The organism is Rhodococcus sp. IEGM 1351, assembly GCF_030056875.1.
GTDB classification, from domain to species: domain Bacteria; phylum Actinomycetota; class Actinomycetes; order Mycobacteriales; family Mycobacteriaceae; genus Rhodococcus_F; species Rhodococcus_F opacus.
This window is the reverse complement of sequence record NZ_JASHKU010000023.1, coordinates 55244-137144: the sequence shown is the minus strand read 5'-3', so window position 1 is coordinate 137144 and position 81901 is coordinate 55244. Positions and strand designations below refer to the sequence as shown.

At 67.1% G+C, this 81901-nt stretch carries 79 protein-coding genes and 3 pseudogenes (1 of these 82 only partly in view); 42 read left to right on the top strand and 40 right to left on the bottom strand.

Going from position 1 to position 81901, the window contains the following annotated elements; all coding sequences use genetic code 11:
* The first annotated feature begins 184 nt into the window (after positions 1 to 184).
* The 3 genes from QM806_RS31845 (at position 185) to QM806_RS31835 (ending at position 2867) form a co-directional block, all read left to right on the top strand.
* A complete protein-coding gene (locus QM806_RS31845; RefSeq protein ID WP_065488446.1) occupies positions 185 to 847 on the top strand; it encodes a TetR/AcrR family transcriptional regulator in 663 nt (220 codons plus the stop codon).
* Between the two features lie 191 nt (positions 848 to 1038).
* Positions 1039 to 1467: a DUF7144 family membrane protein gene (locus tag QM806_RS31840; protein WP_283294001.1), complete on the top strand. Its 429-nt coding sequence runs from the start codon at positions 1039 to 1041 to the stop codon at positions 1465 to 1467.
* Positions 1468 to 1619: 152 nt separating this feature from the next.
* Positions 1620 to 2867, top strand: coding sequence for a cation:proton antiporter domain-containing protein (locus QM806_RS31835; RefSeq protein WP_169693299.1), 1248 nt, complete (start codon positions 1620 to 1622; stop codon positions 2865 to 2867).
* A gap of 626 nt (positions 2868 to 3493) precedes the next feature.
* Here QM806_RS31835 and QM806_RS31830 read toward each other — a convergent pair.
* Both QM806_RS31830 and QM806_RS31825 read right to left on the bottom strand, forming a co-directional pair.
* A complete protein-coding gene (locus QM806_RS31830) occupies positions 3494 to 4516 on the bottom strand; it encodes a glutamate ABC transporter substrate-binding protein (protein ID WP_120660002.1) in 1023 nt (340 codons plus the stop codon).
* Entirely contained in the window at positions 4516 to 5964 is a 1449-nt protein-coding gene (locus tag QM806_RS31825; protein ID WP_283293999.1) for a GlnX family signal transduction membrane protein, read from the bottom strand. Before QM806_RS31825 ends, QM806_RS31830 begins: the two co-directional genes overlap by 1 nt.
* An 83-nt stretch (positions 5965 to 6047) precedes the next feature.
* On the opposite strand from QM806_RS31825, the gene QM806_RS31820 reads away from it, so the two are divergent.
* The 6 genes from QM806_RS31820 (at position 6048) to QM806_RS31795 (ending at position 9981) form a co-directional block, all read left to right on the top strand.
* On the top strand, positions 6048 to 6836 hold the full coding sequence (locus QM806_RS31820) for a hypothetical protein (RefSeq protein WP_283294003.1): 789 nt from the start codon (positions 6048 to 6050) through the stop codon (positions 6834 to 6836).
* Between the two features lie 73 nt (positions 6837 to 6909).
* Positions 6910 to 7311 (top strand): LapA family protein, encoded by a 402-nt coding sequence (locus tag QM806_RS31815; protein WP_037205170.1) that lies wholly within the window; start codon positions 6910 to 6912, stop codon positions 7309 to 7311.
* A 250-nt stretch (positions 7312 to 7561) separates the two neighbouring features.
* Complete coding sequence (locus QM806_RS31810; protein WP_226955651.1) at positions 7562 to 7747, top strand: hypothetical protein; 186 nt, start codon at positions 7562 to 7564, stop codon at positions 7745 to 7747.
* Complete coding sequence (locus QM806_RS31805; protein WP_005260773.1) at positions 7744 to 8028, top strand: hypothetical protein; 285 nt, start codon at positions 7744 to 7746, stop codon at positions 8026 to 8028. Before QM806_RS31810 ends, QM806_RS31805 begins: the two co-directional genes overlap by 4 nt.
* Positions 8029 to 8263: 235 nt before the next feature.
* Positions 8264 to 9427: a Gfo/Idh/MocA family protein gene (locus tag QM806_RS31800; RefSeq protein WP_005566137.1), complete on the top strand. Its 1164-nt coding sequence runs from the start codon at positions 8264 to 8266 to the stop codon at positions 9425 to 9427.
* Positions 9428 to 9513: 86 nt separating this feature from the next.
* Complete coding sequence (locus QM806_RS31795; protein WP_043789524.1) at positions 9514 to 9981, top strand: DUF4440 domain-containing protein; 468 nt, start codon at positions 9514 to 9516, stop codon at positions 9979 to 9981.
* Positions 9982 to 10035: 54 nt separating this feature from the next.
* Here QM806_RS31795 and QM806_RS31790 read toward each other — a convergent pair whose 3' ends face one another.
* Together QM806_RS31790 and QM806_RS31785 are read right to left on the bottom strand one after the other, a co-directional pair.
* Positions 10036 to 11442 carry a guanine deaminase gene (locus QM806_RS31790; protein WP_005566142.1) on the bottom strand — a complete coding sequence of 469 codons (1407 nt, stop codon included), beginning with the start codon at positions 11440 to 11442 and terminating at the stop codon, positions 10036 to 10038.
* 201 nt (positions 11443 to 11643) lie between these two features.
* Positions 11644 to 12423, bottom strand: coding sequence for a hypothetical protein (locus tag QM806_RS31785; protein ID WP_005566143.1), 780 nt, complete (start codon positions 12421 to 12423; stop codon positions 11644 to 11646).
* 144 nt (positions 12424 to 12567) lie between these two features.
* On the opposite strand from QM806_RS31785, the gene QM806_RS31780 reads away from it, so the two are divergent.
* Positions 12568 to 13797 (top strand): cytochrome P450, encoded by a 1230-nt coding sequence (locus QM806_RS31780; protein WP_120660001.1) that lies wholly within the window; start codon positions 12568 to 12570, stop codon positions 13795 to 13797.
* 3 nt (positions 13798 to 13800) lie between these two features.
* Here the strand turns inward: QM806_RS31780 and QM806_RS31775 are convergent, their stop codons facing one another.
* Positions 13801 to 14481, bottom strand: coding sequence for a class I SAM-dependent methyltransferase (locus QM806_RS31775; protein WP_005260767.1), 681 nt, complete (start codon positions 14479 to 14481; stop codon positions 13801 to 13803).
* A 320-nt stretch (positions 14482 to 14801) separates the two neighbouring features.
* Between QM806_RS31775 and QM806_RS31770 the strand changes: the two genes are divergently transcribed.
* On the top strand, positions 14802 to 16148 hold the full coding sequence (locus QM806_RS31770) for an MFS transporter (protein WP_283293995.1): 1347 nt from the start codon (positions 14802 to 14804) through the stop codon (positions 16146 to 16148).
* Here the strand turns inward: QM806_RS31770 and QM806_RS31765 are convergent.
* Positions 16112 to 16714 carry a TetR/AcrR family transcriptional regulator gene (locus tag QM806_RS31765; protein ID WP_005566148.1) on the bottom strand — a complete coding sequence of 201 codons (603 nt, stop codon included), beginning with the start codon at positions 16712 to 16714 and terminating at the stop codon, positions 16112 to 16114. The two genes, QM806_RS31770 and QM806_RS31765, sit on opposite strands and share 37 nt — an antisense overlap.
* 119 nt (positions 16715 to 16833) lie before the next feature.
* Between QM806_RS31765 and QM806_RS31760 the strand changes: the two genes are divergently transcribed.
* The 5 genes from QM806_RS31760 to QM806_RS31740 are packed head-to-tail and all read left to right on the top strand — an operon-like array spanning position 16834 to position 21460.
* Positions 16834 to 18384, top strand: a complete 1551-nt coding sequence (locus tag QM806_RS31760) for an acyl-CoA synthetase (RefSeq protein WP_005566149.1) — start codon at positions 16834 to 16836, stop codon at positions 18382 to 18384.
* A 14-nt stretch (positions 18385 to 18398) separates the two neighbouring features.
* On the top strand, positions 18399 to 19583 hold the full coding sequence (locus QM806_RS31755; protein ID WP_005260763.1) for an acyl-CoA dehydrogenase family protein: 1185 nt from the start codon (positions 18399 to 18401) through the stop codon (positions 19581 to 19583).
* Positions 19580 to 19918 carry a YidH family protein gene (locus QM806_RS31750; RefSeq protein WP_005260762.1) on the top strand — a complete coding sequence of 113 codons (339 nt, stop codon included), beginning with the start codon at positions 19580 to 19582 and terminating at the stop codon, positions 19916 to 19918. The genes QM806_RS31755 and QM806_RS31750 overlap by 4 nt, the downstream gene beginning before the upstream one ends.
* On the top strand, positions 19915 to 20223 hold the full coding sequence (locus QM806_RS31745; RefSeq protein ID WP_133985862.1) for a DUF202 domain-containing protein: 309 nt from the start codon (positions 19915 to 19917) through the stop codon (positions 20221 to 20223). Before QM806_RS31750 ends, QM806_RS31745 begins: the two co-directional genes overlap by 4 nt.
* A gap of 49 nt (positions 20224 to 20272) precedes the next feature.
* Positions 20273 to 21460 (top strand): serine hydrolase domain-containing protein, encoded by a 1188-nt coding sequence (locus QM806_RS31740; protein WP_054248778.1) that lies wholly within the window; start codon positions 20273 to 20275, stop codon positions 21458 to 21460.
* A gap of 180 nt (positions 21461 to 21640) precedes the next feature.
* On the opposite strand, the gene QM806_RS31735 is transcribed toward QM806_RS31740, so the two are convergent.
* From QM806_RS31735 to QM806_RS31725, 3 genes are all read right to left on the bottom strand, one after another.
* Positions 21641 to 21946, bottom strand: a complete 306-nt coding sequence (locus QM806_RS31735) for a hypothetical protein (protein WP_169693290.1) — start codon at positions 21944 to 21946, stop codon at positions 21641 to 21643.
* A 118-nt stretch (positions 21947 to 22064) separates the two neighbouring features.
* Positions 22065 to 22289 carry an anti-sigma factor family protein gene (locus QM806_RS31730; RefSeq protein ID WP_283293993.1) on the bottom strand — a complete coding sequence of 75 codons (225 nt, stop codon included), beginning with the start codon at positions 22287 to 22289 and terminating at the stop codon, positions 22065 to 22067.
* A gap of 3 nt (positions 22290 to 22292) precedes the next feature.
* Entirely contained in the window at positions 22293 to 22994 is a 702-nt protein-coding gene (locus QM806_RS31725; RefSeq protein WP_120659997.1) for an RNA polymerase sigma factor, read from the bottom strand.
* Between the two features lie 430 nt (positions 22995 to 23424).
* On the opposite strand from QM806_RS31725, the gene QM806_RS31720 reads away from it, so the two are divergent.
* The 4 genes from QM806_RS31720 to acmB all read left to right on the top strand — a co-directional run bounded on the left by QM806_RS31720 (position 23425) and on the right by acmB (position 28245).
* Positions 23425 to 23865, top strand: a complete 441-nt coding sequence (locus QM806_RS31720; protein WP_065488468.1) for a helix-turn-helix transcriptional regulator — start codon at positions 23425 to 23427, stop codon at positions 23863 to 23865.
* A 13-nt stretch (positions 23866 to 23878) separates the two neighbouring features.
* Positions 23879 to 24292 (top strand): VOC family protein, encoded by a 414-nt coding sequence (locus QM806_RS31715; RefSeq protein ID WP_005260756.1) that lies wholly within the window; start codon positions 23879 to 23881, stop codon positions 24290 to 24292.
* Positions 24293 to 24344: 52 nt separating this feature from the next.
* Entirely contained in the window at positions 24345 to 26840 is a 2496-nt protein-coding gene (locus QM806_RS31710) for an ATP-binding cassette domain-containing protein (protein ID WP_064080224.1), read from the top strand.
* Between the two features lie 211 nt (positions 26841 to 27051).
* A complete protein-coding gene (gene acmB, locus QM806_RS31705) occupies positions 27052 to 28245 on the top strand; it encodes a methyl acetate hydrolase AcmB (RefSeq protein WP_005260754.1) in 1194 nt (397 codons plus the stop codon).
* 19 nt (positions 28246 to 28264) lie between these two features.
* On the opposite strand, the gene QM806_RS31700 is transcribed toward acmB, so the two are convergent.
* From QM806_RS31700 to QM806_RS31685, 4 genes are all read right to left on the bottom strand, one after another.
* On the bottom strand, positions 28265 to 29590 hold the full coding sequence (locus QM806_RS31700; RefSeq protein ID WP_120659995.1) for an RNA polymerase sigma factor: 1326 nt from the start codon (positions 29588 to 29590) through the stop codon (positions 28265 to 28267).
* Positions 29563 to 29985, bottom strand: a complete 423-nt coding sequence (locus tag QM806_RS31695; protein WP_005237862.1) for a YciI family protein — start codon at positions 29983 to 29985, stop codon at positions 29563 to 29565. The genes QM806_RS31700 and QM806_RS31695 overlap by 28 nt, the downstream gene beginning before the upstream one ends.
* A gap of 101 nt (positions 29986 to 30086) precedes the next feature.
* Positions 30087 to 30374 (bottom strand): WhiB family transcriptional regulator, encoded by a 288-nt coding sequence (locus QM806_RS31690; protein ID WP_169693291.1) that lies wholly within the window; start codon positions 30372 to 30374, stop codon positions 30087 to 30089.
* A 66-nt stretch (positions 30375 to 30440) separates the two neighbouring features.
* Positions 30441 to 31214 carry an SDR family NAD(P)-dependent oxidoreductase gene (locus tag QM806_RS31685; RefSeq protein ID WP_005260751.1) on the bottom strand — a complete coding sequence of 258 codons (774 nt, stop codon included), beginning with the start codon at positions 31212 to 31214 and terminating at the stop codon, positions 30441 to 30443.
* Positions 31215 to 31455: 241 nt separating this feature from the next.
* Here QM806_RS31685 and QM806_RS31680 point away from each other — a divergent pair, with 241 nt between their 5' ends.
* The 4 genes from QM806_RS31680 to QM806_RS31665 all read left to right on the top strand — a co-directional run bounded on the left by QM806_RS31680 (position 31456) and on the right by QM806_RS31665 (position 35486).
* Positions 31456 to 32841, top strand: a complete 1386-nt coding sequence (locus QM806_RS31680; protein WP_005571539.1) for an MFS transporter — start codon at positions 31456 to 31458, stop codon at positions 32839 to 32841.
* Positions 32838 to 33725, top strand: a complete 888-nt coding sequence (locus QM806_RS31675) for a transketolase (RefSeq protein ID WP_005571540.1) — start codon at positions 32838 to 32840, stop codon at positions 33723 to 33725. Before QM806_RS31680 ends, QM806_RS31675 begins: the two co-directional genes overlap by 4 nt.
* A 1-nt stretch (position 33726) precedes the next feature.
* The gene (locus QM806_RS31670) at positions 33727 to 34719 is read left to right on the top strand and encodes a transketolase family protein (protein ID WP_043792541.1); all 993 of its coding nucleotides are present in this window, start codon (positions 33727 to 33729) and stop codon (positions 34717 to 34719) included.
* 116 nt (positions 34720 to 34835) lie between these two features.
* Positions 34836 to 35486: a GntR family transcriptional regulator gene (locus QM806_RS31665; protein ID WP_005237856.1), complete on the top strand. Its 651-nt coding sequence runs from the start codon at positions 34836 to 34838 to the stop codon at positions 35484 to 35486.
* A gap of 68 nt (positions 35487 to 35554) precedes the next feature.
* Here QM806_RS31665 and QM806_RS31660 read toward each other — a convergent pair whose 3' ends face one another.
* Together QM806_RS31660 and QM806_RS31655 are read right to left on the bottom strand one after the other, a co-directional pair.
* Positions 35555 to 36664 (bottom strand): C45 family autoproteolytic acyltransferase/hydrolase, encoded by a 1110-nt coding sequence (locus tag QM806_RS31660; protein WP_133985866.1) that lies wholly within the window; start codon positions 36662 to 36664, stop codon positions 35555 to 35557.
* 59 nt (positions 36665 to 36723) lie between these two features.
* A complete protein-coding gene (locus QM806_RS31655) occupies positions 36724 to 38151 on the bottom strand; it encodes a purine-cytosine permease family protein (protein ID WP_133985867.1) in 1428 nt (475 codons plus the stop codon).
* A 164-nt stretch (positions 38152 to 38315) separates the two neighbouring features.
* Here QM806_RS31655 and QM806_RS31650 point away from each other — a divergent pair, with 164 nt between their 5' ends.
* Positions 38316 to 39335 (top strand): LacI family DNA-binding transcriptional regulator, encoded by a 1020-nt coding sequence (locus QM806_RS31650; RefSeq protein WP_283293988.1) that lies wholly within the window; start codon positions 38316 to 38318, stop codon positions 39333 to 39335.
* Positions 39336 to 39514: 179 nt separating this feature from the next.
* Positions 39515 to 42778, top strand: coding sequence for a protein kinase domain-containing protein (locus tag QM806_RS31645; protein WP_120659989.1), 3264 nt, complete (start codon positions 39515 to 39517; stop codon positions 42776 to 42778).
* On the opposite strand, the gene QM806_RS31640 is transcribed toward QM806_RS31645, so the two are convergent.
* The 9 genes from QM806_RS31640 to QM806_RS31600 all read right to left on the bottom strand — a co-directional run bounded on the left by QM806_RS31640 (position 42775) and on the right by QM806_RS31600 (position 51358).
* A complete protein-coding gene (locus QM806_RS31640; protein ID WP_283293987.1) occupies positions 42775 to 44010 on the bottom strand; it encodes an MFS transporter in 1236 nt (411 codons plus the stop codon). The genes QM806_RS31645 and QM806_RS31640 overlap by 4 nt on opposite strands.
* A 139-nt stretch (positions 44011 to 44149) precedes the next feature.
* A complete protein-coding gene (locus tag QM806_RS31635; RefSeq protein WP_120659987.1) occupies positions 44150 to 44368 on the bottom strand; it encodes a hypothetical protein in 219 nt (72 codons plus the stop codon).
* Between the two features lie 16 nt (positions 44369 to 44384).
* A complete protein-coding gene (locus tag QM806_RS31630) occupies positions 44385 to 45236 on the bottom strand; it encodes an amidohydrolase family protein (protein ID WP_120659986.1) in 852 nt (283 codons plus the stop codon).
* 31 nt (positions 45237 to 45267) lie between these two features.
* Positions 45268 to 46248, bottom strand: a complete 981-nt coding sequence (locus QM806_RS31625; RefSeq protein WP_120659985.1) for a substrate-binding domain-containing protein — start codon at positions 46246 to 46248, stop codon at positions 45268 to 45270.
* A gap of 34 nt (positions 46249 to 46282) precedes the next feature.
* A complete protein-coding gene (locus QM806_RS31620) occupies positions 46283 to 47164 on the bottom strand; it encodes a hypothetical protein (RefSeq protein ID WP_120659984.1) in 882 nt (293 codons plus the stop codon).
* A 41-nt stretch (positions 47165 to 47205) separates the two neighbouring features.
* Positions 47206 to 48858, bottom strand: a complete 1653-nt coding sequence (locus QM806_RS31615; protein WP_283293986.1) for a thiamine pyrophosphate-binding protein — start codon at positions 48856 to 48858, stop codon at positions 47206 to 47208.
* On the bottom strand, positions 48855 to 49913 hold the full coding sequence (locus QM806_RS31610) for an amidohydrolase family protein (protein WP_167118113.1): 1059 nt from the start codon (positions 49911 to 49913) through the stop codon (positions 48855 to 48857). Before QM806_RS31610 ends, QM806_RS31615 begins: the two co-directional genes overlap by 4 nt.
* Positions 49914 to 49944: 31 nt before the next feature.
* Entirely contained in the window at positions 49945 to 50799 is an 855-nt protein-coding gene (locus QM806_RS31605) for an HpcH/HpaI aldolase family protein (RefSeq protein WP_120659981.1), read from the bottom strand.
* Entirely contained in the window at positions 50783 to 51358 is a 576-nt protein-coding gene (locus QM806_RS31600; RefSeq protein WP_120659980.1) for an SRPBCC family protein, read from the bottom strand. Before QM806_RS31600 ends, QM806_RS31605 begins: the two co-directional genes overlap by 17 nt.
* A gap of 570 nt (positions 51359 to 51928) precedes the next feature.
* Here QM806_RS31600 and QM806_RS31595 point away from each other — a divergent pair.
* From QM806_RS31595 to QM806_RS31575, 5 genes are all read left to right on the top strand, one after another.
* Positions 51929 to 52834: a substrate-binding domain-containing protein gene (locus tag QM806_RS31595; RefSeq protein ID WP_120659979.1), complete on the top strand. Its 906-nt coding sequence runs from the start codon at positions 51929 to 51931 to the stop codon at positions 52832 to 52834.
* A 51-nt stretch (positions 52835 to 52885) separates the two neighbouring features.
* The gene (locus QM806_RS31590) at positions 52886 to 53773 is read left to right on the top strand and encodes an amidohydrolase family protein (RefSeq protein WP_120659978.1); all 888 of its coding nucleotides are present in this window, start codon (positions 52886 to 52888) and stop codon (positions 53771 to 53773) included.
* Between the two features lie 5 nt (positions 53774 to 53778).
* Entirely contained in the window at positions 53779 to 54843 is a 1065-nt protein-coding gene (locus QM806_RS31585) for an ABC transporter substrate-binding protein (protein ID WP_240961139.1), read from the top strand.
* 73 nt (positions 54844 to 54916) lie between these two features.
* Positions 54917 to 56722 (top strand): ABC transporter permease, encoded by a 1806-nt coding sequence (locus tag QM806_RS31580; protein WP_283293982.1) that lies wholly within the window; start codon positions 54917 to 54919, stop codon positions 56720 to 56722.
* A 12-nt stretch (positions 56723 to 56734) separates the two neighbouring features.
* Complete coding sequence (locus QM806_RS31575; protein ID WP_167121185.1) at positions 56735 to 57883, top strand: ABC transporter ATP-binding protein; 1149 nt, start codon at positions 56735 to 56737, stop codon at positions 57881 to 57883.
* 114 nt (positions 57884 to 57997) lie between these two features.
* Here the strand turns inward: QM806_RS31575 and QM806_RS31570 are convergent, their stop codons facing one another.
* The 4 genes and pseudogenes from QM806_RS31570 to QM806_RS31555 form a co-directional block, all read right to left on the bottom strand.
* Positions 57998 to 58690 carry a GntR family transcriptional regulator gene (locus QM806_RS31570; protein ID WP_120659976.1) on the bottom strand — a complete coding sequence of 231 codons (693 nt, stop codon included), beginning with the start codon at positions 58688 to 58690 and terminating at the stop codon, positions 57998 to 58000.
* 277 nt (positions 58691 to 58967) lie between these two features.
* Positions 58968 to 59288: a flavin reductase family protein gene (locus QM806_RS31565; RefSeq protein WP_242322381.1), complete on the bottom strand. Its 321-nt coding sequence runs from the start codon at positions 59286 to 59288 to the stop codon at positions 58968 to 58970.
* Between the two features lie 125 nt (positions 59289 to 59413).
* On the bottom strand, positions 59414 to 59761 hold the full coding sequence (locus QM806_RS31560) for a cupin domain-containing protein (protein ID WP_120659975.1): 348 nt from the start codon (positions 59759 to 59761) through the stop codon (positions 59414 to 59416).
* Positions 59762 to 59767: 6 nt separating this feature from the next.
* A pseudogene (locus QM806_RS31555) lies at positions 59768 to 60388 on the bottom strand (pyrrole-2-carboxylate monooxygenase subunit); the annotation flags it as partial.
* Between QM806_RS31555 and QM806_RS31550 the strand changes: the two are divergent.
* From QM806_RS31550 to QM806_RS31535, 4 genes and pseudogenes are all read left to right on the top strand, one after another.
* Positions 60387 to 60720: pseudogene (locus tag QM806_RS31550) on the top strand (4-hydroxyphenylacetate 3-hydroxylase N-terminal domain-containing protein); the annotation flags it as partial. The pseudogenes QM806_RS31555 and QM806_RS31550 sit on opposite strands and share 2 nt — an antisense overlap.
* A gap of 44 nt (positions 60721 to 60764) precedes the next feature.
* A complete protein-coding gene (locus tag QM806_RS31545; protein WP_054246727.1) occupies positions 60765 to 61316 on the top strand; it encodes a TetR/AcrR family transcriptional regulator in 552 nt (183 codons plus the stop codon).
* Between the two features lie 129 nt (positions 61317 to 61445).
* On the top strand, positions 61446 to 63041 hold the full coding sequence (locus QM806_RS31540; protein ID WP_133985869.1) for a GMC oxidoreductase: 1596 nt from the start codon (positions 61446 to 61448) through the stop codon (positions 63039 to 63041).
* 2 nt (positions 63042 to 63043) lie between these two features.
* The gene (locus QM806_RS31535; RefSeq protein WP_133985870.1) at positions 63044 to 64384 is read left to right on the top strand and encodes a lipase family protein; all 1341 of its coding nucleotides are present in this window, start codon (positions 63044 to 63046) and stop codon (positions 64382 to 64384) included.
* Between the two features lie 90 nt (positions 64385 to 64474).
* Here QM806_RS31535 and QM806_RS31530 read toward each other — a convergent pair whose 3' ends face one another.
* A complete protein-coding gene (locus QM806_RS31530; protein WP_005571545.1) occupies positions 64475 to 65557 on the bottom strand; it encodes a VOC family protein in 1083 nt (360 codons plus the stop codon).
* A gap of 222 nt (positions 65558 to 65779) precedes the next feature.
* Between QM806_RS31530 and QM806_RS31525 the strand changes: the two genes are divergently transcribed.
* The 5 genes from QM806_RS31525 (at position 65780) to QM806_RS31505 (ending at position 70456) form a co-directional block, all read left to right on the top strand.
* A complete protein-coding gene (locus QM806_RS31525) occupies positions 65780 to 66658 on the top strand; it encodes an acetaldehyde dehydrogenase (acetylating) (protein ID WP_011596410.1) in 879 nt (292 codons plus the stop codon).
* Complete coding sequence (dmpG, locus tag QM806_RS31520) at positions 66655 to 67686, top strand: 4-hydroxy-2-oxovalerate aldolase (RefSeq protein WP_005260743.1); 1032 nt, start codon at positions 66655 to 66657, stop codon at positions 67684 to 67686. Before QM806_RS31525 ends, dmpG begins: the two co-directional genes overlap by 4 nt.
* A gap of 15 nt (positions 67687 to 67701) precedes the next feature.
* Positions 67702 to 69180, top strand: coding sequence for an aldehyde dehydrogenase (locus QM806_RS31515; protein WP_005260742.1), 1479 nt, complete (start codon positions 67702 to 67704; stop codon positions 69178 to 69180).
* A gap of 77 nt (positions 69181 to 69257) precedes the next feature.
* Entirely contained in the window at positions 69258 to 70010 is a 753-nt protein-coding gene (locus QM806_RS31510) for an SDR family NAD(P)-dependent oxidoreductase (protein ID WP_007296210.1), read from the top strand.
* 26 nt (positions 70011 to 70036) lie between these two features.
* On the top strand, positions 70037 to 70456 hold the full coding sequence (locus QM806_RS31505; RefSeq protein WP_007296209.1) for a tautomerase family protein: 420 nt from the start codon (positions 70037 to 70039) through the stop codon (positions 70454 to 70456).
* Positions 70457 to 70521: 65 nt separating this feature from the next.
* Here the strand turns inward: QM806_RS31505 and nphA are convergent, their stop codons facing one another.
* Positions 70522 to 71052 carry an NADH-dependent flavin reductase gene (gene nphA / locus QM806_RS31500; protein ID WP_005572670.1) on the bottom strand — a complete coding sequence of 177 codons (531 nt, stop codon included), beginning with the start codon at positions 71050 to 71052 and terminating at the stop codon, positions 70522 to 70524.
* A 27-nt stretch (positions 71053 to 71079) separates the two neighbouring features.
* Complete coding sequence (locus tag QM806_RS31495; RefSeq protein WP_005572668.1) at positions 71080 to 72642, bottom strand: 4-hydroxyphenylacetate 3-hydroxylase family protein; 1563 nt, start codon at positions 72640 to 72642, stop codon at positions 71080 to 71082.
* Positions 72643 to 72807: 165 nt separating this feature from the next.
* Here QM806_RS31495 and QM806_RS31490 point away from each other — a divergent pair, with 165 nt between their 5' ends.
* Positions 72808 to 73815 carry an AraC family transcriptional regulator gene (locus QM806_RS31490; RefSeq protein WP_043793351.1) on the top strand — a complete coding sequence of 336 codons (1008 nt, stop codon included), beginning with the start codon at positions 72808 to 72810 and terminating at the stop codon, positions 73813 to 73815.
* 22 nt (positions 73816 to 73837) lie between these two features.
* Here the strand turns inward: QM806_RS31490 and QM806_RS31485 are convergent, their stop codons facing one another.
* Genes QM806_RS31485 through QM806_RS31475 form a run of 3 tightly spaced genes read right to left on the bottom strand, consistent with a single transcriptional unit; the run spans position 73838 to position 76443 of the window.
* Positions 73838 to 74200 (bottom strand): EthD family reductase, encoded by a 363-nt coding sequence (locus QM806_RS31485; protein ID WP_005572664.1) that lies wholly within the window; start codon positions 74198 to 74200, stop codon positions 73838 to 73840.
* Complete coding sequence (locus tag QM806_RS31480; RefSeq protein ID WP_043793349.1) at positions 74197 to 75225, bottom strand: NADH:ubiquinone reductase (Na(+)-transporting) subunit F; 1029 nt, start codon at positions 75223 to 75225, stop codon at positions 74197 to 74199. Before QM806_RS31480 ends, QM806_RS31485 begins: the two co-directional genes overlap by 4 nt.
* A gap of 3 nt (positions 75226 to 75228) precedes the next feature.
* On the bottom strand, positions 75229 to 76443 hold the full coding sequence (locus QM806_RS31475) for a cytochrome P450 (RefSeq protein WP_005260734.1): 1215 nt from the start codon (positions 76441 to 76443) through the stop codon (positions 75229 to 75231).
* A 124-nt stretch (positions 76444 to 76567) separates the two neighbouring features.
* On the opposite strand from QM806_RS31475, the gene QM806_RS31470 reads away from it, so the two are divergent.
* Positions 76568 to 77590, top strand: a complete 1023-nt coding sequence (locus tag QM806_RS31470) for an AraC family transcriptional regulator (RefSeq protein WP_007296203.1) — start codon at positions 76568 to 76570, stop codon at positions 77588 to 77590.
* Positions 77591 to 77602: 12 nt separating this feature from the next.
* On the opposite strand, the gene QM806_RS31465 is transcribed toward QM806_RS31470, so the two are convergent.
* The 6 genes and pseudogenes from QM806_RS31465 to QM806_RS31440 form a co-directional block, all read right to left on the bottom strand.
* On the bottom strand, positions 77603 to 78871 hold the full coding sequence (locus QM806_RS31465; protein WP_283293971.1) for an acyl-CoA dehydrogenase family protein: 1269 nt from the start codon (positions 78869 to 78871) through the stop codon (positions 77603 to 77605).
* A 90-nt stretch (positions 78872 to 78961) separates the two neighbouring features.
* A complete protein-coding gene (locus QM806_RS31460; protein WP_283293970.1) occupies positions 78962 to 79198 on the bottom strand; it encodes a tautomerase family protein in 237 nt (78 codons plus the stop codon).
* Positions 79198 to 79989, bottom strand: coding sequence for a 2-keto-4-pentenoate hydratase (locus QM806_RS31455; protein ID WP_005572659.1), 792 nt, complete (start codon positions 79987 to 79989; stop codon positions 79198 to 79200). The genes QM806_RS31460 and QM806_RS31455 overlap by 1 nt, the downstream gene beginning before the upstream one ends.
* Positions 79989 to 80783 (bottom strand): 2-keto-4-pentenoate hydratase, encoded by a 795-nt coding sequence (locus tag QM806_RS31450; protein ID WP_054246730.1) that lies wholly within the window; start codon positions 80781 to 80783, stop codon positions 79989 to 79991. The genes QM806_RS31455 and QM806_RS31450 overlap by 1 nt, the downstream gene beginning before the upstream one ends.
* Before the next feature lie 48 nt (positions 80784 to 80831).
* Positions 80832 to 81647 (bottom strand): IclR family transcriptional regulator, encoded by an 816-nt coding sequence (locus tag QM806_RS31445; RefSeq protein WP_064080227.1) that lies wholly within the window; start codon positions 81645 to 81647, stop codon positions 80832 to 80834.
* Between the two features lie 207 nt (positions 81648 to 81854).
* Positions 81855 to 81901, bottom strand: a pseudogene (locus QM806_RS31440) (wax ester/triacylglycerol synthase domain-containing protein); its annotated part runs 178 nt beyond the window's last position; the annotation flags it as partial.

The following is an 81901-nucleotide window of genomic DNA, read 5'->3' as shown; positions in this document are numbered from 1 at the left end:
CACTCCGCAAGGGCCGCTTGACAAACAGAGAGGCACCCCACATGAGACACGCTCTTAGGCTGGACCGTATGTGGCGACTGCTCGCGGAGTGGAGTAGTTGCCGAATTTGAGGAATTCGTCAATATTGATGACGCGCGGGTAGTGTGGGGGAGGGTCAGACGGATCAGGAGAAGGGCACGCAGGCATGACCGAGCAGATCGCCGATGCACCGAACCGCCTGGAACGGCGCAAGGCGCGTACCCGCGCCGCACTCGTACGCGCAGCCCAGTCCTTCATGGCGGCAGGGAAGCTGACCGCCCCGATTCTCGAGATCACCCAGGCCGCAGATGTCGGAATGGGGTCGTTCTACAACCACTTTCAGACCAAGGAGGAGCTCTTCCATGCGGCAGTGGAGGAGGCCCTCGACCGCCACGGCGCGGTGCTCGACGAACTGACCGCAGATCTGGACGACCCTGCCCAGATCTTTGCGCAGAGCTTCCGTCTGACCGGACGCCTGCATCGCAGGAATCCCGAACTGAGCAAAGTACTGCTCCGCGACGGGCCGAGTCTGGTCAGCTCGGACAAAGGTCTGGCGCCGAGAGCTCGCCGAGACATCGAGGCAGCTGCCCGTGCGGGCCGGTTCAACGTGCGCGATCCCGAACTGGCCCTGACAATCACAGCGGGGGCCGCACTGTGTCTGGGTCAACTGCTGCACGACCACCCCGAACGTGACGACGCGGAGGACACCGACCAGGTCACCGAGGACCTCTTGCGCATGTTCGGCCTCTCGGCCGACGAAGCCCACGAAATCTGCCGACGCCCCTTACCCGACGCCGACGATCAACCCCGAGGCGCAACCGCTACATAGACGTTCCGAGATGACCGGAGATCCGGCGGTCCGTGCTGGAATCCATCACGCGTGGGGGTCGTCCCCCTGCTTCTGGTCCTGGAGACAACTCTGCGGGCCCGTGTCCCGCGAAGTGCCGTCATCACCGGCCCGGCCGGAGGACAATGGAGTTCGCCGGAAACTTCACGCGTTGCCCGGGAAGGGAAACGGTCATGTCCGAGGAATCTGTGGTCGAACGCGGTGTGGCGCAAGGGTCCGCGATGGGTGGGGCGGTTCTGCTGGTCACCGTCGGTGTCCTCGAGCTACTCCAGGGCCTGTCCGCGATCTCCAAGGACGAGGTAATCGTCACCGGAGTCGACTACACCTACCAATTCGACCTCACCGCATGGGGGTGGACCCACCTGGTTCTCGGCGCGATCGTCACCGCCGCCGGAATCGCGCTGTTCACCGGTGCCACCTGGGCGCGAGGGGGCGCCATGGTGATCTGCGCAATCTCGATCATCGTCAACTTCCTCTGGTTGCCCTACTACCCCATGTGGGCGATCACGATCATCGCCCTCAACGCCGTGGTGATCTGGGCCGTCTCGACCTGGCACCCCGACAGAGACCGAGCCGCACGGCCATATCGACTGGCGAGATGAACGGCTAGCGACAACGAACAGTGCGACAGGCATTTCCGCAACCTGTGAGGACGACGATGGGACAGGGGATTCATCATGCGAATCGAGGGTTGCGGCCTCACGACCCGGCCTCGCGCCACGGCGATATCGACCGGGTGTGAGGCGTGGCCGCCATGACGTGGGCGCTGCCCGCGATCGCCGTGGTCCTGCTCGGCTTCGCGGCGATCTCCCGGCGCGTTGCGGGCACGCCGATCACCGCCCCGATCGTCTTCACCGTCACCGGGCTCCTGCTCGGCGTGGAGGCGGCCGGCGTGGTCGACGTGCACGCCACCGCCGAGATCGTCAAACTGCTCGCCGAGGTGACCCTGGCGTTGGTGCTGTTCTCCGACGCTGCACACGTCGACCTGGCCGAACTCCGCACCGAGATCTCCTTACCTGCGCGACTTCTCGGTATCGGTCTGCCGCTGACCATCGCGGCCGGATTCGGTGCCGCCGCGATCGTGCTCGGCGATCTCGCCTGGCCCGAGGCGTTGCTGCTCGCGGTGATCCTCGCCCCCACCGACGCCGCGCTCGGTCAGGCCGTGGTCACCCTCCCCGTGCTGCCGATGCGGATACGCCAGGGCTTGAACGTCGAAAGCGGCCTCAATGACGGTATCTGTGTGCCATTGTTCCTGATCGTGCTCGCGATCGCGCAAGCCGAAGCGGGCGCGATCGGCGATGGTGCGGCCGCCCGTCTGGTCACCGAGCAGATCGGATACGGGGTCGTCGCCGGGGTCGTGGCAGGCGTACTCGCCGCCACGGTCCTGGTGACGGCCGGTCGGCGCCACGCCCTCGACCCGCTGTGGGCGCACACCGTGCCGGTGACCGCAGCACTGCTCGCCTACACCGCCGCCGTGCCGCTGGGCGGTTCCGGATTCATCGCCGCGTTCGTCGGCGGACTGACCTTCGGCGCACTCCGGCGCCGCGCCGACGTCGACGACGACGCCGGGCACATGATCGACGAGACCGGTGACCTGTTCAGCGCCGTGACCTTCATCGTCTTCGGCGCCGTGCTGCTCGGTCCCGCACTCGGGAGTCTCTCCTGGGCCGTGCTCGGGTACGCCGTCGTGAGCCTGACCGTCGTCCGGATGATCCCCGTCGCACTGTCCCTTGTCGGCACCCACCCACGCGCCCCGACCCTGGCCTTTCTCGGCTGGTTCGGGCCCCGCGGCCTCGCCACCATCGTCTTCGCCATCCTCATCGTCGAAGAACCGGGCGAGCTACCCCACGAAGAACTACTCCTGACCACCGCGGTCATCACGATCGCACTCTCCGTCCTGGCGCACGGACTCACCGCCGCCCCCCTCGCCGCCCGCTACGCCGCCTGGGCCCGGGCCCACCCCCGCCCGGAGAACCGACCCGCCCCAGACGCTCGAAGGTGATTCCCGCACCCGCGGCCGCGTGATGTGTCCCCTGTAGTCCAGCGGCCCCTCTGATTGCTCACCATGCACGTGAACGAATTGATACATTATTCGGATCAATATGGACGGTTGTTAAATTTCATCATGTGAGAACATTCGGGTTTGGTGAAACGTTCCGCGATCGCGAACGCGATGAATGGAGTAAGAGAAGACCCCGTGAATTTTCCTGAATTGGCTGAGTGTCACCTTCGGCGGCGGCATCGGCCTCGGCTGACCGACGGAGCAATTCGGGACAGCGGTGGCCCGGCTCGCCTGGGGGCAGCCGGGCCGCCGGTCTGATCAGTATGTATGTGCTTCGACCGCGGCTGCACGCCGTCGCGAGGACTCGGGCGCACCAGCTCGCAGCCTGGGCGAAGAGAGTCGACATCGTGACCTAGTGGAGGAACAGTTGACCCGAAATGCGCTAGTGAAGCGCGGAATGATTCGACCGCCACTGATATGCGCATGCGAATTCGGGTGCGATCATCGGAATTGTCACGCACCAAGGGTGGCCAGTATTTTCATATTTTGTTGAAGAGTGCGTCTCCCGCATCGTCATCGACGAGGGATATGCGCGGTTCGAGACGGCGCCCGACGTTTCATGCCCCTCAATCACGATAGGTAGGTGGGGGCGGGCCCGCGACGGGTCCGAGCGGGGCCGCTAGCCACCGGTCGTAGATGCTCGTCCACGTGCCGTCTGCACGTAGTCGGTCGAGGGTGCCGTTGACGAACCGCACCAGATCTTCCCTGCCCTTGTTGACACCGATCGCCCAGTGCTCTTCTGCCTCCAGCCGTGGCCCCACGATCTGAAGATTCCGGTCCTGGGAAGCGAGTCCGGCGAGGATCGAGTCGGAGGTGCTGGTCGCGTCGGCCTGCTTCTTCTGCATGGTGACCAGGCAGTCGTCCCAGTCGGGGACCGCGATGATCGTGGCGTCCGGCGCGACCCGTTGGACGGTGCCAAGCGACGTGGTGTCGATGAAGGTGCAGACCCGCTTTCCGGCCAGGTCCGCCGGTCCGGCGATGTCGGAACCCCGAGGGACCAGAATGCGTTGAAAGGCGCGGACATACTCGGTGGAGAAGCCGACGAGTTGTGCACGTTCACACGTGATCGAAAAGCCATGGACGACGACGTCTACGTCATTGTTCTCGAGTGCGGAGAACCGGCCGGCGGAGGTGAGCAGCCGGAACTCGATTTTGGTCGGATCGCCGAAGATGTCCCGGGCGATCTCCTTCGCCACATCGATGTCGAACCCCTGCAGGGTGCCCGTGGTCGGGTCTCGGAAGCTGAACAGATTGGTGTTCTGGTCGACGCCGACGATCAACCGGCCCCGTCCCGCGATCTCGGCGAGTGATCCCCCGGGCGGCATCTGCCCGGGCGGGGGCTGCGGGCCGGGTCGCAGGCTCGCGAGCGACCCGCACGACTCGGGGAGCGGCGGTTCAGGCGGCGGACTGTTCGTGGGCGGGATGATCTGTGCGCCTTCCGTCATCGGTCGTGCGGTGTAGGTGCCCGTGATGGGCGGGGTGAGAGGGTCGGGTGCGGCGCAGCCGGCGAGGACAGCGACGGCAAGAACGCCGACGAGGTGCCGGGCGCACCGTCTTGCCACCGGTCTCGAAAGCCTCACCTGTGTCATCAGTGGTACTCGTTCAATCGCGGCCAGATTCCCCCGCCGACGGCGAATCCGCAGGACACGCCAATAATCATGCTACCGACTGCCAGTGCCGACATCGACCGGTAGACGTCCGTCACCGCGCTGGCCTCGTCGTTGCGGAGTCGCTCGATCGCGTTCCTGAGGGACTCGTCCAGGGCGGCGAACTGCGTCGACGATGTGCCCGAGCCGGATCCGGCGGCGATCGCCGCAGCTGTCGGGTAGTCACCGCGCTCGAGGGCGCCCTCGATGTCCCGGTGCGCGGCCAGCCAGCCGTCGCGAGCCGTCACGGCGTCGCGGAGGTGTTGCTCGGCGGCGCGACCATGCGAGCTCTCCAGCTGCCGGGTGAGCTCGTCGGACAAGGCCTGGGAGTGCCGCGCGTAGTCGACTTCCGACTGGGTGTCGGACCCGCGTTGCAGGATGGCGAGAGTTTCGTCGGCGCGGGCCTGCTGCGCCAGGATGCGAGCGCGGGCAACCGCGTTGATGGGTTGCGTTCCTTCGGTTCTCGCGTGTTCACTCGCCGATGTCGACACCAGGCTTCCGGCGATCAGCCACAACAGAAGCCCGGCCATCAGCAGGGTGGCGACAGCGAGGCCTGGGTTGAACCGGCGTTTGCTCTTCCGGATGAGGTACAGCTGGGCGAGGACGAGGGCGACGAGGGCGGCCGCCGTCACCGTGAAGGCGGCCGCGGGCAGCTGGGCGGTGTGCGTCTGGGTCTCGGCGACCGCCTCGGCCTGATGGACGTAGAGTCGCTCCGCCAACGGGAGGATGGTGTCCTGCATGAGCGCGGACGCATCGGCCAGATACGCCACCCCGACCGGGTTGCCGGCCCGGTCGTTCGCCTGAGCCGTGGCCACGAGGTTGAAGTACTCGGCGAGGTCGCGCACCACGTCCGACAGCAGTGCCAGCGATTCGGCGTCCTGCGACGACACCCCGTTGGTCGCCGTGACAAGCGCGTTCGACGCGTCCCCGATCGCCTGGGTGAACTGCTCCGCGCCGGTAGACGACTCGACACCACCGCCACCGGAGATGAAGGACGTGATAGCGGCGGCATCGGCGATCGACAGCGAGCTGTAGAGGGCCTGGGCGGCGTTTGCCAGGGGCTCGGTGTGGGTGCGCAGTGTCTCGACGCGCTGTTGCCGCGCGCCGACCGCCGCCGAGGTGATCGCGCCCGCCGCGATGACCGCGGCGATGAGCGCGATCCCCAGCATGGACAGCCGTCCGGGCGTGGACGCGAAGAATTCGACCCACGGGCGGCGGCGGGCTACGGGCTCGACGAGCAGGTCCTCGTCGAGCGTGGGAGCGTCGGTGACGGCGTGCTCGCCGCGGTGGAACATCCGGTCCTCCTGCACCGCCTCCGCGGTTCCGGTAAGAGCACCGATCCGGGCCGCGGGGCTGAGTTCAGTGTGCACCGACGGTGCCGATCGGCGCACCGACTCGGGACACCGACACCGTAGGAACCAGATTTCCGGTGACCGGGACGGCTGAGCCCGGTGGAACCGGGTACTCGCGCGGTATGAACAGGTGGGTGTGTCGCTCCGCGCTGTCGCTGTTGGTAGCCGGGCTCGTCGCGTTCGCGTCCGGAATGACGGCTCACTCGGCGCCGACGCCCGACAGGATCGACGAGGTGCCGGGGCGGACCGCGCTGTCGTTCATGCACACCCCGAGCGGAACCCGCGTCGGGACGGCGAATCAGGGGGAAGCCAGGCCGGGATTGTCCATCGTGAAACTGTATGTAGCCGACTACCTGCTCCGGCACGGCGACGGCTCGCCCGAGGAGCTCGCGCTCGGGCAGCGGATGATCCGTGACAGCGACGACAACGCCGCCTCGCAGGCGTACGCCAAGTACCCGCAGTCGATCGATGTGATCGCCGCCGAGTATCGGCTCACCAGTACCCGGGGATCCGGATTCTGGGGCGACGCGGTGACCAGCACCGCGGACACCGTGACGTTTCTCGAGGCGAAGAAGACCATCGATCCGGACAGCCAGATTCTGGAGTGGATGGCCACCGCGGCCCCCGCCGCCGCCGACGGAACCCATCAGAACTGGGGCACCGGGCGGCTGCCGTCGGTGACCGGAACCAAATGGGGCTGGTCGGACTACGGGCCCAGTGTTGTCGCTTCTGCGTCGTTCGGGCCTGATTTCTCGGTATCGGCCAACACGTACGGCACCGCCGAACAGCACACCAGCGACGTGCTCGGTGCCTTCGCGCAGGACCCGGTGTCACCCCCGCCGCAGGTGGCGCCGGATCCCATCCAGGATTTGATCGACCGTTACCTGCCCCCGGCGATTACACCACGATGATCGACAACCCGACGCGCCCGAGGGAACAGCCCCGACCCGGTTGGTGGGGTGACGGCCTGGGTAATCGGGTCTCATGTTGCCGCCAACGGACGAAACACCGAACTCCGGATCCGGTCTCCCGACAGGACACCCGCCTGGTGGTGAGGTGCCGTCCTCCGACCCGCGTCCCCACGACGCGGGTTCCGGGGTGCCGTCGGACGTGGCGAGAGGCAAGGGGATCAAGCACACCCGTACCGGGGCGACCTGGACTGGTCTGGTCATCGGCATCCTCGTCCTGGTCCTGCTTCTCGTGTTCATCCTGCAGAACCTCGACAGCGTCGTCCTGGAACTGTTCGTCTGGGAGTTCACGGTCCCGCTCGGTGTCACCCTGCTGTTCGCGGCCATCGCGGGCGCGGTGATCATGGCGCTCGTCGGCGGTGTACGGATCCTTCAGATCCGGCGGGCAGCGAACCGGCAACGGAAACTGACCACCTGACCGTTGCTCGTTTCCGTGTTCGCTCGATCGATGCGTCGACCGGTCAGGCCCTCGGCCGAGAGATTTCGAGTAGTCGACTACTCGGTTCAACTGTCGAATCTCCTCATACGGTCGGTCCTGTATCGCATTCGTGATTCGACGAAAGGACACCGAAATGGCTTGGTCGACAACCCCTCAGGGGCTTTTTCTCGCCGCTGGGCAGGCGAATCAATTCTCCTTCTCGTTTGGAGACATCTGGAAGGGGCCACAGTTGGCGACTGCGAGACTCGATGCCAGCCAGGGTGGTGGTGGCACGAAGATCCTGATGACGCAGTGGCAGGGCACCGCCAACGCACCGGTGTTCGGCGGCCCCAGCAAGCAGTACTACGTGCTCGGCATTCACAACAGCTCCACTTCGGGCGTGTGGTTCCATCTGGAAGGAGGCGTCCTCGCATGACGACACAGGAATCACCACGGGTTTCCCAGATGCAGGTCCTGGCGGACGAACAGGGCAGCATTCTCGCCGCTGTCCTGCGAACTGCGGACGTGGCGTCGGGCCCGGCATCGGGTGAGGACGTTCCGCCTCAGGTTTCGCTTGTTCCTTCGGAAGGCCAAGCGTTGCATGAACTCTCTGTTCCCGGTGGAGCATCGGGGGACGAGATGTTCGAGTCGCTGGATCAGTGGATGGTTCGGGTCGACGCCGGCGTACCGGCACTGGTGCGACGCGCGGGTGCGTAGCCGCTGACGGAAGTGCGCTGGTTGATCCGGGTGAGGGTCACCGGCTCACGGCAGGGGACCGCTGGTCGGGCTTTCAGCGGTCCCCTCCGCGCAGGGTGGTGTGAGGTTCGAGTAGGTCGGAAAGCCATCAAAATCACCTCGAGAGCCACTTTGTCAGCACAAATGATTGACTTCGCTCCCGGCGCGCAGCACTGTCGTAGAGACACACGCCGCCCGATCAGTTCCGGAGTCGATCTTGACCAACGTCAACCCCACCGAAATCGCAGTAGCCGTCGCCGGATTCGGCTGGATGGGCCGAGTGCACACGAACGCATATCTCCGTCAGCGCCACCACTTCCCGGAAGCGCCGCCGATCCGTCTGGGCGCCGTCGCCGACGAGGTACCTGGCCGCGCCGAGGAGGCCGCCGCCCAATTCGGGTTCGGCGTAGCGCTGACCGACTGGCGTGACATCGCCGCCGACCAGAACATCGACGCAGTCAGCATCACCGCACCGAACTTCCTACACCGCGAGATCGGTGTCGCGATGGCCGAGGCGGGCAAGCACATCTGGATCGAGAAGCCGGTCGGGCTGTCATCCGAGGATGCGAAGGCAGTGGCCGCCGCCGTCGAGAAGGCGGGCGTCCAGTCGACCGTCGGATTCAACTACCGCAACGCACCCGCCGTCGCGATGGCGCACGACCTCATCGCGTCGGGCGAACTGGGCACCATCACGCACTCGCGATTCCGCTTCCTCAGCGACTACGCCGCGCATCCGGACGGGGCGCTGAGCTGGCGTTACGAGAACGCGCGCGGTGGGTCGGGCGTTCTGGGAGACCTTGCCTCGCACGGTGTCGACCTGGTCCGGTACCTGCTCGGCGACATCGACGCAGTCGTGGCCGACACCGCGATCTTCATCCCCCAGCGCGCTGTCCCGACGGGTGCCACCAGCGGGCATGCGCGCGCGACGGGCGGCAAATTGGGGCCGGTGGAGAACGACGACTTCGTCAGCGCGCTGGTTCGCCTGTCGTCCGGCGGACGGGTAACGCTGGACGCGAGTCGCGTGGCCGTCGGCGAGCAGAACAACTACGGGTTCGAAATCCACGGCACCAAGGGTGCGGTGTACTGGGACTTCCGCCGGATGAACGAACTCGGAACGAGCCTCGGGAGCAAATACCAGGACCAGTCGATCACCACGGTGTGGGTGGGCCCCGACGCAGGAGCGTATGCCCGTTTCCAGCCGGGTTCCGCGTCCTCGATGAGCTACGACGACCTCAAGGTCATCGAGGGGAACAACTTCATCGCCTCGATCGTCGACGGAAAGCCCCGGGGCGCAACGATCGCCGACGCCGTGGCCGCGGCCGAAGCTCTCGACGCCATCACGGCATCGGTCGCATCCCGTGCGTGGGTCGACGTGCGCTGATCCGATCCGCAGAGCCAGGTCCCGGAGTTACGCTTTATCGGTTAGCGGGTCAATTCCCGTAGGCGCCTTTCTCCGCGGAGGTTGGTATGAATACCACACCGTTCGGCTTGGGCTTTGCGATTCTCGCGTTGGCAATTTCGGCGGTCGCCTGTTCCTCGGTCAGTTCCTCTGACTCCGAAGACAATTGCGTGCGCGCGACAGACAGTGAACTGGATGCGCTCTTCACGAGTTGGAATGACGCACTGGAAAGCGGTGACGCGAGCAGGGTCGCCGCGTTGTACCGGCCGGATGCGGTGCTGCTGCCGACCCTGTCGGTGCCTATCGCCGACACTCCGGAGAAGATAACGGAGTATTTCGTCAACCTGATCAAGGCCGATCCCATCGCCCGCATGGAAGAAAGTTTCAAGTATTCGGATTGCAACCTCGCCTACAACGTGGGCCGCTGGGTCATCAACGCCAACGGTCAAGATGTGGCGGCCAGGGTGACGTGGGTCTATCGGTACGAAGACGGAAAGTGGCTGATTGCCAACCACCATTCGTCGGTGAACCCCTAGCCGTGACCGCCGGTCGACCGTGAGGTCGTCCGGCGGTCGCGGGGAACCACCCGTCTAGGACGCCTTGGCTTTTCGGCCTGCGACGTAGACCTCGGAGATGGACGTGTCGCGTATCCCCATCAGCAACGCGAACAGGGTCTGATCGCGGGCCAGATCGGGATCGGCGGCGCGAACGGCGTTGCGCAGCAGGCCGTCGAGCGCAGGCGTGCCGGACGGGTCGACGACGACGAAGTCGGCTTCCTTACCCACGTCGAAATTGCCGAACCGGTTCTCCATGTCCAGTGCCCGGGCGCCGCCGAGGGTGCCGACGAACAGCATCTCGGCCGGATGCATCGACACCCCGTCGTCACCGGCCTCGGTGATGTGCACCTTGAACGCGTCGCCGAGCACCCGGGGAATCAGCCATTCGTCGCCGCCGCCGAAATCGGTTCCCACCGAGATATTGACGCCCGACGCGACGGTGCGCTTCCACGGCATCGTTCCGGATCCCAGGAACAGCTGCGAGATCGGGCAGTGCGAGACGGACGTGCCGGTCTCGGCCATCCGTTCGAGCTCGACATCCTGACAGTGCACGCAGTGCGCGAGGATGGTGCGTCGGCCCAGCAGGCTCTTCCCGCCCACTTCCGAGCCGGGCAGGAACTTCCCGTCGTACGTGTCCAGGTATGAATTCACCTGATAGGTCTCTTTGGTCGAGTCGACCTCGCCGGTGCCGGGCCGATTGTTCTCGTTGAGGTGCGAGTGCACGTACACCCCGCGGTCCCGGACCTCTTCGTAGAGTTCTCCGAGATTCTTCAGGGTCTCGGGGGTCACCGACAGCGAGAACCGCGGGATGATTGCCACGTGTAGCAACGCCGTGGCGACATCGCCGGTGTCGGCGCCGTGCCATTTCTCGATCTCCTCGCGGGTGAGCCGGATCGCGTCCTCTTCGGAGGTCATCAGCGGCTGAGCGGTTTCGCCGCCGACGGTCTGAATTCCGCGGCCGCTGACGATCCGCAGACCGGCCTTCTGCGTCTCGGTGAACAACGCGTCCTGCGCATGTGGGAACGCCGACCCGAACACCATGGCGGCCGTGGTGCCCGCCGAGATGCGCCGGTTGGTGAACTCGACGGCCGCCTGCTGCGCGAACTCCGGGTCGGCGAACTTCGTCTCCGACGGGAACATGCACAGGGTCAGCCATTCCAGCAGCTGACCGCCGCCGTAGGAGTCGCCGGCGTAGGTCTGCGGGAAGTGGATGTGGGTGTCGACGAACCCCGGCAGCAGAAAGCCGGGCCTGTGGTCGTGCACGGTGCCGGACTCGTAATCCGACGGGATCTCGGCTCGGTCACCGCAGAACACGATTCGCCCGCCGTCGTCCAGCACCAGGGCGCCGTCGGGAATCGATACCAGGGCGGCCGCGGCTTCGGTCACTTTCGGTGTGCCGGCGATGTGGAAGATGTGCCCGAGATGGGTGTGCGTGGCCATGCGATGAACTCCCGTCGAGTGGTAACGGATCATGCCTTCTGCAATGAACTTCGGCGGCTGGACGAAGCCCAGCCGAGTAGCACCTGTGCGGCCGTGCCGCACCCACGATGAGATAACAGCCCGTACTCACAATGCCACCGATCAGACCCGGGTCGCGGCCGAACAGGCCAAGCGCCCGCGGCAATCACGGCCGGCTCGGTGCTACTGCGGGGGTGTGCGGTCGTCGACGAATCGACGGATGACCTTGTCCCAGCCCAATGACTCGAGAAGTTCCGCGGCGGTGGCCCGCGACGTGAGCGGCCGGAGCACGTCGATGTCGAGGTCGCCGCTGGTGCCCAGGACGTCGTCGAGGCGCAGGCAGTCGACGTACCCGTAATCCGTCCAGGGTTCGACGTGGCCGTCCCAGTCCGCGGTGTCGGCGTACGGCCCGCCGAGACGCAGCTTCCCGCTGCGGTGGATCATCACGTACCGCGGAACCACCTGCATCGTCTCGTTGGCAGTCGCCAGGGTCACCTCGGGGTCGGCGGCGGGATCTGCGCCCGCGAGCCGGCGCTCGTAGGACGCCGTCTTGACCGTTGCGACCTCGACCAGCGCCCGCACGTAGACCCATCGTGCCCGCTCGATCGAGCCCGCCCACGCCGATTCCTCGTCCGCGCAGGAGAAGACGTTCTCGGCCGGGGTTCGTATCAGCAGCCGCGTCCCCACCCGTTCGTGATCGACAACCAGGTCTCCGTCGACGACGAGTTCGTCGTCGTACTCGCGGACCCCGGTGATCGTCGCCACCGCGAGCACCTCGTCGTCCGGCGCGGTGACGAACAGTTCACGCTCGGACCGGACGCTGTCGGCATCACCGGGAAACGGGCCACGGCCTCTGGCGAACGCTTCGGGCTGGGTCAAGTCGGCGCGAAACCCGGTCTCGGTCATCCCCAACGGATGATCGCGCACCTCTCGCAGGTTGCCGAGCCGAACCCTCGACGCCACAGGTCGATCCTCCCCGTTTCATCTCCGGCGCACCGCCGGGTGATCCTATGATCATAGCTGTTGACCTGCGGTGATGCCTCATCAGCGTAACCACGGCTTCCCCAGTAGGGTCGCAGTATCGATACGACCGACCGAGGGGGACCGGTGACGGGTTCTGCGTCCGAAAAAATCATCTCGCCCGCATCACGCGCGTTCTGGGACCGAAGTTTCGCGGGCCGTCGCGCGATGTTCGAGGAGCTTCGTCAGCGAGCGCCGATCGAGTTCCACGCGGAAACAGCCGGTCCGGGCTTCTGGTCGGTCGTCGGATACGACGACGTGGTCGCGGTCAGCCGGAACCCGGATGTCTTCTCCTCGGCCAAGGGCTTCACCATCGACGACGTCCCGGCCGAGATCCTCGAGTTCGCCATGTCGATGATCGCCATGGACGACCCCCGGCACCGGCGTCTGCGCGGCATCGTGCAATCGGCGTTCACCGCGGCGTCGGTGCGGGGCATCGCCGAGCGGGTGCGCGGCTACGCTGCGCAGATCGCCGCGGACCTTCCCCGAGATGCCGAGTTCGACTTCGTTCCCGACGTTGCGACCCGGTTGCCGGTGCAGGTGATCTGCGAGTTGCTGGGGATCCCGGAGAGCGACCGGCCGATGATCCTGGCCGCGGCGGCCGACGTCATCGCCGGAGGTGGTGATCGGGAGTTCGTCACCGCACCCGGCGGCGCGGCCGGCCTGGGCCAGATCTACGGGTACGCCCTCGAACTGGGTGAGAGATGCAAGACGGATCCCGGCGAGGATCTGACGTCCCGGCTGGTGTCGACGGTGGTCGACGGCGAGACCCTCACACCGACCGAGTTCGGTTCGTTCGTCATCCTGCTGATCACGGCCGGTTTCGAGACCACCCGGCAAGCGTTGGCCTGGGCGCTGCATCTGCTCACCGAGCACCCCGACCAGAGAGAATTGCTGCTCGCCGATTTCGCCGGCCACATCGACAACACGATCGACGAGGTGATCCGCTTCGCCTCCCCGGTGCCCTACATGCGGCGCACCGCGACCGTCGACACCGAGCTCGGCGGCGCCCACATCGCGGCGGGGGACAAGGTCGTCATGTGGTACCTGTCCGCGAACCACGACGAACGCATCTTCGACGGTCCGGGCCGGTTCGACATCACCCGGGCGAACGCAGGCAAGCATCTCGGTTTCGGTGCGAAAGACATTCACCACTGCCTGGGTATGAACCTCGCACGGCTGGAGCTGCGCGTCATGCTCGAAGAACTCCTCACCGCCCACCCCGCACTCCACGCGGTGGGTGAACCGGCGCTGCTGCTCTCCGCGTTCATCAGCGGCATCGCCGCACTGCCCGCCCGGACACGTGACGGACGGTGAGGTTCACGCAGGCCGACGCCCGGAAATCATGACGAGTGGCATCTCGGTGATGCGGGAGACGTGCTCGTCGACGAGATCGAGTCGGCTCGCGAGATCACGCGCCTCGTCGAGACTGATGGAGCGACCGGCGATCCAGGTGTGGAAGATCGCGAGATTGATGCTGCCGAGGACGCGCGGCGCCTTGTAGTTCTCGACGAACTTTTCGGCGTCCTCGAAACTTGTGCTGCGGTCCGCATCGGTGATCAGCAGCGGGCCACCCGGTTTGAGGACACGCACGCACTCGGCGAGTCCGGCCTCGCGCGACGACCAGTGCTTGATGGAGCCGTAGCTGATCACACCGTCGAATGTCTGGTCGGGGAAGTCGAGCCGCGTGGCGTCGCCGACGTCGAACCGGACCCGGTGGCCGTAGTGACGCATGCGTTTGGTGGCGCGCTTGATCTGGGCTTCCGACAGATCGAGGCCGAGAATGTGCACGTCGGGGCGCTGGTCGGCGATGTAGTTCGTGAACAGTGCCCCGCCCGATCCGACGTCCAGAATGCGGGCGTTCGGTGGGAGATGCGGCAGAAAGTACTCGTCGATGACGTGGCGTGAGCGGTAGACGGCCGGGGCCACGATGGTCTCGTACATCCAGGCGTGAGCCGGCGTGTAGATCGCGGTGATGGGGTCGAACGGTGCCATCGGCATGGTCGCGCTCCTCGTTGATATCCGTGTTCCCACGGCCCTCGAACCGTGCGGGTCGACTTCCCGTTCTCGATTCGAGATTAACGGGCGTGCGGTCTGTTTTGCACGATCGCAGCGTGCGTGAGGAGGCTGATCGAGGGTGATGACGGGGTCAGTCCCGGTGCAGTCCTTTCCTGCGAGCGTGAATCCGGAAAACGCGTCACTATTCCGGACTCCGAAAATCCAAACATAGACACAGCGTCCATTTATAGATACTGTCGCCAGCATTGGCTCCTGTGATCCGGACCACACGCATCGCAGGGTGACTCGTCGAGAGGACGCAGATGGCACTGGACGTCTCCACCACGCACACGCTGACGGCCGGCAGGCGGACCCGGGGGAAGAACCTGGGTCTGCTCACGGCCTCGACCGCGATGGACAACGCCGAGAACAGCATCACCACGGTGTTGTTCCCGTTGATGCGGGAGGCGTTGGGGCTCTCGTCGTCGGCGCTCGGCGTCATCGTGGCGGTGTCCAAGGCGGTGGGCATCTTCGCCGCGGTTCCGTGGGTGTTCCTCGCCAAACGGTTCTCGCGCCGGGCCGTGCTTGCGACGTGTTCGGGCTTCTGGGGTGTGTGGGTGATCCTGGCGGGCCTGTCGAGCAGTTTCACCCAGTTCGTCATCCTGTACGGCATCGCGGCTGCAGGCTTCGCGGGCGCGGGGCCCATCGCTCTCGAGATCATGGGCGATCTCTACGACGACAGACGGCGCGGCCGGGCCACCGGGATGCTGTACGGCGGCGTAGCCATCATCACCGGCGTGAGCGCCCCGCTGTTCGGTCAGCTGTCGGGGTTCGACGACGGCTGGCGGTACGGCTACGTCCTCTCCGGCTGTATGTGCATTCTGATCGGTGTTCTCGTCGTCGTGTTTCTCGACGACACACGGCCCGGCGGGGGCGAGAACGGGGCTGGCGGCGCGGCGGTGAAAGCGGAGGAGAAGGCGCAGAACGTCGTCGCCGGTGTGCGGGAGCTGCTGCGCATCAAGACGTTCCGTTACATCCTGGTGCAGCGGCTGTTCTCGGGGCAGAACGTGATCATGAGTTTCGGCGTCGTGTTCCTGGTGGAGGAGCGGGGATTCTCGACGGCCACCGCAGCGATCGTCGCTACGCCGTTCGCGATCGGGTACCTGCTCGGAACCGTGGTCGGCGGCCGTCTCAACGACGCCGTGCACCGCCGGTGGCCCGCGAGTGGACGGGTGATGATGCTGCAGGCCAGTCAGTTGGCCTTCGCGGCAGCGGTATTCGTCGAGCTGAAGATGGCGACGTCGTCGATCGGATTCTTCGTCGCGATCTTCGCGGTGGTCGGGTTCCTGCAAGGGCAGGTGCCGGTGGTCAACCGTCCGCTGATCATGGCGGTGGTGCGCCCGGAACAACGGGCCCTGGCCTTCGCGGTGTCGGTGTCGACGGTGGAGGCGCTCGCATACGCGGGATATGCGCTGCTGGTCGGCTATCTGGGCGAAGCGATCGGGTTGCAGGGAGCGCTCCTGCTCGTGACCGTGGCGCTCACCGTCGTCAACGGGTTGTGCTCCGGCCTGCTGTACCGGCCGTACGCACGAGACAGTGCCGCGGTGCGCGACTCTCCGGTGGCGCCGTCGTCCTACGAGGGTGAGCCGTCGAAGCCGGAAGCCCAGTAGCGTCCACGCAGCGACAACTCCAGCAACATTTCGGTGACGGCTTCCGGTGTGAGCGGTGGTGGATCGGATTCGAGCCACCACTGCAGCACCGTCACCTGTTCGCCCACCCACGCCCGCGACAGCACTTCCATGTCGATGCGGGGTGTGACCCCGTTCGCGTCGGATCGGGCCGAGAAGATCTGGGCGGCAAGGGCGGTCCGTTCGTCGACGAATCGGCGCAGTGCGCGCCCGTCGCCCTCGCCGCGCAGTACGACGCGGTAGGCGTCGCGTTCCTCGGCGGCGTGCCGGAACATTTCGAGCACCGGCTTGCCGGTGAACCCCACCGAGGAGTCGGACACGAGGGGCCGCAACCGCTCCTTCAGGTCCTCGCCGAGGTCGGCGACGATCTGGCCGAGCAGTTCGTCCTTGTCCGTGTAGTGCGTGTAGAACGTCGCGCGGCCGACGTCGGCACGTTCGGTGACGTCTTCCACGGTGACTGCGGAATATCCCCGTTCGAGCACGAGCGAGACGAGTGCGTCACGCAGCAGCCGCTTGGTGCGGCGCACACGCCGGTCTTCGGTGGCCACGGTGACTTCCGCCCTTCGTCTCACGTCAGCAGTCCCGTCAGCATAGTGCACCCTTGACATCGCGCCCGATGCTGGACACTATGTCCAATAACGATCAACACGTCGATCTTGGAGACTGTATGAATCTCGGTACCTACCTCACCCGGAGTGCGAAGTTCCGGCCGGACAGCGAGGCCGTGGTGTGCGGCGACAGTCGCCTGACCTACCGGGAACTCGACGACTCGACCAACCGTCTCGCCTCCGCGCTGATGCGCACCGGCCTCGGGATCGGCGACGCGGTGGCCACTTTCGCCGGCAACTGCGGAGAACTCGTCGTGACCGAGATGGCCGTGTGCAAGGCGGGATTCGTGCGCGTTCCCGTCAACGCGCGCCTGGGAGCCGACGAACTCGGCCACGTCCTGCGCGACGCGAACGTCAAGACGCTCTTCGTCGACCCCGCGCACGCCGACGTCGCGTTGAAGGTCGTCGCGGATCTGGGCCTCGACATCGCCGTCTACGACTACGGGAACAGCGCACCCGGCGCGGACCGGTACGCGGATCTCCTCGCCGACGGACTCGGCGATCCCGTCGCCGTCGACGTCACCGAAGACGCGCCCGCCGTCCTCAACTACACGTCCGGGTCCACCGGAAAACTCAAGGCCGCCGTGCAGACGTACGGAAATCGACTCGCCAACATGCGCAAACGCTTGATGAACCCGACCGGCGCGCCCACCGACACGGACCGGTATCTCGCCCCGGGACCGATCACCCACGCCTCCGGAATGATGATGCTCGGCGTGCTCGCCCGCGGCGGCGCGGTCGTCGTCCTGCCTGCCTTCGACACCGAGTTGTTCCTGCGAACCATCGAGAAGGAACGCATCACCACCACCTTCGTCGTTCCGACGATGCTGAACATGCTGATGGACCATCCGGCCGCGAACGACGTCGACCTGTCGAGCCTGCGGTGCGTCGGCGTCGGCGGCGCCCCGGTCTCACCGCAACGGCTACGCGACGCCGTCGCGATGTTCGGCCCCGTCGTCATGCAGGGATACGGTCTCGGGGAGACGACGAGTGGCATCACCGTGCTCACCTACGACGACGTCGTGCGAGGCGTCGAATCCGATCCGGAACTGCTGAAGTCGTGCGGGCGACCGGTATTCGACACCGAGGTTCGCGTGGTGGACGACGCAGGGAACGAACTGCCGGCAGGCGGGATCGGCGAGATCGTCGCGCGCGGCCCCGACTGTGTGCGCGAGTACTGGCACGAGCCGGATCTGAGCGCGGAGACGTTCGTCGACGGCTGGGTCCACACCGGGGATGTCGGGTACTTCCGTCACGACGGTTATCTGTTCATCGTCGACCGCAAGAAGGACATGATCATCTCGGGCGGGTTCAACATCTACTGCAGCGAGGTGGAAGCAGCGCTGTACGAGCACCCGGCCGTGTCCGGCGCGTGCGTCGTCGGTGTTCCCGACGAGAAGTGGGGGGAGGCAGTCAAAGCCGTCGTGGTCACGCGGACCCCGGTGACCGAGGAGGAGCTGATCGAGCACTGCGCCGAACGCCTCGCGCGAATGAAGAAGCCGCGTTCGATCGACTTCGTCGACAGCCTTCCCGTCAACCGCAACGGCAAGATCGACCGCAAGTCGGTGCGCGAATGCTACTGGGCGCAGGCCGCCCGCCACGTCAACTGAAAGCGGAGCCTCCGATGACCTTCACCCTGAACCCCACTTACGACGACAATCCTCGCCTGCACGACCTCGTCGCACGGCTGCGTGACTACCTGGACGGCGAACTCGCCGACTACGAACGCGAACTCGGCCTCACCTCCGGGAGCGTGTACACCCGCGAGACGCTCGAGCCGGTGTGGCGACGCAGCCGCGAACTCGGCTTCTACGGTGTCAGCCTGCCCGCGGACCTCGGCGGCGCGGGACTGTCGTTCACCGAACTCGCCGCCCTGAAGGAAGAAGTGGGCGCGTCACCGCGGGTCCTGTCGACCTCGGTACTCGGCGACATGGGCGGACCGCTGCGGGTGGGCAGCATCTTCCAGTACGCCACCGAGTACCAGATCGAGAAGTACCTGCTCCCCGTCACGCGCGGCGAGCGCGCGTGCTGCTTCTCGCTCACGGAGAACGACGCCGGCTCCGACGTGCGCGGCATGCTCACCACCGCCACCCCGGACGGCGACGGGTGGCGCCTGACCGGTCACAAGGTGTTCTCCACCGCCGGACCGTTCGCGGACTTCTCCATCCTCATCGCGAAGATGGCAGACGACGGCGACGGCGGCCCGCGTTACTCCGCGTTCCTCGTCGACCTGGACACCCCGGGATGCACGGTGCAGCAGGGCGAGACCCCGATGTCGGGCCAGCACATCGAGGCCGACATCGTTCTCGACGACTGCTATGTCGGACCGGAACAGTTGCTCGGTGAGGTGGGGCAGGGTCTGAAGATCGGGCTCGGTCGCGTCACGGTCAACCGGCTCCTGCATTGCCCGACGGCGCTGGGTGGTGCACGCCGAGCCCTGGAGTTGTCCGTCGGCTACGCCCGCACCAGACAGGTGCAGGGCGCGCCGCTCGGCATGCTGCAGAGCATCCAGCACCGGCTGGCGGACATGGCAACCGACTACTACGCGGCTCGGTCGATGACCTACGACGCACTCGCCGCGCTCGACCGGGGCGAGCGGCCGCGGATCGAAGCCTTCATGTGCAAGCTGTTCGTGGCGGAGAAGGCGTTCGCGATCGCCGATGCCGCCGTGCAGATCCACGGTAAATCGGGTGTCGTCCGCGGCCGCGAGGTGGAATCGCTGTTCCAGCGTCTGCGGATGTTCCGGATCCTCACCGGATCCTCCGAGATCCAGAAGAACGGCATCGCCCGATTCCTTCTGCTCCCGTGAGCGCCGACACGGAGACGGAGCCCGACTACCGATTCACGCTCGCCAACGAGCGGACCTTCCTGGCCTGGATCCGTACCGCGCTCGCTCTTCTGGCGGGCGGGGTCGCGGTCAGCCAGTTCTATCTGCCGCGAGGCGGATCCGCGTTCCACGACACGCTGGGTGCGGTCTGCATCCTGCTGGCCGCGATCGTCGCGGTCGGTGCGCTGCTGCGGTGGCGGTCCGTGCAGTCCGCGATGCGCCGCGCCGTGCCGCTACCGGCATCGCGTCTGGCCCCGGCCGTGGTCGCGGGTGTGTGTCTCGCTGCCGCGCTCGGCGTCGTCTGGGCGGCGACGTGACCGCGCCGCCACCGGGGTTGCAGGCCGAACGTACGGTGCTGGCGTGGGGCCGCACGTTACCTGCGGTCTGCCTGTGCCTCGCCGCAGTCGTGCGTTCCGCGATCGTCCACCCGCACCTCGCGCACGTCGTTGCGGTGGCCGGAGCCTGCGGCGCTGCCGCGGCGGTGGGAGTAGGCGCCGTGACGCGGCACCGCCGATACCGCCGGCGCGCCGACGACCCCCGCCCACTCGGCCTCCTGATTCCCGCCGTCGTCAGCCTCGCCGTTTTCGCGACGGCAGGCGCCGCCCTTGCCGCACCGGCCTGAAACTCGATGTTCCCCAGCACGTATCCCGATCCGACAGAGGAGATCCGCTGTGTCGCAATTGCCACTCGCAGAACTGAAATGGACGCAAGGATTCACCGACCCGGTGCAAGTCCGCCGGCAGGCGACGGCCGTCGGCGAGACCGGTCCCACGCGTCGAGTGTGGCGCGGCGACGGTCCGCGCCGGGAACTGCCGGAGCAGTTGCAGGACCTCTCACGGCTCGCCGTCGAGTCCGGAGGCGGGGGAGCGAGCACGCTGTACCAGTTCCTCGTCGACTCGCATTCGGACGGGATGATCGTGCTGCACCGCGGCGCGGTTGTCTACGAGCAGTACCTGCACGGCCTCCGTCGTCAGGACCTGCACCTGACTGCGTCGATGGCCAAGGCGTTCATCGGCCTGCTCGCCGGGATGCTCGAGGACCAGGGCTTGTTCACGCGGGACGATCAGGTCTCCACATACGTTCCCGAGTTGGCGGGAACGGCGTTCGGTGACGCTACTATTCGTCATCTGCTCGACATGACGACACAGGTGGCCTACGGGGGACGAAAGTTCCATCGTGAGGTCGAGGCACACCGGTGGTGGGCAGTCGTGGCTCCCGGGATGCGGCCCGACGGATACGACGGCCCGACCACCCTGCTCGACCGATTGAAAACGGCCCGCGCGACCGGCCCGTACGGCGAGGTCTTCCACTACGAGAACGGAAGCTGCGAGGCGATGGGCGCGCTGATCAGCCGCGTCACCGGCGCGACCGTCTCGGACCTGATGAGCGAGTTGATCTGGTCGAAGATCGGTGCCGACGAGGACGCCCGGTACATCCTCGACGCCGCCGGCGTCGAAACCGCCTGCGGAGGCTCCGCGGCCACCCTCCGGGACATCGCCAAGGTGGGGGAGATGCTTCGCTGCGGCGGCGCTCTCGGCGACCGCCAGATCGTGCCGGCGTCGGTGGTGCGTGCGATCAGCACCGTCCCCGAGGGAGCGACCGCTCAGGTGCGGTTGCCGCGAGCGTCGGCGAATTCGCCTGCCACGATGAGCTACCGGGACTACTGGTGGATCCTCAACGACCCGTTCGACTCCTTCATGGCGAGTGGAATCCACGGCCAGCGGTTGTTCGTCTCCCGCGAACTCGACCTCGTCGTCGCACATTTCGGATCGCAGATCATCTCCCCGTGCGTCGCGACACCACCGTTCCCGGAGGTGTTCACTCGGCTCGGGACGCAATTGTCGATGGCGGGTGTCTGATGTAAACGAACACCCGTGCCACGACGCCCTCGACAACTCCCGCTGACGGATTGCGCACCTGACGGACGTGCCGGGGCGGCGGACGCAATTACTCTGGGCGGACAACGGCCTCGGACGGGCACTCTGCCGAGTGCCATTCCACGGCATGACATCTGGACTGTGGTCGGAGAGCGTCAGCCGTTATGACGGGATGACGTTCCAGATGATCGGGACTTGATCGGTGGGCATGTTCTCGGCCCTGCGTTCCTGACGCTGGTCGCGCTGCCGATCGCGGGTCCGATCGTCGTTGCCGGCGGGGATGTCGCGACCGGTGTCAGGGGCGGCCACTGCGGCGACCGGGTGTTCCGCGGCCGGGGCAACCGCGCCCGCGACGCCGACGGGAAGGACGCCGAGTGCGGCTGCAGCCACCACCACTGTCGCGACCCGCTTCCGCAGCGAGCCGCGGTGGGTGCGTCGGTCGTCTTGGTGCGAATGTGTGGCGTTCATGGTCTGAATTCCTGTCCGAGTGCCGCGAACCCGACGTTCACGGCTACTCGAATGGTGTCCGCCAGGGCGCGAAACGTTACACCCTGCCGGACATTATTTCGCGGTGAGTTCTCCGCCGCTAGCGCCAGTCGCGGAACGCGGCGAGCAGGCGGTCCCGCAACGCCGGATCGAGCTCGTCCGGCGGGAGCGCGCCGAGGGTGTGCACCGTCAGCTCGATCTGCTCGAGATAGGTGGCGCAGCCCGGGCATTCGCCCAGATGGGTTTCGAATCGGACCCGGGCATCGGGATCCATGTCATCCTCGAGGTAGGCCGTGACGAGTTCGACGAGGTCCTGGCAGTCCATATCTCACGCTCCCGTTCCAAGATAGTCCTCGAGGGCCTGGCGCACGTGTGCGCGACCCCGATGCAGCAGCACCCGCTGGTTCGCCGGGGTGATCGAGAGCATCGCGGACACTTCCTCGGCGTCGTAGCCGAGGACGTCACGCAGAACGACCACGATCCGCTGGCGGTCGGGTAGGTGCTCGAGTTCGCGGCCGGCGACGTCGAGGACCTCCGCACCCAGGACCGACCCTTCGGGGGTCTCCGGCCAGCTGGTCGGCGGAGTCGCCCAGTGGTGTGGATCCTCCGGGGAGGATGCCGGCAGGAACCGGGCCGGGTCCACGGAGGCGCTGCCCGTGTAGGCGGCCAGTGCGGCGTCGACATCGTGCCGGTCCCGCACTCCCCGTTTCTTGGCGATGTTGACGAGTATCCGGAACAGCCAGGTACGGAGGGTGGAGCGGCCTTCGAATCGGTCGATGCCCTGGAGCACGGCGATCCAGGTTTCCTGTACGACGTCCTCCGCGACCTCGGCGCTGGCCACGTACCCTCGCGCCACGCGCAGCATCATCGGTGTGTGCAGGTCGACCAGTTCGGCGAATGCCGATTCGTCGCGTGCACGCAAAGAATCGACGAGGCACTGCTCGCGCGAGGTATCGATCTCGGTCATCCGCTCCTCCTCGGTGATCGAGGCGCTCCGGAAGCGTGGCCGCGTGAGACGGCCGGACGCCATCCAACATTACTGATCTCGGCGGCAGCCGTCGATGACGCCGCCCGACCTCGTGGTGGTAGGGCCGAACGGCCCTGTCTCGGCTTCGCGGTGCGGGGAAGACTCGACGCGGAGGGGTGGCGGGCCGCGGCGACGCGGTAACGGTCGCGGCGGCCCGGGTGCCCCAGGAAACGACTGCACCTGGCAACCCAGGGAGGGCGGCGCATGGATTTTCGGCGAACTCCGCTGGCGCGTTCGGAGAGTTATTGGGAGCAGCTGGGTTCAGTGGAAGCTCGCCACGTGGACGGAGCCGAGCGGGACCGGCCGCCGGCCCCGGACGAACAGGTCTCGCTCGTCGACCACTGTCGAGGGGCAACGCCCGACCCGGCGTGAGGAGCGTGGGTGCGGCGGGAAACGCTAGGCAACTCCGGTGCGACGTGGCACGATTTCGTGTGTGACGAGCAGTACCGCTGAGAACCAGCGCCTACGCGACCTCGCGCTGCTGCGCCGCGTCCGTGACCGGATCGATCGAGAGCACGCGCAACCGCTGGACGTCGAGTCGCTCGCCCGCGGCGTGAACATGTCGGCCGGGCACCTCAGCCGCCAGTTCCGGCTCGCGTACGGCGAGTCCCCGTACTCGTACCTGATGACGCGGCGCATCGAGCGGGCGATGGCGCTGCTGCGTCGCGGCGACCTCAGCGTCACCGAGGTCTGCTTCGCGGTCGGCTGCTCGTCGCTGGGCACCTTCAGCACGCGGTTCACCGAGCTGACCGGGGTCCCGCCCAGCACCTACCGGCGCCAGGAGGCGGACGCGACGGCGGGCATTCCGTCGTGCGTGGCGAAACAGATCACCAGACCGATCAGGAATCGAGAAGCGCAGGTCGCTGATTCGTAATTATCGTGATCCCATGGACATCACAATTCACCAGACCTACCTCCCGCAGGACGACCCGGACGCCGCGTTGGCCTTCTATCGCGACACTCTCGGCTTCGAGGTCCGCAACGACGTCGGCTACAACGGGATGCGCTGGATCACGGTCGGCCCGGCCGACCAGCCCGGCACATCCATCGTTCTGCATCCGCCGGCCGCCGACCCCGGCATCACTGACGACGAGCGCCGCACCATCACCGAGATGATGGCCAAGGGTACCTACGCAGCCATCAACCTGGCCACCAGGAATCTCGACGGCGTCTTCGAGAAACTGCAGGCCAGCGACTCCGCGGAGGTCGTCCAGGAGCCGACCGAGCAGCCGTACGGAGTCCGTGACTGCGCCTTCCGCGATCCCGCGGGCAACATGGTTCGCATCCAGGAACTGCGCTGATCGACGCCGACGGAGACCGCGAAGGCGGCTCCGCCCAACAGAGGGAGACACGATGAGCACGGCCACGAAGGCGGGCACGACGGGGCGAGCGAAGCGACGGGAAGATTCAGGGTCGCCGGATCTGCACCTTGCCGACAGTCACGATCTCATCCGCGTGCACGGCGCGCGCGAGAACAACCTCAAGGACATCAGTGTCGAGCTCCCGAAGCGCCGGCTGACGGTGTTCACCGGTGTCTCCGGCTCGGGCAAGAGCTCGCTGGTGTTCGCCACGATCGCCGCGGAGTCGCAGCGGATGATCAACGAGACCTACAGCGCCTTCGTGCAGGGCTTCATGCCGTCACTGGCGCGACCCGACGTCGACGTTCTCGACGGGCTGACGACGGCGATCATCGTCGACCAGGAGCGGATGGGCTCGAACCCCCGCTCCACCGTCGGCACCGCCACCGACGCCAACGCGATGCTCCGCATCCTGTTCAGCCGGCTCGGGAAGCCGCACATCGGCTCACCCCAGGCGTTCTCCTTCAATGTCGCGTCGATCTCCGGCGCGGGCGCGGTCACCATCGAGCGCGGTGGCCAGCAGACGAAGGAGCGGCGGAGCTTCAGCATCACCGGCGGCATGTGTCCGCGATGCGAGGGCCGGGGCGCGGTCACCGACTTCGACCTGACGGCGCTGTACGACGACAGCAAGTCGCTGAACGAGGGGGCGCTGACGATCCCCGGTTACAGCATGGAGGGCTGGTACGGCCGCATCTTCCGGGGCTGCGGCTACTTCGACCCGGACAAGCCGATCGCGAAGTTCACCAAGAAGCAGTTGCAGGACCTGCTCTACAAGGAGCCGACCAAGATCAAGGTCGAGGGCGTCAACGTGACGTACGAGGGTCTGATCCCGAAGATCCAGAAGTCGTTCCTGGCCAAGGACGTCGACGCCATGCAGCCGCACATCCGCGCGTTCGTGGAGCGGGCGATCACTTTCGCCACCTGTCCCGACTGCGACGGCACCCGACTCAGCGAGGGGGCGCGGTCGTCGAAGATCAAGGGGAAGAACATCGCCGACGTCTGCACGATGCAGATCAGCGACCTCGCCGACTGGGTCCGGGGTCTGGACGAACCGCCGGCGACAGGAGGACGACGGAGCATCGCAGCGACGAAGGAGCGAGGAGCGGACGGAGGACGGGTCGCCGTGGAAACGGTGGCGCCGCTGCTCAGCGGGCTGCAACATCTCCTCGACTCGTTCACGGAGATCGGGTTGGGGTACCTCTCACTCGACCGGCCGTCGGGCACCCTGTCCGGAGGAGAGGCGCAGCGCACGAAGATGATCCGGCATCTCGGTTCGTCGCTCACCGACGTCACCTACGTCTTCGACGAGCCGACCATCGGCCTGCACCCGCACGACATCCAGAGGATGAACGGCCTGCTGCTGCAGTTGCGCGACAAGGGCAACACGGTGCTGGTCGTGGAGCACAAGCCGGAGGCGATCGCGATCGCCGACCACGTCGTCGACCTCGGCCCGCGCGCCGGCACCGAGGGTGGCCAGGTGGTGTTCGAGGGCACCGTCGAGGGTCTGCGGTCCAGTGACACGCTCACCGGGCGGCACCTGGACGACCGCGCGTCGCTGAAGCAGTCGGTGCGCACACCGTCGGGCGCGCTCGAGGTGCGAGGCGCAGACAGCCACAACCTGCGCGGCGTCGACGTCGACATTCCACTCGGCATGCTGGTGGTCGTGACCGGTGTGGCGGGTTCGGGCAAGAGCTCGCTGATCCACGGTTCGGTGTCCGGGCGGGACGGCGTGGTGTCGATCGACCAGGGCGCGATCAAAGGCTCCCGGCGAAGCAACCCGGCCACCTACACCGGATTGCTCGAGCCGATCCGCAAGGCGTTCGCGAAGGCCAACGGCGTGAAGCCGGCACTTTTCAGCTCCAATTCCGAGGGTGCCTGCCCCACGTGCAACGGCGCCGGTGTCATCTACACCGACCTGGGCGTGATGGCCACCGTCGAATCCCCGTGCGAGGAGTGCGAGGGGAAGCGCTTCCAGGCCGAGGTGCTCGAGTACACGCTGGGCGGCCGGAATATCGCCGAAGTGCTCGCGATGCCGGTGGCCGAGGCCGAGGAGTTCTTCGGTTCCGGCGAGGCACGGATCCCGGCGGCTCACAAGATTCTGCAGCGGCTCGCCGACGTCGGGCTCGGCTACCTCAGCCTCGGACAGCCGCTGACCACACTGTCCGGCGGCGAACGGCAGCGGCTCAAGCTGGCCACCGCGATGGCCGACAAGGGCGACACCTACGTCCTCGACGAGCCGACCACCGGCCTGCACCTCGCCGACGTCGAACAGCTGCTCGGACTGCTCGACCGGCTCGTCGACTCCGGTAAATCGGTCATCGTCATCGAGCATCACCAGGCGGTCATGGCGCACGCCGACTGGATCATCGACCTCGGTCCGGGCGCCGGCCACGACGGCGGCCGGATCGTGTTCGAGGGCAGGCCGGAGGATCTGGTGTCCGCTCGCTCCACCCTCACCGGCGAGCACCTCGCGGCCTACGTCGGCACCTGATCGAGGCGAGCGTCGAGGTCGGCCCCCGGTTGCCACGGCAGCCGGGGGTTTCCTCGTTCGGTGGTCACACCTGGTCGCAGCGCAACTGTGACGCCCGCCACCCGGATTGTGCCGAACCGAGACGTGCTGTGCCGATCTGAGACGTCGCCACCCGCCACCCGGTCATAACGTCACGTTCGATCAGTGACCACAGACACGACAGGAGAGTGGGATGTCCGATCTCAACGCCGCGCTCGGCAAGGTTCTCGACAGCGTGACCGAGGATGATGCGCCGCGCGTGCCCGGAGTGGTGGCGATGGTGACCGATCGCGACCGCACGGTGTTCGAGGGTTCCGCCGGGGTGCGGTCCCTGGCCGATCGCGAGCCGATGACCGCCGACACCGTCTTCGCGATCTTCTCCACCACGAAGGCGATCACCGGGACCACTGTGCTGCAGTGCGCCGAGGAGGGTCTGCTCGACCTCGACGCGCCGGCCCGCGAATACGTTCCGGAGCTCGGTGACATTCAGGTCATCGAGGGATTCGACGCCCACGGCGATCCGGTGCTGAGGGCGCCGAAGCGGGACATCACCACGCGGATGCTGTTGTTGCACACCGCCGGGTTCGGGTACGACTTCTTCGACGAGACCTACAACCGGTTGGGTGTGGAGCACGACCAGCCCGGCGTGATCACCGCGACCCGGGCGTCGCTGACCACACCGTTGCTCTTCGACCCGGGCGAGAAGTGGCAGTACGGGACGAACATCGACTGGGCCGGTCAGGTGGTCGAGGCGATCCGCGGCAAGCGGCTCGGCGAGGTGATGGCCGAGCGGGTGTTCGCGCCCCTGGACATGCACGACACAGCCTTCGCCCTGACCGGATCGATGGCGGCCCGGCGCGCGACCATCCACCAGCGGGAGGAGGACGGCCGGCTCACTCCGTTGGATCTGGTGCTGCCGCAGGATCCCGAGATTCACATGGGCGGGCACGGCCTGTACTCCACCGTGGGCGACTACCTGAAGTTCCTGCGGATGTGGCTGAACGACGGAGACGCGCCCGGTGGGCGAGTCCTTCGGGCCGACACCGTGCAGGCGGCCGTGTGCAACGGCCTCGAGGGACAAGAGGTCGGGATGCTGCCGGCTGTGATACCCGCCCTCACCAACGACGCCGAATTCTTTCCCGGACAGCGAAAGTCGTGGGCGTACACGTTCATGGTGAACGAAGAGGACGCCCCCACCGGCCGGCCGCGGGGGTCGCTCGGGTGGGCCGGGCTCGCCAACTCGTACTACTGGATCGATCGCCGCAACGGAATCGCCGGGTACTGGGCCACCCAGATCCTGCCGTTCGCCGACCCCGTGTCGTTCGGCGGCTACCTGGACTTCGAGACGACGGCGTACCGTCACGCCGCGCTTGCCTCACCCGTCTAGGTCAACCGGTCGTTGCTCGTCAGCGGAGGTCGGCGAGCTTACGCCCCAGCACCGTCCGCTCGCGCTCGTTGCCGCACAGCCGGACGGCCTCCTCGAATTCGGTGCGCGCCTCGTCGGTGCGGCCGAGGCGGGTGAGCAGTTCGCCGCGAACGCTCGGCAGCAGGTGCGAGTTCGACAGCGCCTGGGCGGCCACCAACTCGTCCACGATCGGCAGCGCCGCGGCCGGTCCCCGGGCCATGGACACCGCCACCGCCCGGTTGAGGTCCACCACCGGTGACGGCGCGAGGCGGCCGAGTGCCTCGTAGATGAGGACGATCCGCTCCCAGTTCGTCGCGTCGACCGACGGCGCGACGGCGTGGCATTCGGCGATCGCCGCCTGCAAGCCGTAGGCGCCCAGGCCCCGGCCGACCTGTTCCGCGCGGACGAGGGCGGCGCGTCCCCGCCGGATCGCGGTCCGGTCCCAGCGGCGGCGGTCCTGGTGCTCGAGCAGCACCGGCTCGCCGTCCGACCCGGTGCGGGCCGGGAACCGCGCGGAGGTCAGTTCGAGCAGCGCCAGCAGGCCGTGGACCTCGGGCTCGTCGGGCACCAGCCGGGTCAGCACACGAGCGAGGCGCTGCGCCTCGCTCGCGAGGTCGAGGCGGATCAGATCGTCGCCGGAGCTGGCCGAAGACCCTTCGGTGAAGATCAGATAGATCACGCTGAGCACCGAGCCGAGTCGCTCGGTCCGCTCTGCGGCGAGCGGCACCTCGAACGGCACCCGGGCCGCCCCGAGGGTCTTCTTCGCCCGGGTGATCCGGGCCTGTACGGTCGCGGTCGGGACGAGGAACACCTTGGCGATCTCGTCGCTCGTCAGACCGCCGACCACCCGCAGGGTGAGCGCGACCCTCGCCTCCCGCGACAGCACGGGGTGGCAGGAGATGAACATCAACGCCAGCATGTCGTCGTCGATCTGGTCCGGATCCCACAGCACGTCCCCGGTGCCCTTGGCCGGATCGGTGGGCGCGCTTCCCGAGACGGCCCCGCCCTCGCCCAGATCGTGGGCGAGGACGGCGTACCTCTCGTCGAGGGCGGAGCGTCGGCGGAACGCGTCGATCGCCCGGCGGCGGCCGACGGTGAGCAACCATCCCGCAGGGTTGTGGGGGATCCCGTCGCGCGGCCAGCTCACGAGCGCCTCGGCCAGCGCCTCCTGGGCGAGGTCCTCGGCCAGCGCGAAATCGCCGGTGTACCGCGCGAGCGCACCGACGATCCGCGCCGACTCGATCCGCCAGACGGCGGCGACGGCCTCACGCCCGGTGTGACCGTCACCCGTCGACCCGCTCAGAGCTGACCGGTCGCTTCGCGCCACGCCCGCTCCTTCTGGATCCACACGTTGTCCTGCGGGAACTCGTCGATCGTCGCGACCCGGCGGATCTCCGCCTTGGAACCGGGACCGGCCATCGGGGCACGCTTGGCCCACTCGACGGCCTCCTCCTTCGATGCCACGTTGAGCATCCAGAAGCCGCCGAACAACTCCTTCGTCTCGCCGTAGGGGCCGTCGGTCACCACAGGTGTCTCGGACGAGTAGTCGACCACCACACCCGACTCGGGGTCGGGGTCCAGTCCCTCGGCCGCGAGCAGCACACCGGCGCGGATCATCTCGTCGTTGAACTTGCCCATCGAGTCCATGATCTCGGTGAAATCAGCGTCCTGGAACGCCGCGAAGGTCTCGTCGGTGGCGCGCATGATCAGCATGTACTTCATGGTTCCGTCTCCTTGGATGTCGGGGTCCCTCTTGGACCTTCTCACCTCAGGTCGAACGGGGAGTGACATGGATCGACACACTCGCCGATTTTTTTCCGAACCTATCTGGCCCGTCCAGCTCTGCGCCGGTCGGTTTCCGTGGTGCCACCCCATATTCCGTGGGTCTCGCGGTGATCGGTTGCGTGTGCGCGGCATTGCCGGGCGACGACGCACTCGTCGCAGATCTGTTTGGCGCGTCGTTCGCGCCTGACCCGGGCGCCGCGTCGTTCGCCGTCCGGAGCGAAGAAGACGGAGGGCTCGGTGGTGCGGCAGTGGGCGCGGTACCGCCATCCCCAGCGTTCGGCGGCGGTCGTCGGCGGGTCGTCGTGAACTGTCGTGTGGTCGATCATCGGGTGTCCCGGGATGGATTCGGGCGGTGGACGGTCGGCACCGTCAACCGCTGTGGCTGCACCGACTCAGTGCAGGTGGCTGCCGCCGTTGATGTCGACGGTGGTGCCGGTGAGGTACGCGGCGTCCTGCGAGGACAGGAAGGTGATGACGGCGGCGACCTCGGTGGTGGTCGCGACCCGGCCGAGTGGGATGTCGCGGCAGAGTGCGGCTTCCTGTTCGGCGGTGCTGCCCACGCGGATGCTGGTGTCGACCGCACCGGGGGTGACGGCGTTGACGGTGACTCCGCTGTCGCCGAGTTCACGTGCGAGGGACTTGGTGAAACCGAGGATCGCGGCCTTGGCGGACGAGTAGGGCACCTTCCCGAAGACCCCGCCACCACGCTGGGCGGAGACGGATGACATGTTCACCACACGTCCCCAGCCGTTGTCGATCATGGCCGGCAGGAACGCGCGGGTGACGAGGTAGGTGCCGGTGGCGTTGACCGCCATCACCTTGTTCCACAGTTCCAGGGTGGTCTCGAGGAACGGCACCGGCGACGTGATGCCGGCGATGTTCGCGAGCGCACCCACGGCGGGGAGGTTGCCGCCGGCGACTTCGGCGGCGACGGCGTCGTGTGCCCGCTGAACCGAGTTCTCGTCGGCGACGTCGATGTCGTGACCGAAGGCCGGGACACCGAACTCGTTCCCGATCTCGGCGGCGACCTTCGCGGACTTTTCCCCGTCGAGGTCGAGAACGACGATCGCCCAGCCCTCTTCGGCGTAGCGGCGGGCGGTGGTGAGACCGATCCCGCGCTCGGAGGTGGCGCCGGTGACGACGGCGGTGCGCTGGATGGACGACATGATCGCTCCTCTTGTTGCTGGAATCGCGCGTGCCGTCCGGTGCGGTGGAGAGCAGGGGAGGCGGTCGACGACGCGGTAGGTGACTGCCACCACAGTAAGCCGATCGACTGTTAACAGTCAACCGTCGGCGGGTAACGGTTGACATATTGACGTGTCTCGGATCACACTGGTGAAACCGCACTGTTGACAGTCAACAAATCAGCGGCAATCGTTGGAACCGGCAGCTCGAAGAGGAGTCCCCATGAGTACCGAAACACTCAGGATGCGAGGTCCTGTCCATGGCACGAAGGACGCCAAGCGCGTAGCAATCGGCTCCTCGGTGGGTGCCGTCATCGAGACGTACGACTTCATCGGTTTCGGCACGGCCGCCGCGCTGTACTTCGGTACCGCCTTCTTCCCGGGCGCCGACCCGGTCACCGGAACACTCGCCGCGTTCGCGACGCTGGGTGTCGGCTTTGCTGCGCGCCCGCTCGGCGGGGTGCTCGGTGGACATCTCGGGGACAAGCTGGGCCGCAAGCCCGTGCTGGTGGCATCACTGATCGCGATGGGTCTCGCGACCTTCGCGATCGGCCTGCTGCCCACCTATTCGCAGGTCGGGCTCATCGCGCCGGTGTTGCTGGTTCTCGTCCGCGTCGTCCAGGGCCTCGCCTTCGGCGCCGAATGGGGCGGCGCGATCCTGATGAGCTACGAGCACGCCCCCTGGAAGTCCAAGGGCAAATTCACCGGCATCGTGCAGGCCGGCTTCCCCGTCGGGTTGCTGCTGGCGAACCTGGTGTTCCTGTTCAGCGTGCACCTCGGCGGCGACTGGGCCTGGCGGGTACCGTTTCTCGCCAGCATCGTCCTGGTGATGGTCGGTCTGGTCATCAGGTCGAAGGTGCCCGAGTCCCCGGTCTTCGAGGACGTCAAGAACGAGGGTGACATCGTCAAGTCCCCGGTGCTCGAATCCATCAAGTACGACTGGCGAAACATTCTGCGCGGCATCGCTCTGCGAGTAGCCGAGACAGCCGGGTACGCGGTGTCGATCACCTACATGATCTCCTACCTGCACAACCAGGGTCTCGCCGGGAAGTCCGAAACCCTTGTCGCCCTGTGCATCGCGTCCGCGATCGGCATCTTCGCCACAGTCGCCTGGGCGCGACTCACCGACCGCATCGGACGACGCCCCGTCTACATCGCGTCCTGCGCCTTCGCGGCACTGTTCGGAATCCCGATGTTCCTTCTGGTCAACACCGGCCTGTTCATCCTGGTCATCGCCACCATCGTGATCGCCTACGCGGTCTGCCAGAACTCGATGGCGGGAGCGCAGGGGGCGTGGTTCCCCGAACTGTTCGACGCCTCGCGCCGAGCCTCGGGAGCGTCCCTCGCCTACCAGATCTCGGCGATGGTCTCCGGCTTCACCCCCTTCGTCACGACGCTGCTGTTCGTCTCCTTCGGCTGGTGGGGTCCGGCGCTGCTGTTCAGCACGTACGCCCTGATCGGACTGTGGGCGGCGTTGATCACCAGGGAGACCTGGGGACCCACCGAACGGCGCCTCGCCGCCGAGGCTGCGGCGCGCACCGATTCCAAAAGCACCGACGCGCCGACGTCGACCACGCACACGATCCGCAAGGAAAAGGAACTCCTGTGACCATCACAACCGCCACCACCGCGGCCGAAGCCACGGCCAGTGACGTGTCGCGCATCGCGACCGTCGAACAGTTCGCCTACCGCATGCGGCACAACGTCATCGACATGGGTGAGGAACAGGGCCAGGGATACGTCGGGCAAGCGCTCGGGGCCGCCGACATCTTCGCCACCGTCTACGCCGACCAACTGCGCTACCGCGCCGACGATCCCACATGGGAAGGACGAGACCGGTTCCTGCTGTCCACCGGCCACTACGCCATCGGCCTCTACGCCGCACTCGCCGAGGCCGGAATCATCGACCGCAGCGAACTGGAAACCTACGGCTCCGACGACTCACGCCTCCCGATGTCGGCAATGTCCACGTACACCCCCGGCATGGAAATCTCCGGCGGCTCCCTCGGCCACGGCCTGACCATCGCGGTCGGGATGGCCCTCGGGCTGCGTCACCAGCACTCCACCGCCCGCGTCTTCAACTTCCTGTCCGACGGCGAACTCGACGAGGGTTCGACGTGGGAGGCGGCGATGGGCGCCCATCACCACCGGCTCGGCAATCTCACCGCGATGGTCGACATCAACGCCCTCCAAGCCGACGGTGCGACCTCGACGGTGCTGAGCACCGAACCCGTGCACGACAAGTGGGCGGCCTGCGGGTGGCACGTCGAACGCGTCGACGGCAACGACGTCACCGCACTGGTGCGCGCATTCGACAACGCCGCCGCCGAATCCGACGGCAGACCGTCGATCATTCTCTGCGACACCCGCGTCGGGAAGGGTGTGCCCCTGCTCGAGTCCCGGGAGAAGGCGCACTTCATGCGCATCGACGAACACGAGTGGCAGATCTGCCGCGACCAACTCACCGCCGGCTTCGACCACAAGGACGCCTGACATGACTACCGCCAGTAAGCCGAAGCTCAAGACTTCGGCCATGATCGCCTCGTTCGTCGACGACGGCCAGAAGACCACGTCCGCGCCGTTCGGGCACGCCCTGGTGAAGGCTGCCCGGGAGAACGACAAGATCGTCGGCCTGTCCGCCGACCTCGCCAAGTACACCGACATGCACATCTTCGCGCAGGAGTTCCCCGACCGGTTCTTCCAGATGGGGATGGCCGAGCAGCTCCTGCTCGGAGCCGCCGCCGGAATGGCCGAGACCGGCCTGGTGCCGTTCGCATCCACGTATTCGGTGTTCGCTGCGCGCCGCGCCTACGACTTCCTGTGCCTCGACATCGCCGAACCGAACCTCAACGTCAACATCATCGGTGGCCTCCCCGGACTGACCACCGGCTACGGGCCCAGCCATCAGGCCACCGAGGACATCGCCATCTTCCGGGGCATCCCCAACCTCACCATCGTCGACCCGTGCGACTCGATCGACATCGAACAGGCCGTCCCGCAGCTCGCCGCCTCCGACGGTCCCACCTACCTGCGGCTGCTGCGGGGGAAGGTCGCGACCGTGCTCGACGAGTACGACTACACGTTCGAACTCGGCAAGGCCAAGGTGCTCCGCGGCGGCAACGACGTCGTGTTCGTCACCAGTGGGCTGATGACGATGCGCGCGCTGCAGGCCGCCGACCGACTCGCCGCGCACAACGTCGACGTGGCGGTCGTGCACACGCCGACGATCAAACCGTTCGACGCCGAGACCGTCCTCGCGGAGGTGAACACCGACCGCCTGGTGGTCACCCTGGAGAACCACACCGTGATCGGCGGTCTGTTCGAGACGGTGGCCGCCGCGGTCGTCACGGCCGGACTCGGCAAGCGCGTCGTGCCGATCGCACTGCCGGATCAGTTCCTCGACGCCGGTGCCCTGCCCACGCTGCACGAGCGGTACGGCCTGAGCACGGACCGGATCGTCGCCAAGGTTCTCGGCGAACTGGCATGACCAGCGCGTACGGCCCACGCCGCAGGCCGGGCGGCGCGGGCCGTACGATGGCTGTCAACAGGTTGCTGTCAACAGACCGCTGTCGACAGTTGATCGCTGACCCCACGGAGGCACCCATGGCCGGACAACCCGCCGCACTGCTCGGGCTGGAGAAGACCAGCCTCCGTCAGCAAGCCGTCGCCGCCCTGCGGGTCGCGATCACCAGCGGGGAACTCGCGCCGAGCAGCCCGCTCGTGGAGACCGAACTGTCCGAGATGCTGCAGATCAGCCGCGGCACGCTCCGCGAGGCGATGCGGCAACTCCAGCAGGAGGGATTGATCTCCGCAGGTGCGCGGGGCCGGCTGTACGTCCGGCACCTCGATTCCAAGGAGATCCGCGACATCTTCGCCGTCCGCGCCGCACTCGAGGCACTTGCTGTCCGGGAACTCGCCGGCCTGGCCGACCGCACCACCGTCATCGCGGAACTGCGCGCCGCCCTCGACGTCATGGACACCGCCGTCCTCGAAGCCCGCATCGAGGCCGACCTGAACTTTCACCGCACCATGTGCTCTCTCACCGGCAACGACACACTCCTGCACTCGTGGATCTCCCTCGAAGGATCCATCCGGATGTCGATCATGTTCGCCGGCCTGGACCGCGCCGTCGGCAACATGGACGTCGGTCGCCACAGCGCCATCGTCGACGCCATCGAGACCGGCGACGCCGACGAAGCGGCCAAAGCGATTCAGACACACATGGACTGGGCCTCAGCGAATCTGGTGTCCTGACCCCAGGTGAGTGGGAAAGAGTGCGGGCACACGCTTTGCCGCTCACGTACCCGGGACAGGCCGCGGGGTCACCCGCCGACGACGCAGGCGGCCTCGGTGGCGTCGAGCGTGGTCCACGACCTTCGGCGGGCGTCGATCGGTGTGCCGGCGAGGATGCGGGTACGGCGGTGCTCGGGTTCGAGCAGCACTGTCGCGAGGGTGGCCCAGCGCTGACCGAAGACCGCATCCGGGGCGGGGACGCAGCACACCTGGGGCTGCCCCGGATCGGAGTACAGGTACTCGACGAGGTGATCGGCCACGGTCGGCTCGGCGTACCGCTGCTGCCGGGAGGCGATCAGACCGTAGCGGTCCTGCGAGTCCGGCTCGTACAGACCGGTCTTCTCGCGGGCGGCGTTGGCCGGGTCGAGGAAGTGATTGGTGTGGGTGAGGAATCCGTCGCTCGGGCGGAGCGTCGCGACGCCGACGGGGCTGACCTCGGCACACGCGACGGTGCCGGGGTCGATCAGGGTCAGTGCGCCCGACGTCGCGATCGGTGCCGAGCGCAGCAACTCGAGGGCTTCGTCGACGGTTCCGGCTTCACCGAGGACGGCCGCCGACAGGACGTGCACGGGCACGCCGGCTGGTGCGTCGTCGCGGTGGCCGAGGATGTTGAAGAACACGCCGAGACCCGCGCTGTTCATCCCGATCTTGCCGAGGATGCCGTGCTCGGTCAGCCCCACGTAACTGTGGCGGGGGCCGCGCACCTGATGGGTGTGCCAGTACGGGTCCAGTTCCTCGTGCCAGTCCCAGGTTTGGATGCCGAACGGCGCCGACGGACGATCCGCGGGTGCGTAGGCGATGGTGGAGCACTCGCCGGGGCGGGCCGCGGTCGCCTGCGACAGGATCTCCGTCCGGCCGTTCAGCGCCATCACGTGCCAGGGCTCGAGCCCCGCGCCGGCAGCGATGCCCTCGATCTCCTCGAGGTACCGGGGTCCCCACGCCGCAAGGACATCCGCGAGGCGGTGCGCGCTGTCGCGGGTCCGGGGCTCGCTCACGCCGACCGTGTCGAACAGGCGCAGATACAGTTCCACGGACGCGGGTAGGTCGGTGCGCAGCTGCGTGCCGCGGGCGATGCCGCGTTCGCGGGGCCGGGTGTCGTCCACGCTGACGTGGGAGTGGACAGTACTGGTCTCGGTCATCGTCGTCCTCGTTGTGGTTCCGGTGTGAATAGTGCTGTGTACGCGCCGATCACAGTCGATCAGCGGGTTCGGTACGAGCGCATCAGCACGACGTACAGTGATGCGGAGACGATCAACCCGACCGGCAGCGACAGGTCCACGCCACCGACCGCGTTCGCGATCGGCCCGGTGTAGACGGGCGCGGCGACGCAGAGCGCGGCCGCGGCGATGCCGGTGAAGACGGCGGCCGTTCCCGCCCAGTTGATCCCACCGCTGTACCAGTAGGGGCTGCTGCTGGTTTCGTTGCCGAGCTCGATTCCGTCGTAGCGGTTGCGGCGCCACAGGACGTCGGCCACGTACACGGCCATGACGGGACCCATCACGGTCACGACGAGCTGCATCATGTTGCTGACGGTGTCGAGAAAGTTGGAGACGAGCAGGGCGTACAGCGTCATGGCCACACCCATCGAGCCGTCGAGCAGGACGCTGCGCGAGCGGCGCAGGCGCAGGCCCACCGACTGCAGGGCGAGCCCGGAGCTGTAGGCGGTCATCGCGTTGTTGGCGATCGTGCCGACGATGACGGCGAGCAGGAAGATCGGCGTGAACCACGCCGGGAGAATGGTCTCGAGTGCGATCTGCGGGTCGGCCATGTCGAGTCCGGTACCGGCGAGTGCACCGAGCGCGGTGAACAGCACGCTGGGGACGAACGCGCCGAGCGCCGTCCACACGGCGACCGAGACCGGCGAGGTGGTCGCAGGCAGGTAGCGGGCGAAGTCCGCGCTGTTGGTGTAGGACAGCGGGGCCGACGCCACGATCGACACACCCGCGGCCACCGTCGCCCACAGGCCGATTCCGTGGAGTGCCTCCGCCGGCTGGTAACCCCAGTCGGCGTTACCGAGGACGTACCCGGCCATCACCACGAAGATCAACGTCAGCACCAGGGCCAGCGGCTGGTAGAGCCGCACGATCGTGGCATGCCCGTACACGCCGATGGCCAGCGTGACGGCGGCGATCGCCAGGATGATGACGACCTTGACGGGGGTGGTCGCCTCGATCCCGAACCGTTCGACGAGCCTGAACGCCGTGTACGACGCGGCCGCCCAGTTCAGAGCCAGGTAGCAGACGCTGATGAACCAGCTGGTCACGAGGATGTTCACGCGGTTGCCTCGGATGCCGAAGATCGCCCGCGTGATCACCTCGCTGGGCGTGCCCGACGCAGGTCCGCTGGCGGCGACGATCCCGGTGAGGATCGAGAACAGGTTGCCGGCCACGATCACCGCCAACGCCTGCCAGAAGGACACGCCCATCAGGGTCAGTGCGCCGCCGACGACCAGGGCCAGGTAGCTCACGTTGGGCGCCGCCCACACCGCGAACAGGTCCCGGGCGCGCCCGTGCCGTTCGCTGTCGGGGATGAAGTCGATGCCGTGTGTCTCCACCCGCCCGGCGCGGTCGGCCGGCGGTGTTTCGCCGGGCGTCGCCACACGCGGGTCTGCTTTTGTCGATGCCATGGGGTCCTCCGGATAGATGAGCACGGATGTGCGGCTGGTGGGCGCAATCGCCGATCTGGCGTGACCCCGGTCACCGTACGGAACCAAATCGATTTGGGCAAGAGCGTCGCGAGGCAATTTGTAAATCGATTTGGTGCAGGTCGGGCTGTTGGTAGCCTGAGTGCGTGACGGAGAAGCGATCGAGGCCCACCATCGCCGACGTGGCACGGCACGCGGGGGTGTCGACCACAACGGTGTCGCACACGTTCAGCGGCAAAGGCGTCGTCGCCACCGCGACGCGTGAGCGTGTCCGCTCGGCCGCCAAGTCCCTCGGCTACCGACCGGACGTGGTGGCGAGGAGCCTGCGGAGCAACCGTCTCGGCGTGATCGCCCTCGTGCTTCGGCCACTGGAGACACTGGATTCGTCACTCCCCGAGGGCGTCGACTACTTCCTGCGGTTCGCCGGTTCGGCGGCTCTCGCCGCGATGGATTTCGGATACGGGCTCATGCTGGTGTCCGATCCGACGCGCGACGAGTCGCCCGCCGCCGCCCTCGCCTGCGACGGGTTCCTGATCACGGAACCCGTCACGAACGACCCCCTCATCGAGATGCTCCTCGGGGAGGGCGTGCCGTTTCTGTCCGTCGGGAAGGACCCGGCGAGGGCCGAGTACGACGCCTGGCTCGACACCGACACCGAACTCATGACGGACCGAGTGCTGCGGCACCTCGAGGACGCGGGGGCGACGCGAGTGGCTCTGGTTGCCGGAACCGATCCCAATTCGTGGAACCTGGGCGCCGAGGCCGCCTACCGCGCGTGGGCGGCGAATCGCGGTCAGGACGCTCTGGTCGCCATCCGGCCCGAGACCACCGGCGAGGCAGGCGGACGCGAAGCCGCGGACGAACTGTTCGACCGGAACGACCCACCGAATGCGGTGTACTGCCTCACCGGCAGGCACGCGGCGGGGGTGCTCGCGCGGGTCCGGGAACGAGGACTCGACGTCCCCGGCGACGTGCAGATCGTCGGCGGCTCCGACTCGGAGCACACGCGATCCGCCGTTCCCCCCATCACCTCGGTGGACCTGCAGCCCGAACACCTTGCCCGCGTAGCCGTCACACTGCTGGTCAACCGCCTCGACAACCTGGACCGGCCGGTCCCACCGGGGCACCTCCACGGACGCCTCGTCGTGCGGGGCTCCACCCGGTAGTCCCCGATGACGGCGTGCGTGTCCTCGCTGTGCTGGTCAGTGGCCCGCTCCGCTGGAGGGTTAGCGATATCCTCGGGAGGACGCCCTCGAGAGGTGAGTCCACGGTTATATTTGCGCTGGTCGTGCCGTCGGGGACCAGCCCGCAGCACCACGAGCCGACGGAGTGAGTAGACCGTCCGATGGGTGAAGGTGATCCGCTCGACACTCAGCGGTACCCGCCGTCCCCGGCCGCCGAACTTGGTGCATCCGGGTTCGACGATGTGCAGGAGATCGGCCGGGGCGGTTTCGGTGTGGTCTACCGCTGCACCCAGGCGGATCTGGATCGCACGGTGGCGGTGAAGGTGCTCACCGTCGAACTCGACGAGGAGAACCGGGCCCGCTTCTTCCGGGAGCAGCGGGCGATGGGCCGGCTGACCGGGCACCCGAACATCGTCAACATTCTGCAGGTCGGTGCCACCGACAGCGGACTCCCATACATCGTGATGCCGTACCACTCGCAGGATTCCCTCGACGTGCGGATCAGCCGCCGCGGTCCGCTGCTGTTGGGCGAGGCGTTGAGGCTCGGGATGAAGATCGCAGGCGCCCTGGAGTCGGCGCACCGTCTGGGTGTCCTGCATCGGGACGTCAAACCCGCGAACATCCTGCTCACCGATTACGGCGAGCCGGAGTTGGCCGATTTCGGTATCGCGCACATCAGCGGCGGCTTCGAGACGGCCACCGGTGCCGTGACCGGGTCGCCGGCGTATACCGCGCCGGAGGTGCTCGCAGGGGACCCACCGGCTCCGGCGGCCGACGTCTACGGACTCGGCGCCACCCTGTTCAGCGCCCTCACCGGGCATGCCGCGTTCGAACGTCGCAGCGGTGAGCAGGTCGTCGCCCAATTCCTACGGATCACCACGCAGAAGATGCCGGATCTGCGTGAGCACGGGATTCCCGACGACGTGTCCGCGGTGATCGCCCGGGCGATGTCCCGCGAGCCCGGTCAGCGCCCGGCCACTGCCGCCGACTTCGGGCAGGAACTGCGAACCCTGCAACGCGCCCACGGCTTCCCGGTCGACGAGATGCCCCTACGAGCCGAACCCGGCACACAGGGCAACGACCGAAGGAGCCCGGACGTACGACCGGGGCGCACAGGTACCTCCAGTCCGGGCGCGACGGGGAATCTTCCGCTGGAACTAACCAGTTTCGTCGGCCGCCGGCACGAGCTCACCGAGGCGAAGAACCTGCTGGCCGGATCCCGGCTGGTGACGTTGACCGGGATCGGGGGTGTCGGCAAGACCCGGCTGGCGATGCGGATCGCGTCGGCTGTGCAGCGCGAGTATGCGGACGGGGTACGACTCGTCGAGTTGGGCGAACTGCGAGACGAGTCGTCGCTGATCGACGCCGTCGCGGGCGCACTGGGATTGCGGGACCACTCGGCGAGGCCGCTGCGGGAGGTGCTGATCGAGTTCCTTGCACCGCGACAGGTGTTGTTGATCTTCGACAATTGCGAGCACCTGGTGGACGCGGTCGCCGAACTCGCCGGCCCCCTGTTGTACACCTGTCCGCGGTTGCGGATTCTGGCCACCAGCCGCGAACCCTTGGGCCTCGGTGGGGAGGTGGTGCTGCGGGTCCCCCCGCTGGCCGTCCCGGATCCCGAGCGCAAGCCCTCGCTGCGCGGGTTGCCCAAATACGATGCGGTGTCGTTGTTCGTCGAGCGTGGCGCTGCCGCGGTTCCGGGGTTCGCGCTCACCGAGGAGAACGCGGCGGCCGTGGCGGGAATCTGTCACCGGCTCGACGGGTTGCCGCTGCCGATCGAGTTGGCCGCGGCGCGATTGCGGGCGATGTCGCCCGAGCAGATCCTCGAGCGACTGACCGACCGCTACGCCCTGCTGACCCGCGGCAGCCGGGGTGCGCCGACTCGGCAGCAGACCCTGCGGTTGTGCATCGACTGGAGCTTCGAGTTGTGCACCGCCGGTGAGCAACTGGTGTGGGGACGGGTGGCGGTGTTCGCGGGAAGCTTCGAACTCGATGCCGCGGAGCGGGTGTGCGGCGAGGGCCTTGGCCCGGGCGAGTTGCTCGACACGCTGACGTCGTTGGTGGAGAAGTCGATCCTGATCCGGGAGGAGTACGGGTCGGTAGTGCGGTTCCGGATTCTCGAGACCCTCCGCGAGTACGGCTACGAGAAACTCGAGCAGACCGGTGAGGCTGTGGCGTTGCGTCGACGGCACCGGGACTGGTACGAGGCGTTGGCGCTCGATGCGGAGGCCGAGTGGATCAGCGCCCGCCAACTCGACTGGATCGCCCGGCTGAAGCGGGAACAGCCGAACCTCCGGGAGGCCCTCGAATTCGGCATCGACGACGACCCCGCCGCCGGCCTGCGCACCGCCGCCGCACTCCGCTGGTTCTGGACATCCCAAGGCCTCTACAACGAGGGCCGGCGCTGGCTGGACCACCTGTTGGCTCGTTACCCCGTCGAACCGACCGTCGACCGGATCAAGGCGCTCTACTGCGCCAGCGTGATGGCCGACGTACAAGGGGATCTCGAGTCCGGGGCCGCGCTCGTGGCGGAGGCGCGGACCCTCACCGCGGGTACGAGCGATCCGTTGATGCGCGCTCTCGTCGCCGACGCCGACGGCACGCTGGCGCTCTACAACGGTGATCTCGAACGGGCCCGCTCTCGCCTCGACACCGCGCTCGCGGAGTTCCGCGAACGTGGGGAACGCACACTCGAAACCAGCGCCCTGTACCTGTTGGGGACGACCTATGGACTGTCCGGCTCGACGGAGCAGGCTGTCGAAAGCCTCGAGCGTGTTCTCGCAATCACGGAAATGCACGGCGAGAAGGTGTATCGATCGCATTCGCTGTGGGCCCTGGGAATTGCGGTGTGGCAGCAGGGTGACGCCGATCGGGCGATCCGGCTTCTCGACCAATCGCTGGAGCTGACCCGGCAAGTGCACAGCCCCCGCTTCGCCGCTGCCTGCCTCGAGGCGCTGGCCTGGATCACGTGCGAGCGGCGCGACGCCGCCCGGGCCGCAGTGCTGATGGGAGCCGCGGAGGGATTGGCGCGATCGGTGGGCAGTGCTGTGGTCATACATTCCAATCTTCTCGTATACCAACAGAACTGCGACCAGGAAGCGCGGAAGCGGCTCGGAGGCGCAGTATTCGAGGAGGCCCACCGCAAGGGCCGAAGCCTGAACTTCGATGCGGCAATCGCCTACGCCCTCCACGAGCAACAGTCCGGCACCTCCACACCCGCCACCAACGCGTCGACGCGACTGACCAAGCGGGAACGCCAAGTCGCCGACCTCATCGCCGAAGGTCTCACCAACCAGGCCATCGCCGACCGCCTGGTGATCTCACCCCGCACCGCGCAGGGGCACGTGGAGCACATTCTGGCCAAACTCGGCTTCACCTCCCGGACGCAGGTCGCGGCCTGGGTCGTGGAGCAGGCGCACGACTAGGTAGTAGGTAGGGTTCGACTGTCGCGGTTTCTCAGACGCGGTGCTGCGATGGCTGCGGCGATGAGGCAGGCGATGGCACCGAGGAGTAGTCCTGCGCGGCCGCCCCATTGCTGACATACCCATCCGACGATGGGCCCGCCTACGGCTGTGGATCCGATGAACGCCATGCCGAACAGGGCCATCACTCGTCCGCGTGTGGTCGCCGCGGCGGCGAGTTGCAGCGTGCTGTTGGTTGTGGAGGTGAAGGCGACGCTGCATGCTCCCACACAGGCCATGACTACGAGCATGACCCACAGATTAGGGGCGAGGGCGGCGACGAGGAGGAGGGCTCCGAAGGCGGTTGCTGTGAGAACGAGCGGGCGGGTTCCGGTGCGGCCCCAGGCTGCGACTGCGAGTCCGCTCACCACGGATCCTGCGCCCATCGCCGCGGTGATGAAGCCGTATGCGCCCGGTCCGGCGTCGAGGGTCTGGTCGGCGATCACGGGCAGGACCACCGGGAACTCGAGGGCGAAACAGCCGATCATGGCCATCATGGTCAACGGTACGGCCAGCTGAGGGGAGCGTCGGACGTACGTGAGTCCTTCGCGGAGCTGACCGCGGGCCCGGGCCGTGGGTGGTGACGGCTTCAGCTGTCCGACGTCGAGGGCGAGTAGGGAGGCGACGACCGCCACGAAACTCGCAGCGTTGAGGAGGAAGCACAGACCGACACCGCCGGCGGCGATGACGAGTCCGGCGGCGGCGGGCCCGATCATCCGGGCGGTGGAATTGAGCACCGATTGCAGGCTGACGGCGTTGCGAAGGTGATCGGCCTCGACCATCTCGAGCAGAAACGACTGGCGTGTCGGGTTTTCAAAGCACTGGTTCAGGCCGAGGACGAGCGCGAGAACGTAGACGTGCCAGAGCTGGACTGCTCCGGTGACGGTGAGGACACCCAGGATCAGTGCCTGCACACCCATCAGTGTGTGCAGGGCAATCATCAGGCGCCGCTTGTCGAGTCGATCGGCAACGACTCCTCCATACGGAGCGACGAGGAGCATGGGCACGGTCTGCAACGCCATCACCACACCGATCGCGGTGGCGGAGTCGGAGAGCTCGAGGACGAGCCACGATTGGGCGATGGTTTGCATCCACTTGCCGGCTTGGGAAATTGCCTGACCGGTGATGTAACGGCGGAAGTTGGTGCTGGCGAGGGAAGCGAAGGTTTGCCCGCGGAGGCCGGAGAGAATGGTCATCGGCCCACCCCGGGGCGGGGTTCTGGTTGGTCGTTGCTCGTGGTGATCACCTCTGCTGGGGAAGTAGCGTGGAAATGCGTGCCGTCCGCCGGATTTCGGGGGACATCGGCAGCGGACGGCACGCACGTGGGGGCACGACCTAGATCAGCTCGATCACCGTGCCGAGATCGTGAAGGTTCTCGTCCGACGAATACTCCTCCGCCTCGAGACCGACGCGTGCAATGCGGGATATCGCCATTCCCTCGGCCAGCGCGAAGGCAACCGGGGCAGCTGCAGTGGCAGAGACGAGGGCAACACAAGAATCGAACACACGGCGCGCGATACCGATTGTGCTGTCGGATCGTTGCAGAATATCCATTGTTTCCTCCCAGTCCCTATGCGGTCAGGCTGGGATACAGCCGTCGCGCCGTGCCCGCGAAGATTTCCCGGCGTTCGGGCTCGGGCACGTCGGCCAGCACCTCCTGGGCGAGGGCGACGAGTTCGGGCAGCGACTGTTCCGCGGCGGGCAGGTTGGAGCCCCACGCGATCCGGTTCGCTCCGAACGCTGCGAGCACCGGGTCGAGGAAACCGGAGGCCTTTGCGCCTACGTCGTGGAGGCGTTCGAGGTTGCGGTGGGTCAGCTTGAGGTGCAGGCCGGGATGGATGGCCAGCTTTGCCACCTGTTCGCCGGCGTCGGTGGGCGAGGCCGCGATGTCGGGGTAACCCATGTGGTCGAGCAACACGCGGACCGAGGGGAACCTGCGCAGCAGTTGGTGCACTTGCTCTGTCGCAGGCCCGAGCCGCATCTGCAGGCACACGGTGACGCCGAGCTCGGTGGCCTTGTCCCAGAAGGGATACGTCTCCGGCGCGGCGAACCACTCGCCCTGGGTGGGTACCGTGCTGCCGCTGGTGAACAACCGCACCCCGGCGAGGCCACCGTTGCCGGCCACCGCCGCGAGGTTGTCGGCCGCGTCGGGCCGCAACGGGTCCACCGTGCCGACCGCGATGAACCGGTCCGGTCGCTGCGCCCGGCTGTCGAGTACATAGGAGTTGTCGTAGCCGTAGGCGGTCGTGGCCTGCACCAGCACGGCCTGACCGATCCCGGCTTCGTCCATGCGCTCGATCATGCCGTCTGCGGTGACCGGCCGGGTGGTAGCCCAGCCGGACTGGGTCCCGCCGATCGGGCCCCGGGGGTAGCGGGTCACGTCGTCGGTGATGATGTGGCAGTGGGTGTCGACGATGTCCATGGTCTGGACCTTTCTCGGTTGGTGGGCCGGCTCAGGCGTCCGGGTAGTCGCCCTTGGCGAACAGAAGGGCGGGATCGGCGGAGAAGTCCGGATCGAGCAGGCCCTGGTCCCGCGAGAACTTCACGAGCGCTCGCACGCTCGCGTCGTTGGCGTTCAGGCCGTAGGGGATCGGGTCGGTCCGGATCTGGTTGGCCTGCTTGCCCAGCCGCGGCAGCGCGGACCACTGCGGATCGGCCTCGGTCTGACGACGTTTGCTCTCGGCGAACGCGGCGTAGAGCGCGGTGGGTAACCCGGGATCGCTGTCGACGAGGTCGCGGCGGAGTGCGATCACCGAGTGCAGCGGGTAGATCCCGGTGCGCAGGTACCAGTCAGTGGCGAGCACCTCGTGGTCGGGGAACAGCGGGTACGGCCCGTCGTCGCCCGCGGGTTGCTCGGCCGTCGCGGACCATCCCGCCCGCGGCGCCCCGGCCCGTCCGGTGCCGGCGTTGCCGCTGAACGCGGCGTCGATCTCGTCGGCACGCAGCAACTCGCCGAGTGATCGGCCGTCGGTGACGCGCTCGACGTTCGCCGGGGCGCGGCCTTCGATGTGGTCGTCGTCGTCCACGACCCACGTGACCGTGTCGATGTCGAGGTCGTATTCGTCGCGCAGGATGCCGCGCATCCACACCCCGGTGGTCACCGTGTAGGCGCGGACACCGATCCGCTTGCCCTTCAGGTCGGCGGGGAAGCGAATCCCGGATGCCGAACCACACTGCACGTCGGCGTGGTGGAAGCGTCGGTTGAGGAAGACGGGGATCCCGGTGAGCGGAACCCCGGCCTGCAGCGCCATCAGGTAGGAGGTCGGCGCGAGTTCGCACACGTCGAATTCGAGGTCGCGGATCATCCGCCGGTAGGCGCCGATGATCGGGCTGACCTCGACGGGTTCGACTGTGTAGCCGTCCACTGCGACGTCGCCACCCAGCAACGCCTGCGCGTGCGGGTAGTCCCCGAGTGCGACCGAAAGCGTATTCATGTTCAGCCTTTCGTGTTCAGAAGGAGCGAGTAGTTCAGCCGCCGAGCCGCGACGCGGTGACGCCGAGCGCGGCGCAGGTGCGGTCGACGAGTTCGTCGAACTCGACCCGGCGCGGCAGCAGCCCCTGCTCGTAGGCGTAGCGGGAAGCGTCGGTGACGGGCCCGCGCAGACCGTCGAACCCGACGGGGCTCAGGTCCACCGGACCCGCCGTGGGGCCGTCGGCCGCAGTGGCCGCGGCCAATGCGTCGTACACCGCGAGCACGGCCTTCGGGTCCTCGTTCGCCGCCGCCGCGCTGAACCCGACCACGTGGTTGATGGGAGCGAATCCCTTGCGCGCGGCCCATTCGGCCGCGACCGCGAGCGCGTGGGGAATGGCGGTGCGGATCCGGTCGTCGGAGGGCAGTTCGTTACCCATGATCCCGTAGTCGAGCCGGCCTTCGAGGAAGTCGGCCTGCAATGTGGCGCCTTCGGATGCGCGCGTGACCCATGCCGGATCGGTGGCGCCGTTGACGTGTCCGCCTTCGTATGTCTGCCAGTTGATTTCGGTCAGATCGATGCCGTACTGCTCGCTGAGGAATCCGCGCAGCCATACCCCGGTGGTCTGGCTCCACGAGCGCACGCCGATGCTCTTGCCGCGCACGTCGTCGACGCTCAGTTCGCCCATGGTCACCAGGGTTTGGTGCTGGTAGCGGCCGAGCATGGTGACCGGCAGCAGCGCTACCGGCTTGTCGTGGGCGGCGGCCTGCAGCAGTGTCACCACGGCCAGCTCGCAGACGTCCGCCGCTGCGTCGTTCACGAAACCGCGTGACGCCTTGTGCACGGGCCGCACGTCGACACGTTCGGGTGTGGCACCGGCGGCTGCGGCCCCCTCGACGGCCGCGGCAGCGAGGTCGTCCCGGCCCAGTACGATCTTCATTTCCGGCTCCTCTTGTCGTTGGTGGTCAACACTGTCCGCGGTCACACGTCGTCGCCGTATTGGATGCGCCGATAGGGCACGCTGAGCACGTCGCGGGTGATGCGGACGTCGATGACGGTCGGCCGCGGGTTGCGGACGTATTCGGCCAGCGCGGCGCGCAATTCGTCGGTTGTGCGGACTGTCGCGCCGCCGCCGCCGAGGGCCTGGCCCACCGTGCCCAATTCGGGGGTGGGGATTACGGCGAGCTCGGGATCGAGGCCCTTGGCCTTCGCCTTGTGGTACTCGGCGCCGAGGGCTTGGTCGTTCATGACGACGACGAGCACCGGTAGCCAGTAGCGGCAGGCGGTCTCGAACTCCGGCAGGTGCATCAGGAAACTCGCGTCGCCTTCGACCACGAACGTCGGCTTGCCGCCGTTGGCGACGACGGTGCCGATGGTCAGCAGCGGGGCCTGACCGATGGCGCCGAACATGCCGTAGTTCGAGGTGATCTCGCGGGAGCGCTGGAAGAGCATCGTGCCGAAGTCGGTCTGGTGTCCGCTGCCGAGCACCAGCCCGATCTCGCCGGGAAGTTCGGTGTCGAGCACCGAGATCGCCTCGCGCGGGTCGAGCAGGCCAGGCTCACTGCGGAACTCGGCGGGGTCGATCAGCGGGGCCGTGAGCCGGCTGTGCACCTCGGGTGTGTGGAAGCCTTCCACCTCGATACCGCGGACCCCCAGCGCGCCTGTCAGGGCGTCGAGGGCGGTGACCGCGTCGGCCTGCATGTAGCAGTCGGCGACCTGACCGTTGCCCATCACCAGGTGTGGCGCGGTGTCGATCTGGATGAACTTCGCTTCCGGGAACAGGTATCCGCTCTCGATGGTGTAGTGGTTGAGGCTCGCGCCCACCGACACCACACAGTCGGCCTCCTGCAGCAACTCCATTGCGAGCCTGCTGCCGAACAGGCCCGCGATCCCCACGTGGTACTCGGTTTCGGCGCTCAGCCAGTTCTTGGCCTGCAGCGTGGTGGCGAGTAGGGCGCCGGTGCGACGCTGGAGTGCGAGGACTTGCTCGCCCGCCTCCGCGTTGCGGGCGCCTCGTCCGGCGACGATCACGACTCGTTTGCTCGCCCCGATGATTTCGCACGCCTGCTGGATCTGGGTCGGGTGCGGCAGCAGCTTGGGGGTGTGGAGCAGCTCGGTGGACGGGACGTACGGCATGTCGTCCTCGAACTCCTGCAGCTGCACGTCGAAGGGTGCGCTGATCATCACCGGCCGGGATTGGGTGCGGGCCAGGTAGAAGGCGCGCTGCACCACTTCTGCGGCCGACTCGGCCTTGGTCACCTGGAGGAATTCGCACTCGATCGCGGCGGCGAACCGTTGCTGGTCGAGGTACTGGACGGCGCCGGTGTCACCCAAAGGCGTCTCCCCGCAGAACGCGACCAGCGGGATGCGTGCCCGGCTCGCCACGATCATCGACGTTGCCAGCTGCGCGGTACCGGGGCCGCTGGTCGTCGTCACGACGCCGGGCCGGCCGGATGCGCGGGCGTACCCGTGCGCCATGCTCAGTCCCGCACCCTCGTGGCGCACCTCGTACAGGCGCGTTCCGCGACTGGCCAGCGCGTTTATCCAGTGCATGTTGGCGTCGCCCATCATGCCGAACACATCCGTGGTGCCTTCGGCGGTGAATGCTGCTGCGAGCGCTTCGTAGACCTTCACCGCGCGATCTCCTTTTGCTTGTCGTGGTTGGCAACGCGGCTCGCCAGGCGCGGGAACACCTTCAGCGCATTGCCGCCGTAGATCGCCTGCCTGTCGTCGTCGCTGATGGAGTCGATGGAGTCCAGCAGCGCCTTGGTGTCGTCGAAGCGGTGCCCGGTTTCCGGGTCGACCCCGCGGACGGCGCCGATCATCTCGGAGGCGAAGAGCACGTTCTCGGCGGGGATGATGTCGGTAAGCAGTTCGAGGCCTCGTTTGTGGTAGACGCAGGTGTCGAAGAAAACGTTGTGCAGCAACGATTCCTGCAGGGGTGGCCGGCCCTGGTCCTGCATCATCCCGCGGTAGCGGCCCCAGTGATAGGGGACCGCGCCACCGCCGTGCGGCAGGATCAGCCGCAGCGTCGGGAAGTCGGTGAACAGGTCCGACTGGCACAGCTGCATGAAGGCCGCGGTGTCGCCGTTGAGGTAGTGCGCGCAGGTGCCCTGGATGGCGGGGTTGCGTGACATCGCGACGTGGACCATCGCGGGCACGTCCAGCTCCACCATCTTCTCGTAGAGCGGGTAGTAGATCCGGTCGGTCAGCGGCGGCGCCTGCCAGTACCCGTCGGACGGGTCCGGGTTGAGCAGGCAGCCGACGAATCCGAGTTCCTCGACGCAGCGCTCGAGTTCTTCGGACGACAGGCGGATGGAGGAGGCCAGAGCGTCACCGGGCGACTGCGGGAGCTGGCACACCGCGGCGAAACGGTCCGGGAACAGGCCGCACACCCGGGCGATGAGGTCGTTGCTGACCTGCGACCAGACCAGGCTGGTCTGCTCGTCGCCGTAGTGGTGGGCCATCTTTCCCGCGCCGGGGGAAAAGAGTGTGAGGTCGGTGCCGCGTTCGAGCTGGAGCTTGAGCTGGCCCTGTTCGATCGCGGCCTTGATCTCGTCGTCGCCGATGTGCAACTCGTCGGGGGAAACTCGCGCGCCCGAATCCTCGAACGCCTTGATCTGGCGCTCGCGCCACTGTCCGAGCGCGGGTGGCGCGGTGGTGAAGTGGCCGTGACAGTCGATGATCATGAAGGTTTTTCTCCAGGTGAGGTGTTCGGGGTCAGGAGCGACCGGTGAGTTTGCGGCCCAGTTCCAGGCCGGGATAGCTGCGTACCGGCGCGGACATGAGGAAGCGGTAGCCCTCGTCGAGCACCTGCTCGACGTTGCTCGGGGTCACGTGCGGGTGGCCGACCACGACTCCGTGTTCGTGACAGATCTTCACGATCCGGCTCCTGGCCTCGACCATCAACGGGTGGTCCAGCTGGCGGGGCACGCCCAGTTCCTGGCTGAGATCGCCCTCACCGATGAGGATGAGACCGATGCCGGGCACCTCGTCGAGGATCGCCGGAAGGTTCTCGATCCCGAGCTGATCCTCGATCTGGATCACGACGAGGATCTCGCCGTCCGGGGCGAGCGGCCACACGTCGGCCTTGGCGTAATACTCGTCGTTCGACAGACCCCAGTAACGGGCGGCGGCCGCCGGCGCGTCGCCCCGCACACCCGCCGGCTCGAACCGGTCCGCGCCGGGCAGCCGCGGGTAACGGCACGCCGCGACCGCGTTGCGCGCCTCCTCGACCCGGCTGATGTGCGGCCACACGATTCCGTACGCTCCGAGGTCGAGCGCCTGCTTCGCGTGCCACTGCCCCTGTTCGGCACCGTTGACGGGCACGCGGACGAGGGGCGTGGGCGACGGGGCGAGCGTACCGGCTTCGAAGATCCGTCGCCGGTTGAGCAGATACTGCAAGCTGTCCCGCAACGTCGTTGCATCCCAAGGCTTGTGCTCGGACTCGAACACCAGACCGTCGTAGTCGGACGTCGCGAAGTCGAGCGCCGCGGCCGGTTCAGGCGCCGCAAACGCCGCGAAGGCGTGCTGCCCCGATTCCAGGGCACCGATCACGCTATTGAGTCTTGCCACTTGCCACTCCGATCTGCTCGCTCTGTCGCTTGTGAATGGTCCTGTGCCACCAGGCGCGTACGCGTGCCCACAGGGTGGGCCGGCCGGGCGCCGTCGTGACCACTGTGTCGCCGGCGCACCGGCGTACCAGCTCGTCTGTGAACTCCTGGGTCATCCGGGAAACCACAGCCCCGGCGCCCGCCTCGATCAGCGACGCGAGCTTGCCCGCGAGGCTCACCTCACCGGCCACATGTACTCGGGCTCCGCCGGCCGCGTGGTCTTCGGTGATCCGGAAGGTGGCGTGCGCGGTGAACCGGGTCGCGCCCTGCCCGTCCCGTCCGCGGGCAGACAGTCGTCCCTCCCGCTCGGGTTCATCGAGGTCGAGCGACATCCGGGCACCGAACCGGACCCGGATCGCGCTGAACTTCACGACCAGCGTGCCGTCGAAGGAGCCGTCGTCGTGGAACTGGCCGAGTTCGGCGCCGTTGATGCACGACACCACCTCCGTGGGGTCGGAAATGACCTCCCACACCCGTTCCGGGGGTGCGGGTACGGCGATCTCTTCGTCGATCTTTATCACAACTGTGTCCTCGCTTGGCGATCTGGAACAGCCTCCACAAATCGTTGTGGAGCTTGGGAACTCGCGAGACTCGATCAGCGAGCTGATGTCACGGGCGCCCCGCTGGTGGCGGAGTGCAGGCCGGCCGCCCAGTTGCGTTGGCGTCATCCGAGTCTCCTGGCGACGCGGCCTCAGATTGTTTAACAAGTTTCTCTCGCACAGAGTAGCAGCGCGGCGTAGTTGTCTGCAAGAACATGTATAAATCTCTAGTTTCGGCGTTACGCCCGGCGCAGCCAGCAAATCTTGTACAACAATCTGCGTGAACGAGTGGCTCGGCGGACCGTGGGAGCGGTGCGCCCGGTGGAAACCGCGGTCGCAGAGTAAGTCGTCGGAGCTCCCCGGGCGCCGTTCGGGCAAAATTGTTAGACGATCCATGTCGCGAGGCCTTGTGTTGGGCCCGTCACACGCGTAAATTGGGCGAAACCGTAAGACAATATTGGTGGTCCGCCCGTCGGTTGAGGATCAGCATCAGTGCACCGGCACCGTGCACGCACTCTCCCCCGGACTCGGACGCAACAGAGGAGTCGTTTCATGACCCAAACCTTGTCCATCGCGGCGAAGTCCTACCCGCACACCGCGTTCCTCACCGACCCCGGCTTCACCGTCGCAGGGCGCGCCGTCGAGCTCGCGGCGGCGGATCCGATCTACAAGGCATTCGCCCCCATGGTGCGCGAACTCCGCTACGACGTCAGCGAATTGGCCATCGCCACCTTCCTGCAGGCTCGTGAAGCCGGTGCCCCGATCGCACTCCTGCCGGTGGTATTGAGTGGCGACTTCCATCACCACTCGCTCACCCGCTGGCCCGGTTCGGCCGAAATCAACCCGGCAGATCTGGCAGGGCGGCGGGTCGGCGTCCGGGCGTACAGCCAGACCACCGGGCTGTGGGTCCGCGGCATCCTGCACGAGGAGTTCGGCGTCGACGCCAAGGAAGTCACCTGGGTCACCACCGAAGAGCCGCACGTCGCCAGCTACGTCGAGCCGCCGAACGTCGAACGCATGACCGGCAAGGTGCTCGACGTGCTCGAGCGCGGCGACGTGGTGGCCGCTGTTCTCGGTCCGCCGGCGCTCGACGGCGCGCAGGGACCGCTGGTCCCGATCATCCCGAATTGGCGGGAGGCAGAGGAGGCGTGGGGCGCCCGGCACCAGACCGTGCCGATCAACCACATGCTCACCGTCCGGAAGGACCTCCTCGAAGCCGAGCCGCGGACGGTGTCAGCGCTCTACCAGGCTTTCGGCGCCGAGATCGAGGCGCGCAAGGCAGCCGATACCGCGCCCGGACCCCGCGTACGCGCCCTCCGGTTCGGGGTGACCGACGAGCTCGTCGCCGGTCTGCAGATCGCGATCGACTACGCCTTGCAGCAGAACGTCATCCGCACGCCGGTGACAGTGGCCGAACTCCTCGACGATTTCACCCGGCACCTCGGCGAGCTTGCATGAACGCACCCCGCCCGCACGCCCGCCCCGCCACCTACCAGCCGTGAGGTATTGATGTTCACCGTCGACACACACACCCACATCATCTCGCCCGACACCGATTCCTATCCCGCAGACCCTCTCGGCGGCCACCGCTCCACCTGGTCCCAGGAACGGCCCACCGACATCGACGGTCTCCTGCGCGCGGCTGACGCCGCCGCCGTCGACCACCTCGTCGTCGTCCAGGCCTCCACGGTCTACGGATTCGACAACAGCTACGTCGCCGACCAGCTCACCCGGCACGCCGACCGCATCAGCGGGGTCTGCTCGGTGGACTTCCTCTCCCCGAAGGTGGTCGACGACCTCCACCACTGGATCGACGAGCGGGGCTTCTCGGGAGTCCGCATCCGCGCCGCCGACGGGACGACGGCCGTCCCGACGCCCGGCCGCGGCCTCGACGACGAGCGCATGGCGCCGGTCTGGCAGTTCCTGTCCGATCGCCGGGTGCCGGTCTGCATCCAGATGCACGCCAAGCACGCGCCCATCCTCGCCGGACTCCTCCAGCAATACCCGGGACTGACCGCGATCCTCGACCACGCGGGCCGGCCCCAGCTGGACGACGCCGCGCCGTACCCGAGCACCGACGGAGTGCCCCAGCTCGAGGAGACCGGCCGGGTCTTCATCAAGCTCACGCCGCCGGCCGTCCTGCGTGCGCAGCGCGAGAGCGGATCCGCGGCACCGGTGGTCCGCAAGCTGATCGAGAAGTTCGGCGCAGCCAACGTCATGTGGGGTTCGAATTTCCCCGCCTCGGCCGGATCGTTGTCCGAACTTCACGACCTCATCAAGACGCAACTGCCCTCGCTCGACGACACGCAGCTGGAACTGATCGCCGGCGGCACCGCCGGCCGGCTGTACGGGCTCACCCCTGCCGGCGCCGTTATCCCCGGCGCAAAGGAATGTTGATTGCCATGACCCGAATCGGGCGCAAGTTCTGTCTGACCGCCTCGGTCATGGCGGTTGCCGTCGCCTTGTCCGCCTGCGGCGGTCCTCCCGCCGTTCCGGACACCAAGAATCTCGATGAGCTGTACCAGGCGGCCAAGGCCGAAGGGGAGGTCGTCTGGTACGCGCCGAAACCAGAGGCGCAGATGAAGCCGGCCATCGACGCCTTCGAGAAGAAGTACCCCGGGATCGAAGTCCGGTACACGAACAAGAAGGCTCCGGACCTCGTCACCCAGCTCAATGTGGAGCAGGCCGCCGAGCGCGTGACCTTCGATGTCTCCAACGCGGGTGGGCTCACCGTGCTGCCGTCGCAGTCCTTGGCGGCGAAGGTCGACTGGGCGTCCTACGAGGTGCCCGGCGATCAGATCTTCGCCGACGACTTCGTCTACGTCTGGGCCGTCCCGAAAGTCTGGGCATACAACACCGACGCCGTGGCCGCGAGCGATACGCCGAAAAGCTGGGACGACCTGCTCGATCCGCGATGGAACGGGGGAAAGCTCAGCGTTGAGGCGCGCGGGTCCTTCATGACCGTGTGGGCTCAGGACCCGGCCCTCGGCACCGACGCCGGTCTCGACTACAGCTCCCGGCTGGCCCAGCAGCAGCCCCACTACACCGAGAACACCACGCAGGCCCACACACTCATCGTCTCCGGCCAGACACCGGTCGGCACCGACCTCATCAACCTGGTGCTGGGCGACCAGGCCAAGGGCGCGCCGGTCGCCGTCGCACCGGTGGGCCCCACCAACGCCAACAAGTCCTACCTGTTCGTGACCGAGGGCGCCCCACACCCGGCCGCAGGTCGCCTGCTCACCGCCTTCCTCGCCTCCGAAGAGGGCCAGTCCGCCCTGGTCGACACGTACAACTCGGCCATCCCTACCAACACGGACTGCACGGACGCCGCAACCAACCGCGTCATCGGCGCCCTGTGTGACGCCGGCGTCGAGTGGTTCGGCGAAACCAACCTCGAGCAGTACGAGCAGTTCTCGGATTACTTCCCCGAGGTCGAAGAGGCCTTGGGCACCGACGTCAACTGACGGCCCCCACCGTCGCACCGCTGCCCGACGGGCAGCAGAAGACTTTATCCCCTCACCTTTGGAGACTTCAGCGATGCAGTCCGGCACCCCGCTCTCCACCGGCGGACGCCCGCCCACCGGCACGCGCCCGCCCACCGGCACACGCCCTCAGCGAACCGGCGTCCGCCCTGAGCCCACCGACGCACACCCGCACCGGCGGGACCGTGTCCTGATCGGCGTCAACATCGCCATCGGCGCGATCATCGCCTATCTCATGCTCTTTCCCCTCGGCATGCTGTTGTTCAGCAGTCTCAAGGACAGCGAGACGAAGCTGCCCTTCCAGGTCCCCGGGTTCACGCTTGCCAACTTCACCGCGATCTTCTCCTCGAAACGCCTGGTCGAAGTCGCGCTCAACTCGTTGATCTTCGTGGTCGGCACCGTGGGCCTGGCTCTTGTGATCAGCGTCAGCCTGGCCTACCTGTTCGAACGCACCGACATCCCCGGACGCCGATTCCTCGCGCCGAGCACACTGGCCCCCATGGCCGTGCCGGCCACGGTCATGGCAGTGGCCTGGGTGCTGGCGGCCAACCCCACCAACGGTCCGATCGCCATCGTCATCGAGCGGATCTTCGGGTTCACCATCGACATCTACTCGCTGCCCGGCATGATCCTGGTAGCCGGAATCTTCGGCGTCCCAGGCATGTACATCATGCTCGCGCCGACATTCGCCCGGCTCAACCTCGAGTTCGAGGAGGCCGCGGCCACAGCGGGCGCCGGATGGTGGACACGAACCCGCAAAGTGGTTCTGCCCCTCACGATGCCGGGAATCACCGCGGCCAGCATGCTGCTGGTCGTCATCGCGCTCGAGGAATTCGCGATACCGGCCATCCTCGGAATGCCGGACCAGATCTACGTGTTCAGCAGCCTCATCCAGGCCTCGCTGCAGCCGCCGTCGGGACTCGCCAACTACGGCCAGGCCAGCGCCTACGGCATCATGCTGGTCCTGCTGTCCCTGGTAATGATCGCCGTCTACCGGCGCCAGACCCGCGAGTCACACCGATTCCAGGTGGTGGGGGGCAAGGGATACCGGTCCACGCCGGTGCGGCTGGGACGCTGGCGCATCCCGATCTTCGCCACCGTCTTCCTCTACGTACTCGTCGCGATCATCGTGCCCATCCTGACCCTGGTCTGGACGAGCCTGACCCCGTACCTCCAGCCGATCAGCCTGGACAACCTGGGTGCGCTCAGCCTCGCCAACTACACCGCGATCTTCACCAACCCGAGCCTGAGCCAAGCGGTCATCAACACCCTGGTGATCAGCCTGATCACGGCGACGCTGACCGCCGGATTCGCCCTGTGGCTGGCGCTGGCCGCCAGCCGCGGCGGACGCATCGGCCGGTGGCTGTTCGATATTTCGTTCCTGGTCTTCGCCATCCCCGCCGTGGTACTGGGAATGGCGGTGCTGTTCCTCTACCTGTACCTGCCGTTCCCGATCTACGGGACGATCTGGATCATCATCATCGCGTTCACCACCCGATACGTCCCGCGCGGGTCACGCATGATCCAAACGGCACTGCTCCAGCTCGACAAAGGACTCGAAGAGGTGGGACGCGTCTCCGGTGCATCGAAAGGTGTCGTGCTGCGCCGGGTGATCTTCCCCCTCGTCGCCCCCGCGGTGTCGAGCACGTGGCTGTGGGTGTTCGCCCACTCCCTGGGCGAACTCCCCATCGCGCTGCTGCTGTCCAGCTCCGACAACCGCACCGTCGTGGTGCTGCTGTGGGACATGATCGGCGAGAGCGCGAACTATCCCGAGGCCAGTGCCCTCGCAGTTCTCCTGCTTGCCCTCTCCGCCGTCTCCGTCTGGTGGGTCAACCGCCGTGGCGTCCAAAAACACATCTGAGGTGTCGTGAACATGCAGAAACTCGTTGCTACCGACCATTCCGTACAGATCTCCGGTCTGCAGAAACAATTCACCCGTCACGACAGCGGCGAGGTGAACCGCGTCATCGACGATGTCAGCTTCGCCGTACCGAAGAACAGCTTCTTCACCTTGCTGGGACCCAGCGGCTGCGGCAAGACGACCACGCTGCGTTGCCTCGCCGGACTCGAGACCGCTGACGGCGGCGAGATCTGGATGAACGGGAAGGCCGTCTTCTCCGCCGCCGCGGGTCGCGACGTCCCTCCCGACTCCCGGCCGATCGCCATGGTGCCGCAGTCCTACGGGATCTGGCCTCACATGAAGGTGTTCGACAACGCCGCATTCCCGCTCCGATACGGCCGAAAGACATACCCCCGCCCCGAGACTCAGCGCCGTGTCCTCGCAATGCTCGAACAGGTGGGGCTGTCGGAGTACGCCGACCGATGGTCCACCCAACTCAGCGGCGGCCAGCAGCAGCGGCTCGCGCTGGCCCGCGCTCTGCTGTGCGAGCCGGAGGTCCTGCTGCTCGACGAACCGCTGTCCAACCTGGACGCCAAGCTACGCTCACAACTGCGCGCCGAGCTGCGGTCGTTCCAGCAGAAGTTCGGCGTCACCACCATCTACGTCACGCACGACCAGGGCGAAGCCCTCGCCATGTCCGACACGATCGTCGTCATGAACCGTGGCCGAATCGAGCAGATAGGCTCGCCGAGCGAGATCTACGACTCCCCGGCGACACGGTTCGTGGCCGACTTCGTCGGCAGCGCCAACCTCATCCCCGGAGTGCTCGACCGGCCGGCGGACCCCCGTGACCGTGTGGTCGACGCCAAAACGACCCTCGGGGTGGTGCGGTGCGAGCGATTCACCACCCCACCCGCACCGCCCACCGCCGGCCAGGAAATGTCCGTGTGCATCCGGCCCGAGAACATCCGCGTGGTCACTGCGTCACGGGAGGCCGAGGGCCCCAACCGGTTCCCGGCGCGCATCATGACCGCCGAGTACCTCGGCGATCGCCAGGAGATGGTCGTCGCCGTCGGGGATGTCACACTTCGCGCGCACGCCGATGCGCACTTCGACGCTCGCCCGGGCGACGACGTGACCGTTGTCCTGGACCCAGCGTGGACGGTCGCGCTGTGGTCCTAACGCCGTAAGTCGTGAGAGTGCTGTCGGCGTGGTGAACTGAGTGGACGAGGACCTCCGGGCGGAGCGGGTGTCGTGGCGCACCCACGAGCCGCCTGGAGGTCCTCGCGGCGACGATTAGTCGGCCGGTGGGGGGAACTTCAGCTGAAGCGCTCGCCGGGCCGACGACAGATGATGCCGCATCGTCGCCGCGGCGGCCTCCGGGTTGTGGGTGACGATCGCGGCGAGGATGGCCTCGTGCTCCCTGACGGAGTCGGTCCGCGGCTGCTCGCGGTCGGCGTCGCGGTACTGCTGCATGACGAGCGGGTACAGCAGGCTGTCGACGAACCTGGTGAGCGTGGCCTGCCGCGCCGCCCGCTTGACCTGTTCGTGGAACTTGCGGTTGAGATTCGCGTACTCCTCGCGCCCACCCGGTACCTGCCAGTCCCACATGCGCTTACAGGTTTCGGTCATCGCGGCGATGTCCGTATCGGTGGCGCGTTCGGCGGCCTTCGCCGCCAGCGCTGCCTCCATCACCGCGCGGGTCTCCAGTATCTCGACCGCCTCGTCCACCGAGAACGAGCGGGTGCGAGCGCTGCGGTTCGCCTCGGCGGTGACGTAGCCCTCCTGCGCGAGGCGCGCGAGCACGGAACGGATCGTCCCGCGCGAGACCTGGAGCTGCGTGGTGAGCTCCGATTCGGTGAGGCGTGAGTCCGGTTCGTAGTGACCGGAGAGGATCAAAGCACGCAGATCGTGGTAAGCCTGCGATGTCCGGTTGGCACCCGAATCCGGGCTGTCGTTGCCCGGGCCCGTGCCCGTAGCTAGCACCATGGTGTGTCACCTCGAGTAGTCGTGGATCTGGCGGGCAGACGCGTCACGCACAGCGCCCCACGTGATGTTGTACAACAACATCACCGGTTACGTATCGAGCGATCGATGGGAACGCGGTTAGGCGGCAGCAAAACTTTCCCTTCCTGCCTCAACTAGTCAGTACTGACGTCCACATTGTTGCACAATTCGCACCCTCCGGCCCACGAGAAACCCGACCCCGAAATACACGTGCTCGCCGGCGCACCGTCAGTGATGCGCCGGCGAGCACGTTCGCGAATCAGAACAACCAGGGGACCTCGTCGTGACCGAAGTCGTGGAAGTCGCCGAACCGCCCCGAGTAGAACACCAGGCCGGTGCCCTCCCGGCAGCGCATGTCGGTGACTTCGCCGTAGAAGACGCGGTGGTCGCCGATGTCGTGGGCGCTGTGGACCCGGCATTCGAGCTGGGCCAGAGCATCTTTGATCAGCGGCAGACCCGAGCGGCTGCGATCGCAGGGCAGGTCGTCGAATCGGGCGCCGCCCCGCGTGGCGAAGCGACGGGCGAGAGCTTCTTGACGGGAGCCGAGGACGGACACGGCGAACGAGCCCGCGGCTTCCATGGCCTCGGTGGTGCGGGAGCCGTGGGTAAGCGAGACGAGCAGGATCCCCAGTAGTGAACCGGCCCATGCTTCGTCGCATGTCCGTCGGGGTGGGCGCGTGGAATGCCGGTAGGGTCATCGTGGGCCTACTTACTGTGGTACCGGACTTCGAAGGTGACAACGCCCTCGTCCGTGCTCCAGGGGCCGTGCGGCATACCCGGCGGCCGGCAGGCGTACATCCCCGCGGTGAACGTCTCGCCGAGGGTCAGATCGGTGAACGACCCCTCGAGGATGTAGACCTCCTCCCAGAAGTCGTGTTTCTGCACGCCCATCGGCGTCGAGTCGGCGCCGGGTTCGTAGCGCAGGATCCGGGTGGCGACGTTGCCTTCCGGATCCTTGGCGAGGATGCGTTCGGTGATCTTCGGATCGTCCCACGGACATACTGTCCACTTGACGTCGGTGACCGGGAAGAATTCGAATTCGGGCTTGGCCATGATGGTTTACTCGCTTTCCGCTTTGTAGCCGTCGGTGAACTGCTGCACCCGCCGCGACGGTGTTGTCGTAGTCGTAGTTGCGGTACGTGTACGCGCCCTTCACCACGAAAGGGGCACCGGCGTAGAACATCTCGTACTGCTGGTGTCGTCCGGCGAATTCGGAGCCGATGATTCCCAGGCCAGCTTGAAGAGCTTGACGCGCTCCTCGGACGGCACACCGGGGGACTGGACGTAGTGTTCGATGTCCCGGGATGTCAACGGGCTGGTGAGGTCCTTGACGCTCGACGGGAGTTGCAGCACACCGCCGCCGACGAGGTCGCGCAGGATCGCGATCACCCGCGGGTAGATCTCCGACTGCAGGCCCATCGACCCGTACAGGGCCTGCCTGCCCGGCAACCACATTCCGGCCGAATCCGGCTCGGCGGTGTACTCGGCGGCCAGCACCGCGGAACGGACTCCGCTGACGAGTGCGGCGAGCTCGCCGAGCTTCTCCTGAACGCTGGGGATCTTGTCCACCCCGTTGACCTGGGTGACCCGACGCGCAACGCCCGCAATGAATTCCAGCTTCGTCGCGAAGCGGATCTGCGACTGCCAGTTGCCGAGAACGTGGGCGCCCGTCTCGAAGAAGGCCGGCGTGGTCGAGGAGACCCCCGAGGGTCTGGTCATCCGTGGTTCGCAGATGCTACCGGCGGAGCGATCGCCGACGAAATCTTCGTCTCGTGCATCAGCCGCTCGGCCCGGACGACAAGGACTTCGCCGTCGGGTTCGTGGTCCCGACCAACGCCCCCGGTCTCAAGCAGTACGTCCGCCGCCCGTACATCCCGGCCGCGACGAGCTCATTCGACTACCCACTGACCTGCCGCTACGACGAGCCCGATTCGCTCCTCGTCTTCGACGACGTCCTCGTGCCGTGGGACCGAGTGTTCGTCGACCGCGACACCACCGGTGTCCGCCGTCAGTGCGACGGTGCGGGCCCACCGGGATCGTCGTCGATAATGGTCGCATGCGGTCGCGGAGGAAGATCTTGGACGCCACGCTCGACTTGATCGCGAGTGACGGCTTCGAGGGGGTCACCATCGCGGCGGCGGCGCAGAGTGCGGGCGTCACGCGACAGACCGTGTATTCCATCTTCGGGTCGCGCGAAGAACTGGTGTCGCAGGCGATCGCCGGTCTCGCCGTCGAGGTGCTGGGCGGGATCCACTCCCGATCGAACGCCACCGACACCACGTGCGAGTACGTCGTCGAACTCATCGTCGCGGGCCGGGCCGCCGTGCGCGCGCATCCGGTGCTGGCTACCCTGCTCCAGGCGGAACGGGGCAACCCTGTCTTCGACACGGGCATGATGTCCCGCGCGAAACCCGTAGCGCGCGAACTGCTCGCGCCGCTCGTCGAGCGCGACCCCGGCGTGGAGTCGAGTCTGGACGACATCGTCGAGATCGCACTGCGGCTGGCGTTGTCGGTCGTCCTCTTCGACGACGACGCCGTTCACACCGACGACGACCTGCGCCGGTTTCTCACCCGCTGGCTCCTGCCCGCGATGCCGTCCAGCTCGTAACGGCAGTCACAGTAACTTCTTGACACATCTGGCTCAGAGTGTCTAGTTTGAGCTCGCCTAAGAGAAACGCTCCACGCTGATCTTTCGACATCTCGCCGAGTGAGTCCGTCTGTGATCCGGGGGAAAGCTGTGTCTGCACTCAATCGCCGCTCCTTTCTGGCCGGGGCCGCTGCCGCGGGGGTCGCGTTGGCGAGTCCGCGCATCGCGCAGGCCGGGACCGGCCTCGCGGGCCGCCGGACGACCGTGCCGCTCACCCGCGAAGATCACCGGGTCATCGTCGTCGGGTCGGGGTTCGGCGGCGGCGTCGCGGCGCTTCGGCTCGCGGAGTCCGGGGTGCCCGTTCTCGTGCTCGAGCGTGGAATGCGCTGGCCCACAGGGCCGGACGCGGAGACCTTTCCCCGTGCGACCGCGCCGGACAAGCGCATCCTCTGGTACCGGTCCAGTCCGCAGCTGTTCGGTGAGCCGGTGGCGCTGGAGCCGTACACCGGTCTGCTCGAGGCGGTGCCCGGCGACAACATGACCGCACTGTGTGCGGCGGGCGTCGGCGGTGGTTCCCTGGTCTACCAAGGGATGACGTTGCAACCGGCCGAGGCCGTCTTCAACGCGCACCTGCCCGAAGCGCTCGACTGGGCCACCATGGACCGAGTTCACTACCCACGGGTCGCGCAGATGTTGCGGCTCGCCGTCGCCCCCGACGAGTTGATCGACAGCCCGAATTACCAGGCCGCGAAAGTGTTTGCGCAGAACGTGCAACGAGCGGGACTGCCCGTGTCGAAGATCCCGATGCCGATCGACTGGAACTTCGCGCTCGACGAACTCCGCGGCCGCATGAAACCCTCGTACACCAACGGCGACGGCGCCCTCGGGGTCAACAACGGCGGCAAGCACTCGGTCGACGTCACCTACATCGCTGCCGCGGAAGCGACCGGCCGGGTGACGGTGGAAACCCTGCACCAGGTCACCGATGTCGAACGCGCCCCAGACGGCCGCTGGACCGTGTACGTCGACCGGATCGATACGTCCGGCAACGTGCTCGAGAACAAGATCCTCACCACGAGCGCCCTGGTGATGGCCGCCGGCAGCCTCGGCACCACCAAGTTGCTGGTGCGCGCGGCGGCGACGAGCCGGATCCCGGATCTGCCGGACGGACTCGGAACCGGTTGGGGAACCAACGCCGACCGAATCTATGTCTGGACGAGCCTCGAAGAAGAGTTCGGTGCCCCGCAGGGTGGCCCGGTCGTCTACGGCAGTCTGAACTGGGACGACCCCGCCACCGCCGTCACGGTCATTCAGGCGTCGATGCCACCACTGTCCTTCGACGCACGCAGCACCATGCTCGTCGGATACGGCGTCAGCGACGGACGTGGGAGTTTCGTGTACGACTCGGCCACCGACGACGCAGTCCTGCGCTGGCCGAAGGAAGGCGACGCCGTCATCCAGAACGGCCGCATCGACCCGATGGTGCGGAAGATCGCCGGGCCGGGAAGCCTACTCACGGACACCAACGCGCTGTTCCCCTCCACCTGGCATCCGCTCGGCGGGGCGTCGATGGGCTCCGTTTGCGACCTCGAAGGGAGAGTGCTCGGCCAGCGCGGACTGTATGTGCTCGACGGCGCGCTGATGCCCGGGAACACCGCGGCCTGCAACCCGTCGATGACCATCGCCGCGGTCGCCGAACGCGCCCTGGACCATCTGGTCGCCCGAGACGTCGGCACGGTGATCTGACCATGCACACCACCCCTACTCGTCTTCGCCGCTCGCACACACCGCACGCTGTCCGGGTCGCCGTCCTCACCGTCGTCAGCTGCATAGCCGCCGCGGTCGCGCTCACTGCCGGCGCTCATCCGGCACACGCCGCCCACGGCGACGACTTCTACACTCCGCCAGCCGAATTCGCGTCGGCTCCGGGATCGATCATCCGCACCGAACCGATGCCGTTGTTCGCCTCGGTGCCCGGAACGGACGGCACCTGGCCGGGCGCCGGGCAGCGGGTGATGTACACGTCGCGGCTGCAGGACGGTTCCCCGACAGCGGTCACCGGGACTTTCATCGACGCCACCCGGCCCTGGAATGGCAGCGGCACGCGGCCGACCGTGATCATCGCGCCCGGCACGGTCGGGCAGGGTGATCAGTGCGCCCCGTCGCACGCGTTCTCCACAGGGCTGAACGTGACCACGGCCCCGTTCTCGTTGTCCGCCAACCAGGAAGCGCTGTCGGCCAACGTGTGGAGCGCGATGGGAGCGCGCGTCTTCGTCACCGACTACATCGGCCTCGGCACCCCCGGAGTCCACACCTACGTCAACCGGCTCGAAGAAGCCCACGCCGTTCTCGACGCCGCGCGCGCCGCGAACGCACTCGGCGGCAGCGGTCCGACGACGCCACTGGCCCTGTGGGGATACTCCCAGGGCGGTGGAGCCGCCGCGGCCGCCGCGGAGCTCCAGTCCTCCTACGCCCCGGAACTGAACGTCAAGGGCACCTGGGCGGGCGGACCGCCGGCCGACCTCCTCACCGTGCTCGGCCAGATCGACGGCAACCTCATCGGCGGTGCCATCGGGTTCGCGATCAACGGCTTCGTCGCAGGCCATCCCGAGTTGCAGAAACCACTGCACGAACGCATCACTCCCGAGGGCCAGGCAATGCTGAACACGCTGAGCACCGAGTGCATCGGTGACGTCATCGCCAACCAGCCGTTCCTGCGCACCAGCACGTACACGAACGACCACAAATCCTTGCTCGACAACCTACGCGACATCCCCGAAGCCGCCCCCGTCTTCGACGCGCAGCGCCTCGGCACCCTCACCCCGAGCAGCCCGGTGCTCGTCACCAGCGGTCGCAACGACGACACCGTGCCCTACGAGCAGGCCCGCCAACTCGCCACCGACTGGTGCGACCGAGGCGCACAGGTCACCTTCCGCACCAACGACCTACCGCCCATCGCACCGGGCACCACCATCCCCAACCACTTCGGCCCCGAACTCATCGACGGCTACGACACCAACGGCGCCATGTCCTACATCGTCGACCGGTTGAACGACACCCCGATCGCCGAGGGCTGCAGAGTGAACTGACACCGGTGGGTCTTCGATCGCGAAGACGACGCGACGCCAGGGTGGTTACGGCACGAGGCCGCGACCACCCTGGCGCTCACCGAGGGTGTGTCAGAGCGACGCGTCGGCGACAGCGCGGGAGTGCTCCAACTCGTCGGGGACGGAGAGTTCCGCCGCGAGGGCGTCGGGATCGGGGGCACCGGGCCCGAAGTGGGCGTACTTTTCGATGTGCTGGTCCAGGGACAGCGGGCTCGGGGTGCCGTAGGTGAAATACGACTCCCACGGCAGCTTGGCGCCTCCGACGGCCAGTCCGGTGTCGATGTCGGACATCTGCCAGGTCTTGGTCTCGGCGTCCGGGTCCAAGTGCAGGTAGCCGGCCTCGCCGAACAGCTCGATGCGGTTGCCGCCCGGTTCGAAGACGTACAGGAACTGGCTCTGCGTGATGCCGTGCTTGTCGGGGCCGGCTTCGATCTGAATGTCGTAGTCGCGGAACATCTCCACGGCGTCGATGTTGTGCTGCCCGGTGCCGTAGAAGAACGCGAGGTGGTGCAGCTTGCCGTGCCCGCCGGTCATGTCGCGCATGCAGGCGACCTCGTGACCGAGCAGGTTCGAGCTCATCCACGCCCCGATCTCGACGTTGCCGTCGACGACCCGCTCGGTGGTCCGGAATCCGAGGTGCCGTTCGAAGGAGTCCTTCACCGCGGTCACGTCGGACGACATCAGGTTGAGGTGGTCGATGCGCTTGACGGGGATACCCTGCAGCGGCTTCTTGGACGGCCGGGTGAGGATCTTGCTCCGCAGTTCCGGGGGAGCGACGTACTTCTCGGCTTCCCACAACAGCTGCAGATTGTGTCCGTCGGGTGACTGGTACTCGAAGGTCTTGCCGTACCCGAACTGGTCTTCGCTCCACGTGCCGTCGACGTTGCCGTCTGTCAGTGACTTGGCCCGTCGCTCGAGCGCTTCGGGAGAACTCGTCCGCATCGCGGCGTGGCCCATCCCGGCCTCGGGTGCTTCGGTGATCTTCAGGCTCCACTGATACGGGTCCTCGTATCCGCGCAGGTACACCGACTGCCCTTCCCTGTGGGTCACGTACATCCCGAGGAACTTCGTGAAGAAGTCCAGCGTCTCCTGCGGCTTGGGGCTGAACAGTTCGGCACGGGCGAGGTGCGCGATGTCGAAACGAGCGTCACTCATGGCTTCTCCTGGTTTCCGACGTCCGGGCCTGCTGCACCGGTTGTGGTCGATGTCACGAGCGTGGCGGACGGGGTCCGGGGCGGTCAGCGCTTTTCGTGATAGCCGAACAGCGGTCGCGTGATGGCGCTCGCTGTCCGGCACAGCCGAATCGCCGGTCCCGGACCTGCGAATTCTTCCTAGCGTCGACCGCATCACCCCGCCTGCCCAGGGAAGGCCTAGAAGATGAGTCGATTGAAAGCCGCGATCGTCGGATCCGGGAACATCGGTACGGATCTGATGTACAAGCTGCTGCGGTCCGAGCACGTCGAACCCGTGTGCATGGTGGGCATCGACCCCGACAGCGAGGGATTGGCCCGGGCCCGCCAGGAGGGCCTCGAAGCCTCCGCCGGCGGACTCGACTGGCTCCTGGCCCAGCCGGAACTGCCGGACTTCGTGTTCGAGGCGACGTCGGCGAAGATCCACGCCGCCGCGGCGCCGCGCTACGCCGACGCCGGAATCACCGCCATCGACCTCACCCCGGCCTCGGTCGGCCCGTACGTCGTCCCCGCGGTCAACCTCGACGCGCACCTGAGCGCACCCAACGTGAACATGGTCAGCTGCGCCGGCCAGGCCACCATTCCGATCCTCTACGCCATCAACGAGGTCGCCGACGCCTCCTACGGCGAGATCGTCGCCGCCATCGCCTCCCACAGTGCCGGCCCCGGCACCCGGCAGAACCTCAGCGAATTCAGCGAGAAGACCGGCCGCGCCCTCGCCCAGGTCGCCGGCGCCGACCGTGCCAAGGCGATCTCGGTGATCAACCCGGCCGAACCGCCGATGAACATGCGCGACACCGTCTACGCCAAGGTCCGCAACCCCGACCCGGCCGCCATCGAACGCGCCGTGGTCGACATGGTCGCCAAGGTCCAGCGGTACGTCCCCGGCTACTCGCTACGCCTGGTCGACGTCGACGGCGACCTGGTCACCGTGATGCTCGAGGTCGTCGGCGCCGGCGACTTCCTGCCCACCTACGCCGGCAACCTCGACATCATCACCGCCGCCGCCGTCCAGGTGGCCGACGTCATGGCCCAGCAGAACCTCGTCCAGGGAGCAGCACAGTGAGTAAGAAGATCACGATCGTCGACACCACCCTGCGGGACGGCATGTCGTCCGTGTCGCACCGGTTCACCCCGCAGAACGTCGCCGACATCGCGCGCGGCCTCGACAAGGCCGGCGTGCCGACCATCGAGGTCGCGCACGGCATCGGACTCGGCGCCTCCTCGATCCAGTACGGGTTCGCCGCCGCCACCGACCCCGACTACGTGCGCGCCGCGGTCGACGCCGTCGAGAACGCCGACATCGCCGCCCTCTACGTGCCCGGCATCGCGACCCTCGCCGAACTGCAGCAGGCCATCGACGCCGGCATCAAAACGGTCCGCGTCGCGGTGCACTGCACCGAGGCCGACTGCGGGCAGCAGCCGGTCGAGTGGGCCAAGGAGCAGGGCCTGACGGTGATGACGTTCCTGATGATGAGCCACAAGCTCGACCCCCAACCCCTCGCCGAGCAGGCCGCCAAACTCGACTCCTACGGTGCCGACGTCGTCTACGTCGTCGACTCCGCCGGTGCCATGGTTCCCCGGCACGCCGGTGACCGGGTCGCCGCTCTGCGGCAGGCCATCACCGCCGACATCGGGTTCCACGCCCACAACAACCTCGGTGTCGGGATCGCCAACGCGCTGACCGCCGCGGAGAACGGGGCCACGTTCATCGACGGGTCCCTGCGCGGTCTCGGCGCCAGCGCCGGCAACGCGCAGACCGAGGTCCTCGCCGCTGCGTTCGAACGCGCCGGCTGGGACACCGGGGTCGACCTTTTCCCGCTCATCGACACCGCCGAACACATCGTCGCACCGCTGATGAAGGAACCGCAGATCGTCGACGAGACCGCACTGGTCCTCGGCTACGCCGGTGTGTACTCCACGTTCTTCCACCCCACCAAGCGGGCCGCGAAGAAGTTCGGGGTGCCCGCCCGCGACATCCTCATGGAACTCGGTCGTCGCGGTGTCATCGGTGGTCAGGAAGACATGATCATCGACGTCGCCTCCGAACTCGCAGGCCGCACCTACGAGACCCCGGCCCCGGCCGGGGTCTGACAGGCAAGGAGCACCATGACCACGACGGAATCCGTACCCGGGGTGACCGAGGTTCGTCACCTCATCGGTGGCGACTGGGCGGCCGCCTCGGACGGGGCGACCTTCGAAACCCGTGATCCGCACGACGGTTCACTGCTCGGGACGGTCCCCCGCGGAACCGCCGACGACGGCGAGGCTGCGATCACCGCGGCCCGCACCGCATTCGATGACGGTCCGTGGCCGCGGATGTCGCCGAAGGAGCGTGCGAAGATCCTGCACGCAGTAGCCGACAAGGTCGACGAACACCGTGAGGAACTCGCGCTGATCGAGACCCGTGACGGCGGCAAGAGCATCAACCAGTCCCTGCACGCCGAGATCCCGCGGGTGGCACACAATCTGCGGTTCTTCGCCGACTATGTGTCGATGGCCGCCAACGAGGCCTACCCGGACGGCGACCTGCTCTCCTACGTTTTGTACCCACCCGCCGGGGTGGTGTCGGCGATCAGCCCGTGGAACGCGCCGCTGATGCTCGCGACGTGGAAGATCGCCCCCGCATTGGCCTTCGGCAACACCACCGTTCTCAAACCCGCACCGCAGACGCCGCTCACCGCGCACCGGTTCGCGCAACTCGCCCTCGAGGCCGGCCTTCCCGAAGGCGTGCTCAACGTGGTCCACGGATTCGGGGGCGAGGCCGTCGCCGGTCCGCTCACCGCGGACCCGAGGGTCGACCGGATCACGTTCACCGGTTCGAGCGCCACCGGCGTGCGGATCCTCCAGGCCGCCGCGGTGAACCACACCCCGGTCTCGGCGGAGATGGGCGGCAAGTCCGCGAACATCGTCTTCGACGACGCCGACCTCGACGTCGCTGTTCCGATGGCGATCCGGGCGATCTTCGGCGGCAACGGGCAGGTGTGCCTGTCCGGCTCCCGCCTGCTGGTGCAGAACTCGATCATGGACGAATTCCTCGACCGGTTCACCGAGGAGGCGAAGAAACTCACCGTCGGCGACCCGAAAGACCCGTCGAATTTCCTCGGCCCGCTGATCGAGCAAAGACACCTCGAGAAGGTGCACGGCTACGTCGAACTGGCCCAGGAGGAGGGCGGCAAGGTCGTCACCGGTGGGTCGCGGCTCACCGACGATGCGCGGGCGAAAGGCTTCTACTACCCGCCCACGGTGATCACCGGGCTCACCAACGACTCGCGCACCGCGCGTGAGGAGATCTTCGGGCCCGTCGAGACCGTCCTCGGGTTCGACACCGAGGACGAGGCGCTGCGCATCGCGAACGACTCGCCGTACGGGTTGGCAGGGATTCTGTTCACCGACAACCTCAACCGTGCGCACCGCATGGCCGCACGGTGGAAGGCCGGCACGGTGTGGATCAACACCTTCTTCGAGCGCGACCTCCGACTGCCGTTCGGTGGCGAAGGCAGCAGCGGCCTCGGACGCGAGGGCGGCCAGTACTCCCGCGAATTCTTCACCGAGCCCCGAGCGGTCACCATCCGCCTGCGGAGCTGATCGAACTCGTCCACCAGTGGCCGGGGCGGTACCCACCGTCCCGGCCTTCGTCTTCCCGAACCGAGGAGAACTGTGCTGTGACTACACCCGACCTTTGTGTCGTCGTCGGTGCGACCGGTGCGATGGGCACCGAAATCACCCTGCGATTGGCCCGCCGCGGGCTGCGAGTGCTGGCCGTCGCCCGCAGAGGCGACGAACTCGAGAAGCTCGCGATCTCCGACGACCTGATCACGCCGTGCGTGGCCGACATCGCCGACGACACTGCAATCGACACGATCTCTGCGTGTATCGACTCGCCCGTTCGGATGGCGCTGTTCGCCGCCGGCCTCCCGGTGCGGGGTTCCGTCGACACGATTCCACCAGGCGACCTGGCCGTGGCGACGAACATCAAGGTGGGCGGACTCGTCCGCCTCCTGCACGCCGTCCGCGACCATCTCGTCGACGGCTCCCGCTTCGTCACCATCGCCGGCTCCCTCGGTCTCGAACCGGGTCCGCTCGATGCGGCGCCCGGCACGGCGAACGCTGCGGTCTTCAACCTCATGCGCCAACTCAGTGCCCTCTACGGGCCGAAGGGTGTCACCACCCACACGATCGCTCCCGGACCGGTGGACACTCCGAGGCTGCGTGCCTTCGTCGAAACCGAATCCGCCGAAACCGGGCAGGATCCGGAGAAGATCTGGAACCGCTACCGCGCCAAGACCAGCCTCGGTCGGCTGCCGACGCTCCAGGAGATCGGCTGGATCGTCGAGACCCTGCTCGCTCCGGAGGCCGCGGTGCTGCACGGCTCGGTGATCAACGTCGATGCCGGAACCCGCCACGGAATCCACTGACCGACTCCCGAAAAGGATTGTCACCTATGCCTGTCGCCCACTTCCACCTCGTCGACGGCGCCTACACCGCCGAGCAGCACCGAGAACTGCTCACCGCCGCGAGTCGGTGCTACTCCGAGGTTCTCGACTCACCGATGGACCGCGTAAGGGCGTTCATCGTGCGATACCGGCCCGACGATGTCGCTGTCGCGGGAACCACCGTTACAGACGGCGCGCCCGCGGCGCCCTATTTCACGGCGATCGTGCTCGCCGGACGCCCCGCCTCGCAACGTCAGGAACTTGCGGCGCGGTTCACCGATCTGATCGTCGACATCCTCGGTGCGCAGCGTGCGCTCGTGCGCGGACAGATCATCGAAGTCGACCCGGCGAACTGGGCGATCGCGGGGACCGCGGCCGCCACGACTCGTGCCGGTGAGATCGCGGCTCGTGCCCAGGCCGTGCCCTGAGCTGCACCACACATACGTATGGCGGCCGCGACATTCGTCGCGGCCGCCAGCCGTCGGCACTCGGTTCAGAACCCCCAGGGCTCGTCGCGCCCGAGGAGTTCCAGCGACCGGAAACTGCCGGTGTAGAAGACGAGCGGGTGCCCGTCGTCGTACCAGAGTTGCTCGACCCGGCCCACGTGCAGCGTGTGGTCGCCCGCGGGGTGCGAGGCGACCACGGTGCACGCGAGATGCACCAGAGCGCCTTCGAGGAGCGGCACGCCCCTGCGCCACACGAACCGAACCCGATCCGGTTCGTGTGCCGCGCCCGCGAAGTGCAACGACACAGGTTCCTGGTCTCCGGCGAGAATCGAAACGCCGTACGTCCCGGTCTCTCTGATCTTCGTGTCCATCTTCGCGCGTGTGGAGATGGACACGAGCACCAGCGGTGGGTCCAGCGACACCGAGGTGAACGCATTGGCGGTCATCCCATGCACCGAGTCCTCGTCTTCGCATTCGGCGGTGGTCACGATGGTGACACCGCTGGCGAACCGTCCCAGCGCCTTCCGCAGGTGTAGCGGCGTCACCTCGGGATCGAGTTCGCCCACTGTCTCGGTCATGGCTGCGCTCCTCGTCGTCGGTTCCACTCAGCCCCGGACGATCCTCAGATCGTCGTTGCCGATCAGGTCGGGCCGGGTCCAGCCGTCCACGTCGTACTCGGACATGCACTGTTCGGCGAATCCCTTGAGCGCCAGATCCTGTCCGGTCGCCTGGTAGGCGAACAACGTCTGGAAGCGGACGGCCTCGTGATCGCCGCCGTAATTGCGCTCGTAGAGTTCGTGCCGCCCACCGAACTCGGTGCCGACGGCGTCCCACAGCAACTTGAGCAACTGGACGCGGTCGATCGCGGCGACGCCGTTCGATCCGCGGACATACTGGTCGAGGTAGGGACGCATGGCCGGGTTCGCCCAGTCGCTCGCATGGGAGTTCAGGTAGATCAGCCCGCTGCCCAGCACCTGCTGGATGATCTCCTTGACCCGCGGGTACCCCACACCCATGAAGGTGCGATAGGCGAGGCCGTAGTTCAGGTTCGGCTGGACGGCGCCGTTCACCCACTGTTCGGGTGACTTGGCCATCGCGTCGGACAGCCCCCAGAACATGTCGCGCCAGTTGAGGATCTCCCCGATCTGCATCTGCACACCGCGGAATCCCGCGGAGCCGGTCATTTCCACACCCTTCATCACACAGCCGGCGATGAAGTCGAGCTTCACCGCGAGCCGAGCGCATCCGTGGAACATGAAGCGGGAGAGAAATCCCGACTTCATGACGAAGCCGTTCGCGGTGTCGGTGTCGTAGGCGAAGACGTTCTCCCACGGCACCAGCACCCGGTCGAACACCATGATCGCGTCGTTCTCGTCGAACCTGCTCGACAACGGATAGTCGAACGGCGTGCCCATCACCGCAGCGTTCATCTCGTAGGAGGTGCGGCAGAACAACTTCAGTCCTGGCGAATCCATCGGCACCGTGAAGATCAGGCCGTATTCCTTCTTGCGCAGCGGCAGTCCGTAGTGGGCGATGAAATTCGCGTTAGTGATCGCCGATCCCGTCGCGACGACCTTCGCGCCGGACACGATCAGACCCGCATCGGTCTCCTCGACCACGTGCACGCACACGTCGGCGGTTTCGTCGGCCGGCTTGTCGCGGTCGATCGGCGGATTGACGATGGCGTGGTTGAGGTAGAGCATCCGCTCCTGCGCGTGCTTGTACCAGCGCAGGGCGTTGTCGCGGTACGGGCCGTAGAAGTCGGCGTTGGCTCCCAGCGTGCCGAGGAACGAGGCCTTGTAGTCGGGCGACCGGCCCAGCCAGCCGTACACCTCACGCTGCCAGGCCACGATCGCGTCACGGGCGAGCACCAGGTCGTCCGCACTTCGAGCGGTCTTGAAGAAGGGGTGCGTGAAGCCGCCGTTTCCGGTATCGGTGGGCACCGCCAGCACGCCCTTCGCCTCCGGCTGGTGCAGTGCGTCGTACATCCGCGCCACCGACCGCGCCGAGTTACGGAAAGCCGGATGGGTGGTGACGTCGTCGACGCGCTCCCCGCGGAAGTAGACCTCGCGGCCGTCGCGCAGCGACTCGAGGTACTCGTCGCCCGTCATGGGCCGGACGTCGTTCGGAACTCCGACGCGATCGTCGACGAATGCTGATGTGGTCATGGAGTCACTCCTGGTCTCGTTGGGCAGGAACCTGTTTCGGAAGGCGAGGACGTCGGCGCGCCTCGGTCACCGCTGTCGGTGTCGTACTCGACGGGGTGGGGTATATTGACCCGAACGCCAAGTTCCTGTGATCTGGAACACTATTAGGCGGAGGTGTGGTGGAACATGGCTGAGCGCGAACAATCGAATGACTCCGCGCGCACCGACGTGCCCGCGATCGTCTCTCTGCGAACACGGGAGCTCGATACCGGGGAGGGCCGTATGCAGTGGGCGAGCACGCTGGAGCGGCTCTACTGCGAGACGGACGTGGCGTGGCCGGAGCCTCGGCGTCACTTCGACGCGGAGTGGGGCGGGCGACCGTTCGGTGATCTGCATGTCAGCACGATCCGGGCCGACGCGCACACCGTCGTCCGATCGCCGGCGATGATCCAGTCCGATTCGGGGGAGGGGTATTTGGTCTGCCTCGTCACGGACGGAAGCGTGGAGGTCCGGCAGTCCGGCCGGGCCACGGTGGTGGAGCCGGGTTCCTTCGCGCTCCTCGACTGCGCCGCACCGTTCGTGTTCCACTCACCCGCCCCGTTCCGACAGGTCGTGGTTCGATCCCCCCGCGAGGTGCTCACGTCGCGCCTTCCGGGACGAATCGTCGAACACGGCACGGCGCGCTCGATTCACGGCGACACCGGGGCTGGCGGACTGGTCGGTCGGTTGTTCGTCGATATCGCGGACATGGACGCGCCGATGTCGCAAGGTGCTGCCGTGTCGTTCGCATCCTCCGCCGTCGACATGTTTGCCACGGCCCTGACCGAGGGCCTATTGGCGACCAGCGCTGCAGACCTGCACCGCACGGAGGACCTCACGCGGGTTCAGCGGGTGATCGAACAGAATCTCCACGACGCCGACATCACGCTGTCGGACATCGCCGCGGCAGCGGGTATGTCGCTGCGCACCGTGCACAAGCTGTTCAATGCGGAGGGCACCACGACGCGGGCCTGGCTGTACCAGGCCCGCCTCGAGGCTGCGCGAAAGTACCTGCTCACCACGGATCTGTCCGTCGCCGACGTCAGCGAGTGCGCCGGCTTCCGCGACGTGTCCCATTTCAGCCGGTTGTTCCGCAGCACCTTCGGCTCGAGCCCCGGCCTGTACCGGAAGGAGCACGCGCGCAGAGGTTCGTGATGCGCTGCGCCAACAAGTACGGTCAGGGAAGAACGGTGTCCTCGTTGCTGAAGAGCATCGTGACACCACCGGTGGCGAAGTTCGCGAGATCTCCGGCGGCCGTCTGCCCAGCTGGTGACGAGAGAGCCTGCGCGGCGGCATCCTTGGAGTCGAAGAACAACTCGGCGAGCGCGTATCCCGCGGGAGTAGTGCCGTCGAAGGTCTCACACTTGCCGGCGGCGAATCGGACGACCCCGGGCACCTGCCGGACCAGCGGCAGGTGTTTTGTGGCGTAGTACTCGTCGAATTCCGCCGGGTCGGTCGGCGGGTTGTAAATGATGCTCACTCGGTACATGAAATTCCTGTTCTCGGCGTAGTAGGTCGGGTTGGGGGACAGTGGGATCACACGGCCTCGGCCGCCGGCCGCGGAGCGTTCACGGTGAACTCCTCCTTGAAGATCAACCGCGGCGACATGCGGCGGCGTTTCAAGGCCTTGACGGCGGCGACGACCATCGCGGGCGGTCCGCACAGGTATCCGCTGTGGCCACGGCAACTGGCGAAGTCACCCAGCACGGCGTCGGTGACCATTCCCGTTGCCCCGTCCCAGTTCTCCTCACTGAGGACCGGGTGATAGTGGAATCGGGAATCGGTCGCCTCCATCGCGCGGAAGCACTCGACGTCGTAGAGGTCGGCTTCCCGGCGACCACCGTGGTAGAGGTGAATCGCCGGTAGCAGATCGTGATCCAGTGCATGCCGGACAATCGATTTGAGCGGTGCGAGCCCGGTGCCTCCGCCGATCAGGATGGCCGGCTCCTCCCGGGCTTCGACGACACCGAACTGGCCGAGCGGTCCACGCAGATCGATGCGGTCACCCACCGCGAGTGAGTCGAAGATCCAGCCCTCGGTGGCGAGGCCGCCCGCCGTATTCCGGACGTGGAACTCGAGCAGCCGTTGCTCGGACGGCGGGTTCGCCATCGAATACTGGCGCGCGACACCGGAGCCCGGCACGATCAGTTCGGCGTACTGACCGGCGTCGAACTCCATCGGCTCGTCGAGTTCGACGACGAGCCTGCGGGTCTGCCGAGCGATGTCGGACAGTTCCCGTACTGTGCCTGTGTAGTCGCGGAGGGGGTGCATCGGCCGGCCGGGGTCGGCGTCGTTCACGGGGGCGATGGCCAGGTCTCCGTGCGGTTTCGACTGGCAGGCCAGCGCGAGTCCCGACGAGCGTTCGTCGGCGGAGAGGATGGTCTCGTCGGCGGCGCCGTGGTCGACCTCCCCGGAGAGAACCCGAATCTTGCACGTGCCACAGGTCCCCTGTGAACAGGCGTGCGGAAGCCAGCGATTCGCCCGCAATGCGGCTTCCAGGACCGACGTGCCGGGTGCGACCGGGAACGCCCCGTCCTGCCCCGACACCGTCACCATACGGTCCATCGGTCAGACCTCCCAGGTGACGTGCAGGCCCTGCGGTCCGCGGAACGTCCATCCCCAGAACTGCGGGGCGCGGTCGGGATCGGGCTCGATGTTCGGGATCGTCTCGAACAGTTCCTCGAGTGCGATCCGCACGATCGCGGTACCGAGATACGTTCCGGCGCAAGCATGGTTTCCCGCTCCGAACGCCAGATGCGGCATGATGGGCCGGTCGATCTCGTAGGCCTCCGCGTTCTCCCAGACGGACTCGTCTCGATTGGCCGAACCGTATGCCAGCATGACCGGTGTTCCCGTCGGCAGGTCGATGCCGCCGATGGTGACATCGCGGCCCGCGACCTTCACCGCGGCACTCCAGATCGGGGCCACCCAGCGCGCGCCCTCGTTGACGGCGCGCGGAATGAGGGTGGGGTCGTCGATGACGCGTTCGAGCTGGTCGGGGTGCTGGAATAGCCCTGCCAGGGTGGTCGTCATGACGTGCCCGGGCTCCTGAAGGGCGCCGAGCAGGAAGACGTAGATGTTCGGGTAGATCTCGGACCGGTCGCGGACCTGGCCGTCGGGCGTCCCGTCGTGCAGCCAGTGCGAGATCAGGGTGTGGTCGGGATGTTCGGTCCAGTGGTCGAGCATCGGGCCGACAGCGGCGACGATCTCGGCCTTCACCTGGTCACCGGCCTCGAACGGCCCGGGATTGGCGAAGTTTCCGTTCTCGTCGACTTCCGCGTTCCCGTACGACTGCGCCAGCGTCTGGAACCAGCGCACCAATGTCTCCGAAGGGATTTCGGTGAGACCCATCAGGTCCCCAACCGAACGCACACTGATCGGCGCGAAGTAGGCCTCCTGGATGTCTGCGGCACCCAGATCCTCGATCCCTTCCAGGAGGCTGCGCGCCTGCGGCCGGACCAGCGCTTCTACATAGGAGTCCACTGCACTGGGCCGCAATTGGGGATCGATCCATTCGCGAATTTTCTCGTGCTGTTCACCGTTGGCGGCGAGTACGGTACCTTTCCCGAAGGTTCGTCCACCCGAGGGCGCGATCACCGTGGACCAGGTCTCGGAATCCTGCGCGATCTGCAGGCAGAGGTCGCGCGACGACACGACGTGCATCCCTACCGCGGGCACGAACGCAATCGGGGCCTCGCGCCGGAGCCGGTCGTAGATCGGGTTCGGATCGCGGTCGAGTTCCTCCATGGTGATCGATTCGATCCACGTGGTGCTGGTGGTCATGACGCTGTCTCCTCTGAAGTGGTTCGCAAGATTCGAAGTGGGCGCGGCCCGGAGCCTTTCGGGGATCGTCCGCGCGGGGAGTGCCTGTGATCTGGAACACTAGGAGGCGGAGGTGCGATCGAACATGACCGACAGTGCACAGAAGGATGACTCCGCCTGCACCGACAGCGCCGCGTCGATGGTGCTGAGTACGCGCGAGCTGGAGTCGACCGAAGGGCGAGTGCGCTGGGCGGACACCCTCGACTCCACCTACTGCGAGATGGACGTCGACTGGCCCGACAGACACGCCCGGTTCGCCGCGGAACTGACGGTGCGGCCCTTCGGGGACCTGACCGTGAGTGTGGTGCACGCAGACCCGCACACGGTCGTGCGCACGCCCGAGATGATCCGGTCCGACCCCAACGACGACTACCTGCTGTGTCTGATCACTCGGGGGACGGCCACCCTCCAGCAGCATTCGCGGAGTGCGACCCTCGAGCAGGGAGCATTCGGGATCCTCGACTCGGCCGCACCCTTCGTCGTGGACGGCCGGACGGAATTCGAGCAGGTCGTCCTGCGTGCACCCCGCCAACTATTGATCTCCCGGCTTTCCGCCGAGGCCATGGAGGGCGTCGCCGGGCTGGGGATCTCCGGGCAGACCGGGATGGGCGGCCTCGTCTCCCGTTTTCTCGTCGACATAGCAACGACCGACGCCCGGTTGTCGGTGGGGTCTTCGGCATCGGTGGCCGCGTCCGCGGTCGATCTGCTCACCTCTGCCCTCACCGAGCAGGCGCGCCCCCTGACCGCGACGAAACGGGTCCACCACGACGACCTCCGGACGGTGCAGCAGACGATGACGCGGTACCTGCACGACCCCGACCACTCGACGGCCGAGATCGGTGTCGAACTCGGAATGTCCCTGCGCTACATCCACAAACTGTTCAGCTTGACCGGCACCACCCCACGCACATGGCTGTACCAATTGCGCCTCGACCGCGCCCGAGGGCAGCTCCTCGACACCGACTCGACCGTCGCGGAGATCAGCGACCGTGTCGGTTTCCGCGACGTCTCACACTTCAGCCGCGCATTCCGCAAGCGGTTCGGCGTCAGCCCCGCGCATTTCCGTGAACAGCACAACGGCAAAGGCGATTCACGTACGGACCGTTAGGTTTTCTTCGCTCTAGCCGGTGTGGTCGCGCCCGAAGATCTGACGCGCCAGCACCCACCGTTGGATCTCGTTGGCTCCCTCGTAGATCTCGCCGATCTTGCTGTCGCGGTAGATGGCCTCCACCGGACCCTCGGTGTCGTCGGCGCCGAGCGACCGGACGAAGCCGAGTCCGCCGAAGGCCTGCACGGCATCTCGGGCGATCCGCGCGGCCAGGTCCGTGCCCCGCAGTTTCGCCATCGCCGCCTCGGGTTCGGGGAATCGCTCGCCGGCGTCGAGCCGCAGTGCCGCTTTGAGATACAGGCTGCGGGCGGACTCCAGATCCGCGGCGTAGTCGGCCATCACGAACTGCCAGTGCTGTTTCGAGGCGAGCGAACCCCCGAAGGCGTGCCGCGACTTCAGATGGGCGACAGTCCGATCGAATGCGGCCTGCGCCATGCCGACGCCCGCGGCACCGATCCCGATGCGCCCGTAGGTGAGGGTCTGCAGCGCGATGCGCAGTCCACCCCCGACCCGTCCGAGCACCGAATCCGGCCCGAGGCGGACGTCGTCGAGATTAACATCGGCGGTGATCTGCCCGCGGTTCCCCAGTTTTCGGTCGGGGGTTCCGATCGTGACGCCCGACGCGTTGGTGGGCACGATGAAGGTCGTGAGGTCGTCACCGGTGCGTGCGAGCACCACCACCACACAGGCGACGACGGAGTTGGTGATCCACCGTTTCCGGCCGCGGAGGATCCAGCCGTCACCGTCCGGGGTCGCTTCGGTGGACACGGCGTCGGGGGACAGGTCGCTGGACGCACCCGGTTCGCTGGTCGCGAAAGCACCCACGATCTCCCCCTCGACGAGGGGCCGCAGCCAGCGGCGTCGCTGCTCGTCGGTGCCCTGGTCGAGCGCGGTGCCCGCCAGGATGCAGTGCACGTCGTAGATGGCCGCGACGCTGTTGGAGTAATACGCCAATTCCTCCACCGCGGCTGCGGTCGCGGTGGCGCGATGCGACAGACCGTCGCCGCCGACGTCGGACGGGAACGGGATCCGGAACAGTCCCTCCGCCGCCATCGATTCGAACGCGTCACGTGGGAAGCCGTCGAGCCGCTCGTCGCCGCCGGCGATGCGATGCGCGACGGGCTCGATCGCCCGGGTGGCGAAGTCGCGCACCCGCAGACGAAGGTCGCGAACCTCGTTCGGGGACAACAGGTCGTGATACAACTCGTCGGACACGCGCGCGACGGCGGGCGAGGCGGGCGCTGCCTCCGCGACGAGGGTGACGGGACTGTTCGGGGGCATCGGATCTCCTGAGACGGACGGCATGCGTGCCTTCCCTGTGTAACCCGGGTCTGGTTTTCGCCTCGACGTCGAATCGCAATGCCCGACTCCTCAGGTGCCGACGTCGGCGGCCGTTCCGGATACCCGGATGTTCGCCGCTTCCTCCCGCTCGGCGAGCGTGACGTCGCCGGCCGCGAAGTGTGTCTTCGGTGTCTCGCGCAGGATCACACGGACGTTCGCGACGGGCGTCCCCACCGCCCGGTGAGCGGCGCGGGTGAGCTCGTGGATCAGCAGGCGCAGTTCCTCGGGGCTGCGGCCCTCGGCGATGGTGACCTCGATGATCGGCATCAGCGACCTCCCGCCACGGTGATCGTGCCCAGATTCGTGAAGTGCGCCGCAATCCGCGCGCCCGGCTCCACCGGCACCGCGTCGGTCATCCCTCCCGTGAGCACCACCCAGCCGGCCTCGATGGCGTGGCCCCGTTCGGCGAGCGTGTTGGCGGCGAACGCCAGCGCTTCGGCCGGATGTCCGTGTACCGCAGCACCGGTCGCGGAATCGACGATTTCGCCGTCGACCTCGAGCAGGCACGCCTCGAGCGCAAGGTCGAGATCTTCGGGCCGCCGGCTGATCGGCCCGGTGACGTAGCGTCCGGACGAGTTGTTGTCGGCCACCGCGTCCATCATCGAGAACTTGTAGCCCGAGAACCGGCTGTCGATGATCTCGATCGCGCCCACGACGTGATCCACGGCGGCCAAGGCGGTCGCTGCGCTGATGCCCGGACCTTCGAGTCGGCGTCCCATGACGAACGCGATCTCCGGTTCGGCCCGCGCGTGGATCAGGCGGTCGCGGGGCACGGTCTCCCCGATCGGGAGGATCATCCGGTCGGTCAGCCACGCGGTCGACGGTGCGTCGACACCGACCTGACGTTGCTTGGCCTTCGAGGTGACCCCCAGTTTCACGCCGGTGACCTTCTCACCGCGCGCCACCCGGATGCCGAGGGCGATGTCCTGCGCGGCGTAGGCCGTTGCGAGGTCGAGGCTCTCCCACTCAGCTTTGATGGACGTCTGGGCCGTGGCACGATCTTCCGCCTGTAAAAGTCGCTCCGCCACGAGTGCTGCGCTCCATGCGTCGGTACCCATCACTGTTCCTCCTTGGTGCCGAGGACGGCCGTCACACTGCCGAGCCCGCTGATCTGCGCGACGATCGAATCGCCCGGATTCACGGGAAATGCCTTGGTCATCGAGCCGGGAAGCACGACATGGCCCGGTTCGAGTGTCACGCCCATCGGGCCGACAGTGTTCGCCAGCCACACGAGCGCGTTGAGCGGCGAGCCGAGAACGGCACCGCCCGCGCCGGTCGCGACGAGTTCACCGCCGATGTGGAGGGTGCATCCCGCCAGTCGCAGGTCCACCGCGTCGAGCGCGACCGGTCGGCTGCCCAGGATGACGCCGCCCGACGACGCGTTGTCGGCGATGGTGTCGAAGATGCCGATCTTCCAGTCCCGGATCCGCGAGTCGACGATTTCCAGTGCGGGAAGGACGAAGTCGACCGCCCGGACCGCCTCGGCGACGGTGACACCCGGTCCGGACAGAGGCCGGCCCAGCACGAACGCGATCTCGGGCTCGATCCGCGGCTGGAGGAACCGCCCCGCCGGTATGGGCTGGTGCTCGAGATGGAACATGCTCGCGGTCAGATGTCCGAAGTCGGGTTGGTTCACCCCCATCTGCCGCTGAATGGCCCGCGACGCGAGGCCCACCTTGTGCCCCTTGACGACGTCGCCGCCGAGCGTCCACTCCTCGACCTGCACTTGCTGAATGCGATAAGCGAGTTCGATCGACGCGTCGGGATGCTCCGGGGTCAGCGGGTCGATCGGTTCGCCCGTCCGGTACACCTCCAGCAACCGGTCGGCGGCCTTACGTGCGACGGTATCCATGGCACCTCTGCTCTGTGTCATTCGGTTCGGACTTCGGGCGACGGGACGTCAGGAGGCCAGCGCCGGCCGGCCCGATTCGGGAACGTCCCTGGTCGTGGTGGGTGTGGCGTGGTTCGTGTTCGCGACCGCGTGCGAGACGTCGCGGGCTGCCGCCATGACGGCACGGGTGAACTCGACGCGGCGGGGCACGAAACGGCTGACCGGGATGCTCATGCTCACCGCGGCCACCACGGAACCCATGTCGTCACGCACCGGCGCGGCGACGCAGTGGACCTCCGAGACGGCTTCACCGAGGTCGTAGGCGTGGCCGGCAGACCGCGCCACCGACAACGCGTCGAGCAGCGCCCCGGCATTTGTGATCGTCGACGGCGTGTGCCTGCGCAACTGGCGACCGGACAGGTACCGGTGCAGTTCGTTCTCCTCGAGGCTCGCCAGGAGGACCTTGCCCACCGCTGTGCAATGTGCTTCGAGACGGGCGCCGACGCGTGCACCCTGCACGGTGATGTTGTGCGTACCGACCACTTTGTCGACGTACAGCACGTGCCACCGTTCCATCACCGCGAGGTGACTGGTTTCGCCGTACCGCTCGACGAGGTTCTCGATGACCGGCGCGGCGCAGGACCGCACGTCGACGGTGCCCCGCAGGGTTTCGCCGAGTTCGATCACCCGCCACCCGATCCGGTAGCGACCACGCGTGCGGCACTGGAGCAGTCCGGTGTCGACGAGACTCGACAGCAAGGCGTGCGCACTCGATCGGGGGACGTCGATGGCAGCGGCGACCTCGGAGACCCCCCATTCCGGTTGCGCTGCGGTGAACAGGTCCAGCACCGGCCCGATCTTCTGGACCGTCTGCAGTGTCGCCACGGTGTCCGTCCTTTCTTCCCACGGCTCCGCGGGAAGCGAACGTGCACCTCGCTGAGCGTCTGTGATCTGAAACACTAGGAAGAACGCGGCCACCACACCATGACCACCAGCGCATGAATGGATGACTGCACGCGCACCACCCGCGGAGCGCGATCACTCATCCACCGGTCGGCCGCGGGCTCCCGGTCGGTGCCGGCCGCGACCGCAGCCTGTGCCAGGCGCGGCGTCGCGAGGTGGTAGTCGATGCCCCACCT

What these genes read in the sequence shown, in the direction of transcription:
- QM806_RS31655 (WP_133985867.1), bottom strand. Translation starts at nt 38,151, where the DNA reads ATGGCATCGACAAAAGCAGACCCGCGTGTGGCGACGCCCGGCGAAACA.
- QM806_RS31665 (WP_005237856.1), top strand. Translation starts at nt 34,836, where the DNA reads ATGGCCGGACAACCCGCCGCACTGCTCGGGCTGGAGAAGACCAGCCTC.
- QM806_RS31490 (WP_043793351.1), top strand. Translation starts at nt 72,808, where the DNA reads ATGGCTGAGCGCGAACAATCGAATGACTCCGCGCGCACCGACGTGCCC.
- QM806_RS31495 (WP_005572668.1), bottom strand. Translation starts at nt 72,642, where the DNA reads ATGACCACATCAGCATTCGTCGACGATCGCGTCGGAGTTCCGAACGAC.
- QM806_RS31635 (WP_120659987.1), bottom strand. Translation starts at nt 44,368, where the DNA reads ATGGATATTCTGCAACGATCCGACAGCACAATCGGTATCGCGCGCCGT.
- QM806_RS31595 (WP_120659979.1), top strand. Translation starts at nt 51,929, where the DNA reads ATGACCCAAACCTTGTCCATCGCGGCGAAGTCCTACCCGCACACCGCG.
- QM806_RS31450 (WP_054246730.1), bottom strand. Translation starts at nt 80,783, where the DNA reads ATGGATACCGTCGCACGTAAGGCCGCCGACCGGTTGCTGGAGGTGTAC.
- QM806_RS31460 (WP_283293970.1), bottom strand. Translation starts at nt 79,198, where the DNA reads ATGCCGATCATCGAGGTCACCATCGCCGAGGGCCGCAGCCCCGAGGAA.
- acmB (WP_005260754.1), top strand. Translation starts at nt 27,052, where the DNA reads ATGTCCGATCTCAACGCCGCGCTCGGCAAGGTTCTCGACAGCGTGACC.
- QM806_RS31505 (WP_007296209.1), top strand. Translation starts at nt 70,037, where the DNA reads ATGCCTGTCGCCCACTTCCACCTCGTCGACGGCGCCTACACCGCCGAG.
- QM806_RS31735 (WP_169693290.1), bottom strand. Translation starts at nt 21,946, where the DNA reads ATGAACGCCACACATTCGCACCAAGACGACCGACGCACCCACCGCGGC.
- QM806_RS31685 (WP_005260751.1), bottom strand. Translation starts at nt 31,214, where the DNA reads ATGTCGTCCATCCAGCGCACCGCCGTCGTCACCGGCGCCACCTCCGAG.
- QM806_RS31815 (WP_037205170.1), top strand. Translation starts at nt 6,910, where the DNA reads ATGTTGCCGCCAACGGACGAAACACCGAACTCCGGATCCGGTCTCCCG.
- QM806_RS31760 (WP_005566149.1), top strand. Translation starts at nt 16,834, where the DNA reads ATGAATCTCGGTACCTACCTCACCCGGAGTGCGAAGTTCCGGCCGGAC.
- QM806_RS31515 (WP_005260742.1), top strand. Translation starts at nt 67,702, where the DNA reads ATGACCACGACGGAATCCGTACCCGGGGTGACCGAGGTTCGTCACCTC.
- QM806_RS31525 (WP_011596410.1), top strand. Translation starts at nt 65,780, where the DNA reads ATGAGTCGATTGAAAGCCGCGATCGTCGGATCCGGGAACATCGGTACG.
- QM806_RS31535 (WP_133985870.1), top strand. Translation starts at nt 63,044, where the DNA reads ATGCACACCACCCCTACTCGTCTTCGCCGCTCGCACACACCGCACGCT.
- QM806_RS31465 (WP_283293971.1), bottom strand. Translation starts at nt 78,871, where the DNA reads ATGCCCCCGAACAGTCCCGTCACCCTCGTCGCGGAGGCAGCGCCCGCC.
- QM806_RS31530 (WP_005571545.1), bottom strand. Translation starts at nt 65,557, where the DNA reads ATGAGTGACGCTCGTTTCGACATCGCGCACCTCGCCCGTGCCGAACTG.
- QM806_RS31830 (WP_120660002.1), bottom strand. Translation starts at nt 4,516, where the DNA reads ATGACACAGGTGAGGCTTTCGAGACCGGTGGCAAGACGGTGCGCCCGG.
- QM806_RS31620 (WP_120659984.1), bottom strand. Translation starts at nt 47,164, where the DNA reads ATGAAGATCGTACTGGGCCGGGACGACCTCGCTGCCGCGGCCGTCGAG.
- QM806_RS31680 (WP_005571539.1), top strand. Translation starts at nt 31,456, where the DNA reads ATGAGTACCGAAACACTCAGGATGCGAGGTCCTGTCCATGGCACGAAG.
- QM806_RS31590 (WP_120659978.1), top strand. Translation starts at nt 52,886, where the DNA reads ATGTTCACCGTCGACACACACACCCACATCATCTCGCCCGACACCGAT.
- QM806_RS31775 (WP_005260767.1), bottom strand. Translation starts at nt 14,481, where the DNA reads ATGCCGATGGCACCGTTCGACCCCATCACCGCGATCTACACGCCGGCT.
- QM806_RS31645 (WP_120659989.1), top strand. Translation starts at nt 39,515, where the DNA reads ATGGGTGAAGGTGATCCGCTCGACACTCAGCGGTACCCGCCGTCCCCG.
- QM806_RS31575 (WP_167121185.1), top strand. Translation starts at nt 56,735, where the DNA reads ATGCAGAAACTCGTTGCTACCGACCATTCCGTACAGATCTCCGGTCTG.
- QM806_RS31480 (WP_043793349.1), bottom strand. Translation starts at nt 75,225, where the DNA reads ATGGACCGTATGGTGACGGTGTCGGGGCAGGACGGGGCGTTCCCGGTC.
- QM806_RS31630 (WP_120659986.1), bottom strand. Translation starts at nt 45,236, where the DNA reads ATGGACATCGTCGACACCCACTGCCACATCATCACCGACGACGTGACC.
- QM806_RS31610 (WP_167118113.1), bottom strand. Translation starts at nt 49,913, where the DNA reads ATGATCATCGACTGTCACGGCCACTTCACCACCGCGCCACCCGCGCTC.
- QM806_RS31545 (WP_054246727.1), top strand. Translation starts at nt 60,765, where the DNA reads ATGCGGTCGCGGAGGAAGATCTTGGACGCCACGCTCGACTTGATCGCG.
- QM806_RS31840 (WP_283294001.1), top strand. Translation starts at nt 1,039, where the DNA reads ATGTCCGAGGAATCTGTGGTCGAACGCGGTGTGGCGCAAGGGTCCGCG.
- QM806_RS31770 (WP_283293995.1), top strand. Translation starts at nt 14,802, where the DNA reads ATGGCACTGGACGTCTCCACCACGCACACGCTGACGGCCGGCAGGCGG.
- QM806_RS31845 (WP_065488446.1), top strand. Translation starts at nt 185, where the DNA reads ATGACCGAGCAGATCGCCGATGCACCGAACCGCCTGGAACGGCGCAAG.
- QM806_RS31585 (WP_240961139.1), top strand. Translation starts at nt 53,779, where the DNA reads ATGACCCGAATCGGGCGCAAGTTCTGTCTGACCGCCTCGGTCATGGCG.
- QM806_RS31565 (WP_242322381.1), bottom strand. Translation starts at nt 59,288, where the DNA reads ATGGAAGCCGCGGGCTCGTTCGCCGTGTCCGTCCTCGGCTCCCGTCAA.
- QM806_RS31805 (WP_005260773.1), top strand. Translation starts at nt 7,744, where the DNA reads ATGACGACACAGGAATCACCACGGGTTTCCCAGATGCAGGTCCTGGCG.
- QM806_RS31755 (WP_005260763.1), top strand. Translation starts at nt 18,399, where the DNA reads ATGACCTTCACCCTGAACCCCACTTACGACGACAATCCTCGCCTGCAC.
- QM806_RS31790 (WP_005566142.1), bottom strand. Translation starts at nt 11,442, where the DNA reads ATGGCCACGCACACCCATCTCGGGCACATCTTCCACATCGCCGGCACA.
- QM806_RS31475 (WP_005260734.1), bottom strand. Translation starts at nt 76,443, where the DNA reads ATGACCACCAGCACCACGTGGATCGAATCGATCACCATGGAGGAACTC.
- QM806_RS31660 (WP_133985866.1), bottom strand. Translation starts at nt 36,664, where the DNA reads ATGACCGAGACCAGTACTGTCCACTCCCACGTCAGCGTGGACGACACC.
- QM806_RS31670 (WP_043792541.1), top strand. Translation starts at nt 33,727, where the DNA reads ATGACTACCGCCAGTAAGCCGAAGCTCAAGACTTCGGCCATGATCGCC.
- nphA (WP_005572670.1), bottom strand. Translation starts at nt 71,052, where the DNA reads ATGACCGAGACAGTGGGCGAACTCGATCCCGAGGTGACGCCGCTACAC.
- QM806_RS31470 (WP_007296203.1), top strand. Translation starts at nt 76,568, where the DNA reads ATGACCGACAGTGCACAGAAGGATGACTCCGCCTGCACCGACAGCGCC.
- QM806_RS31580 (WP_283293982.1), top strand. Translation starts at nt 54,917, where the DNA reads ATGCAGTCCGGCACCCCGCTCTCCACCGGCGGACGCCCGCCCACCGGC.
- QM806_RS31835 (WP_169693299.1), top strand. Translation starts at nt 1,620, where the DNA reads ATGACGTGGGCGCTGCCCGCGATCGCCGTGGTCCTGCTCGGCTTCGCG.
- QM806_RS31560 (WP_120659975.1), bottom strand. Translation starts at nt 59,761, where the DNA reads ATGGCCAAGCCCGAATTCGAATTCTTCCCGGTCACCGACGTCAAGTGG.
- QM806_RS31820 (WP_283294003.1), top strand. Translation starts at nt 6,048, where the DNA reads ATGAACAGGTGGGTGTGTCGCTCCGCGCTGTCGCTGTTGGTAGCCGGG.
- QM806_RS31730 (WP_283293993.1), bottom strand. Translation starts at nt 22,289, where the DNA reads ATGGACTGCCAGGACCTCGTCGAACTCGTCACGGCCTACCTCGAGGAT.
- QM806_RS31640 (WP_283293987.1), bottom strand. Translation starts at nt 44,010, where the DNA reads ATGACCATTCTCTCCGGCCTCCGCGGGCAAACCTTCGCTTCCCTCGCC.
- QM806_RS31625 (WP_120659985.1), bottom strand. Translation starts at nt 46,248, where the DNA reads ATGAATACGCTTTCGGTCGCACTCGGGGACTACCCGCACGCGCAGGCG.
- QM806_RS31455 (WP_005572659.1), bottom strand. Translation starts at nt 79,989, where the DNA reads ATGGGTACCGACGCATGGAGCGCAGCACTCGTGGCGGAGCGACTTTTA.
- QM806_RS31725 (WP_120659997.1), bottom strand. Translation starts at nt 22,994, where the DNA reads ATGGCGTCCGGCCGTCTCACGCGGCCACGCTTCCGGAGCGCCTCGATC.
- QM806_RS31795 (WP_043789524.1), top strand. Translation starts at nt 9,514, where the DNA reads ATGAATACCACACCGTTCGGCTTGGGCTTTGCGATTCTCGCGTTGGCA.
- QM806_RS31690 (WP_169693291.1), bottom strand. Translation starts at nt 30,374, where the DNA reads ATGATCGACCACACGACAGTTCACGACGACCCGCCGACGACCGCCGCC.
- QM806_RS31570 (WP_120659976.1), bottom strand. Translation starts at nt 58,690, where the DNA reads ATGGTGCTAGCTACGGGCACGGGCCCGGGCAACGACAGCCCGGATTCG.
- QM806_RS31715 (WP_005260756.1), top strand. Translation starts at nt 23,879, where the DNA reads ATGGACATCACAATTCACCAGACCTACCTCCCGCAGGACGACCCGGAC.
- QM806_RS31695 (WP_005237862.1), bottom strand. Translation starts at nt 29,985, where the DNA reads ATGAAGTACATGCTGATCATGCGCGCCACCGACGAGACCTTCGCGGCG.
- QM806_RS31710 (WP_064080224.1), top strand. Translation starts at nt 24,345, where the DNA reads ATGAGCACGGCCACGAAGGCGGGCACGACGGGGCGAGCGAAGCGACGG.